Source organism: Streptomyces sp. NPDC101160 (genome assembly GCF_044768205.1).
Lineage (GTDB): Bacteria > Actinomycetota > Actinomycetes > Streptomycetales > Streptomycetaceae > Streptomyces.
Window position 1 is genome coordinate 225,863 of the sequence record NZ_JBIWPJ010000002.1, and the last position, 107,818, is coordinate 333,680.

106 protein-coding genes, 1 tRNA gene and 2 pseudogenes (1 of these 109 only partly in view) are annotated in these 107,818 nt (G+C 73.1%); 61 read left to right on the plus strand and 48 right to left on the minus strand.

Annotated features, from left to right (window positions below):
* The 7 genes from ACIRSU_RS06575 to ACIRSU_RS06605 all read right to left on the minus strand — a co-directional run.
* Window positions 1–444 carry the 5' end (the start) of an acyl-CoA dehydrogenase family protein gene (locus tag ACIRSU_RS06575; RefSeq protein ID WP_403789599.1) on the minus strand. The gene continues 762 nt to the left of window position 1, outside the view, so 444 of the gene's 1,206 nt are visible here — the first part of the coding sequence; the start codon lies at window positions 442–444; the stop codon falls past the left edge of the window.
* Window positions 445–446: 2 nt separating this feature from the next.
* A complete protein-coding gene (locus ACIRSU_RS06580) occupies window positions 447–971 on the minus strand; it encodes a MaoC family dehydratase (protein WP_403789600.1) in 525 nt (174 codons plus the stop codon).
* 5 nt (window positions 972–976) lie between these two features.
* The gene (locus tag ACIRSU_RS06585; RefSeq protein WP_403789601.1) at window positions 977–1,945 is read right to left on the minus strand and encodes an HpcH/HpaI aldolase/citrate lyase family protein; all 969 of its coding nucleotides are present in this window, start codon (window positions 1,943–1,945) and stop codon (window positions 977–979) included.
* Complete coding sequence (locus ACIRSU_RS06590; RefSeq protein WP_403789602.1) at window positions 1,942–3,978, minus strand: protein meaA; 2,037 nt, start codon at window positions 3,976–3,978, stop codon at window positions 1,942–1,944. The genes ACIRSU_RS06585 and ACIRSU_RS06590 overlap by 4 nt, the downstream gene beginning before the upstream one ends.
* A gap of 21 nt (window positions 3,979–3,999) precedes the next feature.
* Entirely contained in the window at window positions 4,000–5,337 is a 1,338-nt protein-coding gene (ccrA, locus tag ACIRSU_RS06595) for a crotonyl-CoA carboxylase/reductase (protein WP_403789603.1), read from the minus strand.
* 418 nt (window positions 5,338–5,755) lie between these two features.
* Window positions 5,756–6,583: a TetR family transcriptional regulator gene (locus ACIRSU_RS06600; protein WP_403789604.1), complete on the minus strand. Its 828-nt coding sequence runs from the start codon at window positions 6,581–6,583 to the stop codon at window positions 5,756–5,758.
* A gap of 124 nt (window positions 6,584–6,707) precedes the next feature.
* Window positions 6,708–8,489, minus strand: coding sequence for a 3-hydroxyacyl-CoA dehydrogenase family protein (locus tag ACIRSU_RS06605; RefSeq protein WP_403789605.1), 1,782 nt, complete (start codon window positions 8,487–8,489; stop codon window positions 6,708–6,710).
* A 442-nt stretch (window positions 8,490–8,931) separates the two neighbouring features.
* Here ACIRSU_RS06605 and ACIRSU_RS06610 point away from each other — a divergent pair, with 442 nt between their 5' ends.
* The 3 genes from ACIRSU_RS06610 (at window position 8,932) to ACIRSU_RS06620 (ending at window position 11,495) form a co-directional block, all read left to right on the plus strand.
* Window positions 8,932–9,600 carry a HEAT repeat domain-containing protein gene (locus ACIRSU_RS06610; RefSeq protein ID WP_403789606.1) on the plus strand — a complete coding sequence of 223 codons (669 nt, stop codon included), beginning with the start codon at window positions 8,932–8,934 and terminating at the stop codon, window positions 9,598–9,600.
* Window positions 9,545–10,072 carry a GNAT family N-acetyltransferase gene (locus ACIRSU_RS06615; protein WP_403789607.1) on the plus strand — a complete coding sequence of 176 codons (528 nt, stop codon included), beginning with the start codon at window positions 9,545–9,547 and terminating at the stop codon, window positions 10,070–10,072. Before ACIRSU_RS06610 ends, ACIRSU_RS06615 begins: the two co-directional genes overlap by 56 nt.
* A 139-nt stretch (window positions 10,073–10,211) precedes the next feature.
* A complete protein-coding gene (locus ACIRSU_RS06620) occupies window positions 10,212–11,495 on the plus strand; it encodes an AraC family transcriptional regulator ligand-binding domain-containing protein (protein ID WP_403789608.1) in 1,284 nt (427 codons plus the stop codon).
* A gap of 286 nt (window positions 11,496–11,781) precedes the next feature.
* Here the strand turns inward: ACIRSU_RS06620 and ACIRSU_RS06625 are convergent, their stop codons facing one another.
* Window positions 11,782–11,982: a hypothetical protein gene (locus ACIRSU_RS06625; RefSeq protein WP_403789609.1), complete on the minus strand. Its 201-nt coding sequence runs from the start codon at window positions 11,980–11,982 to the stop codon at window positions 11,782–11,784.
* Between the two features lie 175 nt (window positions 11,983–12,157).
* Here ACIRSU_RS06625 and lepB point away from each other — a divergent pair, with 175 nt between their 5' ends.
* Window positions 12,158–12,850, plus strand: coding sequence for a signal peptidase I (lepB, locus tag ACIRSU_RS06630; protein ID WP_403789610.1), 693 nt, complete (start codon window positions 12,158–12,160; stop codon window positions 12,848–12,850).
* A 6-nt stretch (window positions 12,851–12,856) separates the two neighbouring features.
* On the opposite strand, the gene ACIRSU_RS06635 is transcribed toward lepB, so the two are convergent.
* Entirely contained in the window at window positions 12,857–13,459 is a 603-nt protein-coding gene (locus ACIRSU_RS06635; RefSeq protein WP_403789611.1) for a TetR/AcrR family transcriptional regulator, read from the minus strand.
* 166 nt (window positions 13,460–13,625) lie between these two features.
* Here ACIRSU_RS06635 and ACIRSU_RS06640 point away from each other — a divergent pair, with 166 nt between their 5' ends.
* From ACIRSU_RS06640 to ACIRSU_RS06665, 6 genes are all read left to right on the plus strand, one after another.
* Entirely contained in the window at window positions 13,626–14,333 is a 708-nt protein-coding gene (locus ACIRSU_RS06640) for a cholesterol esterase (RefSeq protein WP_403789612.1), read from the plus strand.
* A 326-nt stretch (window positions 14,334–14,659) separates the two neighbouring features.
* Window positions 14,660–15,142 (plus strand): DUF6114 domain-containing protein, encoded by a 483-nt coding sequence (locus tag ACIRSU_RS06645; protein ID WP_403789613.1) that lies wholly within the window; start codon window positions 14,660–14,662, stop codon window positions 15,140–15,142.
* On the plus strand, window positions 15,139–15,900 hold the full coding sequence (locus ACIRSU_RS06650) for a DUF6230 family protein (RefSeq protein WP_403789614.1): 762 nt from the start codon (window positions 15,139–15,141) through the stop codon (window positions 15,898–15,900). The genes ACIRSU_RS06645 and ACIRSU_RS06650 overlap by 4 nt, the downstream gene beginning before the upstream one ends.
* Window positions 15,894–16,316, plus strand: coding sequence for a DUF6114 domain-containing protein (locus ACIRSU_RS06655; protein WP_403789615.1), 423 nt, complete (start codon window positions 15,894–15,896; stop codon window positions 16,314–16,316). Before ACIRSU_RS06650 ends, ACIRSU_RS06655 begins: the two co-directional genes overlap by 7 nt.
* The gene (locus ACIRSU_RS06660; protein WP_403789616.1) at window positions 16,313–16,999 is read left to right on the plus strand and encodes a hypothetical protein; all 687 of its coding nucleotides are present in this window, start codon (window positions 16,313–16,315) and stop codon (window positions 16,997–16,999) included. Before ACIRSU_RS06655 ends, ACIRSU_RS06660 begins: the two co-directional genes overlap by 4 nt.
* Complete coding sequence (locus ACIRSU_RS06665) at window positions 16,996–17,697, plus strand: DUF6230 family protein (RefSeq protein ID WP_403789617.1); 702 nt, start codon at window positions 16,996–16,998, stop codon at window positions 17,695–17,697. Before ACIRSU_RS06660 ends, ACIRSU_RS06665 begins: the two co-directional genes overlap by 4 nt.
* Before the next feature lie 10 nt (window positions 17,698–17,707).
* Here ACIRSU_RS06665 and ACIRSU_RS06670 read toward each other — a convergent pair whose 3' ends face one another.
* The 3 genes from ACIRSU_RS06670 to ACIRSU_RS06680 form a co-directional block, all read right to left on the minus strand.
* The gene (locus ACIRSU_RS06670; protein ID WP_403789618.1) at window positions 17,708–18,142 is read right to left on the minus strand and encodes a RidA family protein; all 435 of its coding nucleotides are present in this window, start codon (window positions 18,140–18,142) and stop codon (window positions 17,708–17,710) included.
* 87 nt (window positions 18,143–18,229) lie between these two features.
* Window positions 18,230–19,951 (minus strand): alpha/beta hydrolase, encoded by a 1,722-nt coding sequence (locus ACIRSU_RS06675; RefSeq protein ID WP_403789619.1) that lies wholly within the window; start codon window positions 19,949–19,951, stop codon window positions 18,230–18,232.
* A gap of 131 nt (window positions 19,952–20,082) precedes the next feature.
* Window positions 20,083–21,105, minus strand: a complete 1,023-nt coding sequence (locus tag ACIRSU_RS06680) for an Rv2578c family radical SAM protein (RefSeq protein WP_403789620.1) — start codon at window positions 21,103–21,105, stop codon at window positions 20,083–20,085.
* A gap of 160 nt (window positions 21,106–21,265) precedes the next feature.
* Between ACIRSU_RS06680 and ACIRSU_RS06685 the strand changes: the two genes are divergently transcribed.
* Complete coding sequence (locus ACIRSU_RS06685) at window positions 21,266–21,709, plus strand: SRPBCC family protein (RefSeq protein ID WP_403789621.1); 444 nt, start codon at window positions 21,266–21,268, stop codon at window positions 21,707–21,709.
* 264 nt (window positions 21,710–21,973) lie between these two features.
* A complete protein-coding gene (locus tag ACIRSU_RS06690) occupies window positions 21,974–24,421 on the plus strand; it encodes an MFS transporter (RefSeq protein ID WP_403789622.1) in 2,448 nt (815 codons plus the stop codon).
* Between the two features lie 15 nt (window positions 24,422–24,436).
* Here ACIRSU_RS06690 and ACIRSU_RS06695 read toward each other — a convergent pair whose 3' ends face one another.
* Window positions 24,437–25,603 (minus strand): hypothetical protein, encoded by a 1,167-nt coding sequence (locus ACIRSU_RS06695; RefSeq protein WP_403789623.1) that lies wholly within the window; start codon window positions 25,601–25,603, stop codon window positions 24,437–24,439.
* A 158-nt stretch (window positions 25,604–25,761) separates the two neighbouring features.
* Here ACIRSU_RS06695 and ACIRSU_RS06700 point away from each other — a divergent pair, with 158 nt between their 5' ends.
* The 5 genes from ACIRSU_RS06700 (at window position 25,762) to ACIRSU_RS06720 (ending at window position 32,958) form a co-directional block, all read left to right on the plus strand.
* Window positions 25,762–26,595: a M55 family metallopeptidase gene (locus ACIRSU_RS06700; protein ID WP_403789624.1), complete on the plus strand. Its 834-nt coding sequence runs from the start codon at window positions 25,762–25,764 to the stop codon at window positions 26,593–26,595.
* On the plus strand, window positions 26,588–27,937 hold the full coding sequence (locus ACIRSU_RS06705) for a M20/M25/M40 family metallo-hydrolase (protein ID WP_403789625.1): 1,350 nt from the start codon (window positions 26,588–26,590) through the stop codon (window positions 27,935–27,937). The genes ACIRSU_RS06700 and ACIRSU_RS06705 overlap by 8 nt, the downstream gene beginning before the upstream one ends.
* Window positions 27,938–28,052: 115 nt before the next feature.
* Complete coding sequence (locus ACIRSU_RS06710; protein WP_403789626.1) at window positions 28,053–30,041, plus strand: prolyl oligopeptidase family serine peptidase; 1,989 nt, start codon at window positions 28,053–28,055, stop codon at window positions 30,039–30,041.
* On the plus strand, window positions 30,038–30,997 hold the full coding sequence (locus tag ACIRSU_RS06715; RefSeq protein ID WP_403789627.1) for an LD-carboxypeptidase: 960 nt from the start codon (window positions 30,038–30,040) through the stop codon (window positions 30,995–30,997). Before ACIRSU_RS06710 ends, ACIRSU_RS06715 begins: the two co-directional genes overlap by 4 nt.
* A gap of 167 nt (window positions 30,998–31,164) precedes the next feature.
* Window positions 31,165–32,958, plus strand: a complete 1,794-nt coding sequence (locus ACIRSU_RS06720) for a CocE/NonD family hydrolase (RefSeq protein WP_403789628.1) — start codon at window positions 31,165–31,167, stop codon at window positions 32,956–32,958.
* A gap of 415 nt (window positions 32,959–33,373) precedes the next feature.
* Here ACIRSU_RS06720 and ACIRSU_RS06725 read toward each other — a convergent pair whose 3' ends face one another.
* Entirely contained in the window at window positions 33,374–33,607 is a 234-nt protein-coding gene (locus tag ACIRSU_RS06725; RefSeq protein WP_403789629.1) for a hypothetical protein, read from the minus strand.
* An 80-nt stretch (window positions 33,608–33,687) separates the two neighbouring features.
* On the opposite strand from ACIRSU_RS06725, the gene ACIRSU_RS06730 reads away from it, so the two are divergent.
* Window positions 33,688–33,882, plus strand: a complete 195-nt coding sequence (locus tag ACIRSU_RS06730) for a hypothetical protein (RefSeq protein ID WP_403789630.1) — start codon at window positions 33,688–33,690, stop codon at window positions 33,880–33,882.
* A gap of 313 nt (window positions 33,883–34,195) precedes the next feature.
* Here ACIRSU_RS06730 and ACIRSU_RS06735 read toward each other — a convergent pair whose 3' ends face one another.
* Entirely contained in the window at window positions 34,196–35,305 is a 1,110-nt protein-coding gene (locus tag ACIRSU_RS06735) for an adenosine deaminase (protein ID WP_403789631.1), read from the minus strand.
* Window positions 35,306–35,687: 382 nt separating this feature from the next.
* Entirely contained in the window at window positions 35,688–36,446 is a 759-nt protein-coding gene (locus tag ACIRSU_RS06740) for a GntR family transcriptional regulator (protein WP_403789632.1), read from the minus strand.
* A gap of 178 nt (window positions 36,447–36,624) precedes the next feature.
* Between ACIRSU_RS06740 and ACIRSU_RS06745 the strand changes: the two genes are divergently transcribed.
* The 3 genes and pseudogenes from ACIRSU_RS06745 to ACIRSU_RS06755 all read left to right on the plus strand — a co-directional run.
* A complete protein-coding gene (locus ACIRSU_RS06745) occupies window positions 36,625–36,867 on the plus strand; it encodes a lipopolysaccharide assembly protein LapA domain-containing protein (RefSeq protein WP_403789633.1) in 243 nt (80 codons plus the stop codon).
* A complete protein-coding gene (locus ACIRSU_RS06750) occupies window positions 36,864–37,211 on the plus strand; it encodes a hypothetical protein (protein WP_403789634.1) in 348 nt (115 codons plus the stop codon). The genes ACIRSU_RS06745 and ACIRSU_RS06750 overlap by 4 nt, the downstream gene beginning before the upstream one ends.
* A gap of 222 nt (window positions 37,212–37,433) precedes the next feature.
* Window positions 37,434–37,964: pseudogene (locus ACIRSU_RS06755) on the plus strand (GNAT family N-acetyltransferase); the annotation flags it as partial.
* A 143-nt stretch (window positions 37,965–38,107) separates the two neighbouring features.
* Here the strand turns inward: ACIRSU_RS06755 and ACIRSU_RS06760 are convergent.
* On the minus strand, window positions 38,108–38,440 hold the full coding sequence (locus ACIRSU_RS06760) for a DUF6204 family protein (RefSeq protein ID WP_403789635.1): 333 nt from the start codon (window positions 38,438–38,440) through the stop codon (window positions 38,108–38,110).
* A gap of 127 nt (window positions 38,441–38,567) precedes the next feature.
* Between ACIRSU_RS06760 and ACIRSU_RS06765 the strand changes: the two genes are divergently transcribed.
* Window positions 38,568–40,547, plus strand: a complete 1,980-nt coding sequence (locus ACIRSU_RS06765) for a DUF5107 domain-containing protein (protein ID WP_403789636.1) — start codon at window positions 38,568–38,570, stop codon at window positions 40,545–40,547.
* Here the strand turns inward: ACIRSU_RS06765 and ACIRSU_RS06770 are convergent, their stop codons facing one another.
* Together ACIRSU_RS06770 and ACIRSU_RS06775 are read right to left on the minus strand one after the other, a co-directional pair.
* A complete protein-coding gene (locus ACIRSU_RS06770; protein ID WP_403789637.1) occupies window positions 40,548–41,402 on the minus strand; it encodes a class I SAM-dependent methyltransferase in 855 nt (284 codons plus the stop codon).
* Window positions 41,403–41,614: 212 nt separating this feature from the next.
* Complete coding sequence (locus ACIRSU_RS06775) at window positions 41,615–42,148, minus strand: GNAT family N-acetyltransferase (protein ID WP_403789638.1); 534 nt, start codon at window positions 42,146–42,148, stop codon at window positions 41,615–41,617.
* 119 nt (window positions 42,149–42,267) lie between these two features.
* Between ACIRSU_RS06775 and ACIRSU_RS06780 the strand changes: the two genes are divergently transcribed.
* The 3 genes from ACIRSU_RS06780 to ACIRSU_RS06790 all read left to right on the plus strand — a co-directional run bounded on the left by ACIRSU_RS06780 (window position 42,268) and on the right by ACIRSU_RS06790 (window position 45,919).
* Window positions 42,268–43,437, plus strand: coding sequence for a sulfite oxidase (locus tag ACIRSU_RS06780; RefSeq protein ID WP_403789639.1), 1,170 nt, complete (start codon window positions 42,268–42,270; stop codon window positions 43,435–43,437).
* Between the two features lie 90 nt (window positions 43,438–43,527).
* Entirely contained in the window at window positions 43,528–44,772 is a 1,245-nt protein-coding gene (locus ACIRSU_RS06785; protein ID WP_403789640.1) for an aminotransferase class I/II-fold pyridoxal phosphate-dependent enzyme, read from the plus strand.
* Between the two features lie 46 nt (window positions 44,773–44,818).
* Window positions 44,819–45,919, plus strand: coding sequence for an MBL fold metallo-hydrolase (locus tag ACIRSU_RS06790; protein WP_403789641.1), 1,101 nt, complete (start codon window positions 44,819–44,821; stop codon window positions 45,917–45,919).
* Here the strand turns inward: ACIRSU_RS06790 and ACIRSU_RS06795 are convergent.
* Together ACIRSU_RS06795 and ACIRSU_RS06800 are read right to left on the minus strand one after the other, a co-directional pair.
* Window positions 45,899–46,558 (minus strand): DedA family protein, encoded by a 660-nt coding sequence (locus ACIRSU_RS06795; RefSeq protein ID WP_403789642.1) that lies wholly within the window; start codon window positions 46,556–46,558, stop codon window positions 45,899–45,901. The two genes, ACIRSU_RS06790 and ACIRSU_RS06795, sit on opposite strands and share 21 nt — an antisense overlap.
* A gap of 325 nt (window positions 46,559–46,883) precedes the next feature.
* The gene (locus ACIRSU_RS06800; RefSeq protein WP_403789643.1) at window positions 46,884–47,660 is read right to left on the minus strand and encodes an MBL fold metallo-hydrolase; all 777 of its coding nucleotides are present in this window, start codon (window positions 47,658–47,660) and stop codon (window positions 46,884–46,886) included.
* Between the two features lie 179 nt (window positions 47,661–47,839).
* On the opposite strand from ACIRSU_RS06800, the gene ACIRSU_RS06805 reads away from it, so the two are divergent.
* From ACIRSU_RS06805 to ACIRSU_RS06825, 5 genes are all read left to right on the plus strand, one after another.
* Complete coding sequence (locus tag ACIRSU_RS06805; RefSeq protein WP_403789644.1) at window positions 47,840–48,244, plus strand: hypothetical protein; 405 nt, start codon at window positions 47,840–47,842, stop codon at window positions 48,242–48,244.
* Window positions 48,245–48,378: 134 nt separating this feature from the next.
* Window positions 48,379–50,580 carry a phage holin family protein gene (locus tag ACIRSU_RS06810; protein WP_403789645.1) on the plus strand — a complete coding sequence of 734 codons (2,202 nt, stop codon included), beginning with the start codon at window positions 48,379–48,381 and terminating at the stop codon, window positions 50,578–50,580.
* Between the two features lie 66 nt (window positions 50,581–50,646).
* The gene (locus ACIRSU_RS06815) at window positions 50,647–52,098 is read left to right on the plus strand and encodes an amino acid permease (protein ID WP_403789646.1); all 1,452 of its coding nucleotides are present in this window, start codon (window positions 50,647–50,649) and stop codon (window positions 52,096–52,098) included.
* A 68-nt stretch (window positions 52,099–52,166) separates the two neighbouring features.
* The gene (locus ACIRSU_RS06820) at window positions 52,167–52,487 is read left to right on the plus strand and encodes a hypothetical protein (protein WP_403789647.1); all 321 of its coding nucleotides are present in this window, start codon (window positions 52,167–52,169) and stop codon (window positions 52,485–52,487) included.
* Between the two features lie 55 nt (window positions 52,488–52,542).
* Window positions 52,543–52,731: a hypothetical protein gene (locus ACIRSU_RS06825; protein ID WP_403789648.1), complete on the plus strand. Its 189-nt coding sequence runs from the start codon at window positions 52,543–52,545 to the stop codon at window positions 52,729–52,731.
* A gap of 88 nt (window positions 52,732–52,819) precedes the next feature.
* Here ACIRSU_RS06825 and ACIRSU_RS06830 read toward each other — a convergent pair whose 3' ends face one another.
* Window positions 52,820–53,995 (minus strand): low temperature requirement protein A, encoded by a 1,176-nt coding sequence (locus ACIRSU_RS06830; RefSeq protein WP_403789649.1) that lies wholly within the window; start codon window positions 53,993–53,995, stop codon window positions 52,820–52,822.
* A 253-nt stretch (window positions 53,996–54,248) separates the two neighbouring features.
* Between ACIRSU_RS06830 and ACIRSU_RS06835 the strand changes: the two genes are divergently transcribed.
* Window positions 54,249–54,668 carry a hypothetical protein gene (locus ACIRSU_RS06835; protein ID WP_403789650.1) on the plus strand — a complete coding sequence of 140 codons (420 nt, stop codon included), beginning with the start codon at window positions 54,249–54,251 and terminating at the stop codon, window positions 54,666–54,668.
* On the opposite strand, the gene ACIRSU_RS06840 is transcribed toward ACIRSU_RS06835, so the two are convergent.
* Window positions 54,658–55,476 carry a helix-turn-helix domain-containing protein gene (locus ACIRSU_RS06840; protein WP_403789651.1) on the minus strand — a complete coding sequence of 273 codons (819 nt, stop codon included), beginning with the start codon at window positions 55,474–55,476 and terminating at the stop codon, window positions 54,658–54,660. The genes ACIRSU_RS06835 and ACIRSU_RS06840 overlap by 11 nt on opposite strands.
* 121 nt (window positions 55,477–55,597) lie before the next feature.
* On the opposite strand from ACIRSU_RS06840, the gene ACIRSU_RS06845 reads away from it, so the two are divergent.
* Window positions 55,598–55,900, plus strand: a complete 303-nt coding sequence (locus tag ACIRSU_RS06845) for a 4a-hydroxytetrahydrobiopterin dehydratase (RefSeq protein WP_403789652.1) — start codon at window positions 55,598–55,600, stop codon at window positions 55,898–55,900.
* A 23-nt stretch (window positions 55,901–55,923) separates the two neighbouring features.
* A complete protein-coding gene (locus ACIRSU_RS06850) occupies window positions 55,924–56,673 on the plus strand; it encodes a class I SAM-dependent methyltransferase (protein ID WP_403789653.1) in 750 nt (249 codons plus the stop codon).
* Here ACIRSU_RS06850 and ACIRSU_RS06855 read toward each other — a convergent pair.
* Both ACIRSU_RS06855 and ACIRSU_RS06860 read right to left on the minus strand, forming a co-directional pair.
* Entirely contained in the window at window positions 56,660–57,118 is a 459-nt protein-coding gene (locus ACIRSU_RS06855; RefSeq protein ID WP_403789654.1) for a hypothetical protein, read from the minus strand. The two genes, ACIRSU_RS06850 and ACIRSU_RS06855, sit on opposite strands and share 14 nt — an antisense overlap.
* Window positions 57,115–57,612, minus strand: coding sequence for a hypothetical protein (locus tag ACIRSU_RS06860; protein ID WP_403789655.1), 498 nt, complete (start codon window positions 57,610–57,612; stop codon window positions 57,115–57,117). The genes ACIRSU_RS06855 and ACIRSU_RS06860 overlap by 4 nt, the downstream gene beginning before the upstream one ends.
* A gap of 39 nt (window positions 57,613–57,651) precedes the next feature.
* On the opposite strand from ACIRSU_RS06860, the gene ACIRSU_RS06865 reads away from it, so the two are divergent.
* The gene (locus tag ACIRSU_RS06865; protein ID WP_403789656.1) at window positions 57,652–58,680 is read left to right on the plus strand and encodes a helix-turn-helix transcriptional regulator; all 1,029 of its coding nucleotides are present in this window, start codon (window positions 57,652–57,654) and stop codon (window positions 58,678–58,680) included.
* Here the strand turns inward: ACIRSU_RS06865 and ACIRSU_RS06870 are convergent.
* On the minus strand, window positions 58,671–59,594 hold the full coding sequence (locus ACIRSU_RS06870) for an NmrA family transcriptional regulator (protein ID WP_403789657.1): 924 nt from the start codon (window positions 59,592–59,594) through the stop codon (window positions 58,671–58,673). The genes ACIRSU_RS06865 and ACIRSU_RS06870 overlap by 10 nt on opposite strands.
* A 100-nt stretch (window positions 59,595–59,694) precedes the next feature.
* Between ACIRSU_RS06870 and ACIRSU_RS06875 the strand changes: the two genes are divergently transcribed.
* Window positions 59,695–60,627 (plus strand): cupin domain-containing protein, encoded by a 933-nt coding sequence (locus ACIRSU_RS06875; protein WP_403789658.1) that lies wholly within the window; start codon window positions 59,695–59,697, stop codon window positions 60,625–60,627.
* 116 nt (window positions 60,628–60,743) lie between these two features.
* A complete protein-coding gene (locus ACIRSU_RS06880) occupies window positions 60,744–61,706 on the plus strand; it encodes a class I SAM-dependent methyltransferase (protein WP_403789659.1) in 963 nt (320 codons plus the stop codon).
* A 188-nt stretch (window positions 61,707–61,894) separates the two neighbouring features.
* Here ACIRSU_RS06880 and ACIRSU_RS06885 read toward each other — a convergent pair whose 3' ends face one another.
* The 3 genes from ACIRSU_RS06885 to ACIRSU_RS06895 form a co-directional block, all read right to left on the minus strand.
* The gene (locus tag ACIRSU_RS06885; RefSeq protein ID WP_403790199.1) at window positions 61,895–62,689 is read right to left on the minus strand and encodes an aldo/keto reductase; all 795 of its coding nucleotides are present in this window, start codon (window positions 62,687–62,689) and stop codon (window positions 61,895–61,897) included.
* A 166-nt stretch (window positions 62,690–62,855) separates the two neighbouring features.
* Window positions 62,856–64,685: an AMP-dependent synthetase/ligase gene (locus ACIRSU_RS06890; protein WP_403789660.1), complete on the minus strand. Its 1,830-nt coding sequence runs from the start codon at window positions 64,683–64,685 to the stop codon at window positions 62,856–62,858.
* 325 nt (window positions 64,686–65,010) lie between these two features.
* Window positions 65,011–65,907 carry a LysR substrate-binding domain-containing protein gene (locus ACIRSU_RS06895; RefSeq protein ID WP_403789661.1) on the minus strand — a complete coding sequence of 299 codons (897 nt, stop codon included), beginning with the start codon at window positions 65,905–65,907 and terminating at the stop codon, window positions 65,011–65,013.
* Window positions 65,908–66,010: 103 nt separating this feature from the next.
* Here ACIRSU_RS06895 and ACIRSU_RS06900 point away from each other — a divergent pair, with 103 nt between their 5' ends.
* Complete coding sequence (locus tag ACIRSU_RS06900) at window positions 66,011–67,081, plus strand: bile acid:sodium symporter family protein (protein ID WP_403789662.1); 1,071 nt, start codon at window positions 66,011–66,013, stop codon at window positions 67,079–67,081.
* Window positions 67,082–67,191: 110 nt separating this feature from the next.
* Here the strand turns inward: ACIRSU_RS06900 and ACIRSU_RS06905 are convergent, their stop codons facing one another.
* Complete coding sequence (locus ACIRSU_RS06905; RefSeq protein ID WP_403789663.1) at window positions 67,192–68,121, minus strand: zinc-binding alcohol dehydrogenase family protein; 930 nt, start codon at window positions 68,119–68,121, stop codon at window positions 67,192–67,194.
* Window positions 68,122–68,276: 155 nt separating this feature from the next.
* Here ACIRSU_RS06905 and ACIRSU_RS06910 point away from each other — a divergent pair.
* From ACIRSU_RS06910 to ACIRSU_RS06920, 3 genes and pseudogenes are all read left to right on the plus strand, one after another.
* Window positions 68,277–68,720: pseudogene (locus ACIRSU_RS06910) on the plus strand (MarR family winged helix-turn-helix transcriptional regulator); the annotation flags it as partial.
* A gap of 155 nt (window positions 68,721–68,875) precedes the next feature.
* On the plus strand, window positions 68,876–69,397 hold the full coding sequence (locus ACIRSU_RS06915; protein ID WP_403789664.1) for an isochorismatase family protein: 522 nt from the start codon (window positions 68,876–68,878) through the stop codon (window positions 69,395–69,397).
* Window positions 69,394–69,777 carry a (2Fe-2S) ferredoxin domain-containing protein gene (locus ACIRSU_RS06920; RefSeq protein WP_403789665.1) on the plus strand — a complete coding sequence of 128 codons (384 nt, stop codon included), beginning with the start codon at window positions 69,394–69,396 and terminating at the stop codon, window positions 69,775–69,777. Before ACIRSU_RS06915 ends, ACIRSU_RS06920 begins: the two co-directional genes overlap by 4 nt.
* Here the strand turns inward: ACIRSU_RS06920 and fdhD are convergent.
* Window positions 69,774–70,619: a formate dehydrogenase accessory sulfurtransferase FdhD gene (gene fdhD / locus ACIRSU_RS06925; protein WP_403789666.1), complete on the minus strand. Its 846-nt coding sequence runs from the start codon at window positions 70,617–70,619 to the stop codon at window positions 69,774–69,776. The genes ACIRSU_RS06920 and fdhD overlap by 4 nt on opposite strands.
* A gap of 193 nt (window positions 70,620–70,812) precedes the next feature.
* Here fdhD and ACIRSU_RS06930 point away from each other — a divergent pair, with 193 nt between their 5' ends.
* The 4 genes from ACIRSU_RS06930 (at window position 70,813) to ACIRSU_RS06945 (ending at window position 73,666) form a co-directional block, all read left to right on the plus strand.
* The gene (locus ACIRSU_RS06930) at window positions 70,813–71,757 is read left to right on the plus strand and encodes a beta-ketoacyl-ACP synthase III (RefSeq protein ID WP_403789667.1); all 945 of its coding nucleotides are present in this window, start codon (window positions 70,813–70,815) and stop codon (window positions 71,755–71,757) included.
* 154 nt (window positions 71,758–71,911) lie between these two features.
* Window positions 71,912–72,619 (plus strand): hypothetical protein, encoded by a 708-nt coding sequence (locus ACIRSU_RS06935; RefSeq protein ID WP_403789668.1) that lies wholly within the window; start codon window positions 71,912–71,914, stop codon window positions 72,617–72,619.
* Window positions 72,620–72,710: 91 nt separating this feature from the next.
* Window positions 72,711–73,355: a class F sortase gene (locus ACIRSU_RS06940; RefSeq protein WP_403789669.1), complete on the plus strand. Its 645-nt coding sequence runs from the start codon at window positions 72,711–72,713 to the stop codon at window positions 73,353–73,355.
* Window positions 73,356–73,578: 223 nt separating this feature from the next.
* A tRNA-Leu gene (locus ACIRSU_RS06945) sits at window positions 73,579–73,666 on the plus strand.
* Window positions 73,667–73,717: 51 nt separating this feature from the next.
* Here ACIRSU_RS06945 and ACIRSU_RS06950 read toward each other — a convergent pair.
* Genes ACIRSU_RS06950 through ACIRSU_RS06965 form a run of 4 tightly spaced genes read right to left on the minus strand, consistent with a single transcriptional unit; the run spans window position 73,718 to window position 75,778 of the window.
* Window positions 73,718–74,080 (minus strand): hypothetical protein, encoded by a 363-nt coding sequence (locus tag ACIRSU_RS06950; protein ID WP_403789670.1) that lies wholly within the window; start codon window positions 74,078–74,080, stop codon window positions 73,718–73,720.
* A 47-nt stretch (window positions 74,081–74,127) separates the two neighbouring features.
* On the minus strand, window positions 74,128–74,844 hold the full coding sequence (locus tag ACIRSU_RS06955) for a class I SAM-dependent methyltransferase (protein ID WP_403789671.1): 717 nt from the start codon (window positions 74,842–74,844) through the stop codon (window positions 74,128–74,130).
* A gap of 35 nt (window positions 74,845–74,879) precedes the next feature.
* Window positions 74,880–75,335 (minus strand): hypothetical protein, encoded by a 456-nt coding sequence (locus ACIRSU_RS06960; protein WP_403789672.1) that lies wholly within the window; start codon window positions 75,333–75,335, stop codon window positions 74,880–74,882.
* A 5-nt stretch (window positions 75,336–75,340) separates the two neighbouring features.
* Window positions 75,341–75,778 carry an ATP-binding protein gene (locus ACIRSU_RS06965; RefSeq protein ID WP_403789673.1) on the minus strand — a complete coding sequence of 146 codons (438 nt, stop codon included), beginning with the start codon at window positions 75,776–75,778 and terminating at the stop codon, window positions 75,341–75,343.
* A gap of 259 nt (window positions 75,779–76,037) precedes the next feature.
* Between ACIRSU_RS06965 and ACIRSU_RS06970 the strand changes: the two genes are divergently transcribed.
* The 3 genes from ACIRSU_RS06970 to ACIRSU_RS06980 all read left to right on the plus strand — a co-directional run bounded on the left by ACIRSU_RS06970 (window position 76,038) and on the right by ACIRSU_RS06980 (window position 78,025).
* Complete coding sequence (locus tag ACIRSU_RS06970) at window positions 76,038–76,910, plus strand: helix-turn-helix domain-containing protein (RefSeq protein WP_403789674.1); 873 nt, start codon at window positions 76,038–76,040, stop codon at window positions 76,908–76,910.
* Window positions 76,911–77,147, plus strand: a complete 237-nt coding sequence (locus ACIRSU_RS06975) for a DUF397 domain-containing protein (RefSeq protein WP_399726047.1) — start codon at window positions 76,911–76,913, stop codon at window positions 77,145–77,147.
* Between the two features lie 74 nt (window positions 77,148–77,221).
* Window positions 77,222–78,025: an SAM-dependent methyltransferase gene (locus ACIRSU_RS06980; protein ID WP_403789675.1), complete on the plus strand. Its 804-nt coding sequence runs from the start codon at window positions 77,222–77,224 to the stop codon at window positions 78,023–78,025.
* 58 nt (window positions 78,026–78,083) lie between these two features.
* Here ACIRSU_RS06980 and ACIRSU_RS06985 read toward each other — a convergent pair whose 3' ends face one another.
* Window positions 78,084–79,919, minus strand: coding sequence for a M64 family metallopeptidase (locus ACIRSU_RS06985; protein ID WP_403789676.1), 1,836 nt, complete (start codon window positions 79,917–79,919; stop codon window positions 78,084–78,086).
* Between the two features lie 136 nt (window positions 79,920–80,055).
* Window positions 80,056–81,399: a 6-phospho-beta-glucosidase gene (locus ACIRSU_RS06990; protein ID WP_403789677.1), complete on the minus strand. Its 1,344-nt coding sequence runs from the start codon at window positions 81,397–81,399 to the stop codon at window positions 80,056–80,058.
* 17 nt (window positions 81,400–81,416) lie between these two features.
* On the opposite strand from ACIRSU_RS06990, the gene ACIRSU_RS06995 reads away from it, so the two are divergent.
* Window positions 81,417–81,812 (plus strand): VOC family protein, encoded by a 396-nt coding sequence (locus ACIRSU_RS06995; RefSeq protein ID WP_403789678.1) that lies wholly within the window; start codon window positions 81,417–81,419, stop codon window positions 81,810–81,812.
* Between the two features lie 18 nt (window positions 81,813–81,830).
* On the opposite strand, the gene ACIRSU_RS07000 is transcribed toward ACIRSU_RS06995, so the two are convergent.
* Window positions 81,831–83,339 carry a DUF4246 domain-containing protein gene (locus ACIRSU_RS07000; RefSeq protein ID WP_403789679.1) on the minus strand — a complete coding sequence of 503 codons (1,509 nt, stop codon included), beginning with the start codon at window positions 83,337–83,339 and terminating at the stop codon, window positions 81,831–81,833.
* Window positions 83,340–83,464: 125 nt separating this feature from the next.
* Between ACIRSU_RS07000 and ACIRSU_RS07005 the strand changes: the two genes are divergently transcribed.
* A complete protein-coding gene (locus ACIRSU_RS07005; protein WP_403789680.1) occupies window positions 83,465–84,058 on the plus strand; it encodes a GNAT family N-acetyltransferase in 594 nt (197 codons plus the stop codon).
* A gap of 57 nt (window positions 84,059–84,115) precedes the next feature.
* Entirely contained in the window at window positions 84,116–84,562 is a 447-nt protein-coding gene (locus ACIRSU_RS07010) for a YchJ family protein (RefSeq protein WP_403789681.1), read from the plus strand.
* Window positions 84,563–84,655: 93 nt separating this feature from the next.
* On the opposite strand, the gene ACIRSU_RS07015 is transcribed toward ACIRSU_RS07010, so the two are convergent.
* The 3 genes from ACIRSU_RS07015 to ACIRSU_RS07025 form a co-directional block, all read right to left on the minus strand.
* A complete protein-coding gene (locus ACIRSU_RS07015) occupies window positions 84,656–86,749 on the minus strand; it encodes an MDR family MFS transporter (protein ID WP_403789682.1) in 2,094 nt (697 codons plus the stop codon).
* Window positions 86,750–86,855: 106 nt separating this feature from the next.
* Window positions 86,856–87,113, minus strand: a complete 258-nt coding sequence (locus ACIRSU_RS07020; protein WP_403789683.1) for a hypothetical protein — start codon at window positions 87,111–87,113, stop codon at window positions 86,856–86,858.
* 343 nt (window positions 87,114–87,456) lie between these two features.
* The gene (locus tag ACIRSU_RS07025) at window positions 87,457–88,515 is read right to left on the minus strand and encodes an ATP-dependent DNA ligase (protein ID WP_403789684.1); all 1,059 of its coding nucleotides are present in this window, start codon (window positions 88,513–88,515) and stop codon (window positions 87,457–87,459) included.
* 75 nt (window positions 88,516–88,590) lie between these two features.
* Between ACIRSU_RS07025 and ligD the strand changes: the two genes are divergently transcribed.
* Window positions 88,591–89,607, plus strand: coding sequence for a non-homologous end-joining DNA ligase (gene ligD, locus ACIRSU_RS07030; protein ID WP_403789685.1), 1,017 nt, complete (start codon window positions 88,591–88,593; stop codon window positions 89,605–89,607).
* 75 nt (window positions 89,608–89,682) lie between these two features.
* On the opposite strand, the gene ACIRSU_RS07035 is transcribed toward ligD, so the two are convergent.
* The gene (locus tag ACIRSU_RS07035) at window positions 89,683–90,432 is read right to left on the minus strand and encodes an IclR family transcriptional regulator (protein WP_403789686.1); all 750 of its coding nucleotides are present in this window, start codon (window positions 90,430–90,432) and stop codon (window positions 89,683–89,685) included.
* Between the two features lie 231 nt (window positions 90,433–90,663).
* Here ACIRSU_RS07035 and ACIRSU_RS07040 point away from each other — a divergent pair, with 231 nt between their 5' ends.
* On the plus strand, window positions 90,664–90,930 hold the full coding sequence (locus ACIRSU_RS07040; protein ID WP_403789687.1) for a WhiB family transcriptional regulator: 267 nt from the start codon (window positions 90,664–90,666) through the stop codon (window positions 90,928–90,930).
* Between the two features lie 96 nt (window positions 90,931–91,026).
* Here the strand turns inward: ACIRSU_RS07040 and ACIRSU_RS07045 are convergent, their stop codons facing one another.
* The 4 genes from ACIRSU_RS07045 to ACIRSU_RS07060 form a co-directional block, all read right to left on the minus strand.
* On the minus strand, window positions 91,027–92,001 hold the full coding sequence (locus ACIRSU_RS07045) for an acyl-ACP desaturase (RefSeq protein ID WP_403789688.1): 975 nt from the start codon (window positions 91,999–92,001) through the stop codon (window positions 91,027–91,029).
* Between the two features lie 175 nt (window positions 92,002–92,176).
* On the minus strand, window positions 92,177–93,907 hold the full coding sequence (locus tag ACIRSU_RS07050) for an ABC-F family ATP-binding cassette domain-containing protein (protein WP_403789689.1): 1,731 nt from the start codon (window positions 93,905–93,907) through the stop codon (window positions 92,177–92,179).
* Between the two features lie 355 nt (window positions 93,908–94,262).
* Entirely contained in the window at window positions 94,263–94,679 is a 417-nt protein-coding gene (locus ACIRSU_RS07055) for an SsgA family sporulation/cell division regulator (RefSeq protein ID WP_403789690.1), read from the minus strand.
* Window positions 94,680–94,933: 254 nt separating this feature from the next.
* A complete protein-coding gene (locus tag ACIRSU_RS07060; RefSeq protein ID WP_403789691.1) occupies window positions 94,934–95,413 on the minus strand; it encodes a (4Fe-4S)-binding protein in 480 nt (159 codons plus the stop codon).
* Between the two features lie 112 nt (window positions 95,414–95,525).
* Here ACIRSU_RS07060 and ACIRSU_RS07065 point away from each other — a divergent pair, with 112 nt between their 5' ends.
* The 3 genes from ACIRSU_RS07065 to ACIRSU_RS07075 all read left to right on the plus strand — a co-directional run bounded on the left by ACIRSU_RS07065 (window position 95,526) and on the right by ACIRSU_RS07075 (window position 97,924).
* Window positions 95,526–96,653: a WD40/YVTN/BNR-like repeat-containing protein gene (locus ACIRSU_RS07065; protein ID WP_403789692.1), complete on the plus strand. Its 1,128-nt coding sequence runs from the start codon at window positions 95,526–95,528 to the stop codon at window positions 96,651–96,653.
* Between the two features lie 51 nt (window positions 96,654–96,704).
* Window positions 96,705–97,406: an endonuclease V gene (locus ACIRSU_RS07070; protein WP_403789693.1), complete on the plus strand. Its 702-nt coding sequence runs from the start codon at window positions 96,705–96,707 to the stop codon at window positions 97,404–97,406.
* Between the two features lie 107 nt (window positions 97,407–97,513).
* Window positions 97,514–97,924: a VOC family protein gene (locus ACIRSU_RS07075; protein WP_403789694.1), complete on the plus strand. Its 411-nt coding sequence runs from the start codon at window positions 97,514–97,516 to the stop codon at window positions 97,922–97,924.
* A 164-nt stretch (window positions 97,925–98,088) separates the two neighbouring features.
* On the opposite strand, the gene ACIRSU_RS07080 is transcribed toward ACIRSU_RS07075, so the two are convergent.
* Window positions 98,089–99,276: a saccharopine dehydrogenase family protein gene (locus ACIRSU_RS07080; RefSeq protein ID WP_403789695.1), complete on the minus strand. Its 1,188-nt coding sequence runs from the start codon at window positions 99,274–99,276 to the stop codon at window positions 98,089–98,091.
* A gap of 286 nt (window positions 99,277–99,562) precedes the next feature.
* On the opposite strand from ACIRSU_RS07080, the gene ACIRSU_RS07085 reads away from it, so the two are divergent.
* The 4 genes from ACIRSU_RS07085 (at window position 99,563) to ACIRSU_RS07100 (ending at window position 105,389) form a co-directional block, all read left to right on the plus strand.
* A complete protein-coding gene (locus ACIRSU_RS07085; protein WP_403789696.1) occupies window positions 99,563–100,723 on the plus strand; it encodes a CaiB/BaiF CoA transferase family protein in 1,161 nt (386 codons plus the stop codon).
* Window positions 100,720–101,871: an acyl-CoA dehydrogenase family protein gene (locus tag ACIRSU_RS07090; RefSeq protein WP_403789697.1), complete on the plus strand. Its 1,152-nt coding sequence runs from the start codon at window positions 100,720–100,722 to the stop codon at window positions 101,869–101,871. Before ACIRSU_RS07085 ends, ACIRSU_RS07090 begins: the two co-directional genes overlap by 4 nt.
* Before the next feature lie 74 nt (window positions 101,872–101,945).
* A complete protein-coding gene (locus tag ACIRSU_RS07095; protein WP_403789698.1) occupies window positions 101,946–103,160 on the plus strand; it encodes an acetyl-CoA C-acetyltransferase in 1,215 nt (404 codons plus the stop codon).
* Between the two features lie 51 nt (window positions 103,161–103,211).
* Window positions 103,212–105,389, plus strand: a complete 2,178-nt coding sequence (locus ACIRSU_RS07100; RefSeq protein ID WP_403789699.1) for a 3-hydroxyacyl-CoA dehydrogenase NAD-binding domain-containing protein — start codon at window positions 103,212–103,214, stop codon at window positions 105,387–105,389.
* 61 nt (window positions 105,390–105,450) lie between these two features.
* On the opposite strand, the gene ACIRSU_RS07105 is transcribed toward ACIRSU_RS07100, so the two are convergent.
* Entirely contained in the window at window positions 105,451–106,215 is a 765-nt protein-coding gene (locus ACIRSU_RS07105; protein WP_403789700.1) for a MerR family transcriptional regulator, read from the minus strand.
* Window positions 106,216–106,372: 157 nt separating this feature from the next.
* On the opposite strand from ACIRSU_RS07105, the gene ACIRSU_RS07110 reads away from it, so the two are divergent.
* Together ACIRSU_RS07110 and ACIRSU_RS07115 are read left to right on the plus strand one after the other, a co-directional pair.
* Window positions 106,373–107,053, plus strand: coding sequence for a class I SAM-dependent methyltransferase (locus ACIRSU_RS07110; protein WP_403789701.1), 681 nt, complete (start codon window positions 106,373–106,375; stop codon window positions 107,051–107,053).
* Window positions 107,054–107,210: 157 nt separating this feature from the next.
* Window positions 107,211–107,672, plus strand: coding sequence for a hypothetical protein (locus ACIRSU_RS07115; RefSeq protein ID WP_403789702.1), 462 nt, complete (start codon window positions 107,211–107,213; stop codon window positions 107,670–107,672).
* Window positions 107,673–107,818: the final 146 nt, after the last annotated feature.

Genomic DNA, 107,818 nt, shown 5'->3' on the forward strand with positions numbered 1-107,818 from the left:
GTCCTTCACCGCCTTCGACGTGATCGCCGACACGTCCGAGCCGAGACCCGGCTCCGACATGGAGAACGCGCCGCGCACCTCGCCGGCCGCCATCCGCGGAAGGAAGTACTCCTTCTGCTCCTGGGTGCCGTGCTGCTTCAGCATGTACGCCACGATGAAGTGCGTGTTGATGATGCCGGACACCGACATCCAGCCGCGCGCGATCTCCTCCACGCACAGCGCGTAGGTGAGCAGCGACTCACCGAGACCGCCGTACTCCTCGGGGATCATCAGACCGAAGACGCCGAGCTCCTTGAGCCCGTCCACGATCTGCTGCGGGTACTCGTCACGGTGCTCGAGCTCCGTTGCGACCGGGATGATCTCCTTGTCGACGAAGTCCCGGACGGTGGCGAGGATCTCCTGCTGGACGTCGGTCAGACCGTGGGTCTGGGCGAGTCGCGCCATGACTACTTCGCCCCCCTTTCCGAAGGTGCGTTGAGTTCCGGGCGGCCGGGCTGCTCGCCGCCGCGCGCGTCGATGTACTCGGCGGTCGGGACCATCACCTTGCGGCGGAAGACGCACACCAGGGTGCCGTCCTGCTTGTAGCCCTTGGTCTCGACGTAGACGATGCCGCGGTCGCTCTTCGACTTCGACGGCGTCTTGTCGAGGACCGTGGTCTCGCCGTAGATGGTGTCGCCGTGGAAGGTCGGCGCCACGTGCCGCAGCGACTCGATCTCCAGATTGGCGATGGCCTTTCCGGAGACGTCCGGCACGGACATGCCGAGCAGCAGCGAGTAGATGTAGTTGCCGACGACGACGTTCTTCTTGAAGTCCGTCGTGTTCTCCGCGTAATTCACGTCCATGTGAAGCGGGTGGTGGTTCATCGTCAGCAGACAGAAGAGATGGTCGTCGTACTCGGTGACCGTCTTTCCGGGCCAGTGCTTGTAGACGGCGCCGATCTCGAACTCTTCGTAGGTGCGGCCGAACTGCATGGAACTCAGGCCTCCGGGATCTCGAACTTGGTGGTGCGCTGCATGCCGGCGGCCCGGCCCTTGCCGGAGATGACCAGCGCCATCTTGCGGGAGGCCTCGTCGATCATCTCGTCGCCGAGCATCGCGGAGCCCTTCTTCCCGCCGGCCTCGGACGTGTAGTAGTCGTACGCGTCGAGGATCAGCTCGGCGTGGTCGAAGTCCTCCTGCGAGGGCGAGAAGATCTCGTTGGCCGCGGCGACCTGGTCCGGGTGCAGCACCCACTTGCCGTCGAAGCCGAGGGCGGCGGCGCGCTGGGCGACGGCCTTGTAGCCCTCCTGGTTGCGGATCTGGAGGTACGGGCCGTCGATCGCCTGCAGGTTGTTGGCGCGGGCGGCCATCAGGATGCTCATCAGGATGTGGTGGTAGGCGTCCGCCGGGTAGCCGGGCGGCTGCTCGCCGACGACCAGCGACTTCATGTTGATGGAGGCCATGAAGTCGGCCGGGCCGAAGATGATCGTCTCGACGCGCTGCGAGGCCTGGGCGATCGCGTTCACGTTGGTGAGGCCCTGGGCGTTCTCGATCTGCGCCTCGATGCCGATCTTGCCGACCTCGAAGCCCATGGTCTTCTCGATCTGGGTGAGCAGCAGGTCGAGCGCGACGATCTGCTCGGCGTTCTGCACCTTCGGCAGCATGATGCAGTCGAGGTTCTGGCCGGCGCCCTCGACGACGGTGACGACGTCACGGTACGTCCAGTGGGTCGTCCAGTCGTTGACCCGCACGACCCGCGTCTTGCCGGTCCAGTCGCCCTCGTTCAGGAACTTCACGATGGTGTGCCGGGCCTCCGGCTTGGCCAGCGGCGCGCACGCGTCCTCCAGGTCCAGGAAGACCTGGTCGGCCGCGAGACCCTGGGCCTTCTCCAGGAAGCGCGGGTTGGAGCCGGGGACCGCGAGGCAGGAGCGGCGCGGGCGGAGCCGGTTCACAGGGGAGCTGGTCATGCGGGGACCTCCGTGCTTTCAAGGGGGCTGAGCTGGTTGGCTTTGCGGATCTCGTCGACGATACGTCCGATGATCCCGGTGATACCGAAGTCCTTCGGCGTGAAGACGGCGGCCACACCGGCCGCCCGGAGCTCCTCGGCGTCGGCGTTCGGGATGATCCCGCCGACGACGACCGGGATGTCGGCGGCGCCGGCGTCCTTCAGCCTGTCCAGGACGTCCGGCACGAGCTGGGCGTGCGAGCCGGACAGGATCGACAGGCCGACCGCGTGCACGTCCTCCTCCAGGGCCGCGTCCACGATCTGCTCGGGCGTCAGCCGGATGCCCTGGTAGACCACCTCGAAGCCGGCGTCACGGGCCCGTACGGCGATCTGCTCGGCGCCGTTGGAGTGCCCGTCCAGGCCCGGCTTGCCGACCAGGAAGCGCAGCTTGCCGACGCCCAGGTCCTGCGCCGTGCGCTCGACCTTGCTGCGCACCTCGGCGAGCGGGGAGCCCGCCTCGGCCGGCACGGCCACCGGCGCGGACGACACACCGGTCGGGGCGCGGAACTCGCCGAAGACCTCGCGCAGCGCCCCGGCCCACTCGCCGGTCGTGACGCCCGCGCGGGCGCACTCCAGGGTGGCCTCCATCAGGTTGCCGGTGCCCTTCGCGGCCTCCTTCAGCCGCTCCAGGGCCTTGCACGGCCGCGGGTGGTTGAACGGCGGCTGGTAGCGGGTGTCGCGCCAGGTCTTCAGGGCGGACACGACGCGGGCCTCGACGGCCGGGTCGACCGTCTGGATCGCGGTGTCCAGGTCGGCGGTGAGCGGGTTCGGCTCGGTCGTCTCGAAGATGTTGACGCCGACGATCTTGTCCTCGCCGGACTCGATCCGGGCCCGCCGCTCGGCGTGCGAGGAGACCAGCTGCGCCTTGAGGTAGCCGGACTCGACGGCGGCCATCGCGCCGCCCATCTCCTGGATCCGCTCGATCTCGGCCAGGCACTCGGTGACCAGGGCGTCGACCTTGGCCTCGATGACGTGCGAGCCGGCGAAGATGTCCTCGTACTCCAGCAGGTCGGACTCGTGGGCGAGCACCTGCTGGATGCGCAGCGACCACTGCTGGTCCCAGGGGCGCGGCAGGCCGAGCGCCTCGTTCCACGCCGGGAGCTGTACGGCGCGGGCGCGGGCGTCCTTGGAGAGGGTGACGGCCAGCATCTCCAGGACGATGCGCTGGACGTTGTTCTCCGGCTGGGCCTCGGTCAGGCCGAGCGAGTTGACCTGCACGCCGTAGCGGAAGCGGCGCTGCTTGGGGTCCTCGATGCCGTACCGCTCGCGGGTGACGGTGTCCCAGATGCGGCCGAAGGCGCGCATCTTGCACATCTCCTCGATGAAGCGGACGCCCGCGTTCACGAAGAAGGAGATGCGGGCGACGACCTCGCCGAACCGCTCCTGAGGGACCTGTCCCGAGTCGCGGACGGCGTCGAGGACGGCGATGGCGGTGGACATCGCGTACGCGATCTCCTGGACCGGTGTGGCCCCCGCCTCCTGCAGGTGGTAGCTGCAGATGTTGATCGGGTTCCACTTCGGGATGTGGTTCACCGTGTAGGCGATCATGTCCGTCGTCAGCCGCAGCGACGGGCCGGGCGGGAAGACGTGCGTCCCGCGCGACAGGTACTCCTTCACGATGTCGTTCTGGGTGGTGCCCTGGAGCTTGGTGACGTCCGCACCCTGCTCTTCGGCGACCACCTGGTAGAGCGCAAGGAGCCACATGGCGGTGGCGTTGATGGTCATGGAGGTGTTCATCTGCTCCAGGGGGATGTCCTGGAACAGCCGCCGCATGTCACCGAGGTGCGAGACGGGAACGCCGACCCGGCCGACCTCGCCGCGGGCGAGGACGTGGTCGGGGTCGTAGCCGGTCTGCGTGGGCAGGTCGAACGCGACCGAGAGGCCGGTCTGGCCCTTGGCGAGGTTCCGCCGGTAGAGCTCGTTCGACGCCTCGGCGGTGGAGTGACCGGCGTAGGTCCGCATGAGCCACGGCCGGTCCTTCTGACGCTCTGTCATCTGTGGTCCCGGGGTCGGATGTTAGATGTTACGGAAGCGGTTGATGGCGTCGATGTGCTTGGCCCGCAGCTCGTGGTCGCGGACGCCGAGACCCTCCTCGGGCGCGAGGGCGAGCACGCCGACCTTGCCCTGGTGCAGGTTGCGGTGCACGTCGTAGGCGGCCTGGCCGGTCTCCTCCAGGGAGTAGACCTTGGAGAGCGTCGGGTGGATCTTGCCCTTGGCGATCAGGCGGTTGGCCTCCCACGCCTCGCGGTAGTTGGCGAAGTGCGAGCCGATGATCCGCTTCAGCGACATCCACAGGTAGCGGTTGTCGTACTGGTGCATGTACCCCGAGGTCGAGGCGCAGGTGGTGATGGTGCCGCCCTTGCGGGTGACGTACACGGAGGCGCCGAAGGTCTCACGGCCCGGGTGCTCGAAGACGATGTCGATGTCCTCGCCGCCGGTCAGCTCGCGGATCTTCGAGCCGAAGCGCTTCCACTCGCGCGGGTCCTGGGTGTTCTCGTCCTTCCAGAACCTGTAGCCCTCGGCGTTGCGGTCGATGACCGCCTCGGCGCCCATGGAGCGGCAGATGTCGGCCTTCTCCGGGGAGGAGACGACACAGATCGGGTTGGCGCCGCCGGCCAGGGCGAACTGGGTGGCGTACGAGCCGAGGCCGCCGCTCGCGCCCCAGATGAGCACGTTGTCGCCCTGCTTCATGCCGGCGCCGTTGCGGGAGACCAGCTGGCGGTACGCGGTGGAGTTGACCAGGCCGGGGGCCGCGGCCTCCTCCCAGCTGAGGTGGCCGGGCTTCGGCATCAGCTGGTTGGACTTGACGAGCGCGATCTCGGCGAGGCCGCCGAAGTTGGTCTCGAAGCCCCAGATGCGCTGCTCGGGGTCGAGCATCGTGTCGTTGTGGCCGTCCGAGGACTCCAGCTCGACGCTCAGGCAGTGCGCGACGACCTCGTCGCCGGGCTTCCAGGAGTTGACGCCCGGGCCGGTGCGCAGCACGACGCCCGCGAGGTCGGAGCCGATGACGTGGTACGGCAGGTCGTGGCGCTTGGTGAGCTCGGAGAGGCGGCCGTAGCGCTCCAGGAAGCCGAAGGTCGAGACGGGCTCGAAGATCGAGGTCCAGACCGAGTTGTAGTTGACCGAGCTGGCCATGACGGCGACCAGGGCCTCGCCCGGGCCGAGCTCGGGGAGTGCCACGTCGTCCAGGTGGAGCGACTTGCGCGGGTCCTTGTCGCGGCTGGCGACCCCGGCGAACATCTCGGCCTCGTCCTTGTGGACGGTCACGGCACGGTACGACTCGGGGAGCTTGATGTTGGCGAAGTCGGCCGAGGTGGAGTCGGGCGACTGGATCGCGTCCAGGATGTCCTTCACGGATGCCTCCGGCGGTGCGGCGTCCGGCGAGGACGCGCTGGGGGTTACGTCGGGGTTGCTGCTGTGGAGGTGTGCCGTCGGTTCGGCGTGGTGGTGCGGTGGCGGCGCCGTGGTGGGGCGCGAGGGTGCCTGTGACGCAGGCGTCCGGGCGCACGAGCAGGATCGCTTGTGGGGACAGCCGGCGCACGAGGTGATCTCTGCGCGCCGGCCGCCCGGACAACATCAACGTATGGCACGCCGTGTCACCTGACAAGGCACTGCGTGCCAACAATTTCACTCAGATGCAATCTGGTGGTCACGGATGAGCGATGATCGATCGAAAACGCCTCTGAACTGGGCGGATGTCGGCGGAAACACCAAGGGCCGCTCCCGGAAAACCGGGAGCGGCCCTTGCCGTGAGGCGATGTCCTGGCAGCCTTCAGGACTTCTGGAGCGCCTGCTGGATGGTCCGCATGACCTCGTCGAGGGGTGCGTCCGTGCGGGCGACGGCGACCACCACGTCGCCCGTCGTGGAGGCGGTCGCGGCGGCCGGCGGCGCCGGTTCCGCGGCGGTGGTGCCGGCCGGGGCCGGCCGGGCGCCTATGCCCGAACCGAAGGTCTCCCGGACGATCGCGAAGGCGTGGTCGAGCTGCGCCTCCACGTCGCCCTGCCCGCCGGCCCGCAGCCAGCGGCGCAGCACGTGGTTGTGCGCGGTGACCACCGCGGAGGCGGCCACCTCGGCGAGCAGCGGGTCGTCGTTGCCGTCGTGGTGGTCGCGCTCGTCGAAGTGCCCGAGCAGATAGCGCGTGAACAGACGCTCGTAGCGGGCCACCGAGGCGATCTCGCGCTCGCGCAGGGTCGGCACCTCACGGGTGAGCCGGTAGCGGGCCACGGAGACCGCGGGCGAGCCCGCGTACATCTTCATGACCTCCTTGATGCCCCGGCACACCGTGTCGAGCGGGTGCTCGTGCGGCGGCGCGGCGTTGAGCACCGCCTCCGCGCGCACCAGGGTGTCGTCGTGGTCCGGGAAGATCGCCTCTTCCTTGGAGCGGAAGTGCCGGAAGAAGGTCCGGCGGGCCACCCCGGCCGCCGCCGCGATCTCGTCGACGGTGGTGGCCTCGTACCCCTTGGTGGCGAAGAGCTCCATGGCCGCGGTGGCCAGTTCCCGGCGCATTTTCAGCCGCTGCGCGGCGGCACGGGTCCCCGCCGCGCTCTCCGGGGAGTCGGGCGTGGACGTGGCACGGGGTGTCTTCGCGGCCTTGGACATGTCCCGAACGTACTGCATCGGAGCGGGAGTGTGCCCAGGTGGGGGAGGGGAGCCCGGCCCGGCACCGGTGGTGCCCGCCGGGCTGAGCAGCCCTCCCCAGCCCCTGTACGGCTCCGGCTGGGGCTCAGCGGCGGGCATATTCGCGGAAGCCGCGGCCGGTCTTGCGGCCGAGGCAGCCCGCGGCCACCAGGTGCTCCAGGAGCGGCGCCGGGGCGAGACCCGGGTCGCGGAACTCGCGGTGCAGCACCTTCTCGATGGCCAGCGAGACGTCCAGGCCGACCACGTCGAGCAGCTCGAACGGACCCATCGGGTAGCCGCCGCCCAGCTTCATCGCGGCGTCGATGTCGTCCAGGGTGGCGTAGTGCTCCTGGACCATCTTGATCGCGTTGTTCAGGTACGGGAAGAGCAGCGCGTTCACGATGAAGCCGGCCCGGTCGCCGCAGTCGACGCCGTGCTTCCTGATCTTCGCGGTGACCTCGCGGACGGTGGCGTGGACGTCGTCGGCGGTCAGCACCGTACGGACGATCTCCACCAGCTTCATCGCGGGCGCCGGGTTGAAGAAGTGCATGCCGATGACGTCCTGCGGGCGGCTGGTCGCCTTCGCGCAGGCGACGACCGGCAGCGAGGAGGTCGTGGTGGCCAGCACCGCGCCCGGCTTGCAGATCTTGTCGAGGCGGGCGAACAGCTCCTGCTTGATCCCCAGGTCCTCGGCGACCGCCTCGACCGCCAGGTCGACGTCGGCGAAGGCGTCCAGCGAGCCGGCCGGGACGATCCGGGCCAGCGTCTCGTCGCGCGCCTCGGCCGTCATCCGGCCCTTGTCGACCGAGCGGGCCAGGGACTTGGCGATCCGGGCCTTGGCGGTGTCGGCCTTCTCCTGCGAGCGGGCGGCGACCACGACCTCGTAACCGGCCTTGGCGAAGACCTCGACGATGCCGGAGGCCATGGTGCCGGAGCCGGCCACGCCGACCTTGCGAACCTCGCGGCTCGCGCCGCCGGCCGCCGACTCCGACGGCGTCAGCGCGTCGGGGACCACGGTGGCCGAGCCCGGCGCCTCGTAGGTGTAGAAGCCGCGGCCCGCCTTGCGGCCGGTCAGGCCCGCCTCGCTGAGCTGACCCAGGATCGGGGCCGGGGCGTGCAGCCGGTCGTGCGAGGACGCGTACATGGCGTCGAGCACGGTACGGGCGGTGTCGATGCCGATCAGGTCGAGCAGCGCCAGCGGGCCCATCGGCAGACCGCAGCCCAGCTTCATCGCCGCGTCGATGTCCTCGCGGGAGGCGTACTTGGCCTCGTACATCGCGGCGGCCTGGTTGAGGTAGCCGAAGAGCAGGCCGTCGGCGACGAAGCCGGGCCGGTCGCCGACCGCGACGGGCTCCTTGCCGAGCTCCTGCGCGAGCCGGGTGACGGCCTCGACGGCGCGCGGGTCGGTGAGGACGGAGGAGACGACCTCGACCAGCTTCATCGCCTGGACGGGCGTGAAGAAGTGCAGGCCGAGCACCCGCTCGGGGCGCGCGGAGTCGGCGGCGAGCCGGGTCACCGAGAGCGCGTTGGTGCCGGTGGCGATGATCGCGTCGGGCCGGACGATGCCGTCGAGGGCCCGGAAGACCTCCTGCTTCGTCTCGTACGACTCGGGCACGACCTCGATCACGAGGTCGGCGTCGGCGGCCGCCTGCAGGTCCGAGTAGGTGCGGAACCGGGCGAGCACGTCCTGTCGCTCCTCCTCGGTGATCCGCTCGCGGGCCACCGCGCGGGCCGTCGAGGCCTCCAGGGCGGCGACGGCCTGGGCGGCCGCGTTCTCGCTGATGTCGATGCCGATGACCTCGCGACCGGCGCGGGCCAGGACATCGGCGATGCCGGTGCCCATGGTGCCGAGACCGACGACGGCGATGGTGGAGAGAGGGGTGTCCATCAGGGGACTCCTGAGAGGAAGAGTGACGACTGAAGGCAGGGCGCGGAAGAGCGGCGCGTGGAGGGGTCGCGCGAACTCGGGTCGCACGTGAAGGGTTCACGAGAACCGGGATCGCGCGAAGGGTGGATCGCGCGAGGGCCGGATCACGCGGAGACTGGATCGCGCGAAGCCGGATCGTGCGAGGGCCGGATCACGCGAACAGGGGTCGCACGAAGCGGTATCGCGCGACGAGAGAAGGCGCGAGGAAAGAGGCGACGGACTCTGTCCCGGAGTCACGTCAGAACTGCCGAACCGACTTGCGCTCACAACGGCTGCGTCACCAGGCCGAAGTGATAACCGCGGGGGGTGTCCCGCTCACCTGAGATTAACTGCCGGGTAACGAGCGCGCCAGTCCTCGCAAGTTGAGGAATGTGTGATCTGGGTCGCGGATAGGCTTCGGAATATGAATTTCGCTGCGGACCCCGAATTCTGCTCGATGATCGATCGTTTGCGTGAAGAGATCGGGAATGGGGGTGGTGAGGTCCCCGCGGCATTCGAAGAACTCACCGGCCCCCTCCATACGGAGGAACTCCACCGGGTCCTCACCGCACCCGGGCAGCCGCTCTGGGCCCGCGAGATCGCCGCGTTCCGGCTCGGCCTGGCCGGCGACGCGCGCGCCTTCGAGGCCCTCGTGCTCTTCCTCAACCACCGCGACCCCGAGCGCTGCGTCTCCGCCGCGCACGCCCTGACCCGGCTCGGCGACCCGCGCACCGCCCGCGCCGCCGCCGCGCTCGCCACCAACGAACTCCGGGTCGCCTACGCCCTGCTGCCGGTCCGTCTGCTGGCCCGGCTGCGCGCCCCGGAGAGCGCCCCGGCCCTCGTCACCGTCCTGCGCCGCCGCCTCGCCCCCGGAGACCCGCACTGGCGCGTCGGGCTCGCCTGCGTCGAGGGCCTGGGCGACCTCGGCGACCCGGCCGCCCGCGAGGTCCTGGAGGCCGCCCTGCCGCACCCGAGGTTCGGGGGAGCGGCCCGGGAGGCGCTGGGGGCGCTGGAAGCCCTGGGGGCGGTGGGGGGTCATGGAGGTGCTGGGGCGGGTCGGACCGGTGAGTCTTCGGGTGGTGGGAGCCGGTGACTGGGAGGTGTGGCGGCAGGCGCGCCTTGCGGCGCTCGGCGAGTCGCCGCACGCCTTCAAGGCCCGGCTCGCCGACTGGGAGAGCGGTGGCGAGGCGCGCTGGCGCGAGCGGCTCGCGATGGCCGGCGCGTACAACGTCGTGGCGCTGCTCGAGGGCGAGGGTGAGGTTGAGGGTGAGGGTTACGGCGAGGTGGTGGGCGTCGCGGCCGGGATGCCCGGGGGCGAGCCGGGCGTCCGCGAGCTGCGGTCGGTGTGGGTGAGTCCGCGGGTACGGGGCCGGGGCGTCGGGGACCGGCTGATCGCGGCGGTCGAGGCGTGGGCGCGGGAGGCGGGGGCGACGCGGCTGACACTCGGCGTGCTGCCGGGGAACGGGCCGGCGCTCGCGCTGTACCGGCGGCACGGATTCGTGGTGGCGGAAAAGGGCGGGGAGGGGCAGGGCGATGAGGAGGTGGTGATGGCGAAGTCGATCTGATGGCCGCGGCGTTGTGATGTGCGTCCCGTCGGGTGACGGGGCGGGTTCCGTTGTTGACACTTTTTATTACAGTGTCGGCCATCGGTCACTCGTCCTCGCCAACTCGCCAACTCGCCAACTCGCCAAGCGGAGGCGTGACATGCCGCCTGCTACCCCGTCCGCGCTGCCTGGGCTCTCGGTCAGTTCCCATCACGTACGCGCCGTGCTGCTCGGCGCCCAGCGCCACGGCGTCGACCCCGCGCCGTTGCTCGCCCGGGCCGGCCTCCCGGCCGAACTGCCGGCGCGGGTGCCGGCCCGGCGCTTCGGGCGGCTCGTGGGCACGCTGTGGCGCCGCCTCGACGACGAACTCATCGGCTTCGGCGAGGCGCCCAGCCGCTTCGGCACCTTCGCCACCATGGCCGAGCTCGTCGTGCGCGGCAGCCACGACCTGCGCGAGGCCCTCCACCGCGGCCAGGACTTCTACGGGCTCTTCCCGGCCGGCCCCCGCTTCCGGCTCGTCGAACCGGCGGCGCGCGCGGGCGGGTTCGCGGGCGAGTTGGGGGGCGGGTTCGCGGGCGAGTTCAGGGGCGAGCTCTCGGGTGGTGTCGGGGGCGAGTTCGCGGGCGGGCTCTGGGGTGGTGTCGGGGGCGGGTTCGCGGGCGGGCTCTCGGGCGCGCTCTCGGGCGAATGCGCGGACGAGGCGCGGATCGAGTTCGACGTCTCCGGCTACGACGACCCGGTGCGCTTCGGCGCCGAGACCACCGTCGTCGTCACCCAGCGCTTCGCCGGCTGGCTCATCGGCCGCCGACTCGGCCTGCGCCGGGTCGAGTTCGGCTACCCCGAGCCCCGGCACGCCCCCGAGTACGCGCCCCTCTTCCGCGCCCCCTGCGTCTTCGGCGCGCCCCGCACTGCCGTCGTCTTCGACCGGGCCGACCTCGACGCGGCGGTCTGCCGGGACGCGGCGGCCCTGCGCGCCCTGCTCCGCCGGATCACCACCGACGTCCTGGTCTGCCGCGACGACCATGGCACCCGCACGGTCACCACCCGGGTACGGCACCTGATCTTCGCCGCCCTGCCGGCCGGGCCCGTGCCCCCGCCCGAGGAGATCGCGCACCGCCTGGCCGTCAGCCCGCAGACCCTGCGCCGCCGCCTGGCCGCCGAGGGCACCTCGTACCAGCGCCTCCGCGACCAGGTGCGCCGTGACCACGCCCTCGCCGCACTCACCCGCGACGCCCTCTCCATCGAGGACCTCTCCCAGCGCCTCGGCTTCTCCGAACCGAGCGCCTTCCACCGAGCGTTCCGCCGCTGGACGGGGTCGACACCGCGTGCGTACCAGCGACGGCGGGAGCCGACCGCCCGGAGCCACCCGAGCGAGCGGGGCGAGTTGGACCAGCCGGGCCAGCCGGAGTCGGTAGCGCGCCTGACGGCGCCGATGCTGGGCTGAACGCCGGCTCGGGCTGGGGCGGGGGCTCGGCCGCGGCTGCGGTTCGGGCCACAGGCGAGGCCCAGGGCCCGGGCGTGAGTGGGCGTGGGTCTGGCGGCCTCCCGGCCTGCGGGGTTCGAGCGCTCGCGACCCCCGGGCTCCCGGCCAGCCGGGCTGCCGGGCTCGCGGCTTCGAGATTCCGGCTGTGCCGGGTGCCGGGCCTCGCCTTCAGGGCTGGCCGACTGCTGGGCTCCTGGCATCGCGCCGGTCTCGGTCCCAGCTCCTACCGGCGGGGCCCGCCCCGGCTCTAGTCGTCGCCGTCGTCCGCGCCTCCGCCCGGTCCGTGCTTGCGGCTTGACCGCTGTGCGCCCCGCACCAGCTCGCCCGCCGCCAGCGTTGCGACGGACACGCCACGCACCCAGCGCGGGCCGCCGCGCGCCGCCCAGACGACGCAGACGCAGCCCGCGGTGGCGAGCACCACGAGCCCGGCCAAGACGAACACGATCACGTGCGTTCCCCCTTCGCTCTTTCTTTCCGTGGTCGCGGCTGTCGTCCCGGCGGGCCGCAGGCTGAGCGGTACGGTCACAGCGCACCCCTGCCGCCCGGCCTACCGTCCCCGCCATGGAAGCGATGTGCCCGTCCGGCGTCGGCGCCGTTGCCGTCCGGCCGCCGGGCCCCCGAAGATGAACGCGTGCCGGGCGGCCTTCGCCGCCCTCGGCGGGCTCGTCCTCCTCTGTCTGCTCGCGGCCGTCGTGGTGACGGCCCTGAGCGTCAAGGTGGAGGGGTCGAGCATGGCACCCACCCTGCATGACGGCGACAGGCTGCTCGCCGTTCCCGGTTCGGCGGGCGAGGTACGCCGGTTCGACGTGGTGCTGCTGCGCTCGCGCCACCAGAACGCCCTCCTGGTGAAACGGGTGATCGGACTGCCCGGCGACCGGATCGCCATCGTGTCCACCGCCCGGGACCCCTTCCAGGTCCTCATTCAGGAGCGGGGCACCGGCCCGGTCTACCGCGTGACGGCCGGCCAGTGGGACGCGCAGGCCCGGCGGACCGGGAACTGCTGCGCCGAGGACGGCACCCGCTCGGCCAGGGCAGCGCTGCGGACCGTCCCGGCCAGGGCCTTCTTCTATCTGGGCGACAACCCCGACCTCTCCGACGACTCCCGTGCCTACGGCTGGGGCGAGATCGACCGGGTCGAGGGACGGGTGGGCCTGCGCGGCGCCCTCGTACCGACCTCGGCGGAGTTGGGCCCGCGCCCGGTTCTGGAGGAGGCCCGAGGGGCGGTGCCCGGGCTGGTGCCCGCGTCGGGGCCGGGGCCGGGGCGGGCCTCGGGGGCGGGGCCGAGGCGCGCGCCGGGGATGGGGCCGGGGCCCTGAGACCGCTCAGGAGGCGGGCGATTCCTTGCCCGTGCTGAGCGCGATCCGCAGGAAGACGTCCGCGATCCGGTCGGCCGACTCCCGCAGGGAGCCGGCCGCCTGGACGATGTGGCTGGCCGTCAGGCGTACGGCGGTGTCGACCGCGAGGTCGCGCGCGACCGGGTCGACGGCGGGCCACGCCTCGGCCACGTACGCGTCGGCCATCGCCGTCGCGGTGGTGAAGGCCGCCTGGGAACGGGTCGTCAGATAGGGGAGCAGTCCGTCGCCCCGGCTGCTGGTGAGCATCGCCTTCACCAGCGGGTTGCGGGCGGCGAGGGTCAGGGTGAAGTCCACGGCCGCGGTGACCGCTTCGCGCAGGTCGTCGCGGTGTCCGTCGAGCGCGGCCTGGATGCCGACCAGGCAGCGCTCCAGCTCGCGCTGGAACAGCGCCTCGCCGACGGCCTCCTTGGAGGGGAACTCCGAGTACAGCGTCTGCCGGCTCACGCCGACGGCGCTCGCGATGTGTGCCATGCGGAGCTTGTCGAACCCGCGGTCGGCGACGAGTTCGTACGCGGCGTCCAACAGGCGCTCGCGCAGCAGCGTGCGCACCGTCTCCCTGAACCTGGCCATCGGCCCAGCCTAGTGGAGACCAATTTTCCGTCCTCTCTGTCCAGACTGTTGACACATCCTCTAATAGTGTCCAATTCTCGAACACGTGGCCACAAAGTGGCACGGCGGTGACACATCCCCGTATCCCTCTCCGCGCACCGCGCGGGACGACGGTTGGAGAAGGCACATGTCCGAAGAGACCAGAGAGATCAGAGAGACGAAAGAGACCAGAGGGGTCACCCGCTGGCGCAGATCCGTGTTCCTGGCGCTGCCGGCCACCGCGGCCGTCGCCGGGATGGCCACGGCGATGGTCCAGGGCGCCCTGGCCGCGAACCTGTCGCTGACCAGCGTCCCCTTCACGCTCACCTCGAAGACGGTCGCGGCACCGAGCGGCATCGGCGCCGTGATGCACACCGTCGACGCGGGCGGTGCGAAGGGCGCCGCCGAGGTCGGTATAGCCCAGGCCGGCCTGGACGGGCTCTGCGTCCACGCCACCCAGTCGGTCAACCTGCCGGTGGTCGGCACGCTCGGCACCTGGTCGCTGAACATCTCCTCGCCGGCCGCGGCCACGCCGCTCACCCCGGACCAGCTCGCCGCCGGCCAGGGCCTTCAGGCGCAGAAGCTGATCCTGGACGCCCAGTCCGTGAAGGCCGCCAAGGCCACGCTCAACGCCACGGCCACCACGCCCAACGTGATCGGCGCCGCCGCCGACGGCAGCGGCATCAAGGGCACCGGTGTCACCGACGGTTCGGCGGGCCAGTTCGGTCTCGACGCCACCGGCGGCCGGACCACCCTCGAGAGCCTGAAGGCCGATGCCAACGGCGCGACCATCGCCGGCGCGATCACCCTGCCGGACCTCGCCATCGACATCGCCTCCGGCAACACGAGCTGCTGAGCAGTTCCCTCCGCACCCCCCACAGGCACTACTTGCACCGCCCGAACCACCGCCCGACCGGCACCACTCGCACCGCCTGAACCACCGCACGCCGGAACGGTCCGACCGGCACCACTCGCACCACCTGAACCACCGCACGCCGGAACGGTCCGACCGGCACCACTCGCACCACCTGAACCATCGCCCGCCCGACCGGCCCGACCGTCCGACCGCACGACCGGCTCGACTGTCCGACCGCACAACCGGCACGACGGGCCGGGGCGCCGCACGGGACGCGGCGCCCCGCGCCCACCCCGCTCCCCGCCACCGACCGCTGCGAGGCCCTCATGACCCGTGCTCCGGCATCCGAGCCCGCCCCCACCGAATCCGCCCCCGCGCCAGGAGCCGTACGGCGGGCCCGGCTCGCCTTCCGGCGCTGGCGGCACACCCGCCCCTTCTGGGCCTCGGTGTGGACCGGTCTCGGCGGCTTCGTCATCTTCTTCCTGCCGATGGCCCCGCTCGGCAAGATCCTCTCGATCGGCGTCGGCGGCATCGCCGGGATGGCAGGCGGGGTCGTCCTCATGGCCATGGCGCTGCTGATCCTGGTGCTGCCGAGTCAGCGGCACACCGCCGGCGTCCTCGCCGTGATCGCCGGTGTCGCCTCCTTCCCGCTGTCCAACCTCGGCGGTCTGTTCATCGGCATGTTCCTCGCCGTGCTCGGCGGCTCGATGGCCTTCTCCTGGCTGCCGGAGAAGCCCGCGAAGCGCGCCCGACGCCCGGGCCGCAGTCGGCGCACCGCCAGTCCGCGGGAAGGGAGCGCCGTCGCATGAGCGCGATTCCCAGCCCCCGCAAGGCCGCCCGGGCCCTCGCCCGGTCCGCCGGCCAGTGGAACTCGGCGATGCTCGCCGAGGCCGCCGACGGCACCCGGCGCGGCACCCGATGGGGCCGCGGCGCCCTTGCCTTCGTCCCGTCCGTGCTCGCCGTCGGCGCACTCGGCGCGGCCATGGCGCAGGGCGCCCTCGCCGCCAACTTCAGCGTCACCGGCCAGCCCTTCTCCCTCACCTCCAACGGAGTCTCCGGCACCGGCTTCGGCGCCATCGTGAACACCCCGCCCGTCGGCCGGCCCGACGGCACCAGCACCGCCACCACCGGCATGGCCCGGGTCGGCTTCGCCCAGGCCGGGCTCGCCGGACTGTGCGGCATCGTCCACCAGTCCATCGCCGGCCTCCCCTACTCCCTCCTCCTGACGGCGGGCCAGCAGGTCACCGCGACCCCGCCCGCCACCTTCACCACCGACATCGACGCCTCCAACCTCTACATCCAGGCCACCGAACTGCAGTCCTACGGCCCGACCACCCTGCAGAACGCGGTCATCGGCCAGTCCGCCGACCAGGTCCTCGTCGACGGCAAGACGCTCACCGGTGCCCAGCCCGGCGGCTTCGGACTCGGCTCCGCCGGCGGCCCCGGCGGCAGCTCCGTGAACCTCCACGGCCTCAACACCACCGCCTACGACGCCGAGATCGCGGGCGCCCTCGTCCTGCCCCAACTGGACATCCGGATCGTCGGCGGAACGGCCACGTCATGCTGACCGCCCTGCGCACCCGTGCGGTCGCGGCCCACCGGTGGTTCAGGGCGTTCCGGCGCACCCGGCCGTTCTGGGGCGCGGTGTGGCTGGTCCTCGGCGGCTGGACCGTCCTCAAGTTCTCCCTCAGTTCGGTGCAGTTGATCGTCAGCACCGGCTTCGGGGGAGTGGCCGGCTACCTCACCGGCGGGGGCATGATCCTCTCCGGACTCGTCCCGCTCGCCGCGCCCCGGCAGCGCTACACCTTCGGTCTCATCGGCGCCCTCCTCGCCGTCGTCTCGCTCGTCGTGTCCAACCTGGGCGGCTTCCTGGCCGGCATGGCGCTCGGCGTGCTCGGCGGTTCGATGATGGTCGGCTGGGGCCCCAAACGCCCCCGCCGTGCCCCCCGTCGGCCACCCCACCCCGCCCAGGAGACGCCATGAGTCCCGCGAGGCCGGCGAGGCCCGTGAATCCCGCGAGGCCCGAGGTCGCGAGGCCCGGGGCCGCGAAGGCCGCGAGGTCCGTGCGGGCCCGCCACCGCGTCCTCGCCGTCGCCGCCGTCCTCCTGGTCGCCGTCGCCACCGCGGTCGTACCCGGGCGGCCCGGCCAGGCCGCCCCGAACCTCGCGACGGTCACGCCGCTCGGCGTGCCCTTCCTCCCCTCTCCGTATCCCCTGGACGTCCGGATCGACAGCCTGGTCGCCGTCTCCCTGACCGTGCAGGTGGGCGTCACCATCCGGCTCTCCAACGGCACCGAGGTGACGACGAACAAGTACACCTTCAGCAAACTCAAGATCAGCAAGCACATGAGCGTGACCCAGCGCGCCGACGGCCACACCGTCACCATCGACGTGCCGAACGAGGGCTCGCTCGGCGGCTACGACAGCGCGGGCAAGGCGGAGACCACCGTCATGTGGGGCACGATCGACAACATCTGCGTGCTCCTCATCGCCTGCCATGTGCAGGAGCTGCTCAACTTCTTCGGCCAGATCATCCCCCTCACCTCGGGCGCCGCCAATTTCCGCGGCACCATCTACGCGATCCGCACGACGGACGACCACGCCGCGCTCGGCTCCACCGACAACCCTGTCCATCTCCCCGGCACCATCACGGTGACCAGCCCATGACCGCCGCACCGGCCCCCCAGGAGGGGCGCACCCACTGGCGCCGGTCGCTGGCCGTCGCCCTGCCCGCGCTGCTCGCGGCCGGCTCCCTCACGGGCGCCATCACGAGCGGCGCCCTCGCCCTCGACCTGCGCATCCAGGACCGCCCGGTCGACTTCACCACCAGCAGCCTCTACGGCACCCAGTACGGCGCCGCCGTCGTCGACCAGACCGTCGTCCACCCCGACGGCACCACCGGCTCGCTGCGCGTGCTCCGCATGGGCTTCGCCGACGGCGTCCTCAACGGCCTGTGCCTGAGCCGGCAGCAGCAGATCGCCGGCGCCACCTACACGCTGCTGCTCACGCTCGGCGACACCGACCCGGGCACCTGGGAGATCCGCACGAGGAACACCGTGCTCGACCTGAGGAACGCCACCGGTGCGCTCGACATGGACGGGATCGTCGACCTCAACGTCAACGGAGCCGACGTGAAGACCGTCAAGGACGGCACGGGCGCCTACCTCGACAACCCGCTCGACAGCCCCCAGCACCGCTTCGGCATCCAGGCGCGCTACGCCAAGTTCGACTCGATCACCGGCACCGCCCAGGACATGCAGATCCCCGGACTGCTCACCACCCCCGAACTGCGCGTGTCGGTGAAGCCCGGCACCGTCGCCTGCCCCAGGCCCGCGGCTCCGACCGGCACCCCCGGTACTCCCTAGCCCTCAGTCCTTAGGCGGTGTGCCCGTTCTCCGGTGTGGACCGGTTCTCCGGTATCAGTGCGAACGCCTCTATCTCCAGGAGGAATTCGGGCCGCACCAGGGCCGCCACCTGGACCGCCGAGCTGGCCGGCAGCGGGATCCCGTCGAACGCGGCGTCGCGGGCGGCCCGGATCGCGGGCATGTGGGCCATGTCCGTGACGAAGTAGGTCAGCTTCACCACGTCCTCGAAACCCGCCCCGGCCGCGGCCAGACAGCGCTCGACGTTGGCGAAGACCTGCCTGGCCTGCGAGGCGGGATCGCCGGCGCCGACGACCGCGCCCCCGGGGTCGAGGGCGAGCTGGCCGGACACGGCCACGAACCGGCCGGTGCCCCAGACGACATGGCTGTACTGCGGACTGGGCGCGAGCCCCTCGGGGGCGGACACATGGGTCAGATGCGTACTCATGGCTCACATCCTGACCCACGCCACTGACACTCAGGTCCGCCCCCGGCGAATCTGTGGATAACTCCGAGCGCGCCGTGTCCGAGGCGGTCAGCGCACGTGGCCGAGCAGCCCGTGCAGCGCGGTCCCCGCCTCGGCCACCGGCTGGGCCTCCCGCGTCCTCGTCCCCGTCCCGGTCGTCTTCGACTCGGCCTTCCCCTTCTCCTCGCCCTTCCCCTTCTCCTTCCCCTTCTCCTTCTCTTCGCCCTTCGCCGTCGCCTCGCCCTTCGCGGTCTTCGCCGCCTTCTCGGCCTTCGGCTCCGGCAGCGTCGCGCAGACCGCGTCCGCCTCCGCCCCCTCCGCGCCGCGCGGCACCGTGCCGGTGGCGAGGTAGGCGGCGAGGTGGCCGTCCATGCAGTCGTTGCCGGCCAGCGTCACGCCGTGGTTGCCGCCGCCCTGCTCGACGACCAGGCTGGAGCCGCGCACCATCTCGTGCAGAGCGACCCCGCCCTCGTACGGCGTGGCCGCGTCGTCCGTCGCCTGCAGGATCAGCATCGGCGACAGCTGGTCGTTGGTGACGTCCGGCGGGGTCAGCGATTCGACCGGCCAGAACGCGCACGGCGCGTTGTACCAGGCGTTGTTCCAGGTGGAGAAGGGCGCCTTGGCGTACGTGTCCCAGCTGTCCTTGCGCCACACGCTCCAGTCCCGCGGCCAGGCCGAGTCCCGGCACTGCACGCTCGTGTAGACCGAGTAGCCGTTGTCGGTGGCGGCGTCCGCCTGGCCGTAGTCCTCGTACGCCTGCACCAGCGGCGTGCTGTCCCTGTCGACGACGTACGACGAGAACGCCGCGGCGAGCCGCGGCCAGTAGCCGTCGTAGTAGCCGCCCGGCAGGAAGGTGTCCTCCAGTTCGCCGGGGCCGACCTTGCCGCCGGCCGCTTCGGCGCGCAGGTCGTCCCGCATCCGGTACCAGGCTGCCTCGACCGCCTCCGGGGCGGTGCCGAGCCGGTAGGTGGCGTCGTTGCGGGCCACCCAGGCCATGAAGTCCTTCTGGCGGGTGTCGAAGGCGTAGTCCTGGGCGATGTTGTCCTCGTACCAGACGCCGTGCGGGTTGACGACGGAGTCCAGGGCCATGCGGCGCACCCGCTCGGGGTAGAGCCGCGCGTACACGGCGCCGAGATAGGTGCCGTACGAGTAGCCGAGGTAGTTGAGCCTCGGCGCGCCGAGCGCGGCGCGGATGGAGTCCATGTCCCGTGCCGTGGAGACGGTGTCGATGTACGGCAGCACGTCCGCGTACTTGTCGCCGCACGCCTTCGCGAACGCCTGGGCGCGCTCGACGCCCACCCGCTCGTCTTCGGCGCCGCGTGGCACCGAGTCCGGGCGCACCGGGTCGAAGTAACCGGGGCGGCAGTCCAGGGCGGGTTCGCTCTTGCCGACGCCCCGCGGGTCGAAGCCGATCACGTCGTACTCCGCGGCCACCTTGGCGGGCAGCGCGGCCGCCACGTACCCGGCCATCCCGCGGCCGCTCCCGCCGGGGCCGCCGGGGTTGACCAGGAGCGGGCCCTGGTAGGTCTTCGCCGTGTGCGCGACCCGGGTCAGGGCGAGCGCGATGGTCCGGCCGGCCGGGGCGTCGTGGTTGAGCGGCACCCGCAGCGTGCCGCACTGGAGCTTCGGGTACGCCTTGGTGCCGCAGTCGGTCCAGGTGAGCGGCGCGACGGGGCGGGTGGTCGGCTCGGATCCGGTGGCCGCGGCGGCGGAGGAGGAGCCGGGCAGGACGGTGACCGTCCCGGCGACCAGGGCCCCAGCGGCGATCAGCATTCCTGCGCGTGGGTTCATACGGCGTCCGTGCCCAGAACACGGCTCGGCAGGACCGGTTCCACGGAGAGTTGACCCGATCGGCGGACGCGCCGATGTGATGATCCGTCAAAAGGGCCGAACGGACCGGAGGCGGTGGAAGGCGGGAGCCCTCACAGCAGCGTGAGCTGCTCGGCCTCCGGCACGCGCGCGTGGTGGTCCGGTACGGGGATCCGACGGTGTGATGCCTTCCGGCCGCTCGGTCCCATGCCGAACTCGGCGGCCAGTTCGTGCACCTGACGGGTGATCCGGCGCTGGTACCAGGTCGGCGCGTAGGCCCCGGCCGCGTACATCCGCTCGTAACGGCCGACCAGCCCCGGGTGATGGCGGTGCAGCCAGGCGAGGAACCACTCGCGGGCGCCGGGCCGCAGATGCAGCACCAGCGGGGTGACGGAGGTCGCGCCGGCCTCCGCGATGGCGCGGACCGTGGCGCGCAGCTGTTCGGGCCGGTCGCCGAGGAAGGGGATGACCGGGGCCATCAGGACCCCGACGTCGATGCCGTGCCCGGCGAAGGTCCGCACGACGTCCAGGCGCCGCTCGGGGGAGGGGGTGCCCGGTTCCACCGTGCGCCACAGCTCTCCGTCGGTGAAGCCGACGGAGACCGAGATGCCCACCTCCGTGACCTCGGCGGCCTGCCGGATCAGCTCCTGGTCGCGCAGGATCAGCGTGCCCTTGGTGAGGATCGAGAAGGGGTTGGCGTGGTCCCGCAAGGCCTCCAGGATTCCCGGCATCAGTCGGTAGCGGCCTTCCGCCCGCTGGTAACAGTCGACGTTCGTGCCCATCGCGATGTGCGCGCCCTGCCAGCGGCGTGAGCCCAGCTGTCCGCGCAGCAGCTCCGGGGCGTTCACCTTGACCACGATCTGGGAGTCGAAGCCGATCCCGGTGTCCAGGTCCAGATAGCTGTGGGTCTTGCGCGCGAAGCAGTAGACGCACGCGTGGGTGCAGCCGCGGTACGGGTTGACCGTCCACTCGAACGGCATGCGGGAGGCGCCGGGCACCCGGTTGACGATCGACCGGGCCCGCACCTCGTGGAAGGTGATGCCGCGGAACTCGGGCGTGTCGAACGTGCGCGTGACGACCTCGTCGGCGCCGAAGAGCGCGGCGTCGGAGTTGTCGACCAGACGGTCCCAGCGCATGGACGCCTCCTGGGGATCGGGAGCGGGAGCGGGAACGGAGACAGAATAGAACATCTGTTCCCTTGATCGTCGCAACCCGGATTTTGGGCCCCGGCGCACAGGTGGTTGGCTTGGCCCGTATCCCCCGAGAGCACCACGAGAACAAGCTGGAGGAAGTGCCATGGCGCAGGTCGAGGCCACGACGGAGCGGATCATCGCCGCCGACGCGGACACCGTGTTCGACGCACTCGCCGACTACAGCGGCACGCGCGCGAAGCTGCTGCCCGAGCACTTCAGCGAGTACGAGGTGCGCGAGGGTGGCGACGGTCAGGGCACCCTCGTCCACTGGAAGCTCCAGGCCACCAGCAAGCGCGTCCGCGACTGCCTCCTGGAGGTCACCGAGCCCACCGACGGCCAGCTCGTCGAGAAGGACCGCAACTCCTCCATGGTCACCACCTGGACCGTCACCCCGGCCGGTGAGGGGAAGTCGAAGGCCGTCGTCACCACCGTCTGGAACGGCGCCGGCGGCATCGGCGGCTTCTTCGAGAAGACCTTCGCCCCCAAGGGCCTCGGCCGCATCTACGACGCCGTGCTCGCCAAGCTCGCCGCCGAGGTCGAGAAGTAGCCTCGGGAAACCGGAACCGGGAAGTAACGCCCGGTTCAGTCACCGATTCGAGTGGTTTCCCCGCGACCCCCGCGAGAGCGCACGGCGCCTCCGGGGGTCGCGCGCCGTCCGGCAAACTCCCTGATGAGCGCCCCAAGTGCGCCTCCCCGCAGGGACGTTAATCCTCCGGCGCCCCACCCTCCCCCCGCACCGCCCGACTTGCTCCCGCTTCGCGCGCAATGCGAAGAATGGCGCGCGCAGACGCCGTGACGAGGGGAGCAGGTCGTGGGTGCGATCACTCTGGTGAAGGAAGCCGACAGCGGGACAGCCGTCCTCGCGGACGGGCCGCCCGCCGCTGAGGCGCCACGCCCCGAGCCGGCCCCCGCCCTCGAACCGCGCCGCGTCCGGCTCGTCTTCTGCGGGCTCATGCTGGCGCTGCTCCTCGCCGCGCTCGAGCAGATGATCGTCGCCACCGCCCTGCCGAAGATCGTCGGCGAACTCCAGGGCCTGGACCGGATGTCCTGGGCGATCACCGCCTACCTGCTCACCGCCACCATCGGCCTGCCGGTCTACGGAAAGCTCGGCGACCTCCTCGGCCGCAAGGGCGTCTTCCTCTTCGCCATCGTCGTCTTCGTCATCGGCTCAGGCCTGGCCGGCTGGTCGCACAGCATGGACCAGCTCATCGCCTTCCGCGCCCTCCAGGGTGCCGGCGCCGGCGGACTGATGATCGGTGTCCAGGCGATCATCGCCGACATCGTGCCCGCCCGGGAACGCGGCCGTTATATGGGCCTCATCGGCGCCGCCTTCGGCCTGGCCTCCGTCGCCGGACCGCTGCTCGGCGGCTTCTTCACCGACCACGTCTCCTGGCGCTGGTGCTTCTACTTCAACGTGCCCTTCGGCCTCGTCACCCTCGCCGTCGTCGCCACCGTCCTCAAGCTGCCCAAGCCGGCCACCCGGGCCCGCTTCGACGTCCTCGGAGCCCTGCTCCTCGCCGCCGCCTCCACCTGCCTCGTCCTGCTGACCAGCTGGGGCGGCACCGAGTACGCGTGGGGCTCACGGGTCGTCGTCGGACTCGGCTTCGGTGCCGCCGTGGCCGCCGTACTCTTCCTCGTCGTCGAACGCTTCGCCCCCGAACCGCTCATCCCGCTGCGCCTGTTCCGCGACCCGGTCTTCGCCGTCACCGGCCTCGTCGGTGCCGTCGTCGGCATCGCGCTCTTCGGCGCCGCCAGCTATCTGCCCACCTTCCTGCAGATGGTCGAGGGCGCCACCGCCACCGAGTCCGGCCTGATGATGCTCCCGCTGATGGGCGGCATCGTCGTCGCGTCCGTCGTCTCCGGACAGCTCATCAGCCGCACCGGCCGGTACAAGATCTACCCGGTCGTCGGCGGCGCCGTCTCGACCGCCGGCATGTGGCTGCTCTCCCGCCTGGACGCCGACACCCCGCGCCTGACCCAGAGCCTCTGGCAGGCCGTCCTCGGTCTCGGCATCGGCCTCGTCATGCCGGTCCTGGTGCTCGCCGTGCAGAACTCGGTGCGCCCCGGCGACCTCGGCACCGCCACCAGCGCCCACAACTACTTCCGGCAGATCGGCGGCAGCGTCGGGGCCGCCGTCTTCGGCACCCTCTTCGCCGCCCGCCTCGCCGACGCCCTCGCCGAACGGCTGCCGCGCGACGGCTCCGCGGCCGCCCTGCCGGCCGCCGACTCGATCACCCCGCAAGTCGTGCACGCGCTGCCGCCCGCGCTGCGCGACGCCTTCGTCCAGGCGTACGCCGCCGCGATGCCCCGGATCTTCCTCTACCTCGTGCCGGTCCTCGCGCTCGGCCTCGTCCTCGCCTTCTTCCTCAAGGAGAAACCGCTGGTGTCCCACCACACCCCCGCCCCCGAGGCCCCCGCCGCCGAGGCCACCGCCACCGCCGTCCCGCACGCCCGGTACGGCACAGCGGGCACCGGCAGGACCGCCACCGCCCCGATGTCCGCCGGCGTCCCCGTCTGCGGCACCGTCCAGCACCACGACGGCAGCTGTGTCCCGCGCGCCGCGCTCACCCTCATCGACGTCCAGGGCCGCCAGATCGGGCGCGGCGCGAGCGGCGACGACGGCCGCTACGCGCTGAGCGTGCCCGGCTCCGGCTCGTACGTCCTGATCGCCGCGGCCGGCGGCCACCAGCCGCAGGCCGTCTCCGTCACCGTCGGCGAACGCCCGGTCGAGCTCGACGTCGTCCTCGGCGGCGCGGGCCGGCTCGCCGGTGCCGTCGTCACGGCCGACGGCACCCCGGTCCGGGACGCGGCGGTCACCCTCACCGACGTACGGGGAGAGGTCGTCGCCTCCACCCGCAGCGGCCGGGAGGGCGGCTACGTCATCAACGAGCTGGTCGCCGGCGAGTACACCCTCGCGGCCAGCGCCCCCGCCTTCCGCCCGGCCGCCCTGCCGGTCAGCGTCCAGGCCTCCCGCGAGACCCGTCAGGACATCGAGCTGGCGGGCGGCGCGGTGCTGCGCGGCACGGTACGGGCGGGTGGCGGGAGGCCCGTCGAGGACGCCCGGGTGACCCTGCTCGACGCGGCCGGCAACGTCGTCGACACGCTCACCACGGGCCCCGACGGCACCTTCCGCTTCGTGGACCTGTCCTCCGGCGAGTACACGGTCATCGCCGCCGGCTACCCGCCGGTGGCCACCGTCCTCCAGGTCGCGGGCGGCGGCCGCACCGAGCGGGACCTCCAGCTCGGCCACGAGGACTGAGGTCCCCGCAGCGCGTCAGGAGGCGGTCGTCGCCTTGCGCAGGGCGCTGATGCACGCGCCGATCGCCTCCTGGAGGGCCTCCAGTCGCTGGAGCATGTCGTCCTCGACGACGTCCTCCTCGAGGACCTCGTCGAGGGTCAGCTCCTCGAACACCTTCGTCGCCTTCTGCAGGCTGTTGTAGAACTTGGCCCGGCGCTCCTGGACCCGCAGCGCCGGATCCTCCTCGACGGCCTTCACGACCAGCGACTTCACCGTGTCGTACGCCTCGCCGGCCCACTCGCCGGCCTCCTCCGAGTCGTCCAGCTCGTCGATCAGCGACAGGTGCCGCTCGGCCTCCGCGCGCAGCTCCGGCGGGGCCGCGACGGTCTGGCCCGCGGGCGTCCGGATCTGGCCGCCCTCGGCGATCTGCCGCACGAAGTCGATCCGGTCGGCCGCCTTCGCCTCCTGCGCCACCGCCTTCTTCAGGTCGCCGGTCCGGGCGATGGCCCGGGCCATCTCGGTCTGCAGCGCCGGGTCCTCCTTCATCCGGTCGAGCAGCGCGTTACGGGCGGCCTCGGCCGTGCCCGGGTCGGCGAGGATCGCGGCGCGCAGCGCGGTCGGGTTCTCCGCCACCTCCAGGGCCTTCGTCGCCTTGATGCCCTCCGCCTCGGCCGCCGCCGTGATCGCGTGCCCGCGCACCGACGTGGCGCTGGAACGCGAGGAGTAGTACGCGAGCCAGACGTCGGCCTCGGGCAGCTCGACGTCCTCGCCGGGGACCAGGGCCTCGAACTGCGGCACCAGACCGTCGTCCGCGGCCATGTCCCACGCCTTGTAGTAGCGCATGACCCGCTCGGGCGAGCAGCCGGCGAGCTCCGCGAACGCCTTCGCCGACACCTTGTCCGAGCCCTCGGCCGGCTGCCCGCCGGGCCGGACGCTCCGCGCCACCTTCAGCGCGAAGGTCCAGCCGCCGGTCCGCGCGTACACCCCGAACTCGCGGGCGTCGCGGACCACGGCCTCGACGACGTCCTGCGCGGCGGGCTCGACCCATTCGCCGGCGTCGAGCACGGTCTCGACGGCCGTCTCGGCGGCGGGCTCGGCAGCAGCCTCGTCCGTGGTCTCGGCAACGGCCTCGGTAATGGCCTCGGCGGTGGTCTCGGCGGCGGTCTCGGCGGCGGTCTCGGACGGGGCGAGGGAAGTGGTCACCGAGGTTCTCCTGTGGATGAGCGAGGGGAAATCTGCGCCCGTCAGCCTATACGCACGAGATGAAAGGATTCGCCGGAATCCACCGCCACTGGTCCACGCCTCCGACACTTTTCCACAGGGGTGGTGGGGCCCGCCGCCCGACGCGTACGGTGCCAGGCATGAAGATCCTGATCAGCGCCGACATGGAAGGCGCCACCGGTGTGACCTGGCCCGCCGACGTGCTGCCCGGGACCCCGCAGTGGGAGCGGTGCCGTGCGATGTTCACCTCGGACGTGAACGCGGCGGTGCTCGGCTTCTTCGACGGCGGCGCCGACGAGGTCCTGATCAACGAGGCGCACTGGACCATGCGCAATCTGCTGCTCGAACGGCTCGACGAGCGGGCCGAGATGCTGACCGGCCGCCACAAGTCGCTCTCGATGGTCGAGGGCGTCCAGCACGGCGACGTGGACGGCATCGCCTTCGTCGGCTATCACACCGGCGCCGGCGCCGAGGGCGTCCTCGCGCACACCTACCTCGCCAACTCGATCACCGGCGTCTGGCTCAACGGAGTGCGGGCGAGCGAGGGCCTGCTCAACGCGCATGTCGTCGCCGAGTACGGCGTCCCCGTCGTGCTCGTCACCGGCGACGACCTGACCTGCGACGACGCCCTCGGCTACGCGCCGGAAGCGCTCAAGGTCGCCGTCAAGGACCACGTCTCGCGGTACGCGGCGGTCTGCCGCACCCCCGCCCGCACCGCCGCCGACATCCGCTCGGCGGCCAAGCAGGCGGCCTCGCTCGCGGTGCGGCACGAGCCGGTCCACGGCGGGCCGTTCACCGTGGAGCTGGAGTTCGACGCGGAGCACCTGGCCGCCGTCGCGACGGTGGTCCCGGGCGCCGAGCGGAGTGGCGAGCGGCGGGTCGCCTACACCAGCGAGACGATGTACGAGGCAATTCGCACGTTCAAGGCGGTCACCACGATCGTGTCCGCCGCCGTGGAGGAGCAGTATGGCTGACGAGAGGGACGACGGCACGGACCAGGGACCGGACGCGACGGCACTCGACGAGGTCGTCACCTTCACCTCGGAACTGATCCGGATCGACACCACCAACCGCGGCGGCGGCGACTGCCGCGAGCGCCCCGCCGCCGAGTACGCCGCCGAACGACTGGCCGGCGCCGGCCTGGAACCGGTGCTCCTGGAGCGCACGCCCGGCCGCACCAACGTCGTCGCCCGCATCCCCGGCACCGACCCCACGGCCGACGCGCTGCTCGTCCACGGCCATCTGGACGTCGTCCCCGCAGAGGCAGCCGACTGGGCCGTGCACCCGTTCTCCGGCGAGGTGCGCGACGGGGTCGTGTGGGGACGCGGCGCCGTCGACATGAAGAACATGGACGCGATGGTGCTCGCCGTCGTCCGCTCCTGGGCCCGCGAGGGCATCAGGCCGCGCCGGGACGTCGTCGTCGCCTACACCGCCGACGAGGAGGCCAGCGCCGAGGACGGCTCCGGCTTCCTCGCCGACCGGCACGCAGGCCTCTTCGAGGGGTGCACCGAGGGCATCAGCGAGTCCGGCGCCTTCAGCTTCCACCCGGACCCCCGGACCACGCTCTACCCCATCGGCGCCGGCGAGCGCGGCACCGCCTGGCTCAAGCTCACCGCCCACGGTCAGGCCGGCCACGGCTCCAAGGTCAACACCGCCAACGCCGTCACCCGGCTGGCCGAGGCCGTCGCCCGCATCGGCTCCCACGAGTGGCCCGTCCGGCTCACCCCGACCGTGCGGGCCGGGCTCGCCGGGCTCGCCGCCGTGTACGGCATCGACATCGACGTGCACGCCCGCGACTTCGACACCGAGCCGCTCCTGGAGAAGCTGGGCCCGGCCGCCGCCCTGCTCCGGCCCGTCGTCCGCAACAGCACCAACCCGACCATGCTCGACGCCGGTTACAAGGTGAACGTGATCCCGGGCCAGGCCGTCGCCTACGTCGACGGACGGATGCTGCCCGGTCACGAGGACGAGTTCGTCGAGACGATGGACCGGCTCGTCGGACCGGACGTGACGTGGGAGTTCCACCACCGTGAGGTGGCCCTGGAGGCGCCGGTCGACTCGCCGACCTTCGCCAAGCTGCGCGCCGCCGTCGAGCGCTTCGACCCCGCCGGGCACGTCGTCCCCTTCACCATGTCCGGCGGCACCGACGCCAAGCAGTTCTCCCGGCTCGGCATCACCGGCTACGGCTTCTCACCGCTGAAGCTGCCTCCCGAGCTGAACTACGGAGCGCTCTTCCACGGCGTCGACGAACGCGTCCCCGTCGACGCCCTGCACTTCGGCGTCCGCGTCCTCGACCACTACCTCCGGACCGCCTGACACCCGGCCCCGGCACACCCGGCCCCGGCAAACCCGGACCGCCTGACACCCGGACCGGCACACCGACCCGCACCACGACCCGCAAGCACGCGATCTGCACCAGGGGGGATTCCTGATGGCAACCACGGCCACCTACGGCAGCTGGCCGTCGCCCATCGGCGCCGCGCTCGCCGCCGCGCACGACGGACGGCCCGAGTTCGTCGGCTTCGTCGGCGACGAGGTGTGGTGGTCCGCACCGCGCCCGACCGAGGGCGGCCGGCGCGCGCTGGTGCGCCGCCGCCCCGACGGCACCGAGGAGTCGGTGCTGCCCGCTCCGTGGAACGTGCGCAGCCGCGTCATCGAGTACGGCGGGCAGCCCTGGGCCGGCACGGTGCGGGACGACGGCTCGCCGCTCGTCGTCTTCTGCCACCACCCCGACCAGCGGCTGTACGCCTACGAGCCGGACGCGGCGGACGGCGCCCCGCCCCGGCCGCTCACCCCCGTCTCGCCGGTCGGCGACGGGCTGCGCTGGGCGGACCCGGTGCTCAGGCCCGAGCACGGCGAGGTCTGGTGCGTCCTGGAGGAGTTCACCGGCCCCGGGCCCACCGACGTGCGCCGGGTGATCGCCGCCGTGCCGCTGGACGGCTCCGCCGCCGATGACCGCTCCCGCGTGCGTGAACTCACCGACGGGCAGCACCACTTCGTCACCGGCCCGCGGATCTCGCCCGACGGCCGGCAGGCCGCCTGGATCGGCTGGGACCACCCCCGGATGCCCTGGGACGGCACCGAGGTCCTGCTCGCCGACATCACCCAGGACGGTGCCTTCGACCGGCCCCGCCCCGTCGCCGGCGGCCCCGACGAGTCCGTCCCCCAGATCGACTGGACCCCCGACGGGCAGCTCCTCCACCTCAGCGACCGCACCGGCTGGTGGAACCTCTACCGCACCGCCGCGGACGGCGCCCGGCCCGTCGCGCTCTGCCCGCGCCCCGAGGAGTTCGCCGGAGCCTTGTGGCGGCTCGGCCTCAGCTGGTTCAAGCCCCTGGAGAGCGGCCTGATCGCCGTCGTGCACGGCAAGGGCACCGGCGCCCTCGGCATACTCGACCCGGAGAGCGGTGAACTCGTCGACGTCGCCGGGCCCTGGACCGAATGGGCCGCCACCCTCGCCGTCCACGGCACCCGGGTCGTCGGCGCCGCCGCGAGCCCGCGCAGCGCCTACGAGGTCGTCGAGCTGGACACCTGCACCGGCCGCGCCCGGGTGATCGGCGCCCCGAACCAGGACCCGGTCGACCCCGCGTACTACCCCGAGCCCCAGGAGCGCACCTTCACCGGCCCCGGCGGCCGGGAGGTCCACGCCCATGTCTACCCGCCGCACCACCCCGAGGTCACCGGCCCCGAAGGCGAACGCCCGCCCTACGTGATCTGGGCCCACGGCGGCCCCACCGGGCACGTCCCGCTCGTCCTCGACCTGGAGATCGCCTACTTCACCTCCCGGGGCATCGGCGTCGCCGAGGTCAACTACGGCGGCTCCACCGGCTACGGCCGGGAGTACCGCGAGCGGCTCCGCGAGCAGTGGGGCGTGGTCGACGTCGAGGACTGCGCCGCCGTGGCCCGCGCCCTCGCCGACGAGGGCACCGCCGACCCGGCCCGGCTCGCCGTCCGCGGCGGCAGCGCCGGCGGCTGGACCACCGCCGCCTCCCTCGTCCACAGCGACGTCTACGCCTGCGGCACCATCCTCTACCCCATCCTCGACCCGGCCGGCTGGGCCACCGACGAGACCCACGACTTCGAGTCCCGCTACATGGACGGGCTGATCGGCCCGGTCGCCGAGGTCCCCGAGCGTTACCGCGAGCGTTCCCCGGTGGAGCACATCGACAAGATCACCGCGCCCTTCCTGCTGCTCCAGGGCCTCGACGACGTGATCTGCCCGCCCGCACAGGCCGACCGGTTCCTCGCCCGGATGGCGGGCCGGGGCGTCCCGCACGCCTCCATCGCCTTCGAGGGCGAGTCGCACGGCTTCCGGAAGGCCGAGACGCTGATCCGAGCGCTGGAGGCCGAACTCTCCCTGTACGCCCAGACCTTCGGCATCGAGCGGTCCGACGTCCCCCGCCTGGAGCTGAGGAAATGACCCCCGTGACCCGTGGGACCCATGGGGCCCCCGAGCCGTGTCTCCGGCCGCCGCGGCTGCGCCCCGGCGCCCGCGTGGCCGTCGTCGCGCCCAGCGGCCCCATCCCGGAGGACCGGCTCCAGGCCGGCCTCGACATCCTGCGCGGCTGGGACCTCGACCCGGTCGTCGCCCCGCACGTCCTGGCCGGCCACCCCACCCTCGGCTATCTCGCCGCGACCGACGAGGACCGCGCCCGCGACCTCACCGAGGCGTGGTGCGACCCCGGCGTCTCCGCCGTGCTGTGCGCCCGCGGCGGCTACGGCGCCCAGCGCATGGTGGACCTGCTCGACTGGACCGCGATACGGGCCGCGGGCCCCAAGGTCCTGGTCGGCTACAGCGACGTCACCGCCCTGCACGAGGCGTTCGCCGTCCGCCTGGGCCTCGCCACGCTGCACGGCCCGATGGTCGCCGCCGAGGCCTTCCTCAAGGACGCCCGCACGCAGGAGTCGCTGCGCGCCACCCTCTTCGAGCCCGAGTCGGTGCGCACCCTCGGCCTGGAGAGCGCCACCGCCCTCGTGCCGGGCCGCGCCCACGGCGTCACCCTCGGCGGCTGCGTCAGCCTCCTCGCCGCCGACCTCGGCACCCCGCACGCCCGGCGCTCCGCCCGCGGCGGGCTGCTGCTCCTGGAGGACGTCGGGGAGGAGCCGTACCGCCTGGACCGGATCCTCACCCAACTCCTGCGTTCCGGCTGGCTGGACGGCGTCGCCGGGATCGGGCTCGGTTCCTGGGAGGAGTGCGGGCCGTACGAGGAGGTGCGCGCCGTGCTCGCCGACCGGCTCGGCGGTCTCGGTGTGCCCGTCGTGGAGCGGATGGGCTTCGGGCACCACGAGAGCGCGCCGACCGTGCCCTTCGGGATACCCGGGGTCCTGGACGCGGAGGCGGGGACGCTGACCCTGGACGTACCGGCGCTGAGCTGAAGGCGAGCCGCACGGCGGCGCGCAGTGCGGCGGTGACCTTTCGCTGAATCTCCGTCAACAACCTTTGTCAGGCTCGTTGACGGCCTTCTGACACGTGTCACACCATGGGCGCGCCCCGTACCTACCGGTAAGTAGGCCGTTCGCGCGTCCTCGGTCTGGAGGTCCCCGTGTCCCGTCCCCGTCCCCGTGCTCGTGTCCTGCCAAGATCCCGCAAGGTCCTCGCGTTCACGGCCGGGGCGGTGCTGGCGGCGCCGATCGCCCTCGCCGCCCCCGCGCAGGGCGCCGAGCCCGGCACGTACGCCTACACCGTCACCCCGCTACGCTTCACCGTCCAGGCAGGAGGCCGCAGTTGCGCGGTCGACGCCGACCTCTACCGGCCCGAGGGCGTCGACGCCGCCCACCCCGCGCCCGCCGTCCTCGCCACCAACGGCTTCGGCGGCAGCAAGAGCGACGGCACCACCGACGCCATCGGCAGGGCCGTGGCCGCCCGCGGGTACGTCGGGCTCGTCTACTCCGGACTCGGCTTCGGCAAGAGCGGCTGTCTGATCTCCCTGAACGACCCGCGCATCGACGGCCAGGCCGCCGCCCGGCTCGTCGACTTCCTCGCCGGCACCCGTGCCGCCGACGACGGCACCCGCGCCGACTTCGTCACCCGGGACGGGACGGGCGACCCGCGCGTCGGCATGATCGGCGGCTCCTACGGCGGCGCCATCCAGCTCGCCACCGCCGCGACCGACCCCCGCCTCGACGCGCTCGTCCCCCTCATCACCTGGAACGACCTCGCCTACTCCCTCGCCCCCAACAACGCCGACCGGGCCACCCCCGGAGTCTTCAAATGGCAGTGGGCGAACGGCTTCTACCTCATGGGCGAGGGCCAGCCGCTGCTCGTGCCCTCCCTCGACCCCAGCCGGATCAACTCCCTCGGCTGTCTGCACTTCGTCACCGACGCCTGCGACACCGTCCGGCTGCTCAACTCCGGCAGCTACCCGCAGGCCGCCACCGACAGGATGCTCGCCTTCGCGCGCAGCGTGTCCCCCGTCTCGTACCTCGACAAGGTCAAGGCCCCCACACTGATCGTCCAGGGCCAGTCCGACAGCCTCTTCAACCTCAACGAGGCCCAGGACAGCTACGACCAGCTCCGCAGGCAGGGTGTCGACACCAAGATGATCTGGCAGTCCTGGGGACACAGCGGCGGACAGCGGCCGGGTGAACTCGACCTCGGCCAGGGAAACCTGGAGTCGAGCTACGTGGGGCACCGCGTGCTCGCCTGGTTCGACCGCTATCTGCGCGACGACCGAGCCACCGACACGGGACCGGCCTTCGCCTACTACCGCGACTGGCAGAGCGGCTACGGCACCGCGGCCCGCGTCCCCGCGCTCAGCCGGCAGCTCTACCTGTCCGGCGACGGCAAGCTCGTCGACAACCGGGCCAAGGTCGTGCGCGGCTCGCGCGAGTACGCCAACTGGCTCGTGCCCACCAGTCACTCCGAGTCCTCGCTCGCCGGGCTCATCGGACTGCCCGACCCCCAGCCGTACGACATCGCCGGCACCTACCTCGGCTGGCGCAGCGCCCCGCTCACCGCACCCGCCGACCTCGTCGGCTCGCCGCGCGCCACCCTGAAGGTCATCTCGCCGCGCACCGAACGCGTCCAGGACTCCGGCGACGCCGCCGACAAGCTGGTCCTCTTCGCCAAGCTCTACGACATCGCCCCGGACGGCACGAAGACCCTGGTCAACCGCCTCGTCGCCCCGGTCCGCGTACCCGACGTCACCCGCCCCTTCACCGTCGAACTGCCCGGCATAGTCCACCGCTACGAGACCGGCCACCGCCTGGAGTTCGTGATCGCCGCCAGCGACACGGCCTACTTCGGCAACCGGGGCGTCAAGCCGGTGACCGTCACCAGCGCCCCCGAGGACACGGGGACCCTGGAACTGCCGCTGGTGAACGGCCGGGTGGACTGAGCCCTGGGAGGCCGACAGCCCGGGGAGGCCGGGCCGGGCAGGCCGGCCCCGGGGAGGTCGGGCCGAGGAGGCCGGGCCGGGCACGCCGGGCGAAGGGCGCCGGCCCGACCGCGTCAGTCCAGGACGACGACCGTCTCCTGCTGCACCGGCGCGGTGGGCACCCGCGGGGCCTCCACGTCGACCAGCCAGAGGCCCGGCGGCGGATCGAACACGGCACGGTACCGGCCGTCGTCCGTGCCCGGCAGACGAGGACGACCTTCGGCGCGCGCTCGCCGGTCTCGCCCCGTCTGCGGCACTCCTCCGTTCAGCGTGCCAGCTCCCGTTCGACGAAGACCTTGAGGAGCGCGGCCGAGTGCCGGTTCGACAGGCGCCAGTCGTACGGGAAGACGACCATCCGGGTCGGTGGCGGCCGGCGTCAGCCACGACGCTCGTCGAGCCGCAGGACGTCCATGCGCTCCCGGCCGACCACCGCGACCAGCAGCTCCGACGCGGCCGGGGCGGCGAAGACCTGGTGCACGTCGAAGCCGCGGTTCGGGACCATCCGGTCCTCGCCCGGGCCGTCGACGGCCCGGCGAGCGACCTCAAGCACGGCGTGCCCGACCTCTTCGGGGTCGCCCGCCGCGCACTGCGCGAGGAACGGGCGGTGCATCGGAGCGAAGCCTGCGAGGTCAACTGCTGTCGCTCGGCAGGGACCTCGGCCACCACCAGGGGGCCGCCTTCTCCCTGGCCGTGCTGCCCGACCCGAGCGAGGCGGACCTGCGGGACCGCTGGAGCCGGGGCGTCGACGACAAGTGGGAGCACACCGAGTTCCGCTTCGTGCCGGCCGAGCCGGACGCCGTCCTCGACTTCCTGCTCGGCCCGGACAACCGCGAGCAGTGGACGCCCTGCGGGCCGGCCCTCTTCTCCACGCGATCGTGCGCCTGATGGTCCGCCGCCTCGGCGACGCGGGCGAGGGCCGGCTCGCGGTGGAGCGGGCCATCGCCCCGGCGGTCGCGCGGGCCGAGGCGAAGGCGGAAGCGGAAGCGGCCGGCTGAGAGGCCGGATCCGTTCGTACGGCCGGATTCGTTCGTGCGGGCGGCTCTGTCCGTACGGGGCGGGCCGGCCTGGGCCGGCCGGGCCGGTGGCGTACGAGGGAGGGGGGCCCGTACGCGACCGGCTCCTACGTCCTGGGAGACGTACGTCCCCGGAGGCGTACGTCTCGGAGGCGTACGCCGCCGGGGTAGGTCGACCCGGTCGGTCAGGCGGTCGCGAGGGCCGCGTAGCCCGGGCGGATCAGCTCGTCGATCAGGCGCCGGCGCTCCGGGAGCGGGAGGAAGGCGGACTCCAGGGCGGCGATCGTGAACTCCTCGAAGACCTCCGGGCCGTAGCCGAAGGTGTCGGCCATGTGCTGGAACTCCTCGCTCATGGTCGTGCCGGAGACCAGACGGTTGTCCGTGTTGAGGGTGATGCGGAAGCCGAGGCGGCGCAGCTCGTCGATCGGGTGCGAGGCGTAGTCCTTGGCGGCGCCCGTCTGGAGGTTGGAGGTCGGGCAGACCTCCAGGGCGATGCGGTTGTCGCGGACGTACGAGGCGAGGCGGCCCAGGGTGCCGTCCTCGGCGATGTCGTCGGTGATCCGCACCCCGTGGCCGATCCGCTCGGTGCCGCAGACCTGCACGGCCTCGTGGATCGACTCGGCGCCGACGGCCTCGCCCGCGTGGATCGTGAAGTGGCAGTTCTCGCGCTTCAGATGCTGGAAGGCGGGCAGGTGGCGGGCCGGCGGGTTGCCGATCTCGCCGCCGGCGATGTCGAAGCCCGCCACGCCGTTGTCCCGGTGCGCGACGGTGAGCCGGGCGATCTCCAGCGAGCGGTCGGTGTGGCGCATGCCGGTGAGGAGGGTGCGGACCGTGATCCGGCCGCCGGTGCGGCGCTCGCCCTCGCGGAAGCCCTGGTTCACGGCCTCGACGACCTCGTCGAGGGTCAGCCCGGCCTCCAGGTGCTGCTCGGGGGCGTAGCGGATCTCGGCGTAGACGACCCCGTCGGCAGCCAGGTCCTCGGCGCACTCGGCCGCGACGCGCTCAAGGGCCTCGCGGGTCTGCATCACCGCGCAGGTGTGGGCGAAGGTCTCCAGGTACCGCTCGAGCGAGCCGGAGTCGGCGGCGTCGCGGAACCAGACCGCCAGCTCGGCCGGGTCCTCGGTGGGCAGCCCGGTGTACCCGCAGGCGCGCGCCAGCTCGACGATCGTGGCGGGGCGGAGTCCGCCGTCGAGGTGGTCGTGGAGGACGGCCTTCGGGGCCTGCCGGATCCAGTCGGCGACGACGGGGGAGGCGACGGGGGAGGCGGCAGCGGTGAGGTTGTCAGACAAGTGCATGGCCGGGAAGTGTACGCCACCCAGGGCGGGTGGTGATGTGACGGTGGCGACGGGCGGCGGCCCGCCGCCGCTGTGTGGTGGCCGCGGGCCGCCCAGGACGGCGACGGCAAGGGCGCGCTCGGGGCGCTGCACCCCGCCCAGGACGGCGACGGCAACGGCGCCAACGCGCTCGGCGCGCCGCCCCGCCGCCCCGCCGCTGGCAACGCCGCCGACGCGCTCGGGGCGCTGCACGCCACCCAGGAAGACGACGGCGACGATGCCGACATGCTCGGTGTGCCGCCCCGTCGCCCGCCGCTGGCAACGCCGCCGACGCGCTGGGCGCGCCGCACGCCGCCCGCGGCGGGCGTCCCGGCCGGCCCTCGGTTCGACCGTTCCGAGCGCCTCAGTTCGACTGGAGCAGCGGCAGCGCGGGCGCGCCTGTCGGGAGCATGTGCTTGGCGGCCAGGACCGGGGTGCCGTCGACCCGTACCACCTGCGTGACGAGCACCGCCGGGGTGTCGGCCGAGCGGCCCAGCTGCTCGCCCCTGCGGCGGCCGAGCAGCGTCGCCGTGACCGCGCTGTGCCCCGCGAGCGGCACGCCCCGCGAAGCGCCCGCGAGCACCGCCAGCATGGAGGTGCGGTCCGGCGCGGCCGTCGCGCGCAGGGCCTCGGCGAAGGCCGGATGGGCCCGCTCCAGGACCTCGTCGGCCGCCGCCCACTCATGGCTGAGCGCCGCCGGGCCGGCCTCTCCGACCAGCACGGACTCCCAGAACCGCAGCTCGGCCGCGGCCGGGGCGAGCAGGTGCTGGGTGGTGAAGTCGGTGGGCTCCTCGACCGTGCGCAGCAGCCCGCGGACACGGAGCGGCGCGGCCGCCCCGAGCAGCTCCTCGAGGGCCTGTACGTGCTCGAAACCGCGCCGCGGCGGGTGCGCGTTGACCGTCCGGCCCACCCCGCGCCGCACCGTGAGCAGCCCGTCCTCCTGCAGCAGCAGCAGCGCCTCGCGCAGCGCCGGCCGGCTCACGCCGAGTTCGCCCGCCAGCTTGGGCTCGGAGGGCAGGGCGGAGCCCGGCGGGTAGGTGCCGTCGTGGATGGCGTCCGCGATCCGCTCGTAGAGCGCGACGACCGGGCGTCGCTGCTGTCCGCGCTGTCCGCCGGCTGCCACGGGACCTCCTCGGGCTGGCTCCTGCTCGTACCTTCCGTACCTTCCTCCGACTACCGTAGTCGGCCCGCGTTGTCTGACAAGTCACTCGTACGGTCCTCTCCGCAGGCGCCGAGAGGCGGAAAGCGGCCCATCCTGGGGGGACCCACGACGGACGGGACGACGGAGGAGAGGGCCGGCCATGAGCCCCAGGGAGACATCGAGCGCGGGCCCGGCCCGGGCCGGTGGAGTCGTGACCCCCGGCCGGATCACGATGGCGGCCGTCGCGGTCCTGACGCTCGTCCTGATCTTCGAGAACACCCGGCAGGTGCGGGTCAGGCTGCTGATCCCCGAAGTGTCCATGCCGCTCTACCTCGCGCTGCTCGCCACCACGCTGCTCGGCGCGCTCTGCGGGTTCTACCTCGCTGCCCGGAGGCGCAAGTGAGACGCGTGACCGTCCTCGGCGCCGGTGCGCTCCTCGCGCTCGCGGCCGTCGCCGTCAGCTCGGCGGAGTCGCTCGCCGCCACCGACACCCCCGAGGAGCAGGCCACGCCGGACCTCCTCGGCCAGGGCCTCTGGCGGGTCTTCACCGGCCTCGACCCGCGCACCCGCCTCGACGTCCACGACGTGGCGGGCGCCGACCGGCGCGTGCTCTGGCCGCCCCACTGGCGCGTCTGCACGCAGCACCCGGCGCCGGGAACGCCGCGCCAGGCACGCGGTCGGGTGGTGGTGGGCGTCGTGAAGAAGGGCGAGACGTGCCCGGCGCGGGTGACGGCGGCGCGACGCTGAGCGGGCTCCGGCTCCGGGTGCGGCGGGCTCCGGCTGAGGGCGTGGCCTCCGGCGCCAGCGCGGGCTCCGGCGCCAGCGCGGGCTCCGGCGCCAGCGCGGGCTCCGGCTCCGCCGCCTGCGAACGGAGGCGGGGCGTGGGTCGTGGGCGGGTCGTGGTCGGGCCGGGCGACTGGGGTCCCCTCGCCGCCGTCGGTCCGTGATCTCCGTCGGTAGGCTGGACCCATGCCTGGTGATCTCGGTGACTACGTCGCTGTCGGGAGCCGCGTCGGGCTGCGGCCGTTCACGGCCGCCGACGCGGAGGAGTTCACCGCGCGGGCGCGGGAGAGCCGTGAGCTGCACGCGCCCTGGCTCTTCCCGCCGCTGACCGCAGAGGCGTACGCCGCCTATGCCGGGCAGTTGACCGGCAACCCGGGCAGGGCCGGCTTCCTCGTCTGTGAGACGGCCGACCGGTCGATCGCGGGATTCATCAACATCAACAACATCGTGCGCGGCGGCTTCCTCTCCGGCGCGCTCGGTTACGGCGCCTTCGCGCACGCCGCCGGGCGCGGGCTGCTCACCGAAGGGCTCGCGCTCGTCCTCGCGCACGCCTTCGGGCCGCTCGGGCTGCACCGCCTGGAGGCGAACATCCAGCCCGGAAACACCGCCTCCCGCGCCCTGGTGCGGCGGGCCGGCTTCCGGCTCGAAGGGTTCTCGCCCGCGATGCTGTTCATCGACGGGGCGTGGCGGGACCACGAGCGCTGGGCGATCACCGCCGGCACGACCGCCGCTACCGCTACCGCTACCGCCGCCGCTGCTGGGACCGCCACTGCTGCCGACACCGCCGACACCGCCGACACCGCCGACACTGCCGACACCGCCGACACCGCCGACACCGCCGACACCGTCGGCGGCAAGCCTCAGCGCTTGTAGTTGATCTTCATCGTGTCGAGGTCGGTGACCGAGGACCTCAGTCCCTTGTAACCGTGCCCCAGCTCCTTGAGGGCCGTCTCCACCCGGTCCTCCGCGAGCGCGCCCGCCATCTCCTCGCCGTCCGCCGCGTCCGAGACGACGACCAGGCGGTACGAGAAGTGCTTCAGCGCGCGGTCGTAGGTGAGCGAGCCCTCTTCCGTGAACGTCATCGCCGACAGGCCGTGCTCGTCGACCTCGGCGAGCAGCCGCGTGCGGCTCTCCTCCGACAGTCCGTCGAAGGTGCCCCGGACGATCACCCGGTAGGTGTGCTGCTCGCTCATTCTCCGCGCCTCTCTCGGTAACGGACCAAGCCTAGGTCGACGTGTGCACACCGCAACGGAATTTCTCGGTCAAGCCCTCCCGAGGGGGTTGTCCACCCCCTGGCCAGCGGTGGTTCCGGCGTGTTCCATGGTCGACATGACGACCGTACGACGTGCCGTACTCACCCTGCCCGCGGCGCCGTTGGGCCCGGACAACCCGCTGCCCGCGCTCCGTCTGCTCACGAGGGCCGGAATCCCCGCGGTCGACGCGCGCGACCGGGCCGCGCTGCCCCGCGACATGGCCCGGCAGCTCGGACGCGGCGCGCTGCGCACCCTGCTCCCGACCCGGGTGCGTGACGGGTACGGGCGCGAGCGCACCCCCACCGAGCTCGACACGATCGTGATCGAGAACGACCGGCTCCGCGTCACCGTGCTCCCCGGCCTCGGCGGCCGGGTCCACTCCCTCCTCCACAAGCCGACCGGCCGCGAACTCCTTTACCGCAACCCGGTGTTGCAGCCCGCCGCGTTCGCCCTCAACGGGGCCTGGTTCTCCGGCGGCATCGAGTGGAACATCGGTGCCCGCGGCCACGGCACCCTCTCCTGCGCCCCGCTGCACGCGGCCGTCGTCCGCGCGCCCGACGGCGGCGAGATGCTCCGGCTCTGGGAGTGGGAGCGGCTGCGCGACCTGCCGTTCCAGGTCGACCTGTGGCTGCCGGAGGGCGCCGAGCACCTGCGGGTCGCCGTCCGCATCCGCAACCCGCACGAGCGGACCGTGCCCTGCTACTGGTGGTCCAACACCGCCGTCCCCGAGGACCGCCGGATCCTCGCCCCCGCCGAGACGGCCTGGCACCACGGCTACGAACGCGCCCTGCGCCGCGTCCCGGTGCCCCGTACGACCGACGGCGCCGACCGCACGTACCCCCTGAACTCCCCGCACGCCGCCGACTACTTCTACGCGCTGCCGGACGGACAGCGGCGCTGGATCGCCGCGCTCGACGAGGACGGCACCGGGCTCGTGCAGACGTCCACCGACGGGCTGCTCGGCCGCAAGCTCTTCGTGTGGGGGACCGGCCCCGGCGGCCGGCGCTGGCAGGAGTGGCTCACCGAGCCCGGCACGCCGGGCTACGCCGAGATCCAGGCCGGGCTCGCCCGCACCCAGTTGGAGCACCCGCCGCTGGAGGCGGGGGAGGAGGTCTCCTGGCTGGAGGTGTACGGGCCGCTGCGCACCGATCCGGCCGCGGTGCACGGCCCCGACTGGGCGGCCGCGCGCGCGAGCGTCGAGGACGCCCTCGCCGAGGCGCTGCCGCGCGCCGAGGTCGACGCGGCGTACGAGGAGTGGCGGGCGAGTGGCGCCGACGCCGAACCGGGGCCGCTGCTCGCGACCGGATCGGGCTGGGGCGCACTCGAAGTGCTGCGCGGGGGCTACGAGTTGCCGGGCACGCCGTTTCCGGACTCGCTGATCGGCGAGGAACAGCGGCCGTGGGTGGGCTTGCTGCGTACGGGCGCGCTCCCCGTCCAGGAGCCCGGCGCCGCCCTGTGGTCGACCCCGGTCGCCGACGCCTGGCGCGACATGCTGGAGACCGCGCCCGCCGATCCCGTCACCGAGTACCACCTCGGCGTCGCGCAGTGGGCCGCGGGCGATCTGGCCCAGGCGGTACGGAGCTGGGAGCGCGGCCTGAAGAACGCGGCCGAGCGCTGGCCGCTGCTCTACTGCCTGGCCGTCGCCGACCGCGAGGACGGGCACAGGGAACGGGCCGCCGAGCGGTACGCGGAGGCGTTCGACGAGCAGGTCCGGGGCCGGGACGGCGGTGACCCGGTCGTCACCGCCGCCCTCGCCCGCGAGGCCGTTCCGGCCCTGCTCGACGCCTCCCGCACGGCCGACGCCCGCGCCGTCCTGAACCGCCTCCCGGACGAGGTACGCGCCCGCGGCGCCTTCCGCTGCCTGGAGGCCAGGGTGCTGCTCGCCGAAGGGCGGCCGGGCGAGGCCCGCGCCGTGTTCGACGCGGGCTTCGAGGTGGCCGACCTGCGGGAGGGCGCGGAGGAACTGGGCGAGCTGTGGTCCCGTATCACGGACGAACCGCTGCCCGCCGCCTACGAGTTCAGGATGCGTCCGCCGGCCGACGAGTGATCAGACCCGGCACAGGATCTCGCCGTGCGGGACCATGAACCAGCCGTCGTGCTCCTGGCCCCAGGCGCGCCACGCGTCCGCGATCGAGGCCAGCTCCTCGCGGGTCGCGTGGCCGCCGTCGACGGCCAGCCGGGCGTACACCGACTCGGTGGTGCGGTCGGCCCACAGGCCGCTCCACCAGGCGCGCTCGTCGGGTGAGGCGAAGCACCACGCGCCGGCGGACGAGGTGACGTCGGTGAATCCGGCCTCGTGGGCCCAGGCGCGCAGCCGTCGGCCGGCGTCCGGCTCGCCGCCGTTGGCGCGGGCCACGCTCTGGTACAGGGCGGCCCAGCGGTCCAGGCCCGGCGACTGCGGGAACCAGGTGAACGCGCCGTAGTCGCTGTCCCGCGCGGCCACCACTCCGCCCGGCCGGCACACCCGCCGCATCTCCCGCAGCGCCTGCACCGGGTCGCCCACGTGCTGCAGCACCTGATGGGCGTGCACGATGTCGAACGAGTCGTCGGGGAAGTCCAGCGCGTGGACGTCGGCGACCGCGAACTCGACGTTCTCCACGCCCCGTTCGGCCGCGGCCGCCCGCGCCTTCTCCAGCACGTCCTCAGCCGTGTCCACCGCCGTCACCCGCCCCGGCGCGACCCGCGCGGCCAGATCGGCCGTGATGGTCCCCGGCCCGGCACCCACGTCCAGAACGTCCAGCCCGGCGCGCAGCTCGGGGATCAGATAGGCGGCGGAGTTCTCGACGGTTCGCCACGCGTGCGAGCGCAGGACGGACTCGTGGTGTCCGTGGGTGTAGACGGCGGTCTCGTGCGGGGCGGACGACGCGGTCCTGCCGGTTCCGGCTCTGTCGGCGTGAGGCATGGCTGGGCTCCCAGGGCTGAGTGGGTGCGGTGGTGTGTGCTGCGTGGTGCGGTGTGGTGCGTGGTGATCACCGTACGCCGATCATTCGCATCATGAGACCTCGTTCTCGATATGTGGACGCTCCCTCTGAACAGGCCGTACAGGAAGGGGAGTTCAGGGAAGGGGAGTTCAGGGAAGGGGGGCTCGGGAAAGGGGGCTCAGGAAAAGGGAGTTCAGGCGACGCCGGGCTGCCGGTGCCACTCCCATCTCCGCTCCCCGTCCTCGAACGCCTCCGTCGGCTCCAGGCCGGCCGCCCGTGCCACCGCCGCCGAGGCGTGGTGGTCCGGGTGGACCTGCGCGACCAGGGTCGGCACGGCCTGCTCGCGGAGCCAGGCCGCCAGGGTCGTCGCGGCTTCGCGGGCCAGGCCTCGGTGTTGCCAGGCGGTGCCGAGGACCCAGGCGATCTCGGCGGCGTCGGACGTCACCGTGGCCTGGACGGTGCCGATCGCCGCGCCGTTCTCGCGCAGTCGCAGCACCCAGTTGCACCAGGCTGCCGAGCGGGGGTCCGGCGGGCCGGCCAGGAGACGGACGTAGCGGGCGCGGAGGGCGGGTTCGGGGAGCGGCGCGCCGCCGATGAAGGTGTGGAGGGCGGGGTCGGCGAGGGCCTCGGCCATCTCCGGGGCGTGGTCGGGGCGGAGCGGCTCCAGGTCGAGGCGGGCGCTGCGCAGCGGGACGGCGGTGAGCAGGGTCAGGTCGGGTGCGGTCATCCGTACAGGCTGCCCCATGGCCTCGTATGACGCCGAGGTGCCGCGACTTGACGGAGCCTTACGTGACGGGCCGGTGAACGGGCCGCCCGCGCCCCCACCTCGCCCCTACCCTGACCCACATGACTGCCCCCGCCCGCCGTACCCTCCTCAAAGCGCTCGCCGCCGCGCCCGCCCTGTCCGCGCTCGGAACCGTCCCGGCCGCCGCAGCCTCCGGCATCGTCAAGCCGCTGCCGGCCGAGTACTTCACGATCCGCGGTACCAACGCCGAGGCGCGTTACGAGTCCTTCGCCGACACCGGCCTGCTCACGCCCAACGCGCGCTTCTTCGTCCGCAACCACACCTCCACCCCCGTCCTCGACGCCGCCGACTGGCGTCTCACCGTCTGGGGCGACGGGCTGCACGGCCGCAGTCCCGTGCATTTCGGCTACGGACAGCTGCGCGACCTGCCCGCCGTCACCCGGACGGCTGTCATCGAGTGCGCGGGGAACGGCCGCAGCCTCTACGCCGCCCAGCAGGGCGAGACGGTCACCGGCACCCCCTGGACGCTCGGCGCGATCGGCGCCGCCCGCTGGCGCGGCGCGCGGCTCTCGGACGTGCTGCGGCTCGCCGGGATCGCCTCCGACGCCGTCGACGTGATGCCGCGCGGCCTCGACGACGAGTACGTCACCGGCGGCGTCAGCCTCGGCCGGGTGCGCCGCCCGCTGCCCGTCGCCAAGGCGCTCGACGACGTGATCCTCGCGTACGAGATGAACGGCGAGCCGCTCCCGTACGACCACGGGCACCCGGTCCGGCTCGTCGTGCCGTCCTGGATCGGCATCGCCTCCATCAAGTGGCTCGGCGACATCGAGGTGTCCCGCACCCCGCTCGCCTCGCCGTGGAACACCGACTACTACCGGATGTTCGGCGAGGCGTATCCGCCCGGCGGCAGCGCCCCGCTCACCCGGCAGACCCTCAAGAGCGCGTACGAGCTGCCCTTCGCCGCCACCCTGGAGGCCGGCCGCACGCACCGGCTCACCGGCCGAGCCTGGTCCGCCCTCGCGCCCGTGCGCCAGGTCGACGTGTCTGTCGACGGCGGCGCCCACTGGCGGCCCGCCCGGCTGCTCGACGCCCCGCGCCCCAACGGCTGGGTCCGCTGGACCGCGCCCTGGCACCCGCACCGCACCGGACCCGCCACCCTGCTCTCCCGGGTGACGGACGCCGCCGGCAACACCCAGCCCGAGCGGGCCGTGCACAACACCCAGGGATACCTCTTCAACGCGATCGTCCGGCACCCCCTCACCTTCGTCTGAGGAGCGAACCCTCCCGAACCTCCGTATAAAGGGCTCTGTAGCGGGCAACTGCGCCGGTACGGAAGTGCGGAGGTTCGGGAGGTTCGGGACATGCGGCAGACCGCCCCGGAGGGCCGCGGCCCGGTGCGATACGGGCCGCCCGCGCCGGAGCCGGGACTCCCCGTGCTGCCCCGCCTCACCGCCGTGCTCGCCGCCGCCGCGGACCGCACCGCCCCCGAACCGCCCGGCGGCGGACCCGTCCTCCGCGAGGCCGCCGCCGGCTACTGGTGGCGGCGCGGCCTGCGCACCCACGCAGAGGACGTCGTCGCCGCGCCCGGCGCCCCGCCCCTGCTCCTCGCCCTGATCGCCGCCCACGGCGGCGACCTGCTGCTGCCCCGGCCCTGCCCCGCCTGGTGGACCCCACAGGCCCGGCTCCTCGGCCGCCCCGCCTACCACGTGCCCACCCCCGCCGAATGCGGCGGCGTGCCCGACCCGTACGCCCTCCTGGAGACCGTCCGCCGGGTCCGTGCCGAGGGCGGCCACCCCCGGCTGCTGCTGCTCTCCGTCGCCGACGACCCCACCGCCACCGTCGCCCCGCCCGAGATCCTCCGCGAGGCGTGCGAGGCGGCCGTCGCCGAGGGGCTGCACATCATCAGCGACGAGACCTGGCGCGACACCCTGCACCGGCCCCAGGACACCGTGCTGCTCAGCCCCGCCGAGATGTGCCCCGACGACGTCACCGTCCTCACCGACCTGGCCGGCGCCCTCACCCCCGCCGCCTGGCCCTGCGCCGTCGCCCGCTTCCCGCCGACCGCCGTCGCCCGCGCCGACGGCTACGGCGACCCCCGGGCCCGTACCCTCGACATCCTCACCGCGCTCGGCGCCCTCGTACCCGGCCCGTTCGCGCCCGCCGCCGCGCACGCCCTCGACGAACCCGAGGACGTGACCGTACGGGCCCGGCTCACCGCCCGCCTGCACGGACGGGTGGCCGCCGCCACCCACCGGGCCGTGCTCGCCGCGGGCGCCCTCGCCCGGCCCCCGCAGGCCGGCCGCCACCTCTACGCCGACCTCGGTCCGCTGCGCGCCGGACTCGCCACCCACGGCGTCACCGACTCCCTCGAACTCGAGAACCACCTCACGGCCCGGCTGGACACCCCGGTGCCCGGCGGCCACCGCTTCGGCGACGAACTCGGCGCGCTGCGCGTCAGGTTCGACACCGCCGCCTTCCTGGGAGCCACCGAAGAGGAACGGACGGAGGCCCTCACCGCCCCGGCCCCCGAGGAACTGCCGCACGTGGCGGCGGCATTGGGCCGCTTCGGAGCCACCCTCGACGAACTCTCCCGACTCTCCCGGTAGCAAGGCCACGTGAAAGAACCGCAGCATTCAGACGGAGGCAGCAGAGATGACGGAACAGACGGCCCGGCCGCCCCGGGCCCCGCACTCCGCCCGCACCCCGCACACCACCGCCGCTCCCCATGCCCCGGACCCCGTCGCTCCCCTTGCCCCGGACCCCGTCGCTCCCGCCCCGCCGCCCTCGTCCGTGCTCCAGCCCGTCGGCCGGCTGCGCCTCGACTGGCCGCGCAGCTTCGCAGACCGGCTCACCGCACCGCTGCCCGGCGTCCGCGCCATGGCCCGGTTCGCCCGCGAGGGCGCCGTCCGCCCCACGCCCGAAGGGCTCCGGGACATCCAGCGGCTGCCCTTCGAGCCCGGCCCGCTGCCCGAGGCCGGGCCGGACACACTCGCCGTCACCTGGGCCGGACACGCCAGCTGGGTCGTCCGGATCGGCGGCCTCACCGTGCTCACCGACCCCGTCTGGTCGCGCCGCATCCTCGGCACACCGGCCCGGCTCACTCCCGTCGGCGTCCGCTGGGAGGACCTCCCGCCGGTCGACGCGGTCGTCATCAGCCACAACCACTTCGACCACCTCGACGCGCCCACCCTGAAACGGCTGCCGCGCCGCACCCCCGTCTTCGTCCCCGCCGGGCTCGGCCGCTGGTTCACCCGGCGCCGGTTCAGCCGGGTCACCGAGCTCGACTGGTGGGAGGCGGCCGAACTCGGCGGCGTACGCTTCGACTTCGTCCCGGCCCACCACTGGTCCAAGCGCACCCTGCGCGACACCTGCCGCTCGCTGTGGGGCGGCTGGGTGCTCCGCGACCGGGCCGGCCGCCGGGTCTACTTCGCGGGCGACACCGGCTACGGCCACTGGTTCGGCGAGATCGGCCGCCGCCATCCCGGCATCGACCTCGCGCTCCTCCCCATCGGCGCCTACGACCCGCGCTGGTGGCTCGGCGACGTCCACACCGACCCGGAGGAGGCCGTCCGGGCCTTCCAGGACCTCGGGGCGCGCCGGATGGCCCCCATGCACTGGGCCACCTTCGTGCTCTCCGCCGAGCCCGTCCTCGAACCCCTCACCCGTGTCCGAGCCGCCTGGGAGAAGGCCGGACTGGCCCGCGAGGACCTGTGGGACCTGGGAGTCGGGGCCTCACGCGTGCTTGTCGCGTGACGCGGCGGGCGTCTCGCCGCGCTGCCGGCGCAGCCGCCGCCACACCGGCGGCACCGCGCTGATCAGCAGCGTCAGCCCCACCGCCGCCACCACGCCCTCCCAGGGTTCGGGGAAGAGCGAACCGCCCAGAATGCCGATGAGCTGGTACGTCGCCGCCCACGCCAGACACGCCGGCAGATCGCCCCGCGCGAACCGCCGCAGCGGCATGCCGGCGAGCAGGCACGCCAGCATCACCGGGATCCGCCCGGCGGGCACGAGCCGGGAGAGCACGAGCACCGACACCTGGTGGCTCTCCAGTCGCTCCTGCGCGTGCGCGAGGCGCTCCGGCGTGACCCGGCCGCGCAGCGACGCCAGCCACCGCGAGCCGCCCCGGGACCGCACCCCGCGCTGCCCCAGCCAGTACAACGCGAGATCGCCCAGGAACGCGGCGCAGGACGCCACCAGGAACACGAAGAGGAGCGAGAGCGGTTCCGTCTGGTGGAAGGCCACCACCGCGGCCGAGCTCACGATCGCGCCGGTCGGCACCACCGGCAGCAGCGCACCGAGCGCGACCAGGAGGAAGAGGGACGGATAACCGACGGCCTGCTGCGTCGACTCGGGCGGCAGCTCCCGCACCGCCGCCACGAGACGGTCGATCACAGGACGCCACCCGACCGGGTCGGCCTGCGGCCACTCGACGGCGTCTGCCTCCCGCGACCCGGCCGCGCCGGTCTCGGCGGCCTGCGGCTACTCGACGGCGTCGGCCTGCGGCCACCCGACCATGCCGGCGTGCGGGTGGTCGGCGGCGTCGGCCCGCGGCCATCCGACCATGCCGGCGTGCGGGTGGTCGGCGGCGTCGGCCCGCGGCCACCTGGCCGCCTCGGCCTGATGCCACTCCAGGGCGTCGCCCTGCCGACGCCCGCCCCCGCCCGCCCGCGGCCGCGTCCCGGCCCGCTCAGTTCTCCGAGCCGGCTTCCGCCCCGCCTCATCGCGCCACCTCCGGCCGGACCCGCTCCCCGTGGCCGAGCAGGTGTACCGCGACCTTCGGGGCGAGCCGGGCCGCGTGGCGGGTGAACTCGTCGCCGGGGGAGTGGAACTCGTGCGGCCGGACCGCGTCCAGGCCGATCGGCCAGTACGTGCCGTAGTGCACCGGCACCGCGGCCGCCGGGGACAGCGCGGCGAGTGCCACGGCGGCCCGGCCCGCGTCGAGGTGGCCCGGTCCGAGGTAGGGGCCCCAGCCGCCGACCGGGAGCAGGGCCACGTCGACCGGGCCGACCGCCTCCGCCATGTCGTCGAACAGTCCGGTGTCCCCGGCGAAGTAGGTGCGGGCCTCGCCCTCCACCACGTAGCCGAGCGCGGGCGAGCGGTGCGGGCCGACCGGGAGCCGGCGCCCGTCGTGCCGCGCGGGCACGGCCCGTACGGTCACGCCCTCGACGGCCACCGCCTCGCCGGGCATGATCTCGGTCATCCGCAGGCCCCGCTCGCGGAGCAGCCGGCGCAGCGCCGGCACGGCACGCGGGGCGCCGCCCGGCACGATCAGCCGGGTGCCCGGGGCGAGCCGGGCCAGGGAGGGCAGATGCAGGTGGTCGGCGTGCAGATGGGAGACGAGGACGGCCTCGGCGCGGGCGGCCTCGGGCGGCGGCGGCGCGCCGCGCCTGCGGCGCAGATGGGCGAGGCGGCGCGCGAAGAGCGGGTCGGTGAGGAAGCGGACCCCGGAGTCCTCGACCGTGCACGTGGCATGACCCCACCAGGTGACCTCCACCGGCGCGCCACCCTCTCCCGTCGCCGCCCGCCGGCCCCGGCCGGGGCTTCCCGGTCAGGACCCTTCCGTAACGAGAGTAAATGTCCGGAGCCGCCGGTGTGGCCGGTCTTCACCGGCCCGACCCCAGTTGGTATACCGGACCCCTCCTCGGGGGCCCGGTGACGCAGTAGGGTCGCTCCATGGACGACGTTCGGGTGGCGGCGATCGCCAGCCTCACCCCGCTCGAAGAGCTCGACGACGACCCCTTTCTGGTCGACACCCGCACCCAGCACGCGATGTGCGACCGCTGGGCCGGTGACAAGGGCTACACGGTGACGCGAAAGCTGTTCTGCTACGGCATCAGGCCCGATCACGAGGCACTGTGGTCGGACGTCGACGAGGGTGCCGTGAACCTCTTCGTCGCGCCGAACGAGCGGGTGCTCGCCCGCGCGTTGACAGACGTGCCGCGCTTCTTCGACGAGTGCGCGCGGCGCGGGGTGCGCCTGGAGACCGCGGGCTTCGACGAACCCGCGTACGACGCGCCGATGAAGGCGGGGGTGCACCGCAGGCTGTCGATGCCCACCGCCGGGTACGACGGCTCCTGAGGCGGCGCTCGCCTCCCTGCCCGTTGTCCCCATCGTCCCCATCGCGGCGGAAGTCCGGGCCCGTTGTGCCACGCTTGAGGCAGGAAACGGGTGAAAGGCGAACCGGGCGTGGGTGAGCGGTGTGGGTGAGCGGCGTGGGTGACAGGCGCGGGGGTCCCGGCCGCTGGCGGAGCGCGGGGAGCGCGCTGCTGCGGGTCGTCACGGTGTGGGCGGTGTCCACCCTCACCATGCTCGTCCTGGCCGGACTGCTGCCCGACTTCCAGCTGCAGTCCGCCGACGGCGACAGCGTCACCCAGATCGCGCTCACCGCCGCCTGGGGCGCGGGCGCCTTCGGTCTGCTCTCCGCGCTCGTCTGGCCGCTGCTCGTGCGCGCCCTGCTGCTCGTACCCGCCCTGGTGCTCGGCCTGTTGGCGTTCTTCCTCAACGGCTCGCTGCTGCTCCTCGCGCTCCGGCTGATCCCCGACGGGGGCGGCGCCGCCACCCCCGAGACCGCCGTCGTGGTGGCCGCGGTGATGTCCGCCGTCGCCTCGGCGACCTCCACCGCGCTGGCCGTCCGCGACGACGAGGCCTACCGGCGCCGGATCTACCGGCTCACCGACCGCAAACGCCCCCGGGTCGCCTGCGAGGGCGCCGAGACCGTGCCCGGCACCGTCTTCCTCCAACTCGACGGCGTCGGCCACCGGGTGCTCACGGACGCCGTCGCCGCCGGCCGGATGCCCACGGTCGCCGACTGGCTCGCCCGCAGCCACACCCTCACCCCGTGGCGCACCGACTGGTCCAGCCAGACCGGCGCCAGCCAGCTCGGCATCCTGCACGGCTCCAACGAGGACGTGCCCGCCTTCCGCTGGTACGAGAAGGACACCGGCCGGCTCATGGTCTCCAACCGGCCCGCGAGCGCCGTCGAGCTCCAGCGCCGCGCCGTCGAGCGCACCGGCGACGGCGGGCTGCTCACCGTCGACGGGGCCTCCCGCGGCAACCTCTTCAGCGGCGGCGCCGACCAGCTCGCGCTCGTCCTGTCGATGGCCGCCCGCAGGGGCCGCCGCAACCGCTCGCGCGCCGGCTACTTCGCGTACTTCTCCGACGCCGCCAACGCCGTCCGCACCGCCGGCTCCTTCGTCGCCGAGGCCGTCCGGGAGATGGGCCAGGCGGTCCGCGCCCGGCTGCGCCGCGAGTCGCCGCGGGTCTCGCGCGGCGGGCTCTACCCCTTCGTACGGGCCTTCGCCACCGTCGTCGAGCGGGACGTCGTGGTCGCGGCCGTGATGGGCGACATGCTCGCCGGGCGCACCGCCGTCTACGCCGACCTGGTCGCCTACGACGAGGTCGCCCACCACTCCGGGCCGCGCGGCCGCGACACCGACCAGGTCCTCGGCCGGCTCGACCGGGCGCTCGCGCTGATCGCCAAGGTCGCCGAGCACGCGCCCCGCCCGTACCGGATCGTGCTCCTCTCCGACCACGGGCAGAGCCCGGGGGAGACCTTCGAGGCCGCCTACGGGCTGACGCTGAAGGAGCTCGTCCGGGCCGGCTGCGGGCTGCCCGTGCCGCGCCGGCCGCGCCGCCGGGTGCGCCGTCCGCGCCGGGGGCGCCCCGGGACGGAGTCCGGGGGCGGCTCGGAGGCCCGCGACGCGGCCCGCGAAGCGCTGCGCAGCGCCCTGCACCGGCCGGTGGACGAGGCGGACGAGGCCGGCGCGGAAGGGCAGGAGGCGGCGGCCGTGGCCGCGGCCCGGGCGCCCGCACCGGTCGTCCTCGCCTCCGGCAACCTCGGTCTGGTCTCCTTCCCCGGCGTGCCGCACCGGATGACCCGTGAGGAGATCGACCGGCTCCACCCGGCGCTGCTCCGCACCCTCGCCACGCACCCGGGGATCGGCTTCCTGCTGGTGGCGAGCGAGGCGCACGGCTCGGTGGTGCTGGGCCGCGACGGCGGTGAACTCGTCGAGGTGCCGCTCTCCCGCCTCGCCGACGACGAGGGACCGCTCGCCGGCCTCGGCCCGGGCGCCGCGGACGCGGTGCGGCGCACCGACGGCTTCCCGCACGTCGCGGACATCATGGTCAACTCGAGGTACGACCCCGAGGCCGGCACCGTGCACGCCTTCGAGGAGCAGATCGGCTCGCACGGCGGCCTGGGCGGCGAGCAGACGCAGCCCTTCCTGCTCTGGCCGCGCGAGCTGACACCGCCGCCGGCGGATCTGGTGGGTGCGGAGCAGGTGCACCAGGTGCTGCGGGGCTGGCTGCGGGAGAGTCAGGGCCCTCAGGTGCCGCTGGAGATTTCCCCGTCGAGCGAGGACGCGGAAGCATTTCTTCCGGTCGAGGGGCCCGCCGTACGGGACAAACACGGGTGATTTGGAGCGTCGTCCCGCCATCCGGACCATGGTGGCGTTTGTACGACGAGAGGCGCACCACCCCCCATGAGCACGGCCACGACCGCACCCCCCACCCCCCACCTGGAACGGGACCCGCAGCCCCGCAACCACGCCCGCCGCTTCGGGCTCCCCGTCGCGACCGCCCTGGTCATGGGCAACATCATCGGTGGCGGCATCTTCCTGCTCCCCGCCTCGGTCGCCCCGTTCGGCACCATCAGCCTGGTCGCCTTCGGCGTGCTCACCCTCGGCGCCATCGCCCTCGCGCTCGTCTTCGGCCGGCTCGCCCGCCGGCTCCCGCAGACCGGCGGCCCCTACGTGTACGCCCGCGCCGCCTTCGGTGACTTCGCCGGTTTCCTGGCGGCCTGGTCGTACTGGATCACGGCCTGGGTCTCCAACGCGGCCCTCGCCGTCGCCGCCGTCGGCTACCTCGACGTGCTCGTGCCGGTCCACGAGTCCAAGCTCGCCACCATCGCCGCCGCGCTCGCCTTCCAGTGGCTGCCCGGCCTCGCCAACCTGGCCGGCACCCGGTACGTGGGCGCGGTGCAGGTCGTCGCGACCGTGCTGAAGTTCGTGCCGCTGCTCGTCGTCGCGGTCGGCGGGCTCTTCTTCTTCGATCCGGCCAATCTCGGCCCGTTCCAGGCGAGCGGCGGCAGCCCGCTCGGCGCGGTCTCCGCCTCCGCCGCGATCCTGCTCTTCAGCTACCTGGGCGTCGAGTCCGCCGCCGTCAGTGCCGGCGAGGTCCGCGACCCGCGCCGCAACGTCGGCCGCGCCACCGTCCTCGGCACCCTCGGCGCCGCCGCCGTCTACCTGCTCGGGACGCTCTCCGTCTTCGGCACCGTCGCCCACGACAGGCTGGTGCACTCCGCCGCGCCGTTCTCCGACGCCACGAACATCATGTTCGGCGGCTCCTGGGGCGGCGCCGCCGTCGCCTGCATGGCCATGGTCAGCATCCTCGGCGCGCTCAACGGCTGGACCCTGCTCAGCGCCCAGGCCCCCTACGCGGCCGCCCGCGACGGCCTGTTCCCGAAGGTCTTCACCGTCAAGCGGCGCGGTGTCCCCACGGTCGGCGTCGTCGTCACCGTCGTCCTCGCCTCGCTCCTGACGGTCTACAACTACACGGCCGGCACCAAGGGCGTCTTCGAGATCCTGGTCCTCGTCACCACCTTCACGGCCACCGTGCCCTATCTGCTCTCCACCGCCGCGCAGATCCACTTCCTGCTCTCCGGGCAGCGCGAGAAGGTCTCCCGCGCCCGTCTCGCCCGCGACGGCGTCCTCGCCCTCGCCGCCTTCGGCTTCTCGCTGTGGCTGGTCGCGGGATCCGGCTACGCGGCCGTCTACCAGGGCGTGCTCTTCCTCTTCGTCGGCGTCCTCGTGTACGCCGTGATGGCCGCCCGCAAGGCCCGCGCGGCCGGCGCGACCTCGCGGCCGGCGGAGACCGGGGACGAGGCCGGGGACACGCCCGGGACCCCCGAGCTCCGGGAGCTGCCGCAGGGGTGACCCCGGATGGGGTGAAATCGGGGCCGATCAGGTGGTCCCGGCCGTCGCGCCGGGCAGTACGGATCACCGTGAGGCCCCTCGTCCGGTGCGCGCTCGCGGTGCTGCTCGTGCTCGCCGCGCTGCTCGGCGCGGGCACCGGCGCCGGAGCGGTGACCACGCCCGCCGAGGCCGAGACACGCGGCGTCAGCGCGGCCGCCGACCCGGGCGCGGAGACCCACGACGCCGCCGAACAGCACGAGGCGACCGCTCCCGTACGAGGCGTACGGCGTCCGGCGCCGCCCCCGCGGACCGGGAGTGCGGCGCCCGGCAGCACCCCCGCACCCCTTCCCGTACCGTCCCCGCACGGTCCGCGAGCCGAAGCTCCCCGGTCGACGGTGATGCGGTGCTGAGAGGCCCCGGCCTCCCAGCACCCCCCGTCACCCCTCCACCGCAAGGAGCTTCGCCATGCCCACCGACCCCTTCGCCGTGCTCAACGCCCTGCTGCGCGCGGAGGCCGCGCGCCAGGACCGCCGTCCGGGGGCCCGTGCCGAGTCCGGTACCGGGTCCCGTACGGAACCGGAACCGCAGCGCGTGAGCGAAACCGCCGCCCCCGCGGCGTCCACCGGTACCGAACCGGAGGGCCGCACGCACTGATCCGGCGGACCCGGCCCGGACCCGGCGGGTGCTCACGCGCCCGCCCGCGGCTCCGGGACCGGCTCCTCGCGGCCTGCCCGTCGGCCCGTCAGGTGCCGGCCACGCCGGCCGTACGCATCCGGCGGCCGTGCACCGCGACGAGACCGAGCACCGCCAGCGCGAGCAGCGCGAGCGCGAGGAGCGCCGGGACGCGGGCGACCAGCGGCCCGGCGAACAGACAGCACACCCCCGCCACGAGCAGCGCGGTCGGCCGCGGCCCGGACGAGCGCAGCACGATCCCCGCCGCGCCCAGCAGGAACACCCCGACCCCGCCCGTCAGCGACCAGGCCACCGTGCCGTGCAGCGGCTCGGCGAGCCCGTAGTCGGCGGTGTCCGCGACCTGCGTGAGCACCTTCTTCATGCCGAGCGCGACCAGCACCACGCCCGCGACCAGCGGCAGATGGAGGAAGGTGTACACGTCCCGGCCGAACCCGGTCCGCTCGTCGCCGTCCAGGGCGGCGAGCCGGTGTTCGGCCGGCTCCCCGAACCGCCGGAAGTACAGCGCCCACAGTCCGGCCGACAGCAGCAGACCCGCCGCGCACGCCCCGAGCACCGCCACGGTCAGCGGAAAACCGGCCATGCCGACGCCCATCGCCACGATCGACTCGCCGAGGGCGATGATCACGATCAGGCCGTAGCGCTCGGAGAAGTGCCCGGGGGAGTTGATCCGCCAGCCGGACGTGCCCGTCACGTAGATCCCGCCGTAGTCGATGACGACCGCCCCCAGCCACAGCAGCAGCCGGGGCGTCCCGTGGTACGTGCAGCCCAGGAGCAGCAGCGCGAACGGCGGGGCCACGGACAGCAGCGCCGTCCGGCGCAGGGTGCGGTGCAGGGCCGTGTCGCCGGGGCTGGAGATCCAGTACGAGACGAGGTGCAGCACCCGTACGGCGCCGTAGCTGAACACGAACACCAGCGGCGCGGGCAGGCCGCCCGCCGCGTCCGCGAACACCTCGGGCACCGCGAGCGACACCACGAACACCACGGCCATCACCGTGACGAGCACCCCGAGCAGCCCGCCCGCGTCGGCCCGCACCACGTTGCCCAGCCACGAGAAACAGCACCAGCACCACCACAGCAGCGCGAGCACCGTCATACCGCCGACCACCCGCACGGGCGACGGCGCGCTCGCCATCAGCGCCGTGACCTGCGTGATCGCGTACACGAACACGAGGTCGAAGAACAGCTCCGCCGGCGTGACCTTGTGTTCCTCCGCCGTCGCGACCATGTGCGACCGATGCGATCTTCCCTTGCCCGCCACGGTGATTCCCCCTGAAGGCGCCTGTGTGCCGAGGCCGGTGTGATCCGGCCAGCCAGGCGCGAACCCTACCGCCGCCCCGGCGGAGCCATTACCTCCGGCGTAATCGACCCGCGCCGCGGCCCCCGGCATGCTCATCAGTACCGGGTCCCGGGCGGCGCACTCCGTCCGGGCCCCGGGCCCGAACCCGTCACCACAGCGCCTCCCAGGAGGGTGATCCGCCATGTCCCAGGCCCTGCTCGCCGGTCTCTCCCGCACCACCCAGCCGCGGTCCATGGTGCGCCGCTTCCTCGCCCTCGACGCCGTCGTCACCGGCGGCAACGGCCTCGCCTACCTCGCCGCCTCCGGCCCGCTCGGCGAACTGCTCGGCGTCGACCGCGGACTCCTGCTCGAACTGGGCGTCTTCCTCACCGCGTTCGCGGCCGGCGTGGCCTGGCTCGCGAGCCGCCCGCAGCCGCCGGCCCTCGGCGTGAAGATCGTCGTCGACGCCAACCTGCTGTGGGCGGTGCTCAGCGTCGTCGCGCTCGTCGACTGGCTGGCGCCCACCACGGCCGGTACCGTGTGGACGCTGCTCCAGGCGGTCACCGTCGCCGGCTTCGCCGGGCTCCAGTGGTCCGCGCTGCGGGCGGCGACTACTCGGTGACCTGAGCGAGCGACTGCAGGTACGCGACCGTCGCCGGGTCGGCCGGGAGCATCGTCTCGATGGCCAGCTCGGCGACCGTCACGTCCATCGGCGTGTTGAACGTCGAGATCGACGACACGAACGACAGCACGTGCCCGTCGTGCTCGATCCGCAGCGGCAGCGCGAAGTACGGGTACGGCTCCGGATCCTCCCGGTCGCCCGGGTCCGTGGTCCCCTCCGGCAGCGGATACGCCGCCACCTCCTCGTACAGCGCGCGCAGCGCCTCCGAACGCGCCAGCCCGATCTGACGCTCCATCTGGGCGAGCAGATGCCCGCGCCACTCGCGCAGGTTCCGGATCCGCGGCGCGAGACCTTCCGGATGCAGGGTGATCCGCATGGCGTTCAGCGGCGGCGTCAGCAGATGCTCCGGCAGGCCCGCGAGCAGCAGCTGGATGCCCCGATTGGCCGCCACCACCGTGTACGAGCCGTCCACGACGAGCGCCGGATACGGCTCGTAGCCCTGCAGCAGCTGCTCGATGCCCTCGCGCAGCGTCTCCAGCTGCGGGGCGTCGAGCGCGGACTCGGTGTAGCGCGGTGCGTAACCGCCCGCGAGAAGAAGGGCGTTGCGGTCCCGCACCGGCACGTCCAGGTGCTCCGCCAGCCTGAGGATCATCTCCTCGCTCGGCCGCGAGCGGCCGGTCTCGATGAAGGAGATGTGCCGTGCGGAGGAGTCCGCGCGCAGTGCCAGCTCCAGCTGGCTGAGCCGCCGCTGCTCCCGCCAGCCGCGCAGCAGGGGGCCCACGTTCGTGTCGGTCGCGACAGTCGTCATGGGCAGACGGTATCCCAGAGGGGGACCCGGGTACGTTCTCCCGGGGACCGCTCCGACACCATCCAGCACGCCCCGCAACGCCCAGCGCGCCTGATCGGCGCACCTCACGGAGGGAGCACACGTGCCCACTCAGCCCCTGTCGCAGAAGGAGATCGAGGACCGCCTGCGGGAGCTCCCCGGCTGGTCCCTCGACGGCGACCGCATCACCCGCGGCTACGAGCTCGCCGACCACTTCGCCGCGACCGCGCTCGTCGTCCACGTCGCCCAGATCCAGCAGGAGCTCAACCACCACAGCGATCTGACGCTCGGTTACAACACGGTCGCCGTGTCCGTGAACACCCACACGGCCGGCGGGGTCACCGAGAAGGACTTCGAACTCGCCGAGCGCATCGAGGCGGTGGCGCCCGGCCACGGCGCGAGCTGACCGGCCCGACGTACCATCCCCGCATGGGGGAGACGACGATTCTCGACTACGAGGCCGAGGCCGCGCACTACGACGAGACTCGCGGCGGGGTGCCCCGGGCCGCCGCCGCGGCCGACGCCGTGCTGCGGCTGCTGCCGCCCGGCACCCGCACCCTGCTCGACCTCGCCTGCGGCACCGGCCTCGTCACCGAGCGCCTCGCCCGGCCCGGACTCGCCGTGTACGGCGCCGACGCCGCCCACGCGATGCTGCGCACCGCCACGGGGCGCCTCCCCGGCCGGGCGGTGCGTGCCGACGCCCGCAGGCTGCCGCTGCCGGACGGGACGCTCGACGCCGTCAGCGCCGTCTGGCTGCTCCACCTCGTGCCCTTCGCGGCGGAGATCGTCGCCGAGGCGGCCCGGGTGCTGCGCCCCGGCGGAGTGCTCGTCACCACCGTCGACAAGGACGCCGCCCACGACGTCGACAGCGACATCGACGCCGTGCTCCGACCGCACCGCGCGCCCGGCGCGGGCTCCGACCGCGCCGACCGCGTCACCGCCCACGCCGCCGCCCACGGCCTCGTCCCCGCGCCCGGCACCACCTTCACCGGCCACGGCCAGGGCACCACCCCGCGCCGCACCGCCGAGAAGCTGCGCGGCGGCTACTACGCCTCCTGGTTCCGCGGCACCCCGGACGACGTCGACGCCCTGTGCGCCGCCCTCGCCGGCCTCCCGGACCAGGACCGCCCCCGCGCCGACCCCGTATACCGGCTCGCCTGCTACGTCAGGCGCGGCTGAACTCCATCACCCAGTTCACCACCCACTCCTCGCTCCCGGCCGACGCGAACGCCTGCTCCCAGCGGGCCGTCTCCGCACTGATCCCCGACCACCGGAAGCGCACCCGCACCGGCTGCCCCGCGTACTCGTCGTCGCCGAAGAACTCGCCCGTGCCGTCGGCGCCGAACCGCCCGCGCACGGGCGGCTCAAGCCGCCCCGTGCGGCTGTTCGACCAGTTGAGCGTCCACTCGTCGGTCTCCGGCTCGTAGAGCCGCAGGGTCAGCCCGCTGAAGCCCTTCGTGGGGAACACGATCTCGTCGACGTGCGCCCGCCCGTCCCAGAAGAGCCGGCCGGTCGTGTGTCCCTCGAACTCCTCCCAGCCGCTCGCCGGATCGAGGAAGTCGGCGAGCCGGCGGTTGCGGACGGTCCACCCGCCGTCGAGGAAGCCGAAGCCGCCGCCGCTCACGCGCTCGCCCCCGGCCCCGTCGTGCCGGTGGTCAGCGCGTCGCCCAGATAGCCCGGCAGGTCCGGGGTGTCCGGGGCGAGCATGTGCCGCACCCAGGCGTCCCGTTCGTGACCGAGCGGCCCCAACTCCCAGACGCAGCCGATCCAGTTGCGGACGGAGGGATCGCTGCGGACGAAGTGGGCCGGATCCAGGTCCGGGCAGTCCAGGGCCGGTTGGCCCGCGGCTGCGCCCGCGAAGTGCAGCACGTTGTCCCAGGTCCAGCTGTAGACGTTGAGGTACGCTCCGGTGTCGCCGCCCCGGTGCAGCACCACGAAGCTCGCCGGCGGGGTGTCGTCCGGCTCCGGGAACAGCTCGGGAAGCACGGCGTAGGCCGCCTTCTCCACCTCGGGCTCGATGCCCGCCGAGCCGAGGGCGGGGACGTGGTAGCGCTTGACGTGCCGGCCGGCGATCTCGACCGGCGGCAGGACGATCAGGTTCTTCTCGTGGAAAGCCATGTCTGGACTGTAGGAAGGCTTCACTGACATCTTGTGTCAGTGAAGTCCAGCCGTCTTCTGACGATCCTGCTGCTGCTCCAGACCCGCGGCCGGATGACCGCCGCGCAGCTCGCCGAGGAGCTGGAGGTCTCCGTCCGCACCGTCTACCGCGACGTCGAGGCGCTGCACGCCGCCGGAGTGCCGCTGTACGGGGACGCCGGGCACCGCGGCGGCTACCAGCTGCTCGCCGGCCGCCGCTCGCTGCTCACCGATCTGTGCACGGGCGAGGCCGAGGCGCTCGTGCTCGCCGGGCTGCCGGTCGCCGCCCAGGCGCTCGGTCTCGGCGGCCACTTCGCCGACGCCCAGCTCAAGCTGCGGGCCGCCCTGCCGGCGCCGTTGCGCGAGCACGTGGACCGGCTGCGCACCCGCTTCCACATCGACGCCCCCGGCTGGTACGAGGAGGAGAGCGAGACGCCGTTCCTGCCGCACCTCGCCGACGCCGTCCGCACGGGGAGGGTGTTCGCCGTGCGCTACCGGCGCTGGAAGGAGCCCACCGACGTCGACCGGCGGCTCGCCCCGTACGGCCTGGTGCTCAAGGCCGGCCGCTGGTACCTGGTCGCCGGGAGCGCTCCGGGACCCGAGCGCGGGAGCGGGTCCGGGGGTGTGCCCGGGAGCGGGTCCGGGGGCGTATCCGGGAGCGCGTCCGGGCCGCGCACCTATCGCGTCGACCAGATCCTCGACCTCACCGTCACCGACGAAGAGGCCGTCATTCCCGAGGACTTCGACCTGGCCGCCCACTGGCGGGACAGCCAGGCCGACTTCCACGCCCGGCTCCACCGGGGCGAGGCCGTCGTCCGGATCTCGCCGCGCGGCGCGGCACGCCTCACCGGCGCCGCAGCCCGCGCGCTCGCCGAGAACGGCACCCCCGAGCCCGACGGCTGGACCCGGTGCACGCTGCCCGTCGAGGGCCCCGAGCACGCCCACGACAGCCTGCTCGCGCTCGGCACGGAGGTGGAGGTCCTCGCGCCCGAGGACCTCCGCGAACGGATCGCCGCCACCGTGCGGACCCTGGCCGCCCGCTACTCCTGAGCGAACGCGCGGGCCGCGTAGGCGGAGAAGTCGCGCGGCTCGCGGCCCAGCACCCGCTTCACCCCGTCCGTGACGGGGGTGTTGTGACCGTCGAGCAGCATCGCGAACAGGTCGGCCAGCCAGGCTGCTTCCTCCTCCGGCATCCCGAACCCGCCCAGCATGCCCGCGAATTCGCCCGCGCTCATCGGCGCATAGGCGACCGGGCGCCCGGAGGCCCGCTCGATCTCCGCCGCGATCTCGGCGAAGGTCAGCGCCCGCGGTCCGGTCACCTCGTGCACGAGACCGGCGTGGCCGTCCTCCACCAGCGTCGCCACGATCACCTCCGCCAGGTCGTCGGCGTCGACGAACGGCTCCGCCGTGTCGCCGCCCGGCAGCGCGATGGTGCCGGCCGCGACGCCCTCCGCGAACAGTCCCTCGTCGAAGTTCTGGGAGAAGAACGAGGCCCGTACGACGGCGAGTTCGGCGTCGCCGACGGCCTCCCGCAGCGCTTCCTCCGCGCCCACCGCCGCCGGCTCGCCGCGGCCGGACAGCAGCGTGAGCCGTCGCACCCCGTGCGCCGCCGCCAGCTCGCCGAAGGCCTTCATCGCCTCCACCGCGCCGGGCGCGGCGAGGTCCGGGTAGTAGTTCACGTACGCGGTGTCCGCGCCGGCCAGGGCCGGGGCCCAGGTGTCGGCGTCCTCCCAGTCGAAGCGCGTCGCGCCGGACCGGGACCCGGCCCGCACCCGTACGCCCCGCTCCTCCAGGAGGCGCGCCACCCGGCGCCCGGTCTTGCCGGTCGCGCCCGTCACCAGAACCGTCCGGGCCTCGTCCGTCCGGGCCTTGTCCGTCTGCGCGTTGGACGTCGCAGTGTTGGCCGTGGTCGCGTCGGCCGTGGTCGTGTCGGCCGTGGTCGTGTTGTCCTTGTTCGTCGTCATGGCTCAAGAGTCGCGGTCGCGGCGCTCGTGTCCCATGCTCCATCGGCTCACCCGCATACGCGTGCGTCCATGCCCGGCCATGCCGTCTACGCTGGCCGCCATGGACGCACTCGCCGGTCTCCTCGACGGTCCCCGGGCCAAGGGAGCCGCCATCCTGCGCATGGTGATGGCCCCGCCGTGGGCCGTACGGATCGAGGACGGCGCCCCGCTCTGCCTCATGTGCGTGACCGACGGCGAGGCCTGGATCGTGCCCGACGGCGGCCCGCCCGTGCTGCTGCGTCCCGGCGACATCGCCGTCGCCCGCGGCCCCGAGCCCTACACCGTCGCCCACGCCGCCGACGCCCCGCCCACCGCCGTCATCGGCCCCGGCGGCGTCTGCGCCACCCTCAGCGGGGAGCCGCTGGAGGAGTCGATGTGCCTGGGCGTACGGAGCTGGGGCAACGCCGCCGACGGCGGCACCACCGTCCTCGTCGGCACGTACACGCTGGCCGGAGAGGTCGGGCGGCGGCTGCTCGACGCGCTGCCGGACCTGCTCCATCTGCCGGGTGACGTGTGGAACTGCCCGCTCATGCCCTTCCTCGACGAGGAGATCTCCCGCGAGGACCCCGGCCAGAGCGTCGTCCTCGACCGGGTCCTCGACCTGCTGCTCATCGCCGCCGTGCGCGAGTGGTTCTCCCGGCCCGGGGCCGCCGCGCCCGCCTGGTACCGGGCGATGGGCGACCCCGTCGTCGGCCGGGCACTGCGCCTCCTGGAGAACGAGCTCGCCCGCCCCTGGACCGTCGCCTCCCTCGCCGACCGGACCGGCGTCTCCCGGGCCGCGCTCGCCCGCCGTTTCACCGACCTCGTGGGGGAGCCGCCGATGGCGTACCTCACCGGTCGGCGCATCGCCCGTGCCGCCGAGCTGCTGCGGCAGACGGACGCCACCGTGGAGTCGGTCGCCCGCCAGGTCGGCTACAGCAGCGCTTTCGCGCTGAGCGCCGCCTTCAAGCGGGTGCACGGGATCAGCCCGCAGGAGCACCGCGGGCGCCGCTGACAAGACGGGGCACGAGACGGGGCACAGACGGGGCACTGTGCCGGGACGGCGGCCGGGCGTTTGCCGGAACGGCAAGTTTTCTCGCGTTACCGGCACGGGCGGCGCACGCTGTCCCCATGAGCGCACACGACGGGACCCACGACGGGCACAGGCACGGACAGGGCCACCAGCAGGGCCACGGGCACGGACGGCGACACGGGCACGGACACGGCTCCGGCCGGGACCACGACCACACCGACCTCGACTGGGCCGAGCTGGCCCCGCTGCTCACCCGGCAGGCAGAGACCCAGAGCCCCCTGTACACGGAGGCCGCCGCCTGGCTCGCCTCCCTCGCCCCGGCCGGCGGGGTCCGCCGGGTCCTCGACGTCGGCAGCGGCCCCGGCGTCGTCACCGCGCTGCTCGCCGAGGCGTTCCCCGAGGCCGAGGTCGTCGCCGTCGACGCCACCCCGGAACTCCTCGCCCTCGCCCGCGAGCGCGCCGACGCCCGCGGACTCGGCGACCGGGTCGCCACCCTGCGCGCCGAACTCCCCGAGGACTTCGGCACGCTCGGCACCGCCGACCTGATCTGGGCCAGCCACTCCCTGCACCACATCGGTGACCAGCGGGCGGCCCTCGTCTCCTTCGCCGAGGTGCTGAACCCCGGCGGTGTCATCGCCCTCGCCGAGGGTGGCCTGCCCGCCCGCCACCTGCCGTGGAACGCGGGCGTCGGCCGCCCCGGCCTGGAGGCCCGCATCGACGCCGCGCACGCCGACTGGTTCGGCGAGATGCGGGCCGCGCTGCCCGACAGCAAGGAGGAGATCGACGACTGGGCCGCCCTGCTGACCGCCGCCGGGCTGACGCCCAGCGGCACCCGCAGCTTCCTCACCGACGTGCCCGCGCCGCTGCCGGACGCCGTACGCGCCCAGGTCGTCGCCCACTACACGCGCCTGCGCGAGGGCCTGGCCGAGCGCGTGGCGGACGACGACCGCGCCGCCCTCGACCGGCTGCTCGACCCGGCCGACCCGCTCTCCCTGCACCGCCGCCCGGACGTCTTCCTGCTGACGGCCCGTACGGTCCACACGGCGCGACGGGCCGGCTAGGGGGTGTCTTGTCGATCAGGCCGGATCAGGGAGCGGCGTCTGGTGCCGTGCATCGCAAGGCGGAGGAGGGAGTCCATGCGGAGCATCGGCGACCGACGACAACGCGGCGAGGCGCGGTGCCAGGCGTCGCGAGCCCGGCATGATCGGCGAGACACCCCCTAGGGACAGTCCGGCATTCGGGCGCCCGGTCAGGCGCCCATGTTGAACTCGGCTGGGTTCGGGCCGAGGCGGCGGCCCTCGTCGAGCGCGGCGATCCCGGCCAGGTCCTCGGCGTCGAGCTCGAAGTCGAAGACGTCGATGTTCTCCCGGATCCGGGACGGCGTCACCGACTTCGGGATCACCACGTTCCCCGTCTGGAGGTGCCAGCGCAGCACCACCTGGGCGGGGGTGCGGTCGTGCTTCTGCGCGATCGCCACGATCGCCGGCACCTCCAGGAGGCCCCGGCCCGAGCCGAGCGGCGACCACGCCTCGGTCGCGATGCCGAGCCGGGCGTGCACCGCGCGGCTCTCGGCCTGCTGGAGCTGCGGGTGCAGCTCGATCTGGTTGACGGCGGGCACGACCTCGGTCTCGCCGATCAGCCGCTCCAGGTGCTCGGGCAGGAAGTTCGACACGCCGATGGCCTTCGCCCGGCCGTCGGCCAGGATCTTCTCGAACGCCTTGTACGTGTCGACGTACGCGTTCTTCGCCGGCACCGGCCAGTGGATCAGGTACAGGTCCACGTACTCGAGGCCGAGCCGGGCGAGGGAGGCGTCGAAGGAGCGCAGCGTCGAGTCGTAGCCCTGCTGGCTGTTCCACAGCTTGGTGGTGACGAACAGCTCCTCGCGGGGCAGGCCCGAGGCGGCCAGCGCCTTGCCGGTGCCCGTCTCGTTCTCGTACGCCGCTGCCGTGTCGATGGAGCGGTAGCCGGCCTCCAGGGCCGTGGCGACGGCCCGCTCGGCCTCGTCGTCCGCGACCTGCCAGACGCCGAAGCCGAGCTGCGGCATCTGCACGCCGTTGTTGAGCTTGAGGAAGGGCACCTTGTTATCCGTGCTCACGAGAGGCGGATCCTTACGTCGTCGGGGTCGTCAGGGGTACTCCTGCCAGCGTCAACGATCACCGTGGTGATCGCATTCCGCAGCGGCGACGATGCGGACGGATCATCGGAACGGATCAGCGGTACAGCGCCTCGACCTCCGCCGCGTACGCCTGCTCGATCGCCTTCCGCTTCAGCTTGAGGGAGGGCGTGAGCAGCCCGTGCTCCTCGCTGAACGGATGCGCCAGGATCCGGAACGTGCGGATCGACTCCGCCTGCGACACCCGGGTGTTCGCCGCCACCACCGCCCGCCGGATCTCCGTCTCCAGGGCCGCGTCGTGCACCAGCTCCGCCGGTGGCAGCGGCGGCCGGTTCTGCATCGACAGCCAGTGCTCCACGGCCTCCTGATCGAGTGTCACCAGGGCGGCGACATAGGGCCGGTCGTTGCCGACCACGATGCACTGCGCCACCAGCGGATGTGCCCGTACCCGCTCCTCCAGGCCGGCCGGCGAGACGCTCTTGCCGCCCGAGGTCACCAGGATCTCCTTCTTCCGCCCGGTGATCGTCAGATAGCCGTCCTCGTCGAGCACGCCCAGGTCGCCGGTGGCCAGCCAGCCGTCGTTCAGGACCGCCTGGGTGGCCTGCGCGTTGTTCAGGTAGTTGGAGAAGATGTGACCGCCGTGCAGCCACACCTCGCCGTCCTCCGCGATGTGCACGGTCGTGCCCGGCACGGGCTGGCCGACCGTCCCGTACTTGGTGCGCTCGGGTGGGTTCGCCGTCGCCGCCGCGGATGACTCCGTCAGGCCGTACCCCTCGTAGATCGTGATGCCCGCGCCCTCGAAGAACAGACCGAGCCGCCGGTCCATCCCCGAGCCGCCCGACATCGCGTGCCGCACCCGGCCGCCGAGCGCCTCGCGGACCTTCACGTACACCGTCTTCTCGAAGAACTGGTGCTGCATCCGCAGCGCGGCCGACGGCCCCGGGCCGATCCCGAACGCCTTGTGCTCCATCGCCTCCGCGTAGCGCACCGCCACGTCCACGGCCTTGTCGAACGGGCCCCGCTTGCCGTCGCCCTCGGCCTTGCGGCGGGCGGCGTGCAAGACCTTCTCGAAGATGTACGGCACGGCGAGCACGAAGCTCGGGCGGAACGCCTGCAGGTCCGGCAGCAGCTCGGCCGCGGCGAGCACCGGCTGGTGCCCCAGCTTCACCCCGCCCCGGATCGCCGCCACCTCCACCATCCGCCCGAAGACGTGGGCGAGCGGCAGGAAGAGCAGGGTGGAGGCCTCGTCACCGGGCTTGGAGCGGAAGACCGGCTCCCAGCGGCCGATCACCATGTCCGACTCGAACATCAGGTTCGAGTGCGTGATCACGCAGCCCTTGGGGCGGCCCGTGGTCCCCGAGGTGTAGATGATCGTCGCCACCGACTCGGGCGTCACCGCCCGCCGGTGCCGGTGCACCACGTCCTCGTCGATCTCCGCGCCCGCCGCGGTCAGCTCGGCGACCGCGCCGTCGCCCGAGTCCAGCTGCCAGAGCCGCTGCAGCCGGGGCAGCCGGTCGATCACCGAACCGATCGTCATCGCGTGGTCCTCGTGCTCCACCACGCACGCCGTCACCTCGGCGTCGTGCAGCATCCACAGCACCTGCTCGGCGGACGACGTCGGATAGACCGGCACCGGCTGGGCGCCCAGCGTCCACAGCGCGAAGTCGAACAGTGTCCACTCGTAGCGGGTGCGCGACATGATCGCGACCCGGTCGCCGAACCGCACTCCCTGCGCGATCAGCCCCTTCGCCAGCGCCAGGACCTCGTCGCGGAACGCGGCCGCAGGCACGTCCCGCCACTGTCCCTCGGCGTCCTTGCGCCCGAGCACGACCCGATCCGGTTCGAGCTCGGCGCGGTCGAACACCACGTCCGCAAGACCGCCGACCTGTGGCGCCGCCTCGACGGGCGGCACGGTGAACTCGCGCACTGGCCTGCTCCCTCGCCCCGCTCGATCTCGCGCTCCGTACGGCGCGGGTGAACCTACCCCACGCCGCAGCCGGACGGGAGGGGCTTCACCAAGCCGCGACATTGCGCGTCGCGGCAGGTCAGCACCGGGAGGCCGGGCAAGAGGGGGCCTCCCGGGGCCCGTTGTGTGACCGCCGGTAAGCCCTGGTGGGAGGGAATCTCCACGGAATCTGTACGGGCTGATCACGGGACGACGCGGCTACGTGCCGGGCGCGCGGCGGCCATGTGTCATGCCGAGGCCCGCCGCGCGGCGGCCATGTGTCGTGCCGGGGTCCGCCTCCCGGAGGCTACGTGTCGTGCCGGGGTCCGCCGCGCGGGCGCTGGAGGCGGTCGCCGCCCGCCAGGATCGCCGCGGCCAGCGCGTCCGCCGCGTCCTGGGTCGTCCCGCGCCGCCGTCCCTTGCGCAGCACGAAGTCGACCGCGCCCAGCTCCGGGAGGCCCGCCCGGGCCGGCAGTTCGACGAGGCCGGGCGGCATCAGGCCCCGGGTGTGGGCCATCACGCCCAGCCCGGCCCGGGCCGCCGCCACGTTGGCGCTCAGGCTCGTGCTCGTACACGCGATCCGCCACGGCCGGCCCTGCGCCTGCAGCGCCTCGAAGGCGCGGGCGCGGCTGATGCCGGGCGGCGGGAAGACGATCAGCGGCACCGGGCGGTCCGGGTCGAGGCGCAGCCGGGGCGCGCCGATCCACACCAGCGTGTCCTGCCAGACCAGCTCCTCGCCGCCCAGCTCCGGCTGGTCGCCGCGCCGCTTGGCCAGGATGAGGTCGAGCCGGCCCGCTTCGAGCCGGGCCTGCAGCGTGCCCGAGAGCTCGACCGTCAGCTCCAGGTCGACCTCCGGGTGCTCGCGCCGGAAGCCCTCCAGGATCTCCGGCAGGCGGGTCGCCACGAAGTCCTCCGACGCGCCGAACCGCAGCCGGCCGCGCAGCCGCGTTCCCGTGAAGAAGGCCGCCGCCCGCTCGTGCGCCTCCAGGATCGAGCGGGCGAAGCCGAGCATCGCCTCGCCGTCCTCGGTCAGCTCCACGCCGTGCGTGTCGCGGACGAACAGGGGCCGGCCGGTCGCCTCCTCCAGGCGCCGCACATGCTGGCTGACCGTCGACTGGCGCAGGCCGAGCCGCCGGGCGGCCTGCGTGAAGCTCAGCGTCTGCGCGACGGCCAGGAAGGTGCGCAGCTGGGTCGGCTCGTACACACCCCGACGATAGCGCCGGAGGGAGTCGTTATCGCGGTTCGTGATGACAGTCAGTGCGCTGTACGGGATTCCCGATCGCCCGGCCGTCCACCACGATGGACGGATGAGCCCCCGTACGTCCGCCCGCCCGCGCCGGTCCCTGCTGCCGTCCTGGCTGCCGATCGACCCGTACATCCTGGCGCTGCTCGCCACGGTCGGTGTCGCCGCGCTCCTGCCGGCCTCCGGGGCGGCGGCGACGGTCGCGAGCGGCGCCTCGACGGGTGCGGTCGCGCTGCTCTTCTTCCTCTACGGGGTACGGCTCTCGACCCGCGAGGCGCTCGACGGCCTGCGGCACTGGCGGCTCCACGTCACCGTCCTGGCCTGCACCTTCCTGCTCTTCCCGGTGCTCGGGCTCGCAGCGCGCGGGCTGGTGCCGACGGTCCTGACCCCGGACCTCTACAACGGATTCCTCTTCCTCTGCCTGGTGCCGTCGACCATCCAGTCCTCGATCGCCTTCACCTCGATCGCCCGCGGCAACGTGCCCGCCGCGATCTGCGCCGGCTCGTTCTCCTCCCTCGCCGGCATCGTCCTCACGCCGCTGCTCGCCGGCCTGCTCCTCGGGCACGGCGCGGGCGGCTTCTCGGCCGACTCGATGCTGAAGATCGTGCTCCAGCTGCTCGCACCGTTCCTCGCCGGGCAGTTCACGCGCCGCTGGGTAGGGGGGTTCGTCACGCGGCACAAGAAGGTCCTCGGTCACGTCGACCGGGGCTCCATCCTGCTCGTCGTCTACACCGCCTTCAGCGAGGGCATGACCCGCGGCGTCTGGCACCTGGTGACCCCGGCCCGGCTCGGGCTGCTGCTCGTCGCCGAGGCGGTGCTGCTCGCCGTGATGCTGGCCCTGACCTGGTACGGCGCCCGTCGCCTCGGCTTCGGCCGCGAGGACCGGATCGCCATCCAGTTCGCCGGCTCCAAGAAGAGCCTGGGCGCCGGCCTCCCCATGGCCAGCATCCTCTTCGGCCCCCAGGCCTCGCTGGCCGTGCTCCCCCTGATGCTCTTCCACCAGATGCAGCTCATGGTCTGTGCGGTGATCGCCCGGCGCCGGGCGCGCGACCCCGAGACGACGGAGCAGGCGGCGACCGTGGTCGCCGAGCCGGTCGTGGCCGAACCGTCGGCGGGGGCCACCTCGGCTGCGTAGGCTCGCCCGCCGCCCGGCCGACCCGCGTCCCCGCCCGCGTATCCCCTGAAAGTCATGTGCACATGCGGGTGTACGGGGCCTGAGCGTGCCTGGGTTGCCGGGGCGCGGCGTCACGGCACCAGGACGACCTTGCCCCGGTTCTCGCGGCGCTCGATGATCGCGTGCGCCTCGCCCGCCCGCTCCAGCGGCACGGTCGCGTGGACGGCGGGCTTCAGGCGTCCGGCGGCGTGCAGCGCCCACAGTTCCTCGCGCCAGGCGGCGTAGTCGGCCGGGCGGCTGCGGACCAGGTGGGCCATCTGGAAGCCGATGACCGACTTGGCGCCGGCGAGCAGGTCGTACGCCTGGACCGTGCCGCCGCCCGAGCTGTACGCGACGAGCCGGCCGCCCGGCGCGAGCGCGGCGACGGCGCGGGGGAGGAGGTCGCCGCCGACGGCGTCGAGGACGACGTCCACCGGCTCGCCCCAGGACTCCTGGTCGTAGTCGACGACCTCGTCGGCGCCGAGCCCGCGCAGGAACGCGGCCTTCCCGGCCGAGCCGGCCGCCGCGACGACCCGGCCCGCGCCGAGCAGCCGGGCGAGCGGGACGGCGAGCTGGCCGACGCCGCTGGCCGCGGCGGTGACCAGGACGGACTCGCCGGGCCGGATGCGGGCCGCGTCCAGGGCGCCTCGGGCGACGAGGCCGCTGCGCACCAGGGAGACGGCGTCGACAGCGCTCGCCCCGGCCGGGACGCGGGAGGCCATGGCGGTGTGGACGAGGGCGAGGTCGGCGTAGCCGTGGCCGAAGCAGATACCGGTGATCCGGTCGCCGACGGCGAACCCGGACCCGGCGGTGTCCGGGCCGAGCGCCTCGATCGTGCCGGCCACCTCGCCGCCGAGCGGCCGGGGCTCGCCACCGGCGCGGACCCGGCGCACCCCGGCCAGGCTCACGCCGATCGCCTCGACCCGGACGAGGAGCTCACCGCTGCCGGGCCGGGGGACGGGTGCCTCCTCGACGAACAGGACCTCGGGCCCACCGTTGACGGAATGAACGACACGCCGCACGGGCGACACCTCCACGCAGGGATTCATCAGACAGGGATTCATCGGACAGGGATTCATCAGGCAGCGACTCATTGGGGTTCCCAACGATCGTCACTCTAGAGCTCGATCGTTGGGGAGTCCAATGGTTATCTGCGGATCGGCGTAGACTTCCGGCCATGGCTGCCGACACCCCTCCCGCCCCCCGCGCCATCGCCGACCTCCCCAGCTGGCTGCTCGGCCGCGCCGCCGCCCGGGGCCGTGGCCTGGTCGCCGCCGCACTCGCCGGCGAGGGCCTGCGCATGTGGCACCACGCCGTGCTCGCCGCCGTCGCCGAACGCGGCCCCATCGCCCAGGCCGCCCTCGGCCGCAGTCTCGCCATCGACCCCAAGGACATGGTCGGCATCCTCAACGACCTCCAGGCCGACGAGCTGGTCACTCGCGCCCCCGATCCCAAGGACCGGCGCAAGAACGCCATCACCGTCACGCCCGACGGACTCGTCCTCCTCGACCGCTGCCGGCGCCTCGCCGCCCGCGCCAACGAGGAACTCCTCGCCCCGCTCGCGGACGACGAGCGCACCCGGTTCCTCGCGCTGCTCCGCCGCATCGCCTTCGAGCCGGAAGGGCCGGAAGGGCCGGGAGGGCCGGAAGCAGCGGACGAGGGCCCCGGCACCAGCCCCGTCGCCGACCCCGGCACCCACCCCGGCGCCTGATCCCGTTGGCGGGATCACATCCCCGCCCGGCCCGCGATGATCATCCGGGCCGATACGGTGCTCCCATGCCCTCACTCGATCCCGGCCGCACCGCGCTCGTCCTCGTCGACCTGATGGAACGCATCGTCGCGCTGCCCCTCGCCCCCCGCCCCGGCACCGACGTCCTCGCCGCCGCCGGCCGGCTCGCGGGCACCTTCCGCGCCGCCGGCGCGCCCGTCGTCCACATCCGGGTCGAACGGCCGGGCGTCGACACCCAGCCGCCCGGCAGCGACCTCGTCGCCGAGCTCGTCCACGACGCCGACGACGTCGTCGTCAAGCGCACCATCGGCGGCTTCCAGGGCACCGGTCTCCACGAGCTGCTCCAGAAGCACGGGGCCACGACGGTCGTGTTCGGCGGCATCGCCACCAACCTCGGCGTCGAGTCCACCGCCCGCGCCGCAGCCGACCACGGCTATGACCTCGTCTTCGCCGAGGACGCCATGACCGCGCTCACCGCCGACGAGCACCAGGCGTCCGTCCAGCTCGACTTCCCGCGCCTCGGCACCGTCAGCACCGCCGACGCGATCACCCTGGACGGCGCCGCGTGACCCGAGTGCCGATACGGTACGGGGCCCGCCCCTGCTCCCTGGTCGTCTGCCGCGGCTGCTGCTGCGGCGACGCCCGTAAGAACCCCGGCCAGGACCACGACGGCCAGCTGACCAGGCTCCGCGCGGCCGCCGCGGCCTCCGGCGGCCGGCTGATCGTCCGTACCAGCGACTGCCTCGGACCCTGCGCCCAGGCCAACGTCCTGGTCGTGCAGCCGTCCACCGAGGGACGGCGCAGGGGTGGCCGGGCCGCCTGGATAGGCTGGAGCGCCGACGCGGACTGCCTCGACGAGGTCCTCGCCTGGACCGAGGCCGGCGGCCCCGGCATCGCCCCGCCCCCGGCCACCCTCGAACTCCAGATGATCGACCCGCCGAAGAACTAGCGGATCTCCGCCGCCTCCAGATCGATCCGGTGCTCGCCCGCGTACACGTTCATGTCGTGCCCGCGCAGGAAACCGACCAGCGTCAGACCCGTCTCCGCCGCCAGGTCCACCGCCAGCGAGGACGGCGCCGACACCGCCGCGAGCACCGGAACGCCCGCCATCACCGCCTTCTGCGCCAGCTCGAACGAGGCCCGCCCCGACACGAGCAGCACCGCCCGCTCCAGCGGCAGCAGCCCCTCCCGCAGCGCCCGTCCGACCAGCTTGTCGACGGCGTTGTGCCGGCCCACGTCCTCGCGTACGTCGAGCAGTTCGCCGTCCTCCGAGAACAGCGCCGCCGCGTGCAGCCCGCCGGTCCGGTCGAACACCCGCTGCGCCGCCCGCAGCCGGTCCGGCAGCCCGGCGAGCAGCCCGGGCGTCAGCCGCAGCGGGGGAGTGTCGGCGATCGGGAAGCGGGCCGTCGTGCGCACCGCGTCCAGGCTCGCCTTGCCGCACAGGCCGCAGGACGACGTCGTGTAGACGTTCCGCTCCAGCGTGATGTCGGGGACGACGACCTCCGGAGCGAGTCTGACGTCCACCACGTTGTACGTGTTCGTGCCGTCGTCCTTGGCGCCCGCGCAGTACACGATGTTCCGCACGTCCGAGGCGGCCGCGAGCACGCCCTCGCTCACCAGGAACCCGGCCGCGAGCGCGAAGTCGTCGCCGGGCGTGCGCATGGTGATGGCGATCGGCCTGCCGTTCAGCCGGATCTCCAGCGGCTCCTCCGCCACCAGGGTGTCCGGACGGGAGCTCACCGCCCCGCCGCGGATGCGCACGACACGCCGTCGCTCGGTGACCCGTCCCATGTGACCGCACTCGTTTCTCTCGCCGGTGGTCTGACCGGCCCATTCTCCTCTTGTCACGGTCGGACAGGCAGTCCGGGCGAATCTTGGTGGTTTACGTCACCTGTTACCCATCAGTCGCTGGCGAGACTGGGTGGTCCTGCCAGGCGTGACCCGGCGGGGAACGAAGAAACGAACCAGCAAGGGGGCCCCGGGCATGACGGGCACACGAATCGCCGCGCTCGGGCACTACCAGCCCGCGAAGGTACTCACCAACGACGACCTGGCCGCCCTCGTCGACACCAGCGACGAGTGGATCACCAGCCGGGTCGGCATCCGCACCCGGCACGTCGCCGGGCCCGAGGAGCCCGTCGACGAGCTCGCCGCGCACGCCGCCGGCAAGGCCCTCGCCACCGCCGGGCTCGGCGCCTCCGACATCGACCTGGTGCTCGTCGCCACCTCCACCGCGATCGACCGCTCGCCGAACACCGCCGCCCGCGTCGCCGCCCGCCTCGGCATGGCCTCGCCCGCGACCATGGACCTCAACGTGGTCTGCGCCGGCTTCACCCACGCCCTCGCCACCGCCGACCACGCGATCCGCGCCGGCGCCGCCCGGCGCGCCCTCGTCATCGGCGCCGACAAGATGACCGACGTCACCGACTGGACCGACCGCACCACGTGCGTCCTCACCGGCGACGGCGCCGGTGCGGCGGTCGTCGAGGCCACGGAGACCGACACCGGCGCGATCGGCCCCGTCCTGTGGGGTTCGGTCCCCGAGATGGGCCACGCCGTCCGCATCGAGGGCACCCCGCCGCGCTTCGCCCAGGAGGGCCAGGCCGTCTACCGCTGGGCCACCCACAAGCTCCCCGCCCTCGCCCGCCAGGTCTGCGAGCGCTCCGGCATCGCCCCCGAGGAGCTGGCCGGCGTCGTCCTCCACCAGGCCAACCTGCGGATCGTCGAGCCGCTCGCCGCGAAGATCGGCGCGGTCAACGCCGTCGTCGCCCGCGACGTCGTCGAGTCCGGCAACACCTCCGCCGCCTCCGTACCGCTCGCCCTGGCCAAGCTGGTCGAGCGCGGCGAACTCCCCTCCGGCGGCCCGGTCCTCCTCTTCGGCTTCGGCGGCAACCTCTCGTACGCGGGCCAGGTCGTCCGCGTTCCGTAGCCGCCGCGACTCCTCCGGCGCGCCGTGCCCCGTTCGGCGGAGAGCGGTGGCGGGGCGACCCGGGCGCGCCTAGCTTCGATCGCGGCGAGGGTCGTGTCCCGGCCCCTCAGCGGAAACGCTCCGCGCCCGCCCTCGCGTGATCTGGAGGACCGCCATGCGCGCGATACGTGCCGCCGTCTCCGCAGCCCTGCTCGCCCCCGTGGCCCTCGTCGCCCTGGCGGCGCCCGTCGCCCTGGCGGAGGACGGCGGCCCGGGTCTCGGCCCGGGTCTCGGCCCGGTCGGCGGTCCCGGCGGCGGTTTCCCGGAGAACGACGGCGGCCTTCCGGACAACGGGGCCGGCCTGCCGTGGAACGACGGTGGCCTTCCGCAGAAAGACGGCGGCCTGCCGCGGAACGACGGCGGGTCGGGGCACGGCATCACCTCCTTCGGCTTCTCCGTGACCCCCCAGACGGTCGCCCCCGGCGGCACCGTCACGCTCAAGTCCGACGGCTGCGAGGTGCCGACGGTCACCGTCACCTCCGGGGTCTTCGACACCGTCACCCTCACCGAGGGTCGCCAGGGCACCGCCACCGTCGACGTCGACGCCAAGGCCGGCGCCCAGTACGAGATCACCTTCGACTGCAAGGGCGAACGCGGCACCACCACCCTCACCATCGCCGCCGACGGCCACCAGGACGGCGGCCGCACCGGCGCCCACGAGACCGGGGCCCACGAGACCGAGGCCCACAAGGGTGTGAAGGCCGGCTTCGGCGCCGCCGGCGTCGGCACCGCCGAGATGGTCACGGGCGGCGTGCTCATCGTCGGCGCGCTCGGCGCCGCGGTGGTCCTGATGCGCCGCCGAGAGATGAACCGCGGGGCCTAGGCGACGCGCCGATCAGACAGCTCCTCCGCCCCCGGTGTGACGAGGACCGGAGCGGAGGAGCGCCGTTCAACGAGGAGAGGGCGGGACGCACGTGCAGGGGTCGAACGGGCCGGGTCGGCGCGGCGCGTGGGGCGTCGTCGCCGTCGTCCTCCTGGTGGGCGTGCACCTCGTCCGCGGCGGCGCGGGGGAGTGGCCCGCCGACGGGCCCCCACAGCCGCCGCCCGCCGCCGCCCCGGCCCAGGCCCCGGCCGGCGCCACGGCCGCCCCCGGCGCGCTGCCCGCGTCCCCGCCCGTACGGGTCCGGGTGCCGGCCCTCCGCGTCGACGCGTCCGTGGTCCGGGTGGGCCTGGACGCCGACGGCTGGATCGAGGCCCCCTCCCCGTACGACCCCCGTCTCGCCGGCTGGTTCACCGGCGCCGTCACCCCCGGCGAACGCGGCACCGCGGTCGTCGTCGGCCACGTCGACACACCGGGCGGCCGGGCCGTCTTCTACGACCTCGGCGCGCTCGCCCGCGGACAGCGCGTCGAGATCGCGCGCGCCGACGGGCGGACGGCGGTCTTCACGGTGTACGGCATCGAGGTCGTCCCCAAGGAGGGCTTCCCCGCCCGGCGCGTCTACGGCTCCACCGGCAGCCCGGAACTGCGCCTGATCACCTGCGGCGGCCCGTACGCGGAGGACGGCGGCTACACCGGCAACGTGGTCGTCTCGGCCCGGCTGACCTCGGTGCTCGCCTAGCGCTCCCTCGCCCTCCCCGTCGAGTACGCGACCTCTACGACGTGTACGACGTGTACGCGGACGGCCACACCCTGTACGCCCGGCGGGACAGTCAGGAGTGGATCAAGGACAACAAGGCCGTCGCACCCCACTGACCACGGAAAACGCTGGTGAAAGCAGCCTCGAACCCCTGGTAGAGTTATCCATGTCGCCGCGGGGAACGCCCCGGGACGGCAGACACCCGGTCCGGGTGGCGGAATGGCAGACGCGCTAGCTTGAGGTGCTAGTGCCCTTTATCGGGCGTGGGGGTTCAAGTCCCCCCTCGGACACCAGCCGGAAGGCCCCTGACGAAAGTCAGGGGCCTTCCGCGTTTTCCCGCTGGGTCACCACGGGATGTACATCCGGTTCCAGGGGCCCAGGAAGCTCACGATGGCGATGCCCCACAGGGCGGCCGCGCCCGCCAGCAGCCCGGTGGCCGTCGGCACGCCCGCGCTCCGCCCCCGCACCCGCGCGGCGATCCGTCCGCACACGGCGCCCGCGAGCGGCAGCCCCGCGACGATCAGGGCAGTCCGTTCGAACGCGAGGCGGGTCCGGTGGTTCGCCGTCCCGTCGTAGCCCGGGTGGGCGAGTGCTTCCTGGGCGGCCCACCAGACCCCGAGAGCCGGCGGCAGCAGGAGGACGACGGTCAGCACCAGCAGGACGACGACTCGGCGGCGCCGGGCGGGTCTCGTGCGAGGTTGCGTCACGCGAGCATCATGATCGACGTCCTGCCGCCCGTCCATGCCACGCGCTCTCACTCCAGGGGCCTGCGCGCCACCACCAGCCGGCACCGCGGGCTTCCGTCCTCCCGGTACCCCAGTGAACGGACCGGCAGCAGTTCCACCCCGAAGCCCGCGCCCTCCAGGCGGGCGCGCACGTCGGCGAGGCGGAAGGTGCGGTAGTACATGACGAACGGGGGCCGCCACACGGCGTTGCGCAGGCGCATCGCCGCGTCGAAGCCCCAGAGCGTCCAGTACGGGGCCGAGCCCACGGGCGGCGGGGCCGGGAGGGGGAAGGCGAAGGTGCCGCCGGGGCGCAGGGAGGCGTGGACCTGGGCGAAGAGGGCGCGCTGCTCGGCGGGGCGGAAGTGGCCGAAGGCGCCGAAGCTGACCGCGAGGTCGAAGACCGGCGCGAAGGGAAGGGCCAGGGCGTCGGCGCGGACCAGGGTCGCGTCCGGGTGGGCACGGCGGGCCTCGGCGAGCATGCCGGAGCTGAAGTCGACGCCGGCGGTCAGACCCGCGCACACCGAGCGCAGCACCGCGAACCCGGCGCCCGTGCCGCAGCAGACGTCGAGGCCCGAGCCGAACGGCCCGAGCGGCTCCAGGGTCTCGGCGACAGCCGAGAGCAGCCGGTCCGAGGTGCGGAACGGAGTCTCGTCGAACTTGGCCGCGAGCAGGTCGTAGCCGTGCTCGACCGAGGACAGCGCCTGACGGGTCAGCTCGCGGAGCGTGGGTCCCTCGGGGGAGAACATGCCCCCGACCCTACGGCTTGCGACAGCTGTCCGGTTCAGAGCGCGCTGCGCACCTGCGGCGGCGGCACGCTCCACGACGGCGCGATACCGGTCAGCTGGCAGATCAGCAGATAGAGCGGGATGGGCGGGGTGTACGGCGAACCGCCGTCGGGGTGGTGGATCAGCCGGGGCCCGCGGTCGGGGATCACGGCCCCGGAGGCGTAACAGGCGGGCAGCGGCCAGGTCAGGTCGGCGTCGGAGCCGGCCGGGACCAGCCACCACCACCAGTCGCTGTCCGCGTAGACGCAGCCCTTGGCGGGCAGCCGGGACAGGATGCGGAAGCCGTAGCGGGCGGGGACGCCGACGGCGTCGCAGCCCAGGGTGGCCGGGAGGTCGACGGGGACGCGCAGCCGGGTCTCGCCGGCGGGCGCGGGGGAGAGGGGCCGGCCGGACCCGGAGCCGTTCTCGGGGCCGGGGCCCCTGCGGGCGCGCGGGAGCAGCAGCGTCGCCATGGACCTCAGCACGGCTCTCCCATGCCGTGCGCGAGTTCCGCCCAGACGATCTGCGCCGTGCCGTGCCCGGTGCGGTCCGCGCCCCACGCGCTGCACAGCGCGTCGACCAGGATGAGCCCGCGGCCGCGCTCCTCCTCGCCGCACACGCGCATCCGCGGCCCGGCGGGGCCGCCCTCGTCGCGCACGGATATCCGCAGCCGGTCCTCGCCCTCGCGCAGCTCGCACACGACGCGGCTGCTCGCGGTGTGCACGACGGCGTTGGTGACGAGTTCGGAGACGACGAGCGCGACGGTGTCGCGTATGTCCGCGCCGCAGCCCCACAGGATGAGCCGTTCCTCGGCGAGCCGCCGGGCCCGGGCGACCGACTCGGTGCGCGCGGCCAGTTCGAAGGCGAAGCGGCGTTCGTCGACGTGCGGGGTCCGGGGCCGTGTGCGCTGGTTCATGACGCGGGAGCTCATGACACCTGAAGCGTGCGCGTTACCAGAAGCCACGACCGGATCCTCACAACTGTGGGCAGGAGTGCCGTACCCATACCGGCGTGGCGAATCGCACGTCGGCATGCGTACTGGTTCACCCGAATACTGTGCTCCCGACTCGGACACTTGGCAAGTGGCACTCTGAAAATTGCAGAGTGCTGTGTTCTCTCTGGCCGGGTTCGTGGCACACTCTCCTCGAAATCAGCGCGTCCGGGAGGTCTTCAGAGTGAGCGAGCCGCGGTCCGCCCCCACGGTGGGACAGGTCGTCCTCGGCAAGCGGCTGCAGGATCTGCGCGAGCGGGCCGGCCTCAAGCGGGAAGAGGCCGCCAAGATCCTGCGGGTGGCTCCGGCCACGATCCGGCGCATGGAGACGGCCGAGGTCGCGCTGAAGATCCCGTACGTACAGCTGCTGCTGAAGGCGTACGGCATCCCGGACTCCGAGGCCGAGGGCTTCGTCGCCCTCGCGGAGGAGGCCAACCTCCCCGGCTGGTGGCAGCGGTTCCACGACGTGCTGCCCGGCTGGTTCTCGATGTACGTCAGCCTGGAGGGGGCCGCGAGCCTCATCCGGGCCTACGAACCCCAGTTCGTCCCCGGTCTGCTGCAGACCGCGGACTACGCCCGCGCCATTCTGCGCAGCGGGGCCGTCGGCGGCAGAAATGCCGAGGAATCTCAGGAGACCGAACGCCACGTAGCCCTCCGCATGGAGCGCCAGTCCCTGCTGACCAGGGAGGACGCGCCCAAGTTCTGGGTGATCATGGACGAGACGGTCTTCCGCCGACCGGTCGGTGACGGGCCCGAAGTGATGCGCGCTCAGCTCGACCGGCTGCTCGAAGCGTCGGAGCTGCCGAACGTCACCCTGCAGATCGCGGAGTTCGCGTCCGGCCACCACCCCGGCACCTACGGACCGTTCGTCCTCTTCCGGTTCGCCATGCCCGAACTCCCGGACATGGTCTACAGCGAGTACCTGACCGGCGCCGTCTATCTCGACGCGCGCCCGGAGGTGGCCTCCCACCTGGAGGTCATGGACCGGATGGCGGCCCAGGCCGCGACTGCACAACGCACGAAGGAGATTCTCCGGAATCTCCGCAAGGAGCTGTGAATGAATCGCATATACAACGGCATGCCCGCCGCAGAGCTCGGTGCCGAAGGCTGGCACAAGCCGTGGAGCGGCGGGAACGGGGGCAACTGCGTCGAGGCCATGAAGCTGGCCGACGGCCGGGTCGCCGTGCGACAGTCCGCAGACCCGGAAGGACCCGCGCTCATCTACACCCACGGAGAGATCGCCGCGTTCATCCAGGGGGCGAAATCCGGTCAGGCTGACTTCCTGCTCACCTGAACCCTTCCGTCTCGCCTCTCCCATCGCGTAACACTTGCACCAAGCGCCACCGTTCGACCCGCCGAGGAGAGCCGATGACCCCCCAGGACCCCGTGCACATCGACACCAGCAAGCCGCATCCCGCGCGGATGTACGACTGGTTCCTGGGCGGCAAGGACAACTATCCCGTCGACGAGGAGATGGCCCGCCAGCTGCTCACCGTCGACGCCCGCGGCCGGGACATGGCCCGGGTCAACCGGGCCTTCATGCACCGCGCCATCCGCTGGCTCAGCGCCCACGGCGTCCGCCAGTTCCTGGACATCGGCACCGGCATCCCGACCGAGCCCAACCTGCACCAGATCGCGCAGCAGGCCGCTCCGGAGGCCCGGATCGTCTACTGCGACAACGACCCGATCGTGCTCGCGCACGCGGCCGCCCTGTTGCGCTCGACCCCCGAAGGGGCCACCGAGTACATCCAGGCGGACGCCCGCGACCCGGAGCTCATCCTTGAAAGGGCCGGAAAAGTCCTTGACTTCAGTCAGCCCATCGCCCTGTCGATGCTCGCGCTGCTGCACTTCATCGGCGACGAGGACGGCGCGGAGGAACTGGTCGCCAAGCTCGTCGACAAGCTCGCCCCGGGCAGCTACCTGGTCCTCTCGCACGTCACCGGGGACTTCGACCCCGAGGGCGCGGCGCGGGCGGCCGCCATGTACAAGGCGCGCGGCCTGACCCTGCGGCCCCGCTCCCGGGACGAGCTGGCCGCCTTCTTCGACGGACTTGACCTGGTCGAGCCGGGCGTCTCGCTCACCGCCGAGTGGCACCCGGAGCTGGGCGAGCCCGTCCCGGTCCAGGGCGACGACCCGATTCCCGGCTGGGCGGCGGTCGGCCGCAAGCGCTGATCCCGGTCCCGTACGCCGAAGGGCCCCGCCGATCCGACGGCGGGGCCCTTCGGCGTACCTACGGCCTTTCCAGGGTCACCAGGAAGCCGTGCGCCGGGCCGACGTTCCCCGCCGCGTCGACCGTGCGGTACTCGACCGTGTGGGTGCCGTAGTCGGGCGTCGCGTCGTCCCACGGCACCGCCCGGCTGCGGCCCAGCTTGCCGTAGACGAGGTCGTCGATCACCGTGCCCGAGGGCGAGAAGCGGAACGGCGCCGCCGCGTCCGTCGGCCAGCCGTAGTACGTGTACCAGCCGTCGCCGTCCACCCGGAACTGGCTCACCACGGCGCCCTTCCGGTCGTCCCGCGCGGTCAGCCGCATCGTGAACGCGGCGTCGTAGACGTACTCGACGGGCCGGCCCGGCCGGTGCACCGTGCGCAACGGCTTCGACAGCTCGTACGACGCCGAGGCCGGCGCCGCGTCCACCAGCCACGTCAACTCCCGGCCCGTACCCGGGATCCGGGCGGTCAGGGTGTGCGTGCCGGGGGAGAGGCGCAGTGAACCCAGATCCAGGTCACGGTCGTTGCCCGGGTTCGGCACCGTGCGGCCGTCGAGCTTCCAGCGCACGGCGAGGGTCCGGCGCACCGGATGGGTGGTGTCGGCGTGGACCACGGAACGCGCGCCGACCGGGACCGCGGTCGGCGTGTGCCCGGTGAACTCCGGCTCGGCAGCTGGGGTTTCGGGCGTAGGGGTCAGCATCGGGTCGACGGTCCAGCTCACGGTGCGGGTCAGGGCCGCCGAGGCGCGCACGGCGGGGTCGCGGACGAACGGGGTCGGGTCGGTGACGGTCGCCGTCAGCGTGTGCGTACGCCCCGGGGCCGGGTCGCCGAGGTCCAGGCCGCGCAGGTCGACCGTCCGCGCGCCACCGGTGCGCAGCACACGGCCGTCGAGCCGCCATTCCACGGCCAGTTCACCGCCCAGCGGATGCATGGTGTCCACCCACACCGTCCGGTCGGCCCCGATCGGCGCCGCGTTCGGGGTGTGGTCCTGGACCAGGTCCACCTTGGCCGAGATCGCCCGCACCATGACCTCGCGCTCCACCTGGTCGAAGGCGTAGCCCAGCGTCTTCATCATGGAGTGCCGGCTGGGCCGCCAGACGCCCTTGGTGGTGTAGAGGCCGCCCTCGTAGCGGCCGATGACCCCGCCGGACTCGCTCGGCTCGCCCAGCCAGCGCCACCACTTGGCCTGCTGCCCGCGCATCTGCTCCTCCGTCAGGAGCGTGTGGTGGACGGAGGACGGCTCGCCGCCCTCGTACGTGCCGCCGGGGGTCCCGCGGCCGTAGTAGTCGTACTCGTCCTGGAGGCCGCCCAGCGAATGGCCGATCTCGTGCGGGGTGATCAGCGCCGACAGGGCGTTGCCGCCGGACGCGGTCGCGTAACTGCCGCCCGCCCCGCCGTAGGTGGAGCTGTTGGCGAGCGCCACGATCTGCCGGTTGGCGCGACCGGTGCCGGGCACCAGGTCGGCGTACCCGGCGGCCTTGCCGCTGTCGACCGTGAGCAGCCGCTGCACACTGCCCGGGTTGCAGCCGCCCCAGAACCCCATGTCGAGCGCGGTGTCCCGGGCCGGCGCGTCGAGCCCCGGATCGCAGTCCACGCCCGAGTCCTTCGACGGCACCTCCACCGCCCACACGTTGATGTACGAGCGGTAGGAGGCGAACGGCTCGACGCTCCACAGCATGCTCAGATGCCGCTCCACGTCCGCCCGGAACTTCGGCAGCTCCGCCGCCGTGTACCCGTCGCCGAGCAGCACCAGGTTGAACCGCTTCTGCGCCGGACCCGTGATCTGGACGGGCACGACGGCGGCCCCGCCGGCCTCGGCACGGGCCGGAGTGCCGACGGCCGCGGTCCCCGTGGTCACGAGTCCCGCGGCCAGCAGACAGCCCGCGGCCAGCCGGGCCACCCCGCTTCGAAAACGCGCGCGTCGCCGGTGAGTCATGGGGCGCGAGCCTAGGCCGCGCCCCCGGCGTCGTAAAGATGTTCGTCAGCCGTCCATCTCAGCGACGCAGATAGGCCAGTCCCTCGTGCTCGGCCGTGTAACCGTCGACCAGCCTGCGGGCCACCGCCACCGAGTCGACGAGCGGATGCAGCGCGAACGCCTTCACCGCCGTCGCCCGCGAACCGCTCTCCGCCGCCGCGAGCACCTCGCGCTCCACTGCCTTCACCGCCGTCACCAGACCCACCGCGTGGTACGGCAGCGGATCCACCGACACCGGATGGGCACCGGCCGCGTCGACGAAGCACGGCACCTCGATGACCGCGTCCGCGTCGAGCACCGAAAGGGTATGCCGGTTGCGGACGTTGAGGATCAGCGTGGCCCGCTCGTTGCGCGCGATGGCTCGCATCAGGGCGAGCGCCACCTTCTCGTAGCCGCCCGACTCCAGGTCCTCCTCGGCGCGGTCGCCGACCCCGGCCGCCTCCCGGTTGTGCGCCATGTAGGTCGCCTCCCGGTCGGCGAGCGTGCGCTGCCAGGCGGCCAGGGCCCCGGTGTCCGGCTTCTCCATCTCCTTGTAGAAACCCGCCTGTTGGTCCAGGAGATAGGCGCCTCGGGTCTTGTCCGCCTCCCGGTAGGCGCGGACCGCCTCGCGGTTGAAGTAGTAGTAGTGCAGGTACTCGTTCGGGATCGCGCCGAGCGAGCGCAGCCACTCCGTCCCGAAGAGCTTCCCCTCCTCGAACGAGCCGAGCAGCCGCTCGTCCTCGAAGAGCCGCGGCAGTACGTCATGTCCGCCGACCCTCAACCCCCGCAGCCAGCCGAGGTGGTTGAGGCCCACGTAGTCGATCCACGCCTCCCGCGGGTCCGCACCGAGCACCCGCGCCACCCGGCGACCGAGGCCCACCGGCGAGTCGCAGATGCCGACCACCCGGTCGCCGAGGATCCGCGACATGGCCTCCGTGACCATGCCGGCCGGGTTGGTGAAGTTGATGACCCAGGCGTCCGGGGCGAGTTCGGCGATCCGCCGCGCGATGTGCGTCACGACGGGCAGCGTCCGCAGCCCGTACGCGATGCCGCCGGCGCCGACCGTCTCCTGGCCGAGCACGCCCTCGGCCAGCGCGATCCGCTCGTCCGCGGCGCGGCCCGCGAGCCCGCCCACCCGGATCGCCGAGAACACGAAGTCCGCGCCGCGCAGTGCCTCGTCGAGATCCGTCGTCGCGCTCACCACCGGTGCGTCCGGCACCTCGGCCGCCTGCTCCGCCAGCACCCGGGCGATCGCCGACAGGCGCCCGGAATCCAGGTCGAACAGCGTGACATGAGTGACCCGCCCCTCGGCGTGGTCGCCGAGCAGGGCGCCGTACACGAGCGGCACCCGGAATCCGCCGCCTCCGAGAATCGTCAGTTTCATGGTCGTACGCTACCGGGATGCACGTACTGAGCAGCAGGATTCTGCTCCGCCCGACCGATCCCGAACGGTCCCGCCGCTTCTACGGCGAGACGCTCGGCCTGGCGGTCTACCGCGAGTTCGGCACCGGGCCGGAGCGCGGCACCGTCTACTTCCTCGGCGGCGGCTTCCTCGAACTCTCCGGCCGCGCCACCGCCCCGCCCGCCGACCGGTCCGTCCGCTTCTGGCTCCAGGTCGCCGACGTCCGGGCCGCCCACGAGGAGCTGCGCGGCCGCCCGGACGTCCGGGTGCTGCGCGAGCCGGTCCTCGAGCCGTGGGGGCTGGTCGAGATGTGGCTCGCGGACCCGGACGGACACGAGATCGCCGTGGTGGAGGTGCCCGCCGGGCATCCGCTGCGGAGCCGCCCGACCGTCTGAGCCGACGAGGGCCGGGGCTCAGTGCTCGCAGAGGGAGAACTCCCGTTCGTAGAGCTGCTCGTTGTGCTCGTCGACGAAGAACTTGCGCTCGCGCATGAGCTGCTCGCGGTAGTCCTTGGCCTGTTCCAGCGTCATGGTCGAGGTTTCGGACCACGGCTGCTGCGGAGGCACGTCGGACGTCGAGACGATCCTCTCCGACGGGTCGACCAGGAAGAACGCCAGGATCTTGCGGTGCCCCGGGCGGGTGGGGTCCACGAGGCGGAACGAGCCGACCCGGTGCTGGAGGACGTTCGGGAACGCCAGACAGCGGCCCGCCGGGGTCGGCACCGATCCCAGCACCTGGTTCAGCGCGTCCTCGCTCTCCAGGCCGTACACCTCCCGCACGCCCTCGTCGTCGCTCTGCTCGTACTCCGGGTCGTCGAGTGCCGTCCGGAAGCCCAGCCGGCTCTCGGTGATGTTCTCGCTGTCCCAGTAGTAGATGCCGGTCGACACGATCCGCTCGTTCAGCATCCCCTCGACGTGCCAGGAACCGCCCCCGTACTCCGGCTTCTCCGGAGTGAGATGGATGGTGGCGAGCTTCACGATGACCTGGAGACGGCGGCCGCGCAGGTCGACCCGGGCGGCCGCGTCGGGCGACGCGGGCGGGACGAAGTCCGGGGCGTCCGGGACGGTCGGGGTGCGGTTGTCGTACCAGGAGTCATGGGCCTCCGACCACGCCTCGTACGCCTCCTGATACGCCGTCGGGTCGCCGTAGTCGGACCTCTTCGGGTACTCCGGCTCGTCCTCGTACCAGCCGTAGGGGTCGACGTCGATCCGCGGCGGGCGCGGATGGCGCAGATCCGTCAGCACGTTCTCCCACAGAGGGCGGAAGCGGGCCAACAGGTCCGGCAGGACGGCGCCCAGGTCCTGGTGGGTCTCGGGGTGGACGTTGTTGACGTAGGAACGGAAGGCGACCTCGCCGTCGTCGGTGACGTCGACGTCCGTGGGGAGCCACTGGAACCTCTCCGAGAACTCGTACTTCGCGTAGTGGTTCGCCGGGTTCTCCCAGGCCCGCTCGGGCGCTGCGCTGACGTCCCGCACCAGGCAGAACAGCGAGGGGTGGACCAGGTCGAGGACCTGGCCGTCGGATCCGGGGTGCCAGTCCTTCTCCTCTTCCGGGACCTCTTCCAGGACCCGGACCGCCTCGCGCAGCCGCGACCTGAGCCCGTCGTCGACCAGGGTGTCCGACTGCCACACCCCGTCGACGCCGGAGACCTCGATGCCGGTGCGCTCGTCCCGCAGCGCGGCGTAGTGCCGCAGTTCGTCGAGCACGTAACGGACCTGAGCCTCGGTGAGGCCCTGGGCGACCGCTTCACGCGTCCACCGGGCGACGATCTCGGGATCGTTCATCTTGTCGTACCACCCGGACTTCTCCCGGATGTGCGCGCTGCACTGCATCATCTCGAGTTCCCGCAGTGTCCGGGGCGGCGCGAGCCGTATGGAGCGGGTCGACTCGAAGGGCAGCGGGAAGGCGGACAGCTCAGTCAATTGTCTTGGTCCTCGCGGTCGGTGTGGAGGCGGGAAGAATACGTCAGCGGACTGACAACGCCGCCGTGCTCCCGCTCAGGGACCCCGGCTGACCGGTCAAGATCGTTTGTGGGCAGAATGCCCGTATGGAGACAACGAACATGCCCGGAACGGCCGTGCTCGACGATGCCCCGGCGATCAGCGGTGCGCTGGCCCGGGCCTTCGACGACGACCCGATGATGCGCTGGTTCTTCCCCGAGGACGCCACCCGCGTGGCGACCCTCGGGCGTTACTTCTCCACGATCTTCACCCGGCAGTACGCCGTCAACGGCGTCTGCGAGCGCACGGCCGACGCGGCCGCCTTCTGGGTGCCGGCCGACGCCCAGGAGAAGGCCGTGCCCGACGCCGGGACCATCCAGGAGCTGCTCGGCATCCTGGGCGACCGCGCCGGACTGTTCCGCGAGGCCGTCGAGACGGCCGCCCGGCACACCCCGCGGGAGCCGCACTGGTCGCTGGCCCTCATCGGCGCCGACCCCGCCGCCCAGGGCACCGGCCAGGGCGCCGCGCTGCTGCGCTCGGGCCTCGCCAAGGCCGACGCGGCGGGCCTGCCGGTCTACCTGGAGTCCTCGAAGGCCGCCAACCTCCCGGTCTACGAGCACTTCGGCTTCACCGTCCGCGAGGAGTTCGAGCTCCCGGGCGGCGGCCCCGTCCTCTGGTCGATGTGGCGCGACCCGCGCTGACCTTCCGACCCGGCACCTCGGCGGGGCGGGTGGTCGGCGGCGCGCGACAATGAGCGCATGTCCCGACGCAAGACCCGCCCCGCCCGTACGGCCCGCCCCGCAGCCGCGCCGGCCGTGACCGCCGAGTCCCCGTGCCCCTGCGGCCGTGACGCCGCCTACGGCGCGTGCTGCGGCCGCTTCCACACCGGCCCCGGCACCGCCCCGACGGCCGAGCTGCTGATGCGCTCGCGCTACAGCGCCTTCGTCGTCCGCGACGAGGCGTACCTGCTGCGCACCTGGGCGCCGGAGACGCGGCCCGGGGACGTCGACTTCGACCCGGCGATGCGGTGGACCGGCCTGGAGATCGAGGAGACCGGCGACGGCACGGCCTTCCACCAGCACGGGACGGTGACTTTCCGGGCGCGCTTCACCCACGGCGGCGAGCCGGGCGAGCTGCACGAGCGGAGCCGGTTCGCGCGGCACGAGGGCGCGTGGGTGTACGTGGAAGGGGACTTCCTGGACTGAGTCCGGGGGGCGGTGGGATCCAATATCCAGTGTGGTGGATCCCGGATCCCGGATCCCGGATCCCGGATCCAAAATCCTGGACATCGGATCCCGTCACCGCGCCGCCGCGCCCACCACCTCCCGCCCCTCCCGCGGCAGCCCCTGCGCCAGGTCCTCCGCGATCAGCTTCTTCGCGATGGCGTCCGTCGCCGCCCGCAGCTCCGGGCCGCTCGGGCGGCCGCGTTCCTGCTCGATGCGGTCGGAGAGCCAGTCGCCCCACGCCTTGGTGATGACGTCGGCCTCGCGCTTGCCTGCCGGGGTGTGGGACAGCAGATTGCCGTGCCGGGTCAGGAAGCCCTCGTCGACCATCCGGTCGAACACCGGCAGCAGCACCTCCGGCGGCACCCGGCGACCGGTCGAGATCAGGCCCAGGCTGGCGTGGCCGACCGTGCGGGTGAACAGTTCGACCTGCATGACGGCCCACGCTCCGGCGATGTCGAGCCGGGTGTCGGAGGCGTCGACGATGCGCCGCGCGGTGTCGTAGTCGGTGCGCCGGATGATCCGGCCGACGGCCAGTTCGAGCAGCTTGGCGGAGTCGCCGGTGGTGGTGGGGGAGGCGAAGCCCTCGCCCATGTCGGTGGAGGAGGAGCGGACGGTGTCGCGGAGCGCGACCTGCTTGAGGAAGAGCGCCACCACGAAGCCGACGCCGGCCACCGGCACGGTCCACAGGAAGACGGTCTGCAGGGTGTCCGAGTACGCCTGCACGATCGGCGCCGCCACCGGGTCGGGCAGCCGGTGCAGACCGGCCGGGCTCTGTGCGGCCCGTGCCACGCCCGCCGGCGGCAGGCCGAGGCGGGCGGCGACCGCCGAGGCGCGGGCGATGCCCTCGGTCAGGTTGGGCTTGAGGGAGTTGGTGTAGATGGTGCCGAAGACGGCGGTGCCGAAGGAGCTGCCGAGGGTACGGAAGAAGGTGACGCCCGAGGTGGCGGTGCCCAGGTCCGCGTAGTCGACGGTGTTCTGCACGGCGATGGTGAGGACCTGCATGCACAGGCCGATGCCGACGCCGAGCACGAACATGTAGAGCGACGCCAGCCAGGTGCTGGTGCTCGGTTCGAGCAGGGAGAGCAGGTAGAGCCCGAGCGCCATCACCAGCGTGCCGACGATCGGGAAGATCCGGTACTGGCCGGTCTTGCTGACCACGTTGCCGCTGAAGACGGAGGCGATGAGCAGGCCGATGACCATCGGCAGGGTGCGGATGCCGGAGATGGTGGCCGAGTCCCCGTCGACGTACTGGAGGTAGGTCGGCAGGAAGGTCATCGCGCCGAGCATGGCGAAGCCGACGATGAAGCTGAGCACCGAGCAGACGGTGAAGACCGGGTTGCGGAACAGCCGCATGGGCAGCATCGGTTCGGCCGCGCGGGTCTCCACCCAGCAGAACAGCCCGAGGGCGACGAGCCCGCCGGCGAAGAGGCCGATGATGACGCCCGAGTTCCACGCGTACTCGTTGCCGCCCCAACTCGTGGCCAGGATCAGGGCGCTGGAGCCGACCGCGACGAGTGCGATGCCCAGGTAGTCGATGACGGGGCGGCTCGCGGAGCGCACGGAGGGGATGGAGCGGGCGGCGGCGATGACGACGAGGATCGCGATGGGGACGTTCACGTAGAACGCCCAGCGCCAGGTCAGATGGTCGGTGAACAGGCCGCCGAGCAGCGGTCCGATGACCGTCGCGACGCCGAACACGGCGCCGATCGCGCCCTGGTACTTGCCGCGTTCGCGCAGCGGGATGACGTCGGCGATCAGCGCCATCGAGGTGACCATGAGACCGCCGGCGCCGATGCCCTGGAGGCCGCGCCAGATGATCAGCAGCGTCATGTTGGTGGCGAGACCGCACAGGAACGAGCCGGTGATGAAGACGATCGCCGAGATCTGGAAGATCACCTTGCGTCCGAACAGGTCGCCGAACTTGCCGACCAGGACCGTCGCGACCGTCTCGGCGAGCAGATACGCGGTGACGACCCACGACATGTGCGCGGCACCGCCGAGGTCCGAGACGATCGTCGGAAGGGCGGTGCCCACGATGGTCTGGTCGAGCGCGGCCAGGAGCACGCCGAGCATGATCGTGCCGAAGACGATGTTGCGGCGGCGGCTGTCGAGCACCGGGGGCTCGGCGGCCGGGGGTGCGGGCGCTGCTTCGCTGGTGGTCGTCACTCTGGCAGAGTCACACCGGCGGCCCTGTCCCGCATGCGGAGTACACCCGAACCGGTGCGGACGTACGCATCGTGGCCGAAAGTGACCGCTGCCCTCCGTCGAAGGGTCACATCCCGGGGCGCACCGGCAGCTTCGGGTGGTGCTTGGCGAGGATCTTGTTGGCGCGGGCGAGCGCGGCGAGGGCGTGCTCGCGGTCGGCCCGGTCCTCCGCGCACAGCGGCCCGCGGAAGCGGTAGACCTCGCGCGCCGCGCAGTCGGCGTCGACCTCGGCCTGGAGCACGTGCAGCGGCAGGCAGGCCCCGATCAGCGCGGCGACACGGTCGGGGATCGGCACGGGGACGAGGGGCGAGGGCGAGGCGATCACGGTCGGTCCTTGTGGGGGTCGTGGGGCGGCGGGAGGGTTTCTCCCTGCCATGCTCCTTCCATACGTACCGGATGCCGGTGCCGGTTCGACGACGCCCCTGTCACCGCCGGGCAACAGCCGCACGTCCCCTTCGGCGAGCCGTACGGACCGCATCGTGGACGCCCCGCGCGTTCCCGCAGGTGCGCACGGGTACGCCTGTCGGATCGCTCGTCAGTTCATCGAACAACAAGGCGAGAGTGGGCCGTTGTCGCCGCATCCGGTGTGGGGCATCTCACGCCCGCCGCCAACGCCTCATTGCGGAGTGGATCTACGAGGGGCGCCACGAGCGGCTCTGCGCGTGGTGCTACGAGAGGACCTCGCCGAGGTCGTACGAGACGGGCTCCTCCAACTGCCCGTAGCCGCAGGACTCCGGCGTGCGGTCCGGGCGCCAGCGCTTGAACTGGGCCGTGTGCCGGAAGCGGTCGCCCTCCATGTGGTCGTACCCGACCTCGCAGACCCGCTCCGGGCGCAGCGCCACCCACGACAGGTCCTTCTTCCCCGACCAGCGGCTCGGCGCGCCCGGAAGCCGGGACGCCTCGTGCGCCGACTCGTCGGTCCAGGCCGCCCACGGGTGCCCGCCGGGCGGATCCATGCGCAGCGGCTCCAGCTCCTCGACCAGCTCGGCCCGCCGCTTGGCGGTGAACGCCGCGCACACCCCGACGTGCTGGAGGGTGCCCCCGTCGTCGTACAGGCCGAGCAGCAGCGAGCCGACCACCGGCCCGCTCTTGTGGAAGCGATATCCGGCCACGACGACATCGGCCGTGCGCTCGTGCTTGATCTTGTACATCAGGCGTTCGTCCGGACGGTACGGCAGATCGAGCGGCTTGGCGATCACACCGTCCAGGCCCGCGCCCTCGTACTGCTCGAACCAGCGCGCGGCGAGCGCCGCGTCGGTGGTGGCGGGCGCGAGGTGGACGGGGGCGTCGACCCCGGCGAGCGCACGCTCCAGGGCGGCCCGCCGCTCGGTGAGCGGGGTGTCGAGGAGGGCCTCGTCGTCGAGGGCGAGCAGGTCGAAGGCGATGAACCGGGCCGGGGTCTTCTCCGCCAGCATCCGCACCCGCGACTCGGCCGGGTGGATCCGCTCGGTGAGCCGGTCGAAGTCGAGCCGGCCGTCGTGCTCGATGACGATCTCGCCGTCGACGACACAGCGTCCGGGCAGCCGCGCGAGCAGGGCCGCGGCGAGCTCGGGGAAGTAGCGGGTCAGCGGCTTGCCGGTGCGGCTGCCGATGAAGATTTCCGGGCCGTCGCGGTGCACGATCGCGCGGAAGCCGTCCCACTTGGCCTCGTACTGCATCCCCGGCGGGATCTTCTTGACGGCCTTCGCCAGCATCGGTTTGACGGGCGGCATCACCGGCAGGTCCATGCGGCGATTCTAGGAAGGATTCTCCGGCTGTGTCCCGATATGCGGGGTATGGGTGGTCGGCCTAGGCTGACCGCCATGGCAGGCAAGGCGGCAGCGGTGGAGCTCGAGGTCGGCGACCGGACCGTACGGGTGTCCAATCCGGACAAGGTGTACTTCCCGGAGCCCGGCTACACCAAGCTCGACATGGTGGGCTACTACCTGGCCGTCGGCGACGGCATCACCCGCGCGCTGCGCGACCGGCCCACCACCCTGGAGCGCTACCCCGACGGAGTGACGGGCGAGTCCTTCTTCCAGAAGCGCGCCCCCAAGTACCTGCCGGACTGGATCCCGACGGCCCACATCACCTTCCCCAGCGGCAGGTCCGCCGACGAGATGTGCCCCACCGAGCCGGCCGCGGTGCTGTGGGCGGCCAATCTGGGCGCGGTCACCTTCCACCCCTGGCCGGTGCGGCGCGAGGACACCGACCACCCCGACGAGCTGCGCCTCGACCTCGACCCCCAGCCCGGCACCGACTACGCCGACGCCGTCCGCGCCGCCCACGAGCTGCGCGCGGTCCTCGACGAGCACGGGCTGCGCGGCTGGCCGAAGACATCCGGCGGGCGCGGCCTGCATGTCTTCGTACCGATTCTGCCCAAGTGGACGTTCACGCAGGTCAGACGGGCCGCCATCGCCTGCGGCCGGGAGCTGGAGCGGCGGATGCCGGAGCGGGTCACCATCAGGTGGTGGAAGGAGGAGCGCGGCGAGCGGATCTTCCTCGACTACAACCAGACCGCCCGCGACCGCACCATCGCCTCCGCCTACTCCGTACGCCCCCGCCCGCACGCCCCGGTCTCCGCGCCGCTGCGCTGGGAGGAGATCGACGACGCCGTCCCGCGCGACTTCGACATCCGTACGATGCCGGCGCGCTACGCCGAACTCGGCGACGTGCACGCCGGCATGGACGACGAACGCTTCAGCCTGGAGTCCCTGCTGGAGCTGGCGCGGCGGGACGAGGCCGAGCACGGCCTGGGCGACCTGCCCTATCCGCCGGAGTACCCGAAGATGCCGGGCGAGCCGAAGCGGGTGCAGCCGAGCCGGGCGAAGAAGGAGTAGCGAAGGAGGAGCAGCGGACGCCTCGTACGGCCCACGGGCCCGGCCCGCGTGGCACCCCGCGGGCCGGGCCCCGCGTCACGCCTCCGCGAGCCGCCGTTCGCCGGGCGGAAGCAGCAGCACCTCCAGGGCCCGCGCGCAGCTCCACGCCTGGGCCAGGAACCAGTCGAGCCGGGCATCGGTGAGCACCGACGGCGCCGCCCGCACCGCGAGCGCGAACCGTGCCTGCCCGGCCCGGTCCAGGACGGGCACCGCGACCGTACGGACGCCGATTCCCGGCTCGCCGCCGTCCAGGACGTAGCCCCGCTCCCGTACCCGTACCGACTCCTCGTCCGGTTCCGTGCCACCCGGCCAGGCGAGCAGCACCCTGCCCGGGGCCGTCGAGCGCAGCGGTCGCCGCAGCCCCGTCCTCGGGGTGACCGGACCGCCCGCCACGATCACCGCGTACGGGCCGCTGCGCAGCGCCAGATCGACGCCGGCGCCGGTCCGCGCGGCCAGCTCGCCCAGTTCGGGCGCGGCGAGGTGCAGTCCGCGCTGGTGGTACGAGAGGCGGCCGAGCTCGGTCACGGCCGGACCGAGCCGGTAGCGGGCGGTGCGCGGGTCCTGCTCCAGGAAGCCGGCCGAGAGCAGCGTCCGGGCCAGGCGGTGCGCGGTCGATGTCGACAGTCCGAGCCGGCGGGCGAGGTCCGAGGCGCTGAGGTCCGGCCCGTTGTCGTGGAAGCAGTGCAGGACGTCGAGCGCCCGGCGGACGGCCTGGGCCCCCCCCGGCGCGGCCGTGGTGCGGGCCCCGGTGCCCGCACCGGTGTCGACGTCGACTTCGGTGGTCATGCGGGTGGCTCCCCCTCGCTGATCGTCGCGGTCTCGGCGATCGACCACCACGCTCCCATATGACAGGAGCCGGACAGACCGGTGAGCGGGACCGGCAACACGACGTTCATGCGTTCCCGGGGGGGGAGGGAGAGGAGACCGACGGTGGCCGAAACGCCACGGTGGGTGCTCGGCGCGCCGCGTTGATCGGACGTTGATGCCGCGTTTAGGGCGACGGGACAGGCTGCTGCCATGCAGACCGACACGATGCCCTCCGCCCCGACGACCCTCGTGGCCCCCGACCTCTCCTGGCAGGAGAACGCGCTGTGCGCCCAGACGGGCCCGGAGTTCTTCTTCCCGGCTCCCGGCTCCTCGACCCGCGAGGCCAAGCTGCTGTGCGGGGCCTGCGAGGGCCGGGTGGCGTGCCTGGAGTACGCGCTCGCGCACGACGAGCGGTTCGGGGTGTGGGGCGGGCTCTCCGAGAAGGAGCGCATCCGGCTCAAGCGCCGCCGCGGCTGACGGGCCCGGCCCGCCGCTCGTCGTACGGTCAGCCTGCCGCCCGTCGTACGGTCAGCCTGCCGCTCGTCGTACGGCCAGCCGCCGCTCGTCGAACGATCAGCCTGCTGCCCGGGACGCCATCCGCGCCTTGCGCGCCGCGAGACGCTCGTCGAACTTGCTCGCCTCGCTGTCCAGGCCGTTCATGTAGAGCCCCAGCTCCTCCTGGGCCTGCAGACCCTCCGGGCCGAGCCCGTCGATCTGGAGGACCTTGAGGAAGCGCAGCACCGGCTGGAGCACGTCGTCGTGGTGGATGCGCAGGTTGTAGATCTCGCCGATCGCCATCTGGGCCGCCGCGCGCTCGAAGCCGGGCATGCCGTGGCCGGGCATCCGGAAGTTGACGACGACGTCCCGCACCGCCTGCATCGTGAGGTCGGGGGCGATCTCGAAGGCCGCGCCCAGCAGGTTGCGGTAGAAGACCATGTGCAGGTTCTCGTCGAGCGCGATGCGGGCGAGCATGCGGTCGCAGACCGGGTCGCCGGACTGGTGTCCGGTGTTGCGGTGCGAGATGCGGGTGGCGAGCTCCTGGAAGGCGACGTACGCGACCGAGTGAAGCATCGAGTGCCGGTTGTCCGACTCGAACCCCTCGCTCATGTGTGCCATGCGGAAACGTTCCAGCTCGTCCGGGTCGACCGCGCGCGAGGCCAGCAGGTAGTCACGCATCACGATGCCGTGACGGCCCTCCTCGGCGGTCCAGCGGTGCACCCAGGTGCCCCAGGCGCCGTCGCGGCCGAAGAGGCTGGCGATCTCGTGGTGGTAGCTGGGCAGGTTGTCCTCGGTGAGCAGGTTCACCACGAGCGCGACCCGGCCGATGTCGGTGACCTTGGACTGGGAGCGGTCCCACGCCTCGCCGTCCTCGAAGAAGCCGGGGAAGTTCCGGGCGTCCGACCACGGCACGTACTCGTGCGGCATCCAGTCCTTGGTGACCTTCAGGTGCCGGTTGAGCTCCTTCTCGACGACCTCCTCCAGGGCGTACAGAAGTCGTGCGTCGGTCCACCCGGCGGAACTGGAGAGGTGGGGGGAGGTGAGCGTCACGGGAACTCCTGGGGACGGAGAAGGGCATACGGAACTACCTACGTCTACGTAGGTTACGAGACCGTAGGTTAAGGGCCGGATAAGGGAGTGGCCAAGCCCGTCCCGCTGGGAGAGACCCGGCTCACCCCCTGTCGCCCCCCGGTTGACCTGGTGTGACGACTCGGAGTTCCGTGCGTCAGTTCACCGTTGTCGTCTCCTCGGTCGCCCCCTTCGCCGTCTCCGACGTTGACCCCTCCGCCATCTCCGCCATCACCGATGCCGATTCCTCCGCCGTGAAGTCACCGGTCCGCACCGCCTCGGCCGTCGTCGGCCGCAGCTCCCCGTCGAGCCGCACCCAGCGGGTGATCCCGAGCGACTCCAGGAACGGCACGTCGTGGCTCGCCACGATCAGCGCACCCTCGAACGCGTCGAGCGCGGCCGTCAGGCTCCGCACCGACGCCATGTCCAGGTTGTTCGTCGGCTCGTCGAGCATCAGCAGCTGCGGAGCCGGCTCGGCGAGCAGCAGCGCGGCGAGCGTCGCGCGGAAGCGCTCGCCGCCCGACAGTGTTCCCGCCGGCCGGTCGGCCCGGGCGCCCCGGAACAGGAACCGGGCAAGGCGCGCCCGGATCTCGTTGGCCGTCGCCGCCGGCGCGAACCGCGCCACGTTCTGCACCACGCTCAGCTCGTCGTCGAGGACGTCGAGCCGCTGCGGCAGGAAGCGCAGCGGAACCCGCACCGCCGACTCGCCCGCAACCGGGGCCAGTTCCCCGGCGATCGTCCGCAGCAATGTCGTCTTCCCGGCCCCGTTCCGGCCGACCAGCGCCACCCGCTCCGGGCCCCGCAGCTCGAACTCCCCGTCGACCCGCGCCCCGTACGGCAGCTCCAGGTCACGGAGGAGCAGCACGCCCCGCCCCGGATGGACCACCGTGCGCGGCAGCTCGATGCGGATCTCGTCGTCGTCCCGCACCGCCTCCACCGCCGCATCGAGCCGCGACCGTGCCTCGGCCAGCCGGTCGACGTGCAGCGCGCGGTGCTTGGCCGACGACACCTCGGCGGCGGACTTGCGGCCGTTGGCCACGATCTTCGGCACGACCTTGTTCTCGTAGCTCTTCTGCCCGTAGCGCTTGCGCCGGGCCAACTTGACCTGGGCGTCGACGAGTTCGCGCTTCTGGCGCTGTACGTCGGCCTCGGCGACCCGCACCATCCGCTCGGCGGCCTCCTGTTCGGCCGCGAGCGCCTCCTGGTAGTCCGACCACGCGCCGCCGTACCAGGCGACCTCGCCGTCCCGCAGATCGGCGATCTGGTCGACGCGCTCCAGGAGTTCACGGTCGTGGCTCACCACGACGAGCACTCCTGACCAGGCGTCCACCGCCTCGTACAGCCGTCGCCGGGCGACCAGGTCGAGATTGTTCGTCGGCTCGTCGAGCAGCAGCACGTCCGGCCGGGCGAGCAGCAGCGCGGCGAGCCGCAGCAGCACGGACTCGCCGCCGGAGATCTCCCCGATCGTGCGGTCGAGCCCGATGTGCCCGAGCCCGAGCTGGTCGAGCACGGCGAGAGCCCGCTCCTCCACGTCCCAGTCGTCGCCGACGGCCGTGAAGTGCTCCTCCGACGTGTCGCCGGACTCGATGGCGTGCAGCGCCGCCCGGGTCGCCTCGATGCCGAGGACCCGGTCGACCGGCAGGCCGGTGCGCAGCACCAGGTTCTGCGGCAGATAGCCGAGCTCACCGGCGACCCGGACCGAGCCCTCGGCCGGGGTGAGCTCGCCGGCGATCAGCTTGAGCAGGGTCGACTTCCCGGAGCCGTTCAGACCGACGAGACCGGTCCGGCCGGGACCGACGGCCAGCCGGAAGTCGTCCAGGACGGCGGTGCCGTCCGGCCAGGAGAAGGAGAGGTTCGTGCAGGTGATGAAAGTGGGGCGAGTCGCCATAGGGGCCTCCCGGTTGCGAAGCGTGGAACAGGGCAACGCGTGAGACACCGGGACGCGGGCGGCAATCCTGAAGCGGAGCGGCCGAGGGGATCAACCCGGGGCGGCTGCGGATCGGAGCGGCGCTCGTACGCCGAGGTCGAGGACGGCACACGCGGCGGCGGGGCGGCACGCGCGGCACGGTGTCTCGAACCTCAGACGAGCAACGGCCTTCTCCGATCGGGCGACAACAGGGCCATGGAGAACGTTACGGAGCGGGGAAAGGAGCCGCAAACGATTTATGGCGAGACCCCCGCCAGGGGCCTTTCGCCGGCGGAGTTCGGGGCTTCAGGGGCCTCAGGGCCTCGGGCCCCATGGGCTACGGGTGCTCTTCGAGCAGCTGCGCGAGGTTCCCGTCCCAGTCCAGGTACTGGTTCTCGCGGCCGCGCGGCACCAGATGCTGCGAGCGCTCCAGGAAACTGCGCAGCTCGGAGGTCCGGACGTGCACCATGGCCACGCCCTCGGGCGCGTGGAACTCGACCACCGTGCGGTCGTACCCGTACGGCCGCAGCCGGACGTCCCCGACGCCCGCCGGGCCCTCCACGCCCTCCGCGAGCAGCTCGCGCGCGAAGGCCCAGGACACCTCGACCCCCTCCAGGGTGGCCGGCGGCGGGAACGCCATGCTCACGGCGTACGGGTCCTCGCGGTCGTACCGAAGAGTGGCGGCGACCGACTCCATGCGGGGCGCGGACGCCACCAGCCGGGCCTGCACGGCCTGCTCGATCACGGTGGGCATGGGCAAAGCCTCCTGTCGCGCGGCTGCGTTCTCCTGCATCTCCCTGACACAGGGAGAGACGAACCGCGGGGCCGGTTCGTGCACCGGAGGGGTACGTGAGCTGTGTCACCGCGCTGCGGTGAAGCCCGTCGGCGCCGGTCAGCGGGGGCGAGGCCGGTCCGTGGGGGTGGGGCGAGGGCCGGTGCGCCGGGGTGGGGCGGGGCCGGTCCGCGGGAGTGGGCCGAGGCCGGTCCGCGGAGGTGGGGCGGGGCCGGTCAGCGGGTCTCGGCCCGGTCGAAGTCGCCGCCCGCGCAGGGCCCCGAGTGGTCGCAGTACGGCTGGTTGCCGGAGGACCCGCAGCCGCACAGCACCGCCCGCGTCTCGTGCCGCTCGCCCGCCTCCCCGCCGGCCTGAACGAGGAGGTCGCCGCGCATCACGAGCCGTCCGTCGGGCATCCGGCGCACGGTGGTGGGCACGTCCCCGGTCTCGTCGGGCTCCGTGGAGTCCTCGGCCGGGCGGTACTGGAGCGCGCCGGACGGGCAGCGGCGGACCACCTCGGCGACCAGCGCGGGGTCGGCCTGGTCGGGCCGCACCCAGGGGCGCTGCTCCAGGTCGAAGACGCCCGGCAGGCCGCGGACGCATTCGGCGGCGTGCAGACAGCGGCGCGGCTCGAAGGTGACGGTGATGCCCTCGCCGTCGTACTCCTTGAGCTTCGGCTTCTCACCCGGGACGGGCTCGGTCGTGCGGTCCGTCATGGGAACCAGCCTAGGAACGGTGGAGCCGGTACGCACTCCGGTACGCAGTCCGGTTACGCGCTGGGGCACGCACTCTGGACGCGATCTCCGCGGTCGGCTAGCTTCCGGCGCCATGACGTCCATGGGGAAGACGAGACGAGTGATGGCGGCGGGACTGGTGGGGGCGGCGCTGGCCATGACCCTGGCCGCCCCGGCCGCGGCCGCGACAAACGACCGGACGGCGGGGGAGAAGACGCGGGGGGAGCAGACGCAGGTGAAGGGGACGCCGGGGGAGTGGCGGCTGACCGGGACCGGGACGGACGCGCGCTTCCGGGGCCTGGCCGCGGTGAACCGTTCGGTCGCCTGGGCCGCCGGGTCCAAGGGAACGGTGCTGCGGACCACCGACGGCGGGAAGAGCTGGCGAAACGTCTCTCCGGCCGGGGCCGGGGAGCGGGAGTTCCGCGACGTGGAGGCGTTCGACGCCCGGCGGGCCGTGGTCCTGGCGATCGGCGAGGGCGAGGCGTCGCGGGTCTTCCGGACGGAGGACGGCGGGGCGACCTGGACGGAGTCCTTCCGCAACACCGATCCGCGGGCCTTCTACGACTGCATGACCTTCTTCGACCAGCGCCACGGGCTCGCCATGAGCGACCCGGTGGACGGCAGGTACCGCATCCTCTCCACCCGCGACGGCGGCCGCTCCTGGCAGGTCCTGCCCGGCGACGGCATGCCGGCCGCGCAGCCCGGCGAGGCCGGCTTCGCGGCGAGCGGCCAGTGCCTGGTGTCGGCCGGGCCGCGCGACGTCTGGCTGGCGACGGGCGGCGGGGCCACCGGGCGGGTGCTGCACTCGGCGGACCGGGGGCTGACCTGGACCGCGACCGAGACCACGATCCCGGCGGGCGAGGGCGCCAAGGGCGTCTTCGGGCTCGCCTTCCGCGACCGCCGGCACGGCATCGCGGTCGGCGGCGACTACCGCAAGGACCAGCCCTCGCCGCAGGCCGCCGCCGTCACCGGCGACGCCGGCCGGACCTGGACCGCGTCCGCCACCCCGCCGCCCGCCTACCGCTCGGGCGTCGCCTGGCTCCCGCACACCAGGTCGGCCGCCCTCGCGGTCGGCCCCACCGGCACCGACCTCACGACCGACGGCGGCCGCACCTGGCGCACGGTGGACCCCGGCTCGTACGACACGGTCACCTGCACCGCCGACGGCGCCTGCTGGGCCTCCGGCGAGAAGGGCCGCGTCGCCCGGATGGATCTGGACTGAGGCGTCAGGCGGGCAACTCGTCCCGGAACGCCGCGTCATAGGGTCCTCACCATGACGATCATCGAGATTCCGGACGGGTGGCCCGCCGACGAGGACGCGGCCCTTGCCGTGCAGGAGCAGTTGCGGCAGCGGCTCGTGCTGGACGAGGAAGGGCCCCGGGCCGGTGAGGGGAACGTGACCGGGGTCGACGTCGCGTACGACGACGAGCGGGATCTCGTCGCCGCCGCGGCCGTCGTGCTCGACGGGAGGACCCTGGAGGTCGTGGAGGAGGCGACGGCCGTCGGGCGCGTGTCGTTCCCCTATGTGCCAGGGCTGTTGGCGTTCCGGGAGATTCCCACGGTGCTCGCCGCGCTCGGGCGGCTCGGCGCCGACCCCGGGCTGCTCGTGTGCGACGGGTACGGGGTCGCGCACCCGCGTCGCTTCGGGCTCGCGAGCCATCTCGGGGTGCTCACCGGGCTGCCGTCGATCGGAGTCGCCAAGAACCCGTTCACCTTCACCTACGGGCAACCCGGGCCGGAACGGGGCGAGTTCAGCGCGCTCGTGGCCGAGGGCGAGACCGTCGGGCGCGCCCTGCGCACCCGGGCCGGGGTCAAGCCGGTCTTCGTCTCCGTCGGGCACCGCGTGTCCCTCGACCGGGCCTGCGCGCACACCCTGCACCTGAGCCCCCGCTACCGCCTGCCCGAGACCACCCGGCACGCGGACGCGCTCTGCCGCCGGGCCCTCGCCGAGGCGCTCGACACCCGGGCCGGGTGAGGGGCGCGGCCGGGACGGCTGGGAAGGCCGCGACGGCTGGGACGGCTGGGACGGCTGAGTACCCGTACGGATACCGAGCCGTGACCAAGGAGCGGCAAAGTGGGGGCATGACATCCCCCGGCACCACTCGCCCCACCCCGATCGGCACCCTGCAGTGCGTCGTCCTGGACTGCCCCGACGTGCTGGAACTCGCCGGCTTCTACCAGCGGTTGCTGGGCGGCGAGATCAACCGTCCCGACCCCCGGTGGGCCGTCGGCGACGCCTGGGCCACCCTGCACCCCGCGTCCGGAGCCGCCCCGGTGCTCGCCTTCCAGGGCGTGGCCGACCACCGCCCGGCGGTGTGGGGCGCGCCGGAGCAGCAGTTCCACATCGACGTGCGGGTCGAGGACCTGGACGCGGCGCACGAGGCGGTGCTCGCGCTCGGCGCCTGGCGGCTCGACGAGGCGGCGGGGGAGGACCGGCCCTGGCGCATCTACGCCGACCCGGCCGGTCACCCCTTCTGCCTGATCAAGGCCTGATTCAGGCCTTCAGTCCTGATCGAGCCCCTGATCGAGCCCTGGCCCGGGCCTGATCAAGCCCCCGATCGAACCCTGACCCGGGCCTGATCAACCCCGGGCCGGTCCTGACCCGGGCCTGCCTCAGGCCTGACCCGTGCCTGATCCGTACGGCGCGACACGGGCGCTCAGCCCGAGTGCGCCACCCGGAACCGCAGCCCCGCCGCCCGCAGCCGGTCGAGCAGCGCGTCGCCCATCGCGACCGCCGTCGTGACCTGCCCGGCGGTCGGCGGCAGCGCGTCGAAGGCGAGGCACAGCGCCGACTCGGCGAGCATCTTCGCCGTCTCGTCGTAGCCCGGGTCGCCGCCGGACACCTCCGTGAAGACCCGTCGTCCGCCGCCCTCCCCGACGAACCGGACGGAGAACCAGCTGCGCGCCCGCCGCTCCGCGTCCGGGCCGCGGCCCGGTTCGTAACGCTCCATCAGCCAGTTCCGCACGAAAGGCAGTTGGGCTGCGAGCACGCTCGTGCCGACGGCCGCCGAGCCGCCGAGTGCCATCGGCAGGGTCTTCACGGAGGCGTAGTGGCGGTAGCGGAAGTCCGGGCCGTAGCGTTCGAGGGCCCGCGCCGAACGCGCCACCACCTGCGGGTCGAGCGTCGGCAGCGGCAGCGCCCAGGTCCCGGTCTCGCGGCTGAACCGTGGCCCGCCGAGCGGCGAGCGGGCCCGTCGGGTCACCAACCGCGGCTCGTGCAGGCGTCGTTCGTGCGCCGCGCGCAGGATCTCCCGGCCGCGCCCGAAGGCGGTGAGCGCCGAGGCGAAGGTGCCGCCGGAGAAGATCGCGCCGGCCCGGACGAAGCCGTCGACGCGCAGCGGCACCCCCTCCGGCAGCTGCTTCACGGTGAAGTACACGCCCAGGTCGTGCGGGACCGAGTCGAAGCCGCAGGCGTGCACGAGCCGGGCTCCGGTCTCGCGGGCGCGGGCGTCGTACCGCACGTACATGCGGTCGACGAACTCCGCCTCGCCGGTCAGGTCCAGATAGTCGGTGCCGGCCTCCGTGCACGCGGCGACCAGCCCCTCCCCGTACCAGACATAGGGGCCGACCGTGCTGGCCACCACCCGCGCGGACCCGGCGAGCTCGCGCAGCGAGTCCGGGTCGGTGGAGTCCGCGACGAGCAGCGGCAGTTCGGCGCAGCGCGGCCACCGCTTGGCGAGCCGGTCGCGCAGCGCGGCCAGCTTGCCGCGGCTGCGGCCGGCGAGGGCCCAGCTGCACTCCGCCGGGGCGTGCTCGGCCAGATACTCCGCGGTGAGCTCGCCCACGAATCCGGTCGCCCCGAAGAGCACCACGTCGTACGGCCGTACAGCCGCCCCTGTCTCCATTGCGCCCCAGCCCCTCCGCCTTCGTCCGCGCCGTCCCCCGGCGCGGATGCCGTCGGCGGACTCTAGCGGACGGCGCCGCCGGAGCGGACCCGGTGGTACTCCTGAGTAATTTCCAAGCGCTTGCTCGGCCCGGGGGCTTGTGCCGAGTGGAACACGTTCCTAGCATCTTCGGTGTTACATCATCACTGTCACACCTGCCTCGCGCCCGCTTCGCACCCGCTTCACGCTCGCTCTCACACCCGCTTCACGCTCGCTCTCACACACGCCGCGCACCCCTGGGGGCCCGATGACGACACCCGCCCGGTCCCGCACCGGACCGCTCTCCGGCGTCCGCGTGGTCGAACTCGCCGGCATCGGACCCGGCCCCTTCGCCGCCATGCTGCTCGCCGACCTCGGCGCCGACGTCGTGCGCGTCGACCGCCCCGGCGGCCCGGGCCTCGGCATCGACCCCGCGTACGACCTCACCAACCGCAACAAGCGCTCGGTCCTCGTCGACCTCAAGGCCGACGGCGGCCCGGACACCGTGCTCGACCTCGTCGCCCGCGCCGACATCCTCGTCGAGGGCTACCGCCCCGGTGTCGCCGAGCGCCTCGGCGTCGGCCCCGACGCCTGCCTCGCCCGCAATCCGAGGCTGGTCTACGGCCGGATGACCGGCTGGGGCCAGGACGGACCGCTCGCCCCCACCGCCGGCCACGACATCGGCTACATCGCCATCACCGGCACCCTCGGCATGATCGGCCCCGACCCCGACGGCCCGCCCAGCATCCCCGCCAACCTGGTCGGCGACTACGCGGGCGGCTCCCTCTACCTCGTCATCGGCGTCCTCGCCGCCCTCCAGCACGCCCGTACGCACGGCGAGGGCCAGGTCGTCGACGCCGCCATCGTCGACGGCACCGCCCACCTCGCCAGCATGATCCACGGCATGCTCGCGGCCGGCGGCTGGCAGGACCGGCGCGGGGTCAACCTGCTCGACGGCGGCTGCCCCTTCTACGGCACGTACGAGACCTCCGACGGCGGCTACATGGCCGTCGGCGCCCTTGAGCAGCAGTTCTACGACGAGTTCGTGCGGCTCCTCGGCATCGAGGACGTCGCCCCGGCGCGCCGTGACCTCGCCCGCTGGGGCGAGCTGCGCGCGGCCGTCGCCGACCGCTTCCGCACCCGTACGAGAGACGAGTGGACGGCCGTCTTCGAGGGCACCGACGCCTGTGTGGCCCCCGTGCTCTCGCTGCGCGAGGCGCCCGCCCATCCGCATCTGGCCGCCCGCGGCACCTTCGTCGAGCACGCCGGTCTCGTCCAGCCGGCGCCCGCGCCCCGCTTCTCCGCCACCCCCGGCACGGTCCGCACCGGCCCCGCCCTGCCGGGCGCCGACACCGACGAGGTCGCCCGCGACTGGGCCGTGCCCGCCCTGACCGCCCTCCAGCCCGACGACAAGGAGCAGCAGGCATGAAGCGCCGGCTCTACACCGCCGACCACGAGGCCTTCCGCGAGACGGTCCGCACCTTCCTGGCCAAGGAGGTGCTGCCGCACTACGCGCAGTGGGAGAAGGACGGCATCGTCTCCCGCGAGGTCTGGCGCGCCGCCGGCCGGCAGGGGCTGCTCGGCCTCGCCGTCGACGAGGAGTACGGCGGCGGCGGGAACCCGGACTTCCGGTACAGCGCCGTCCTCGCCGAGGAGTTCACCCGGGCCGGCACCCCCGGCCTCGCCATCGGCCTGCACAACGACATCATCGGCCCCTACCTCACCTCCCTCGCCACCGAGGAGCAGAAGCGGCGCTGGCTGCCCGGCTTCTGCAGCGGCGAGATCGTCACGGCCGTCGCCATGACCGAGCCGGGCGCCGGCTCCGACCTCCAGGGCATCCGCACCACCGCCGAGGACCACGGCGACCACTGGATCCTCAACGGCTCCAAGACCTTCATCTCCAACGGCATCCTGGCCGACCTCGTCGTGGTCGTCGCGAAGACGACCCCCGAGGGCGGCGCCCACGGCCTCTCCCTCCTCGTCGTCGAGCGCGGCATGGACGGCTTCGAGCGCGGCCGGAACCTCGACAAGATCGGCCAGAAGTCCCAGGACACCGCCGAGCTGTTCTTCAACGACGTCCGCGTCCCCAAGGAGAACCTGCTCGGCGAGCTCAACGGCGCCTTCGTCCACCTGATGACCAACCTGGCGCAGGAACGGCTCGCCATCGCCGTCGCCGCGATCGCGGGCGCCGAACACCTCCTGGAGCTGACGACCACGTACGTCAAGGAGCGCGAGGCGTTCGGCCGGCCGCTCGCCCGGCTCCAGCACATCCGCTTCGAGATCGCCGAGATGGCCACCGAGTGCGCCGTCACCCGCAGCTTCCTCGACCGCTGCATCGAGGAGCACGCGAACCCGGACGGGCCGGGACTCGACGCCGTGCACGCCTCCATGGCCAAGTGGTGGTCCACCGAGCTGCAGAAGCGGGTCGCCGACCGCTGTCTGCAACTGCACGGCGGATACGGCTACATGAGCGAATTCCCGGTCGCCAGGGCCTTCACCGACGGCCGCATCCAGACCATCTACGGCGGGACGACCGAGATCATGAAGGAGATCATCGGCCGCTCCCTGCTCGGCTGACCCGGACCCGGACCCGGCCTCCGGGCCCGGCCCCCCGACCCGCACCCCTACAGACTCGCCCGAAAGGCAACACCGTGACCACCGAAGCGTACGTCTACGACGCGATCCGCACCCCGCGCGGCCGCGGCAAGGCCAACGGGGCCCTGCACGGCACCAAGCCGATCGACCTCGTCGTCGGCCTCATCCACGAGATCCGCGCCCGTTTCCCCGGACTCGACCCGGCCGCCATCGACGACATCGTCCTCGGCGTCGTCGGCCCCGTCGGCGACCAGGGCTCCGACATCGCCCGGATCGCCGCCATCGCCGCGGGCCTGCCCGACACCGTCGCCGGCGTCCAGGAGAACCGCTTCTGCGCCTCCGGCCTCGAAGCCGTCAACCTCGCCGCCGTGAAGGTCCGCTCCGGCTGGGAGGACCTCGTCCTCGCCGGCGGCGTCGAGTCCATGTCCCGGGTGCCGATGGCGTCCGACGGCGGCGCCTGGTTCGCCGACCCGATGACCAACATCGCCACCAACTTCGTCCCCCAGGGCATCGGCGCCGACCTCATCGCCACCATCGAGGGCTTCACCCGCCGCGACGTCGACGAGTACGCCGCCCTCTCCCAGGAGCGCGCGGCCGCGGCCTGGAAGGACGGCCGCTTCGACCGCTCCGTCGTCCCCGTCAGGGACCGGGCCGGCCTCACCGTCCTCGACCATGACGAGCACCTGCGCCCCGGCACCACCGCCGACTCGCTCGCCCGCCTCAAGCCGTCCTTCGCCGACATCGGCGAGCTCGGCGGCTTCGACGCCGTGGCGCTGCAGAAGTACCACTGGGTCGAGGAGATCGACCACGTCCACCACGCCGGCAACTCCTCCGGCATCGTCGACGGCGCCTCGCTCGTCGCCATCGGCTCCAAGGAGGTCGGCGAGCGGTACGGGCTCACGCCCCGCGCCCGTATCGTCGCCGCCGCGGTCTCCGGCTCCGAGCCCACCATCATGCTCACCGGCCCCGCCCCCGCCACCCGCAAGGCGCTCGCCAAGGCCGGCCTCACCATCGACGACATCGACCTGATCGAGATCAACGAGGCGTTCGCCGCCGTCGTCCTGCGCTTCGTCAAGGACATGGGCGTCTCCCTCGACAAGGTCAACGTCAACGGCGGCGCCATCGCGCTCGGCCACCCGCTCGGCGCCACCGGCGCGATGATTCTCGGCACCCTCGTCGACGAGCTGGAGCGCCAGGACAAGCGCTACGGCCTCGCCACCCTCTGCGTCGGCGGCGGCATGGGCATCGCCACCATCGTCGAGCGCGTCTGACCGCCCGGTCCGAACCCCTTCTAACGGACTTCTTACGGAGAAGCAGCAGCCATGAGCGAGAGCACCACCATCCGCTGGGAGCAGGACGAGACCGGCGTCGTCACCCTCGTCCTCGACGACCCCGACCAGTCCGCGAACACCATGAACCAGGCCTTCCGGGCCTCCGTCAAGGCGATCGCCGACCGCGCCGCGGCCGAGAAGGACGCCATCCGCGGCATCATCTGGACCTCCGCGAAGAAGACCTTCTTCGCCGGCGGCGACCTCAAGGACATGATCAAGGCCGGCCCCGAGGACGCCCAGGCGATCTTCGACACCGCCATCGAGATCAAGGACGCGCTGCGCCGCATCGAGACCCTCGGCAAGCCCGTCGTCGCCGCCATCAACGGCGCCGCGCTCGGCGGCGGCTACGAGATCGCGCTCGCCTCCCACCACCGCGTCGCCCTCGACGCCCCCGGCTCCAAGATCGGCCTGCCCGAGGTCACCCTGGGCCTGCTCCCCGGCGGTGGCGGCGTCGCCCGCACCGTACGCCTCATGGGCATCACCGACGCGCTGCTCAAGGTGCTGCTCCAGGGCACCCAGTACAACCCGAAGCGCGCCCTCGACAACGGCCTCGTGCACGAGCTGGCCGCCACCCCCGAGGAGATGCTCGCGAAGGCCCGCGCCTTCATCGACGCCCACCCCGAGTCGGCGCAGCCCTGGGACGTGCCCGGCTACCGGATCCCCGGCGGCACCCCGGCCAACCCGAAGTTCGCCGCCAACCTGCCGGCCTTCCCCGCCAACCTGCGCAAGCAGCTGAACGGCGCCCCCTACCCCGCCCCGCGCAACATCCTGGCGGCGGCCGTCGAGGGCTCCCAGGTCGACTTCGAGACCGCGCTCACCATCGAGAGCCGCTACTTCACCGAGCTGGTCGTCGGCCAGACCGCGAAGAACATGATCCAGGCGTTCTTCTTCGACCTCCAGGCCGTCAACTCCGGCGCCAGCCGCCCCAAGGGCGTCGAGCCGCGCAAGGTCACCAGGGTCGCCGTGCTCGGCGCCGGCATGATGGGCGCCGGCATCGCGTACTCCTGCGCCCGCGCCGGCATCGAGGTCGTCCTCAAGGACGTCTCCACCGAGGCCGCCGCCAAGGGCAAGGCGTACTCCGAGAAGCTGTGCGCCAAGGCCGTCGCCAAGGGCCGCACCACCCAGGAGAAGGCCGAAGCGCTGCTCGCCCTCATCACCCCGACCGGTGACGTCGCCGACCTGGCCGGCTGCGACGCCGTCATCGAGGCCGTCTTCGAGGACACCGCGCTCAAGCACAAGGTGTTCCAGGAGATCCAGCATGTCGTCGCGCCCGACGCGCTGCTGTGCTCCAACACCTCCACCCTCCCCATCACCGTCCTCGCCGAGGGCGTCGAGCGCCAGGCCGACTTCATCGGCCTGCACTTCTTCTCGCCCGTCGACAAGATGCCGCTCGTCGAGATCATCAAGGGCGAGCGGACCGGCGACGAGGCGCTGGCCCGCGCCTTCGACCTGGTGCGCCAGATCAACAAGACGCCGATCGTCGTCAACGACTCGCGCGGCTTCTTCACCTCCCGGGTGATCGGCCACTTCATCAACGAGGGCGTCGCCATGGTCGGCGAGGGCGCCGAGCCCGCCTCCGTCGAGCAGGCCGCCGCCCAGGCCGGCTACCCGGCGAAGGTGCTGTCCCTCATGGACGAGCTCACGCTCACCCTGCCGCGCAAGATCCGCAACGAGACACGGAAGGCGGTCGAGGAGGCCGGCGGCACCTGGGTCAGCCACCCGGGCGAGCTCGTCATCGACCGCATGGTCGACGAGTTCGGCCGCCCGGGGCGCAGCGGCGGCGCCGGCTTCTACGAGTACGGCGAGGACGGCAGGCGCGGCAGGCTCTGGCCGGGCCTGCGCGAGCACTTCACCAAGCCCGAGGTGGACATCCCCTTCCGCGACATGCAGGAGCGGATGCTCTTCGCCGAGGCCCTCGACACCGTCCGACTGATCGAGGAGGGCGTCCTCACCTCGGTCGCCGACGCCAACATCGGCTCCATCCTGGGCATCGGCTTCCCGGCCTGGACCGGTGGCGTGCTCCAGTACGTCAACGGTTACGAGGGCGGCGTCGCCGGCTTCGTCGAGCGGGCACGTGAGCTGGCGGCGACGTACGGCGAGCGCTTCACGCCGCCGGCGCTGCTCGTGGAGAAGGCCGAGCGCGGCGAGGTCTTCACGGACGCGCGGTAGGCGAGGTCTTCACGGACGCGCGGTAGCGAGGTCCTCACGGACAAGGCGGTAGGCGAGGTCCTCACGGACGCGCGGTAGGAGCCGGACTCGTCCGGAACGCGGTGCGGAGCTCTTCGCTGAGGGAACGCTGGAACGCCGTCACGAGGGCCTGGACCACCATCGGCTGCATGTGCGCCGAGAGCGACTTCATCGCCGTCAGGTGGTCCGGGTCCTCGCCGCTCTCCCGGTACGGGTTCCACACCTGCTCCTGGAACAGCCGGGCCAGCTCCTGCGCGGCGGCCCGGGCGTGCTCCAGGAGCACGGTGCGGGAGGCCAGGATCGTCTCGTGCTCGATCGGTACGTCGAGCAGCTCGACGCCGAGCCGGAGCAGGGCCCCGTCGAGCCGGAAGGTGTCGGGGTCGGCGGTGCGGTCGAGCACGCCCATCGCCGCCAGCCGGTCCACGTCCCGGTCCGCGAGCGGGCGCCCGGCCCGCCGCTCCAGCTCCTGCCGGGTGATCTCCTCGGCGGACTCGGGCGCCCAGGAGGCGACGAGCGCCCGGTGGATCGCCAGGTCCTGCGCGCTCAGGTCAGCCGGCAGCTGCTCCAGATACCGCTCGATCGCCGCGAGCGTCATCCCCTGCCGCTGCAGCTCCTCGATCAGCGCGAGCCGCGACAGGTGCTCGGGCCCGTACCGCCCGACCCGCCGCGGCCCGATCACCGGCGGCGGCAGCAGCCCCCGCGTCCCGTAGAACCGCACGGTCCGCACGGTGACGCCGGCCCGCGCGGCCAGCTCGTCCACGGTGTACACGGGCGCGGTGTGCACGGGCGCGGTGGGGGTCTGCTCCATGGTTCAACAGTATTGCTGTCTCACTGACGGTGTAAAAGACCTGTGTCGGCTGAGGCGCCGGGGCAGCGCCGGCAGCCGCCCGCCGGGCGCGGGCTCCCCGGGACCGCACGGCGACCTGTGCCAGGGTGGGCGGTGAGGACGTCGAGGGAGAGCCGCCATGACGATCAAGCATCCGCTCTTCGCCCGCTGCTACGCGCGGTACGCCGGGCCGGCGCTGCGGAAGGCGGGCATCGACGAGCACCGCAGGCGGCTCCTGGCGGGCCTGACCGGCGAGGTCGTCGAGGTGGGCGCGGGCAACGGCCTGAACTTCCCGTACTACCCGCCCGAGGTCACCCGCCTCGTCGCCGTCGAGCCGGAACCGACCCTGCGCGCCCTGGCCGAACAGGCCGCCGCCCGCGCCCCCGTCCCCACCACGACCGTGGCCGCCCGCGCCGAACAGCTCCCCTTCCCCGACGCCTCCTTCGACGCGGCCGTCGTCTGCCTCGTCCTCTGCTCGGTCGCCGACCCCCGCGCGGCCCTCGCCGAACTCCGCCGAGTCCTCCGCCCCGGCGGCCGACTCCGCTTCCTCGAACACGTCCGTTCCCCGTCCCCCGCGCTGCGCCGCGTCCAACGCACCCTCGACGCCACGCTCTGGCCCCACCTGGCGGGCGGCTGCCACACCGCCCGCGACACCGAGTCCGCCCTCACGACGGCGGGCTTCACCCTGACCACCATCGACCACTTCGACTTCCCACCGAGCCGCCTCCCCCTGCCGGCGGCCCCGCACATCCTCGGCACGGCCGTGCGCGACCGCGACGGAGGGGCATTGTCAGAGGGGGCCCCTACGGTGGACCCATGAGCATGATCGAGTACGTACAGGGGGACGCCACCGCGCCGCGGGGGAAGGGCGTCAAGATCGTGGCGCATGTGTGCAACGACCTCGGGGGACGGGGCGGGCGGGGTGGGCGCTAGAGTCTTGCGCCTGTTCGGAACAGGGGCATGACAGGGGGAGGGTTATGCAGACGCAGCTCAGGGAGACGGCCGCGGAGTTGGCCGCCGTGCTGTGGCGGGAGCACACCGTGTACCGCGAGCGCGGGGGCGGGGTGGTGATCCGGGGCGAGCACGTGCGGCGCTGGATCAGTCTGGCGCCGACGGGCGGGAAGGACCAGGCGCTGGTCCGGGCCGGGCGCATACTCGACGGCGGGACGACCGCGCCCGCCCGCCTGGAGGTCGTCGTGGACCTGGCGGCCGGGACGGCCGAGCTGGCCGCGGTGTGCCGCCGGCTGCTCGCCGAGGTCGCCGCCGACGCGGCGCCCTCCGCCGCCGGGACCGCCCGGCCCGCGCGGACCGGGCGGGCCGGACGGAGCGTGCGTCCGGGCAGGCGGCGGCACACCGGCTTCGGCTCGTGGGTGGTGCTGGTGTGCGTCGCGGGGGCCGTCGCGTTCTGGGCGTACACCGCCTTCGGCGGCGCCCGCTAGCGCGACGGCCGTACGCGCGCGGCGGCGCCGGGGGCCCCCCGGGCCCCGGCGCCGCCGCCGGCCCGGCCGCGGGGGCAGCCCCCCCCGGACCCCCGCACCCGGGAGTGGTGGGGCACGGTGGTGTTAGGGGTGTCCGTGGCCCCCCG

Coding starts and splice junctions, on each gene's coding strand:
- ACIRSU_RS06580 (WP_403789600.1), bottom strand. CDS start 971: ATGCAGTTCGGCCGCACCTACGAAGAGTTCGAGATCGGCGCCGTCTAC.
- ACIRSU_RS06585 (WP_403789601.1), bottom strand. CDS start 1,945: ATGACCAGCTCCCCTGTGAACCGGCTCCGCCCGCGCCGCTCCTGCCTC.
- ACIRSU_RS06590 (WP_403789602.1), bottom strand. CDS start 3,978: ATGACAGAGCGTCAGAAGGACCGGCCGTGGCTCATGCGGACCTACGCC.
- ACIRSU_RS06600 (WP_403789604.1), bottom strand. CDS start 6,583: ATGTCCAAGGCCGCGAAGACACCCCGTGCCACGTCCACGCCCGACTCC.
- ACIRSU_RS06605 (WP_403789605.1), bottom strand. CDS start 8,489: ATGGACACCCCTCTCTCCACCATCGCCGTCGTCGGTCTCGGCACCATG.
- ACIRSU_RS06610 (WP_403789606.1), top strand. CDS start 8,932: ATGAATTTCGCTGCGGACCCCGAATTCTGCTCGATGATCGATCGTTTG.
- ACIRSU_RS06615 (WP_403789607.1), top strand. CDS start 9,545: ATGGAGGTGCTGGGGCGGGTCGGACCGGTGAGTCTTCGGGTGGTGGGA.
- ACIRSU_RS06620 (WP_403789608.1), top strand. CDS start 10,212: ATGCCGCCTGCTACCCCGTCCGCGCTGCCTGGGCTCTCGGTCAGTTCC.
- lepB (WP_403789610.1), top strand. CDS start 12,158: ATGAACGCGTGCCGGGCGGCCTTCGCCGCCCTCGGCGGGCTCGTCCTC.
- ACIRSU_RS06635 (WP_403789611.1), bottom strand. CDS start 13,459: ATGGCCAGGTTCAGGGAGACGGTGCGCACGCTGCTGCGCGAGCGCCTG.
- ACIRSU_RS06640 (WP_403789612.1), top strand. CDS start 13,626: ATGTCCGAAGAGACCAGAGAGATCAGAGAGACGAAAGAGACCAGAGGG.
- ACIRSU_RS06645 (WP_403789613.1), top strand. CDS start 14,660: ATGACCCGTGCTCCGGCATCCGAGCCCGCCCCCACCGAATCCGCCCCC.
- ACIRSU_RS06650 (WP_403789614.1), top strand. CDS start 15,139: ATGAGCGCGATTCCCAGCCCCCGCAAGGCCGCCCGGGCCCTCGCCCGG.
- ACIRSU_RS06655 (WP_403789615.1), top strand. CDS start 15,894: ATGCTGACCGCCCTGCGCACCCGTGCGGTCGCGGCCCACCGGTGGTTC.
- ACIRSU_RS06660 (WP_403789616.1), top strand. CDS start 16,313: ATGAGTCCCGCGAGGCCGGCGAGGCCCGTGAATCCCGCGAGGCCCGAG.
- ACIRSU_RS06665 (WP_403789617.1), top strand. CDS start 16,996: ATGACCGCCGCACCGGCCCCCCAGGAGGGGCGCACCCACTGGCGCCGG.
- ACIRSU_RS06670 (WP_403789618.1), bottom strand. CDS start 18,142: ATGAGTACGCATCTGACCCATGTGTCCGCCCCCGAGGGGCTCGCGCCC.
- ACIRSU_RS06675 (WP_403789619.1), bottom strand. CDS start 19,951: ATGAACCCACGCGCAGGAATGCTGATCGCCGCTGGGGCCCTGGTCGCC.
- ACIRSU_RS06680 (WP_403789620.1), bottom strand. CDS start 21,105: ATGCGCTGGGACCGTCTGGTCGACAACTCCGACGCCGCGCTCTTCGGC.
- ACIRSU_RS06685 (WP_403789621.1), top strand. CDS start 21,266: ATGGCGCAGGTCGAGGCCACGACGGAGCGGATCATCGCCGCCGACGCG.
- ACIRSU_RS06700 (WP_403789624.1), top strand. CDS start 25,762: ATGAAGATCCTGATCAGCGCCGACATGGAAGGCGCCACCGGTGTGACC.
- ACIRSU_RS06705 (WP_403789625.1), top strand. CDS start 26,588: ATGGCTGACGAGAGGGACGACGGCACGGACCAGGGACCGGACGCGACG.
- ACIRSU_RS06710 (WP_403789626.1), top strand. CDS start 28,053: ATGGCAACCACGGCCACCTACGGCAGCTGGCCGTCGCCCATCGGCGCC.
- ACIRSU_RS06715 (WP_403789627.1), top strand. CDS start 30,038: ATGACCCCCGTGACCCGTGGGACCCATGGGGCCCCCGAGCCGTGTCTC.
- ACIRSU_RS06725 (WP_403789629.1), bottom strand. CDS start 33,607: ATGCACCGCCCGTTCCTCGCGCAGTGCGCGGCGGGCGACCCCGAAGAG.
- ACIRSU_RS06735 (WP_403789631.1), bottom strand. CDS start 35,305: ATGCACTTGTCTGACAACCTCACCGCTGCCGCCTCCCCCGTCGCCTCC.
- ACIRSU_RS06745 (WP_403789633.1), top strand. CDS start 36,625: ATGAGCCCCAGGGAGACATCGAGCGCGGGCCCGGCCCGGGCCGGTGGA.
- ACIRSU_RS06760 (WP_403789635.1), bottom strand. CDS start 38,440: ATGAGCGAGCAGCACACCTACCGGGTGATCGTCCGGGGCACCTTCGAC.
- ACIRSU_RS06765 (WP_403789636.1), top strand. CDS start 38,568: ATGGTCGACATGACGACCGTACGACGTGCCGTACTCACCCTGCCCGCG.
- ACIRSU_RS06770 (WP_403789637.1), bottom strand. CDS start 41,402: ATGCCTCACGCCGACAGAGCCGGAACCGGCAGGACCGCGTCGTCCGCC.
- ACIRSU_RS06775 (WP_403789638.1), bottom strand. CDS start 42,148: ATGACCGCACCCGACCTGACCCTGCTCACCGCCGTCCCGCTGCGCAGC.
- ACIRSU_RS06780 (WP_403789639.1), top strand. CDS start 42,268: ATGACTGCCCCCGCCCGCCGTACCCTCCTCAAAGCGCTCGCCGCCGCG.
- ACIRSU_RS06785 (WP_403789640.1), top strand. CDS start 43,528: ATGCGGCAGACCGCCCCGGAGGGCCGCGGCCCGGTGCGATACGGGCCG.
- ACIRSU_RS06790 (WP_403789641.1), top strand. CDS start 44,819: ATGACGGAACAGACGGCCCGGCCGCCCCGGGCCCCGCACTCCGCCCGC.
- ACIRSU_RS06805 (WP_403789644.1), top strand. CDS start 47,840: ATGGACGACGTTCGGGTGGCGGCGATCGCCAGCCTCACCCCGCTCGAA.
- ACIRSU_RS06815 (WP_403789646.1), top strand. CDS start 50,647: ATGAGCACGGCCACGACCGCACCCCCCACCCCCCACCTGGAACGGGAC.
- ACIRSU_RS06825 (WP_403789648.1), top strand. CDS start 52,543: ATGCCCACCGACCCCTTCGCCGTGCTCAACGCCCTGCTGCGCGCGGAG.
- ACIRSU_RS06830 (WP_403789649.1), bottom strand. CDS start 53,995: ATGGTCGCGACGGCGGAGGAACACAAGGTCACGCCGGCGGAGCTGTTC.
- ACIRSU_RS06835 (WP_403789650.1), top strand. CDS start 54,249: ATGTCCCAGGCCCTGCTCGCCGGTCTCTCCCGCACCACCCAGCCGCGG.
- ACIRSU_RS06840 (WP_403789651.1), bottom strand. CDS start 55,476: ATGACGACTGTCGCGACCGACACGAACGTGGGCCCCCTGCTGCGCGGC.
- ACIRSU_RS06850 (WP_403789653.1), top strand. CDS start 55,924: ATGGGGGAGACGACGATTCTCGACTACGAGGCCGAGGCCGCGCACTAC.
- ACIRSU_RS06860 (WP_403789655.1), bottom strand. CDS start 57,612: ATGGCTTTCCACGAGAAGAACCTGATCGTCCTGCCGCCGGTCGAGATC.
- ACIRSU_RS06870 (WP_403789657.1), bottom strand. CDS start 59,594: ATGACGACGAACAAGGACAACACGACCACGGCCGACACGACCACGGCC.
- ACIRSU_RS06875 (WP_403789658.1), top strand. CDS start 59,695: ATGGACGCACTCGCCGGTCTCCTCGACGGTCCCCGGGCCAAGGGAGCC.
- ACIRSU_RS06880 (WP_403789659.1), top strand. CDS start 60,744: ATGAGCGCACACGACGGGACCCACGACGGGCACAGGCACGGACAGGGC.
- ACIRSU_RS06885 (WP_403790199.1), bottom strand. CDS start 62,689: ATGCCGCAGCTCGGCTTCGGCGTCTGGCAGGTCGCGGACGACGAGGCC.
- ACIRSU_RS06900 (WP_403789662.1), top strand. CDS start 66,011: ATGAGCCCCCGTACGTCCGCCCGCCCGCGCCGGTCCCTGCTGCCGTCC.
- ACIRSU_RS06915 (WP_403789664.1), top strand. CDS start 68,876: ATGCCCTCACTCGATCCCGGCCGCACCGCGCTCGTCCTCGTCGACCTG.
- fdhD (WP_403789666.1), bottom strand. CDS start 70,619: ATGGGACGGGTCACCGAGCGACGGCGTGTCGTGCGCATCCGCGGCGGG.
- ACIRSU_RS06930 (WP_403789667.1), top strand. CDS start 70,813: ATGACGGGCACACGAATCGCCGCGCTCGGGCACTACCAGCCCGCGAAG.
- ACIRSU_RS06935 (WP_403789668.1), top strand. CDS start 71,912: ATGCGCGCGATACGTGCCGCCGTCTCCGCAGCCCTGCTCGCCCCCGTG.
- ACIRSU_RS06955 (WP_403789671.1), bottom strand. CDS start 74,844: ATGTTCTCCCCCGAGGGACCCACGCTCCGCGAGCTGACCCGTCAGGCG.
- ACIRSU_RS06960 (WP_403789672.1), bottom strand. CDS start 75,335: ATGGCGACGCTGCTGCTCCCGCGCGCCCGCAGGGGCCCCGGCCCCGAG.
- ACIRSU_RS06965 (WP_403789673.1), bottom strand. CDS start 75,778: ATGAACCAGCGCACACGGCCCCGGACCCCGCACGTCGACGAACGCCGC.
- ACIRSU_RS06975 (WP_399726047.1), top strand. CDS start 76,911: ATGAATCGCATATACAACGGCATGCCCGCCGCAGAGCTCGGTGCCGAA.
- ACIRSU_RS06980 (WP_403789675.1), top strand. CDS start 77,222: ATGACCCCCCAGGACCCCGTGCACATCGACACCAGCAAGCCGCATCCC.
- ACIRSU_RS06990 (WP_403789677.1), bottom strand. CDS start 81,399: ATGAAACTGACGATTCTCGGAGGCGGCGGATTCCGGGTGCCGCTCGTG.
- ACIRSU_RS06995 (WP_403789678.1), top strand. CDS start 81,417: ATGCACGTACTGAGCAGCAGGATTCTGCTCCGCCCGACCGATCCCGAA.
- ACIRSU_RS07005 (WP_403789680.1), top strand. CDS start 83,465: ATGGAGACAACGAACATGCCCGGAACGGCCGTGCTCGACGATGCCCCG.
- ACIRSU_RS07010 (WP_403789681.1), top strand. CDS start 84,116: ATGTCCCGACGCAAGACCCGCCCCGCCCGTACGGCCCGCCCCGCAGCC.
- ACIRSU_RS07025 (WP_403789684.1), bottom strand. CDS start 88,515: ATGGACCTGCCGGTGATGCCGCCCGTCAAACCGATGCTGGCGAAGGCC.
- ligD (WP_403789685.1), top strand. CDS start 88,591: ATGGCAGGCAAGGCGGCAGCGGTGGAGCTCGAGGTCGGCGACCGGACC.
- ACIRSU_RS07035 (WP_403789686.1), bottom strand. CDS start 90,432: ATGACCACCGAAGTCGACGTCGACACCGGTGCGGGCACCGGGGCCCGC.
- ACIRSU_RS07040 (WP_403789687.1), top strand. CDS start 90,664: ATGCAGACCGACACGATGCCCTCCGCCCCGACGACCCTCGTGGCCCCC.
- ACIRSU_RS07050 (WP_403789689.1), bottom strand. CDS start 93,907: ATGGCGACTCGCCCCACTTTCATCACCTGCACGAACCTCTCCTTCTCC.
- ACIRSU_RS07055 (WP_403789690.1), bottom strand. CDS start 94,679: ATGCCCACCGTGATCGAGCAGGCCGTGCAGGCCCGGCTGGTGGCGTCC.
- ACIRSU_RS07060 (WP_403789691.1), bottom strand. CDS start 95,413: ATGACGGACCGCACGACCGAGCCCGTCCCGGGTGAGAAGCCGAAGCTC.
- ACIRSU_RS07065 (WP_403789692.1), top strand. CDS start 95,526: ATGACGTCCATGGGGAAGACGAGACGAGTGATGGCGGCGGGACTGGTG.
- ACIRSU_RS07070 (WP_403789693.1), top strand. CDS start 96,705: ATGACGATCATCGAGATTCCGGACGGGTGGCCCGCCGACGAGGACGCG.
- ACIRSU_RS07075 (WP_403789694.1), top strand. CDS start 97,514: ATGACATCCCCCGGCACCACTCGCCCCACCCCGATCGGCACCCTGCAG.
- ACIRSU_RS07080 (WP_403789695.1), bottom strand. CDS start 99,276: ATGGAGACAGGGGCGGCTGTACGGCCGTACGACGTGGTGCTCTTCGGG.
- ACIRSU_RS07085 (WP_403789696.1), top strand. CDS start 99,563: ATGACGACACCCGCCCGGTCCCGCACCGGACCGCTCTCCGGCGTCCGC.
- ACIRSU_RS07090 (WP_403789697.1), top strand. CDS start 100,720: ATGAAGCGCCGGCTCTACACCGCCGACCACGAGGCCTTCCGCGAGACG.
- ACIRSU_RS07100 (WP_403789699.1), top strand. CDS start 103,212: ATGAGCGAGAGCACCACCATCCGCTGGGAGCAGGACGAGACCGGCGTC.
- ACIRSU_RS07105 (WP_403789700.1), bottom strand. CDS start 106,215: ATGGAGCAGACCCCCACCGCGCCCGTGCACACCGCGCCCGTGTACACC.
- ACIRSU_RS07110 (WP_403789701.1), top strand. CDS start 106,373: ATGACGATCAAGCATCCGCTCTTCGCCCGCTGCTACGCGCGGTACGCC.
- ACIRSU_RS07115 (WP_403789702.1), top strand. CDS start 107,211: ATGCAGACGCAGCTCAGGGAGACGGCCGCGGAGTTGGCCGCCGTGCTG.